Source organism: Kitasatospora sp. NPDC017646 (assembly GCF_044329365.1).
In the GTDB taxonomy this organism is placed as follows: Bacteria; Actinomycetota; Actinomycetes; order Streptomycetales; family Streptomycetaceae; genus Kitasatospora.
Map to the genome: position 1 here is coordinate 450,446 of NZ_JBIRJC010000003.1, position 115,343 is coordinate 565,788.

General features: G+C 73.4%; 92 protein-coding genes and 1 pseudogene (1 of these 93 cut by a window edge). 27 read left to right on the forward strand and 66 right to left on the reverse strand.

The features are described from left to right. Positions 1-130 precede the first annotated feature (130 nt). From ACH4J0_RS07705 to ACH4J0_RS07715, 3 genes are all read right to left on the reverse strand, one after another. On the reverse strand, positions 131-1,669 hold the full coding sequence (locus ACH4J0_RS07705) for a hypothetical protein (RefSeq protein ID WP_396237264.1): 1,539 nt from the start codon (positions 1,667-1,669) through the stop codon (positions 131-133). 79 nt (positions 1,670-1,748) lie between these two features. Next, entirely contained in the window at positions 1,749-2,513 is a 765-nt protein-coding gene (locus ACH4J0_RS07710; RefSeq protein WP_396237267.1) for a leucyl/phenylalanyl-tRNA--protein transferase, read from the reverse strand. A gap of 2 nt (positions 2,514-2,515) precedes the next feature. Continuing rightward, positions 2,516-5,893, reverse strand: coding sequence for an amino acid adenylation domain-containing protein (locus ACH4J0_RS07715; protein WP_396237269.1), 3,378 nt, complete (start codon positions 5,891-5,893; stop codon positions 2,516-2,518). A 178-nt stretch (positions 5,894-6,071) separates the two neighbouring features. Between ACH4J0_RS07715 and ACH4J0_RS07720 the strand changes: the two genes are divergently transcribed. Continuing rightward, positions 6,072-9,248, forward strand: a complete 3,177-nt coding sequence (locus ACH4J0_RS07720; RefSeq protein WP_396237271.1) for a putative bifunctional diguanylate cyclase/phosphodiesterase — start codon at positions 6,072-6,074, stop codon at positions 9,246-9,248. A 65-nt stretch (positions 9,249-9,313) separates the two neighbouring features. On the opposite strand, the gene ACH4J0_RS07725 is transcribed toward ACH4J0_RS07720, so the two are convergent. Then, positions 9,314-9,625 (reverse strand): ArsR/SmtB family transcription factor, encoded by a 312-nt coding sequence (locus ACH4J0_RS07725; protein WP_396237273.1) that lies wholly within the window; start codon positions 9,623-9,625, stop codon positions 9,314-9,316. 123 nt (positions 9,626-9,748) lie between these two features. Here ACH4J0_RS07725 and ACH4J0_RS07730 point away from each other — a divergent pair, with 123 nt between their 5' ends. Both ACH4J0_RS07730 and ACH4J0_RS07735 read left to right on the forward strand, forming a co-directional pair. Continuing rightward, entirely contained in the window at positions 9,749-11,326 is a 1,578-nt protein-coding gene (locus tag ACH4J0_RS07730; RefSeq protein ID WP_396237275.1) for an MFS transporter, read from the forward strand. A 182-nt stretch (positions 11,327-11,508) separates the two neighbouring features. Next, positions 11,509-12,993 (forward strand): FAD-dependent monooxygenase, encoded by a 1,485-nt coding sequence (locus ACH4J0_RS07735; protein WP_396237277.1) that lies wholly within the window; start codon positions 11,509-11,511, stop codon positions 12,991-12,993. Between the two features lie 82 nt (positions 12,994-13,075). Here ACH4J0_RS07735 and ACH4J0_RS07740 read toward each other — a convergent pair whose 3' ends face one another. The 4 genes from ACH4J0_RS07740 to ACH4J0_RS07755 all read right to left on the reverse strand — a co-directional run bounded on the left by ACH4J0_RS07740 (position 13,076) and on the right by ACH4J0_RS07755 (position 17,627). Next, on the reverse strand, positions 13,076-14,284 hold the full coding sequence (locus tag ACH4J0_RS07740; protein ID WP_396237279.1) for a cytochrome P450: 1,209 nt from the start codon (positions 14,282-14,284) through the stop codon (positions 13,076-13,078). A 16-nt stretch (positions 14,285-14,300) separates the two neighbouring features. Beyond that, on the reverse strand, positions 14,301-14,957 hold the full coding sequence (locus ACH4J0_RS07745; RefSeq protein WP_396237281.1) for an HAD family hydrolase: 657 nt from the start codon (positions 14,955-14,957) through the stop codon (positions 14,301-14,303). Positions 14,958-15,103: 146 nt separating this feature from the next. Continuing rightward, positions 15,104-16,120: a ScbA/BarX family gamma-butyrolactone biosynthesis protein gene (locus ACH4J0_RS07750; protein ID WP_396237283.1), complete on the reverse strand. Its 1,017-nt coding sequence runs from the start codon at positions 16,118-16,120 to the stop codon at positions 15,104-15,106. A 535-nt stretch (positions 16,121-16,655) separates the two neighbouring features. After that, a complete protein-coding gene (locus ACH4J0_RS07755; RefSeq protein WP_396237285.1) occupies positions 16,656-17,627 on the reverse strand; it encodes a DUF4331 family protein in 972 nt (323 codons plus the stop codon). A 182-nt stretch (positions 17,628-17,809) separates the two neighbouring features. Here ACH4J0_RS07755 and ACH4J0_RS07760 point away from each other — a divergent pair, with 182 nt between their 5' ends. Then, entirely contained in the window at positions 17,810-18,172 is a 363-nt protein-coding gene (locus ACH4J0_RS07760) for a hypothetical protein (protein WP_396237287.1), read from the forward strand. Positions 18,173-18,374: 202 nt separating this feature from the next. Then, positions 18,375-19,598 (forward strand): acetylhydrolase, encoded by a 1,224-nt coding sequence (locus ACH4J0_RS07765; protein WP_396237289.1) that lies wholly within the window; start codon positions 18,375-18,377, stop codon positions 19,596-19,598. A 79-nt stretch (positions 19,599-19,677) separates the two neighbouring features. Here ACH4J0_RS07765 and ACH4J0_RS07770 read toward each other — a convergent pair whose 3' ends face one another. Together ACH4J0_RS07770 and ACH4J0_RS07775 are read right to left on the reverse strand one after the other, a co-directional pair. Continuing rightward, complete coding sequence (locus ACH4J0_RS07770; protein WP_396237291.1) at positions 19,678-20,406, reverse strand: hypothetical protein; 729 nt, start codon at positions 20,404-20,406, stop codon at positions 19,678-19,680. Between the two features lie 183 nt (positions 20,407-20,589). Then, positions 20,590-22,632, reverse strand: a complete 2,043-nt coding sequence (locus ACH4J0_RS07775; protein WP_396237293.1) for an FAD-dependent oxidoreductase — start codon at positions 22,630-22,632, stop codon at positions 20,590-20,592. A 209-nt stretch (positions 22,633-22,841) separates the two neighbouring features. On the opposite strand from ACH4J0_RS07775, the gene ACH4J0_RS07780 reads away from it, so the two are divergent. Continuing rightward, positions 22,842-24,089, forward strand: a complete 1,248-nt coding sequence (locus ACH4J0_RS07780) for a monooxygenase (RefSeq protein WP_396237295.1) — start codon at positions 22,842-22,844, stop codon at positions 24,087-24,089. 27 nt (positions 24,090-24,116) lie between these two features. Here ACH4J0_RS07780 and ACH4J0_RS07785 read toward each other — a convergent pair whose 3' ends face one another. Further along, on the reverse strand, positions 24,117-24,692 hold the full coding sequence (locus ACH4J0_RS07785) for a TerD family protein (protein WP_207811945.1): 576 nt from the start codon (positions 24,690-24,692) through the stop codon (positions 24,117-24,119). Between the two features lie 269 nt (positions 24,693-24,961). On the opposite strand from ACH4J0_RS07785, the gene ACH4J0_RS07790 reads away from it, so the two are divergent. The 3 genes from ACH4J0_RS07790 (at position 24,962) to ACH4J0_RS07800 (ending at position 25,898) form a co-directional block, all read left to right on the forward strand. Beyond that, on the forward strand, positions 24,962-25,255 hold the full coding sequence (locus ACH4J0_RS07790) for a hypothetical protein (protein ID WP_396237297.1): 294 nt from the start codon (positions 24,962-24,964) through the stop codon (positions 25,253-25,255). Positions 25,256-25,327: 72 nt separating this feature from the next. Next, complete coding sequence (locus ACH4J0_RS07795) at positions 25,328-25,519, forward strand: CopG family transcriptional regulator (RefSeq protein ID WP_396237299.1); 192 nt, start codon at positions 25,328-25,330, stop codon at positions 25,517-25,519. 1 nt (position 25,520) lies between these two features. Next, the gene (locus ACH4J0_RS07800) at positions 25,521-25,898 is read left to right on the forward strand and encodes a VOC family protein (RefSeq protein ID WP_396237301.1); all 378 of its coding nucleotides are present in this window, start codon (positions 25,521-25,523) and stop codon (positions 25,896-25,898) included. Positions 25,899-26,070: 172 nt separating this feature from the next. Here the strand turns inward: ACH4J0_RS07800 and ACH4J0_RS07805 are convergent, their stop codons facing one another. Both ACH4J0_RS07805 and ACH4J0_RS07810 read right to left on the reverse strand, forming a co-directional pair. After that, on the reverse strand, positions 26,071-27,627 hold the full coding sequence (locus ACH4J0_RS07805; RefSeq protein ID WP_396237303.1) for a glycerol-3-phosphate dehydrogenase/oxidase: 1,557 nt from the start codon (positions 27,625-27,627) through the stop codon (positions 26,071-26,073). Further along, complete coding sequence (locus tag ACH4J0_RS07810; RefSeq protein WP_396237305.1) at positions 27,624-28,214, reverse strand: TetR/AcrR family transcriptional regulator; 591 nt, start codon at positions 28,212-28,214, stop codon at positions 27,624-27,626. The genes ACH4J0_RS07805 and ACH4J0_RS07810 overlap by 4 nt, the downstream gene beginning before the upstream one ends. 20 nt (positions 28,215-28,234) lie before the next feature. Between ACH4J0_RS07810 and ACH4J0_RS07815 the strand changes: the two genes are divergently transcribed. Together ACH4J0_RS07815 and ACH4J0_RS07820 are read left to right on the forward strand one after the other, a co-directional pair. After that, positions 28,235-29,860: an FAD-binding oxidoreductase gene (locus tag ACH4J0_RS07815; protein WP_396237307.1), complete on the forward strand. Its 1,626-nt coding sequence runs from the start codon at positions 28,235-28,237 to the stop codon at positions 29,858-29,860. A gap of 141 nt (positions 29,861-30,001) precedes the next feature. Continuing rightward, positions 30,002-30,910 (forward strand): diacylglycerol kinase, encoded by a 909-nt coding sequence (locus ACH4J0_RS07820; RefSeq protein ID WP_396237309.1) that lies wholly within the window; start codon positions 30,002-30,004, stop codon positions 30,908-30,910. Between the two features lie 171 nt (positions 30,911-31,081). Here ACH4J0_RS07820 and ACH4J0_RS07825 read toward each other — a convergent pair whose 3' ends face one another. From ACH4J0_RS07825 to ACH4J0_RS07840, 4 genes are all read right to left on the reverse strand, one after another. Next, positions 31,082-32,440: a DUF2252 domain-containing protein gene (locus tag ACH4J0_RS07825; protein ID WP_396237311.1), complete on the reverse strand. Its 1,359-nt coding sequence runs from the start codon at positions 32,438-32,440 to the stop codon at positions 31,082-31,084. Between the two features lie 179 nt (positions 32,441-32,619). Further along, positions 32,620-33,408 carry an aminotransferase class IV gene (locus ACH4J0_RS07830; protein ID WP_396237313.1) on the reverse strand — a complete coding sequence of 263 codons (789 nt, stop codon included), beginning with the start codon at positions 33,406-33,408 and terminating at the stop codon, positions 32,620-32,622. Then, the gene (locus ACH4J0_RS07835) at positions 33,401-34,354 is read right to left on the reverse strand and encodes a GNAT family N-acetyltransferase (protein ID WP_396237315.1); all 954 of its coding nucleotides are present in this window, start codon (positions 34,352-34,354) and stop codon (positions 33,401-33,403) included. The genes ACH4J0_RS07830 and ACH4J0_RS07835 overlap by 8 nt, the downstream gene beginning before the upstream one ends. A 131-nt stretch (positions 34,355-34,485) precedes the next feature. Continuing rightward, the gene (locus ACH4J0_RS07840) at positions 34,486-35,436 is read right to left on the reverse strand and encodes a DMT family transporter (protein WP_396237317.1); all 951 of its coding nucleotides are present in this window, start codon (positions 35,434-35,436) and stop codon (positions 34,486-34,488) included. An 89-nt stretch (positions 35,437-35,525) separates the two neighbouring features. Between ACH4J0_RS07840 and ACH4J0_RS07845 the strand changes: the two genes are divergently transcribed. From ACH4J0_RS07845 to ACH4J0_RS07855, 3 genes are all read left to right on the forward strand, one after another. Next, on the forward strand, positions 35,526-36,404 hold the full coding sequence (locus ACH4J0_RS07845; protein WP_396237319.1) for a LysR family transcriptional regulator: 879 nt from the start codon (positions 35,526-35,528) through the stop codon (positions 36,402-36,404). 131 nt (positions 36,405-36,535) lie between these two features. Continuing rightward, the gene (locus ACH4J0_RS07850; protein WP_396237321.1) at positions 36,536-36,658 is read left to right on the forward strand and encodes a hypothetical protein; all 123 of its coding nucleotides are present in this window, start codon (positions 36,536-36,538) and stop codon (positions 36,656-36,658) included. Between the two features lie 160 nt (positions 36,659-36,818). After that, on the forward strand, positions 36,819-38,114 hold the full coding sequence (locus tag ACH4J0_RS07855; protein WP_396237323.1) for a carbohydrate-binding protein: 1,296 nt from the start codon (positions 36,819-36,821) through the stop codon (positions 38,112-38,114). 54 nt (positions 38,115-38,168) lie between these two features. On the opposite strand, the gene ACH4J0_RS07860 is transcribed toward ACH4J0_RS07855, so the two are convergent. From ACH4J0_RS07860 to ACH4J0_RS07870, 3 genes are read right to left on the reverse strand one after another with little or no spacing between them, the layout of a single operon-like run. Beyond that, entirely contained in the window at positions 38,169-41,153 is a 2,985-nt protein-coding gene (locus ACH4J0_RS07860; RefSeq protein ID WP_396237325.1) for a hypothetical protein, read from the reverse strand. After that, positions 41,153-43,015, reverse strand: coding sequence for an HSP90 family protein (locus ACH4J0_RS07865; protein WP_396237327.1), 1,863 nt, complete (start codon positions 43,013-43,015; stop codon positions 41,153-41,155). The genes ACH4J0_RS07860 and ACH4J0_RS07865 overlap by 1 nt, the downstream gene beginning before the upstream one ends. A 35-nt stretch (positions 43,016-43,050) precedes the next feature. Further along, positions 43,051-44,091 carry a hypothetical protein gene (locus ACH4J0_RS07870; protein ID WP_396237329.1) on the reverse strand — a complete coding sequence of 347 codons (1,041 nt, stop codon included), beginning with the start codon at positions 44,089-44,091 and terminating at the stop codon, positions 43,051-43,053. A 216-nt stretch (positions 44,092-44,307) separates the two neighbouring features. Between ACH4J0_RS07870 and ACH4J0_RS07875 the strand changes: the two genes are divergently transcribed. Continuing rightward, positions 44,308-44,631 carry a hypothetical protein gene (locus ACH4J0_RS07875; protein ID WP_396237331.1) on the forward strand — a complete coding sequence of 108 codons (324 nt, stop codon included), beginning with the start codon at positions 44,308-44,310 and terminating at the stop codon, positions 44,629-44,631. Positions 44,632-44,641: 10 nt separating this feature from the next. Here ACH4J0_RS07875 and ACH4J0_RS07880 read toward each other — a convergent pair whose 3' ends face one another. Continuing rightward, complete coding sequence (locus ACH4J0_RS07880) at positions 44,642-45,184, reverse strand: hypothetical protein (protein ID WP_396237333.1); 543 nt, start codon at positions 45,182-45,184, stop codon at positions 44,642-44,644. Between the two features lie 446 nt (positions 45,185-45,630). Beyond that, entirely contained in the window at positions 45,631-47,073 is a 1,443-nt protein-coding gene (locus ACH4J0_RS07885; RefSeq protein WP_396237335.1) for a glyceraldehyde-3-phosphate dehydrogenase, read from the reverse strand. A gap of 285 nt (positions 47,074-47,358) precedes the next feature. Between ACH4J0_RS07885 and ACH4J0_RS07890 the strand changes: the two are divergent. After that, positions 47,359-47,685 (forward strand): annotated as a pseudogene (locus tag ACH4J0_RS07890) (hypothetical protein); the annotation flags it as partial. A 68-nt stretch (positions 47,686-47,753) separates the two neighbouring features. On the opposite strand, the gene ACH4J0_RS07895 reads toward ACH4J0_RS07890, so the two are convergent. The 3 genes from ACH4J0_RS07895 to ACH4J0_RS07905 are packed head-to-tail and all read right to left on the reverse strand — an operon-like array spanning position 47,754 to position 48,936. Next, entirely contained in the window at positions 47,754-48,596 is an 843-nt protein-coding gene (locus ACH4J0_RS07895; RefSeq protein WP_396237337.1) for a methyltransferase, read from the reverse strand. Continuing rightward, positions 48,584-48,805, reverse strand: a complete 222-nt coding sequence (locus tag ACH4J0_RS07900; RefSeq protein WP_396237339.1) for a hypothetical protein — start codon at positions 48,803-48,805, stop codon at positions 48,584-48,586. The genes ACH4J0_RS07895 and ACH4J0_RS07900 overlap by 13 nt, the downstream gene beginning before the upstream one ends. Next, the gene (locus ACH4J0_RS07905; protein WP_360418816.1) at positions 48,805-48,936 is read right to left on the reverse strand and encodes a hypothetical protein; all 132 of its coding nucleotides are present in this window, start codon (positions 48,934-48,936) and stop codon (positions 48,805-48,807) included. Before ACH4J0_RS07905 ends, ACH4J0_RS07900 begins: the two co-directional genes overlap by 1 nt. 283 nt (positions 48,937-49,219) lie before the next feature. On the opposite strand from ACH4J0_RS07905, the gene ACH4J0_RS07910 reads away from it, so the two are divergent. Beyond that, positions 49,220-50,533, forward strand: a complete 1,314-nt coding sequence (locus tag ACH4J0_RS07910; RefSeq protein WP_396237341.1) for a helix-turn-helix transcriptional regulator — start codon at positions 49,220-49,222, stop codon at positions 50,531-50,533. Positions 50,534-50,596: 63 nt separating this feature from the next. Here the strand turns inward: ACH4J0_RS07910 and ACH4J0_RS07915 are convergent, their stop codons facing one another. Genes ACH4J0_RS07915 through ACH4J0_RS07930 form a run of 4 tightly spaced genes read right to left on the reverse strand, consistent with a single transcriptional unit; the run spans position 50,597 to position 51,493 of the window. After that, positions 50,597-50,773: a hypothetical protein gene (locus ACH4J0_RS07915; protein WP_396237343.1), complete on the reverse strand. Its 177-nt coding sequence runs from the start codon at positions 50,771-50,773 to the stop codon at positions 50,597-50,599. Beyond that, positions 50,770-51,030: a hypothetical protein gene (locus ACH4J0_RS07920; protein WP_396237345.1), complete on the reverse strand. Its 261-nt coding sequence runs from the start codon at positions 51,028-51,030 to the stop codon at positions 50,770-50,772. Before ACH4J0_RS07920 ends, ACH4J0_RS07915 begins: the two co-directional genes overlap by 4 nt. After that, complete coding sequence (locus ACH4J0_RS07925) at positions 51,027-51,269, reverse strand: ATP-binding protein (RefSeq protein ID WP_396237500.1); 243 nt, start codon at positions 51,267-51,269, stop codon at positions 51,027-51,029. Before ACH4J0_RS07925 ends, ACH4J0_RS07920 begins: the two co-directional genes overlap by 4 nt. Beyond that, positions 51,266-51,493, reverse strand: a complete 228-nt coding sequence (locus ACH4J0_RS07930; protein ID WP_396237347.1) for a DUF2397 family protein — start codon at positions 51,491-51,493, stop codon at positions 51,266-51,268. Before ACH4J0_RS07930 ends, ACH4J0_RS07925 begins: the two co-directional genes overlap by 4 nt. A gap of 149 nt (positions 51,494-51,642) precedes the next feature. Here ACH4J0_RS07930 and ACH4J0_RS07935 point away from each other — a divergent pair, with 149 nt between their 5' ends. Continuing rightward, the gene (locus tag ACH4J0_RS07935; protein WP_396237349.1) at positions 51,643-52,110 is read left to right on the forward strand and encodes a GreA/GreB family elongation factor; all 468 of its coding nucleotides are present in this window, start codon (positions 51,643-51,645) and stop codon (positions 52,108-52,110) included. Between the two features lie 247 nt (positions 52,111-52,357). Then, positions 52,358-53,212, forward strand: a complete 855-nt coding sequence (gene fdhD, locus ACH4J0_RS07940) for a formate dehydrogenase accessory sulfurtransferase FdhD (protein WP_396237351.1) — start codon at positions 52,358-52,360, stop codon at positions 53,210-53,212. 68 nt (positions 53,213-53,280) lie between these two features. Here the strand turns inward: fdhD and ACH4J0_RS07945 are convergent, their stop codons facing one another. The 7 genes from ACH4J0_RS07945 to ACH4J0_RS07975 all read right to left on the reverse strand — a co-directional run bounded on the left by ACH4J0_RS07945 (position 53,281) and on the right by ACH4J0_RS07975 (position 60,744). Then, positions 53,281-54,579: a YhgE/Pip domain-containing protein gene (locus tag ACH4J0_RS07945; RefSeq protein ID WP_396237353.1), complete on the reverse strand. Its 1,299-nt coding sequence runs from the start codon at positions 54,577-54,579 to the stop codon at positions 53,281-53,283. A 383-nt stretch (positions 54,580-54,962) separates the two neighbouring features. Beyond that, on the reverse strand, positions 54,963-55,121 hold the full coding sequence (locus tag ACH4J0_RS07950; RefSeq protein WP_396237355.1) for a hypothetical protein: 159 nt from the start codon (positions 55,119-55,121) through the stop codon (positions 54,963-54,965). A 56-nt stretch (positions 55,122-55,177) separates the two neighbouring features. After that, on the reverse strand, positions 55,178-55,834 hold the full coding sequence (locus ACH4J0_RS07955; RefSeq protein WP_396237357.1) for a LuxR C-terminal-related transcriptional regulator: 657 nt from the start codon (positions 55,832-55,834) through the stop codon (positions 55,178-55,180). Continuing rightward, positions 55,798-57,114, reverse strand: a complete 1,317-nt coding sequence (locus tag ACH4J0_RS07960; RefSeq protein ID WP_396237359.1) for a sensor histidine kinase — start codon at positions 57,112-57,114, stop codon at positions 55,798-55,800. The genes ACH4J0_RS07955 and ACH4J0_RS07960 overlap by 37 nt, the downstream gene beginning before the upstream one ends. A 61-nt stretch (positions 57,115-57,175) precedes the next feature. Next, the gene (locus ACH4J0_RS07965; RefSeq protein WP_396237361.1) at positions 57,176-59,146 is read right to left on the reverse strand and encodes a hypothetical protein; all 1,971 of its coding nucleotides are present in this window, start codon (positions 59,144-59,146) and stop codon (positions 57,176-57,178) included. Continuing rightward, a complete protein-coding gene (locus ACH4J0_RS07970; protein ID WP_396237363.1) occupies positions 59,131-59,928 on the reverse strand; it encodes an ABC transporter ATP-binding protein in 798 nt (265 codons plus the stop codon). The genes ACH4J0_RS07965 and ACH4J0_RS07970 overlap by 16 nt, the downstream gene beginning before the upstream one ends. Before the next feature lie 315 nt (positions 59,929-60,243). Further along, positions 60,244-60,744: a hypothetical protein gene (locus tag ACH4J0_RS07975; protein WP_396237365.1), complete on the reverse strand. Its 501-nt coding sequence runs from the start codon at positions 60,742-60,744 to the stop codon at positions 60,244-60,246. Between the two features lie 211 nt (positions 60,745-60,955). Between ACH4J0_RS07975 and ACH4J0_RS07980 the strand changes: the two genes are divergently transcribed. Further along, positions 60,956-61,801, forward strand: a complete 846-nt coding sequence (locus tag ACH4J0_RS07980) for a sigma factor (RefSeq protein WP_396237367.1) — start codon at positions 60,956-60,958, stop codon at positions 61,799-61,801. A 25-nt stretch (positions 61,802-61,826) separates the two neighbouring features. Here ACH4J0_RS07980 and ACH4J0_RS07985 read toward each other — a convergent pair whose 3' ends face one another. From ACH4J0_RS07985 to ACH4J0_RS07995, 3 genes are read right to left on the reverse strand one after another with little or no spacing between them, the layout of a single operon-like run. Further along, on the reverse strand, positions 61,827-62,018 hold the full coding sequence (locus ACH4J0_RS07985; RefSeq protein ID WP_396237369.1) for a hypothetical protein: 192 nt from the start codon (positions 62,016-62,018) through the stop codon (positions 61,827-61,829). Positions 62,019-62,039: 21 nt separating this feature from the next. Further along, positions 62,040-62,594 (reverse strand): phosphatase PAP2 family protein, encoded by a 555-nt coding sequence (locus ACH4J0_RS07990; protein WP_396237371.1) that lies wholly within the window; start codon positions 62,592-62,594, stop codon positions 62,040-62,042. Continuing rightward, positions 62,591-63,943: a diacylglycerol/lipid kinase family protein gene (locus tag ACH4J0_RS07995; protein ID WP_396237373.1), complete on the reverse strand. Its 1,353-nt coding sequence runs from the start codon at positions 63,941-63,943 to the stop codon at positions 62,591-62,593. The genes ACH4J0_RS07990 and ACH4J0_RS07995 overlap by 4 nt, the downstream gene beginning before the upstream one ends. Before the next feature lie 415 nt (positions 63,944-64,358). On the opposite strand from ACH4J0_RS07995, the gene ACH4J0_RS08000 reads away from it, so the two are divergent. Further along, positions 64,359-67,448 (forward strand): AfsR/SARP family transcriptional regulator, encoded by a 3,090-nt coding sequence (locus ACH4J0_RS08000; RefSeq protein WP_396237375.1) that lies wholly within the window; start codon positions 64,359-64,361, stop codon positions 67,446-67,448. A gap of 20 nt (positions 67,449-67,468) precedes the next feature. Here the strand turns inward: ACH4J0_RS08000 and ACH4J0_RS08005 are convergent, their stop codons facing one another. From ACH4J0_RS08005 to ACH4J0_RS08060, 12 genes are all read right to left on the reverse strand, one after another. Further along, positions 67,469-68,482 (reverse strand): ketopantoate reductase family protein, encoded by a 1,014-nt coding sequence (locus ACH4J0_RS08005; RefSeq protein WP_396237377.1) that lies wholly within the window; start codon positions 68,480-68,482, stop codon positions 67,469-67,471. Further along, positions 68,482-69,735: an acetyl-CoA carboxylase biotin carboxylase subunit family protein gene (locus ACH4J0_RS08010; protein WP_396237379.1), complete on the reverse strand. Its 1,254-nt coding sequence runs from the start codon at positions 69,733-69,735 to the stop codon at positions 68,482-68,484. The genes ACH4J0_RS08005 and ACH4J0_RS08010 overlap by 1 nt, the downstream gene beginning before the upstream one ends. Before the next feature lie 31 nt (positions 69,736-69,766). Beyond that, entirely contained in the window at positions 69,767-70,255 is a 489-nt protein-coding gene (locus tag ACH4J0_RS08015; RefSeq protein ID WP_396237381.1) for a flavin reductase family protein, read from the reverse strand. Continuing rightward, positions 70,252-71,592 (reverse strand): ATP-grasp domain-containing protein, encoded by a 1,341-nt coding sequence (locus tag ACH4J0_RS08020; RefSeq protein ID WP_396237383.1) that lies wholly within the window; start codon positions 71,590-71,592, stop codon positions 70,252-70,254. The genes ACH4J0_RS08015 and ACH4J0_RS08020 overlap by 4 nt, the downstream gene beginning before the upstream one ends. Continuing rightward, positions 71,589-72,461, reverse strand: coding sequence for an NAD(P)-dependent oxidoreductase (locus tag ACH4J0_RS08025; protein ID WP_396237385.1), 873 nt, complete (start codon positions 72,459-72,461; stop codon positions 71,589-71,591). The genes ACH4J0_RS08020 and ACH4J0_RS08025 overlap by 4 nt, the downstream gene beginning before the upstream one ends. A gap of 26 nt (positions 72,462-72,487) precedes the next feature. After that, positions 72,488-73,795: an MFS transporter gene (locus tag ACH4J0_RS08030; RefSeq protein ID WP_396237387.1), complete on the reverse strand. Its 1,308-nt coding sequence runs from the start codon at positions 73,793-73,795 to the stop codon at positions 72,488-72,490. Beyond that, positions 73,795-74,790 carry a diiron oxygenase gene (locus ACH4J0_RS08035; protein WP_396237389.1) on the reverse strand — a complete coding sequence of 332 codons (996 nt, stop codon included), beginning with the start codon at positions 74,788-74,790 and terminating at the stop codon, positions 73,795-73,797. Before ACH4J0_RS08035 ends, ACH4J0_RS08030 begins: the two co-directional genes overlap by 1 nt. Further along, positions 74,787-76,073, reverse strand: coding sequence for a diaminobutyrate--2-oxoglutarate transaminase (ectB, locus tag ACH4J0_RS08040; protein WP_396237391.1), 1,287 nt, complete (start codon positions 76,071-76,073; stop codon positions 74,787-74,789). The genes ACH4J0_RS08035 and ectB overlap by 4 nt, the downstream gene beginning before the upstream one ends. Further along, a complete protein-coding gene (locus tag ACH4J0_RS08045) occupies positions 76,070-77,035 on the reverse strand; it encodes a 3-methyl-2-oxobutanoate hydroxymethyltransferase (RefSeq protein WP_396237393.1) in 966 nt (321 codons plus the stop codon). Before ACH4J0_RS08045 ends, ectB begins: the two co-directional genes overlap by 4 nt. Then, a complete protein-coding gene (locus ACH4J0_RS08050; protein ID WP_396237395.1) occupies positions 77,025-78,194 on the reverse strand; it encodes a pyridoxal phosphate-dependent aminotransferase in 1,170 nt (389 codons plus the stop codon). The genes ACH4J0_RS08045 and ACH4J0_RS08050 overlap by 11 nt, the downstream gene beginning before the upstream one ends. Positions 78,195-78,275: 81 nt before the next feature. Continuing rightward, positions 78,276-79,619, reverse strand: coding sequence for an LLM class flavin-dependent oxidoreductase (locus ACH4J0_RS08055; protein ID WP_396237397.1), 1,344 nt, complete (start codon positions 79,617-79,619; stop codon positions 78,276-78,278). 50 nt (positions 79,620-79,669) lie between these two features. Continuing rightward, positions 79,670-79,885, reverse strand: coding sequence for a hypothetical protein (locus ACH4J0_RS08060; RefSeq protein WP_396237399.1), 216 nt, complete (start codon positions 79,883-79,885; stop codon positions 79,670-79,672). 331 nt (positions 79,886-80,216) lie between these two features. Between ACH4J0_RS08060 and ACH4J0_RS08065 the strand changes: the two genes are divergently transcribed. From ACH4J0_RS08065 to ACH4J0_RS08075, 3 genes are all read left to right on the forward strand, one after another. Further along, entirely contained in the window at positions 80,217-80,423 is a 207-nt protein-coding gene (locus ACH4J0_RS08065; RefSeq protein ID WP_396237401.1) for an aldo/keto reductase, read from the forward strand. A 120-nt stretch (positions 80,424-80,543) separates the two neighbouring features. Beyond that, positions 80,544-81,011: a MarR family winged helix-turn-helix transcriptional regulator gene (locus ACH4J0_RS08070; protein ID WP_396237403.1), complete on the forward strand. Its 468-nt coding sequence runs from the start codon at positions 80,544-80,546 to the stop codon at positions 81,009-81,011. 223 nt (positions 81,012-81,234) lie between these two features. Beyond that, the gene (locus ACH4J0_RS08075; protein ID WP_396237405.1) at positions 81,235-81,423 is read left to right on the forward strand and encodes a hypothetical protein; all 189 of its coding nucleotides are present in this window, start codon (positions 81,235-81,237) and stop codon (positions 81,421-81,423) included. Positions 81,424-81,505: 82 nt separating this feature from the next. On the opposite strand, the gene ACH4J0_RS08080 is transcribed toward ACH4J0_RS08075, so the two are convergent. From ACH4J0_RS08080 to ACH4J0_RS08090, 3 genes are all read right to left on the reverse strand, one after another. Further along, the gene (locus ACH4J0_RS08080) at positions 81,506-82,720 is read right to left on the reverse strand and encodes a helix-turn-helix domain-containing protein (protein WP_396237407.1); all 1,215 of its coding nucleotides are present in this window, start codon (positions 82,718-82,720) and stop codon (positions 81,506-81,508) included. A gap of 99 nt (positions 82,721-82,819) precedes the next feature. Further along, the gene (locus ACH4J0_RS08085; protein ID WP_396237409.1) at positions 82,820-83,602 is read right to left on the reverse strand and encodes a DUF4232 domain-containing protein; all 783 of its coding nucleotides are present in this window, start codon (positions 83,600-83,602) and stop codon (positions 82,820-82,822) included. A 215-nt stretch (positions 83,603-83,817) separates the two neighbouring features. After that, positions 83,818-83,949 carry a hypothetical protein gene (locus tag ACH4J0_RS08090; RefSeq protein ID WP_396237411.1) on the reverse strand — a complete coding sequence of 44 codons (132 nt, stop codon included), beginning with the start codon at positions 83,947-83,949 and terminating at the stop codon, positions 83,818-83,820. A 251-nt stretch (positions 83,950-84,200) separates the two neighbouring features. On the opposite strand from ACH4J0_RS08090, the gene ACH4J0_RS08095 reads away from it, so the two are divergent. Then, positions 84,201-85,703 carry an ArnT family glycosyltransferase gene (locus ACH4J0_RS08095; RefSeq protein ID WP_396237413.1) on the forward strand — a complete coding sequence of 501 codons (1,503 nt, stop codon included), beginning with the start codon at positions 84,201-84,203 and terminating at the stop codon, positions 85,701-85,703. A gap of 65 nt (positions 85,704-85,768) precedes the next feature. Here ACH4J0_RS08095 and ACH4J0_RS08100 read toward each other — a convergent pair whose 3' ends face one another. The 7 genes from ACH4J0_RS08100 to ACH4J0_RS08130 all read right to left on the reverse strand — a co-directional run bounded on the left by ACH4J0_RS08100 (position 85,769) and on the right by ACH4J0_RS08130 (position 107,971). Next, on the reverse strand, positions 85,769-86,989 hold the full coding sequence (locus ACH4J0_RS08100; protein WP_396237415.1) for an MFS transporter: 1,221 nt from the start codon (positions 86,987-86,989) through the stop codon (positions 85,769-85,771). Continuing rightward, entirely contained in the window at positions 86,986-96,285 is a 9,300-nt protein-coding gene (locus ACH4J0_RS08105; protein WP_396237417.1) for an amino acid adenylation domain-containing protein, read from the reverse strand. Before ACH4J0_RS08105 ends, ACH4J0_RS08100 begins: the two co-directional genes overlap by 4 nt. A gap of 40 nt (positions 96,286-96,325) precedes the next feature. After that, positions 96,326-101,923 carry an amino acid adenylation domain-containing protein gene (locus ACH4J0_RS08110; RefSeq protein WP_396237419.1) on the reverse strand — a complete coding sequence of 1,866 codons (5,598 nt, stop codon included), beginning with the start codon at positions 101,921-101,923 and terminating at the stop codon, positions 96,326-96,328. Between the two features lie 270 nt (positions 101,924-102,193). Beyond that, the gene (locus ACH4J0_RS08115; protein WP_396237421.1) at positions 102,194-104,803 is read right to left on the reverse strand and encodes an ABC transporter permease; all 2,610 of its coding nucleotides are present in this window, start codon (positions 104,801-104,803) and stop codon (positions 102,194-102,196) included. After that, positions 104,797-105,555, reverse strand: coding sequence for an ABC transporter ATP-binding protein (locus tag ACH4J0_RS08120; RefSeq protein WP_396237423.1), 759 nt, complete (start codon positions 105,553-105,555; stop codon positions 104,797-104,799). Before ACH4J0_RS08120 ends, ACH4J0_RS08115 begins: the two co-directional genes overlap by 7 nt. A gap of 190 nt (positions 105,556-105,745) precedes the next feature. Continuing rightward, positions 105,746-106,900, reverse strand: coding sequence for a tryptophan 2,3-dioxygenase family protein (locus ACH4J0_RS08125; protein WP_396237425.1), 1,155 nt, complete (start codon positions 106,898-106,900; stop codon positions 105,746-105,748). A 72-nt stretch (positions 106,901-106,972) separates the two neighbouring features. After that, the gene (locus ACH4J0_RS08130) at positions 106,973-107,971 is read right to left on the reverse strand and encodes a methyltransferase (protein WP_396237502.1); all 999 of its coding nucleotides are present in this window, start codon (positions 107,969-107,971) and stop codon (positions 106,973-106,975) included. Positions 107,972-108,662: 691 nt separating this feature from the next. On the opposite strand from ACH4J0_RS08130, the gene ACH4J0_RS08135 reads away from it, so the two are divergent. Both ACH4J0_RS08135 and ACH4J0_RS08140 read left to right on the forward strand, forming a co-directional pair. Next, on the forward strand, positions 108,663-109,517 hold the full coding sequence (locus ACH4J0_RS08135) for an ArsR/SmtB family transcription factor (RefSeq protein ID WP_396237427.1): 855 nt from the start codon (positions 108,663-108,665) through the stop codon (positions 109,515-109,517). A 78-nt stretch (positions 109,518-109,595) separates the two neighbouring features. Beyond that, a complete protein-coding gene (locus ACH4J0_RS08140) occupies positions 109,596-109,808 on the forward strand; it encodes an MbtH family protein (RefSeq protein WP_396237429.1) in 213 nt (70 codons plus the stop codon). A 401-nt stretch (positions 109,809-110,209) separates the two neighbouring features. On the opposite strand, the gene ACH4J0_RS08145 is transcribed toward ACH4J0_RS08140, so the two are convergent. The 5 genes from ACH4J0_RS08145 to ACH4J0_RS08165 form a co-directional block, all read right to left on the reverse strand. Next, positions 110,210-110,755, reverse strand: coding sequence for a flavin reductase family protein (locus ACH4J0_RS08145; RefSeq protein WP_396237431.1), 546 nt, complete (start codon positions 110,753-110,755; stop codon positions 110,210-110,212). A gap of 2 nt (positions 110,756-110,757) precedes the next feature. Further along, on the reverse strand, positions 110,758-112,011 hold the full coding sequence (locus tag ACH4J0_RS08150) for a cation:proton antiporter (protein ID WP_396237433.1): 1,254 nt from the start codon (positions 112,009-112,011) through the stop codon (positions 110,758-110,760). Next, a complete protein-coding gene (locus ACH4J0_RS08155) occupies positions 112,008-113,594 on the reverse strand; it encodes a tryptophan halogenase family protein (RefSeq protein WP_396237435.1) in 1,587 nt (528 codons plus the stop codon). Before ACH4J0_RS08155 ends, ACH4J0_RS08150 begins: the two co-directional genes overlap by 4 nt. Positions 113,595-113,733: 139 nt before the next feature. Next, the gene (locus ACH4J0_RS08160; RefSeq protein WP_396237437.1) at positions 113,734-114,399 is read right to left on the reverse strand and encodes a response regulator; all 666 of its coding nucleotides are present in this window, start codon (positions 114,397-114,399) and stop codon (positions 113,734-113,736) included. Beyond that, positions 114,375-115,343 carry the 3' portion of a sensor domain-containing protein gene (locus ACH4J0_RS08165; RefSeq protein ID WP_396237439.1) on the reverse strand. The gene runs 381 nt beyond the window's last position, so the window shows 969 of its 1,350 coding nt (coding positions 382-1,350); its start codon lies off the right edge, out of view — the gene reads right to left on this strand; the stop codon is at positions 114,375-114,377. The genes ACH4J0_RS08160 and ACH4J0_RS08165 overlap by 25 nt, the downstream gene beginning before the upstream one ends.

Genomic DNA, 115,343 nt, shown 5'->3' on the forward strand with positions numbered 1-115,343 from the left:
GCCCGCGGATGCACCCCATTCTCGCCCCCCCCTCCCACCCTGCGCCCGTCACCCCCCCCCCCCCCCCTCCTCCCCCTGGGGGGGCCCGGGGCCCCCCCCCCCCCCCCACTCCTCGCTCGTCTACGGGTGATCAGCTACTGGCACGCGGGGACGGCAGGGACGCCGAGCCGGTGAGGAGGGGCCACTCGCGGTGGAAGGGCGGGAAGGGGAGCTTGCCCTCGATGACCGGGGTGCCGAAGATCTTCAGGTGGGCGGTCAGTGCGCCACTCAGGTCGACGCCACCGACCAGGGCCCAACTGCCCTGGAGCTGGGGCGCGTTGCCGGGGACGTCGACCGTGAGGGAGCCGTCGGCCTTGGCGCTCAGGTAGGGAGCGACGGTGGTCTCGACACCGACGGTGTCGTAGAGGCCGAGGCTGATCTCGGCGCCGAGGGCGGCACGGACCGAGGCCTTGCCGTTGAGACGGACGTGCACCGGGGAGACCTTGGTGTCGGCGTTGGTGGCCGAGGTCCAGCCCTTGCCGCCGGTGTAGTCGGCGCGCACGGCCCAGGTGCCGGTGGCGTCCTGCTCGGCCTCCAGGTGGACCTGGCCGTCGGCGCCGACCTCCAGGTAGCAGGTGAGGCCGAGGTTGACGACCACGGGCAGGCCGGCGACGGTCAGCACCGGGCTGGCCTGCAGCTTGGCGAAGGGTACCCGGATCGGCGCCGCGCCGGTGTTGCGGGCGACGTCGCCGGTGACCTTCCAGTTCGCGTGGGCGCCGAGGTCGAAGCCGACGGAAGCGGTGCGCGGGCTGGTGGCGGCCGCGCCGTGGTAGGCGAAGTGGACGGCCGGGTGCAGTTGGAGGGAGCCGGAGGCTTCCAGGCTGGCGCCGCCGGGCAGCGGGACGGGGGCCTTGACGTCGACCTCCAGGGTGCCGGAGGCATCGGCCTTCACGCCGCCCAGGTCGGCACCGATGCTGGCCTTGACGTCCTTGACCAGCGGGGTCACCTGGATGCCGTGCACGTCGATCGGCACCTGGCCGTCCGCCTCGGTGCCGCCGAGGAGTTCGGAGAGGGTGGCCGGACGGGTGGTGAGGTTGAGGGTGTTGCCCGCGCCGGGGTTGACCCCGGTGACGGCGACCAGCGCGCCCTGCGGGGCGGCGGCGGTGGGCGGGCTGGCGATCAGCTGACCGGGCTGGACGGGGGCGGCGGTGGCGGAGGCGGAGGCGGAGGCCGACGCCGACGCCGACGCCGACGCCGACGGGGCTGCGGTCGGCGAGGCGGTCGCGCCGCCCGCCGTGAGCACCGCGGTGCCCTTCCCCGGGTCGTACGAGGTGAGCTGGAGGGCCTTGTTCGCGGCCGTGACCGCGCCGCCGTCCTTGCCCGGGGTGCCGATGGCGGCCTGCTTGTCCCCGGCGGGCGCGGCCGTGACGTTGGTACCGGCCGGCGTCGGACGGCCGGAGGCCGGGGTACCGGCCCGGGCGTGCGGGGCGCCGGGGGCGGACGCGGCGGACGCCGGGCTGCCCCCGGCGGTGGTCGCGGCGGTGGCGTCGGCGGTGCTGGTGGCGGCGGCGGGTTCGCCGGCCGCTCGGGAGGTGCTGCCGGGATCGGTGGGACCGCACGCGGCCGTCCCGGCGAGGATGAGGGTGAGCAGGGCTGCGGGCGCGGCCCGGCCTATCGAGGGCTTGAACACGCAGCGTCATGTTACTGACGAGGAATAAGTTTGTCGAAGGCAGGCCGGTGCGGGGGCTGGAGGAAGACCTGTCCGCAGGTCAGACCAGCCGCGCGACGGGCAGCCGGCCCGTCGGCAGGGCGCCCGCCGCGGGGGCCCCGGCCAGCTCGGCGAGGTAGTGGGAGCGCGCCATCGGCACCGCCCCGAGGCTGCGCACGTACGGCCCGTCCCACTGGGCGTCGAGCAGCCGTCCGCCCGCGGCGCCGAACCGCGCGCCGAGGTCGGCGACGGCGACCCGGGCGGCGTCGGGCCGCCGGTGGAACATCGAGTCCAGGCTCAGCACCGGCCCGACGGCCACCCCGAACGCCCCTCCGATCAGCTCCCCGCCCTCCCAGACCTCCACGCTGTGGGCCGCGCCGCGCGCGTTCAGCTCCATCAGGGAAGTCCGCAACTCCTCGGTGAGCCAGGCTGGTTGCCGCCCATCGGCGCAGGCCTTGAGCACCGCTCCGAAGGCCGCGTCCGCAGTCGTGAACCACTCCGCCGCGCCCGCCGCGCCCCGCACCCGCCGGGCGAGCCTGCGGGGCAGCCGCACCTGGGCGGGCCGCAGCACCGGCCGCGGGTCCGGTGACCACCACGCCAGCGTGTACGGGTCCTCCGCGCCCGGCAGCACGGCCACCTCTCCCGCCTCGACGGCCCCTGCGTACACCGCCTCGTTGTAGGCGCTCGCGTACTCGTCCGCCGCGGGCAGCGGGAACAGCCCGTACCGGTACGCCGTCAGCAGCCGCTCCGGTCCGAGCTCCCCGCCGAAGGCCACCGGCCTCTCACCGGTGGCGAGTTGGAGGTCCAGCGCAGCGAAGCCGGTCACGGTCACAGGAACCCTTCGCCCGCCAGTCGCACCAGGTAGTGGTCCAGCAGCGCGCCGTCCACCTCCGGCAGTTCGATCCCACTGCCCTCCAGGGCCGTCTCCGCGTTGAGCCGGTCGAAACGCGGGAACACCGGCTGGAAGTACAGCTCGCTGATGGACAGGTCCACCCCCGGCGCCCGGTCGACGAACAGCGGGACGAAGGGCGTGATCGGGTGCGTCGGGTGCCCGGCGGCGAACCGGACCAGTCGCTGCACCCAGTCGCGGTAAGGGAGTTCGGTGATCCGGTGGCCGCGCGCCCGCAGCCGGTCGGCGAGGTCGGGGAGCCCGGCCGGGTTCGGCGAGGTGAGGTGGTAGACCTCACCGTCGGCGGGCGCGTGCGCGGCGATGTGGGCGACCGCGCGGGCGAACCGGTCGGCCGGGACGAAGTCCAGTGGCAGCCGCACGTCCGGGCAGGTGCCGCTGTCGGCGAAGTACTTGATCAGCGCGCAGAGTTCCGTGCCGGTGTTCATCACCCCGGTCACCAGGTCCCCGGTGACGTCGTTGGTGCGCATCACGGTGACCGGCAGCCCGCCCGCCGCCGCGTTGTGCAGCAGCTGCTCGGCGACCCACTTGCTCTCCACGTAGCCGACGCCCAGCCGCTCGGGGTGGGCGAGCGGCGTGCGCTCGGTGACCTCGCGGACGCCGGCCGCGCCGAATCCGGCCAGCACGGCGAGGGTGGAGAGGTAGTGCACCGGTATGCCCCGGCTGTGCCCGGCGAGCCGGACCACCTCCCGGGTGCCGCCGACGTTGGGTGCGCGCAACTGGTGGTACGGGTAGAGGAAGTTGACCTGTCCGCCGAGGTGGTACACGGCGTCCAGGCACCCGGCCAGCCACTCGAACCGACGCTCCGTCAGCCCCAGTCGTTCGGCGGCCAGGTCCCCGACCAGCGGAACGACCCGGGCGTCCGCCAGGTCCCGTCGCAGGAAGCGCTGTCTGCTGGCGCGCAGCCGTTCCAGCGCGTGTTCCTGGTCGGGCGCGCGGACCAGGCAGTGGATCCGGGCCCGGGTGGTGGCGAGCAGGACGTCCAGCAGATGGGCGCCGCAGAAACCGGTGGCGCCGGTGAGCAGGATCTCGGCGGGCTCCGCCCGGGACGGCGCGGGGTTCCAGGACTGGCCCACGGGGTGGGTGAGCCGGGCCTCGGCGTGCCAGTCGACGGCGGCCTCGCCCCGGTCGACGCCGGTGCGGGCGGCCTGGAGGGCGGCCGTGAAGTCGCGCAGCACGGGCGAGCGCAGCAGCGCCCGGGTGAGGGTGCGGACGTGGCCGACGTCCAGGCCGAACATCATCCGGGCCCGGGCGAGCATCTCCATGGCGAGCAGCGAGGTGCCGCCGAGGGCGAAGAAGTCGCCCTCGAGGCCGACGTGTTCGACGCTGAGGAGCTCCGCCCACAGGTGTCCGACGGCCGCCGCCACGGTGTACGGTCCGACGACTGCCCCCGCCGGGTTCGGTCCGACGGTTGCCGTCACGGCGTTCGGTCCGACGGCCACCGCCGCCCCCGAGTCCGGTCCGGGCGCCACCGCCACGGTGTCGGGACCGACCGCGGCCGTCACGGCGGCGGACGGGCCCGTTCGCACCGCGGCCTGTGGCAGCGAACGCCGGTCGATCTTCCCCGCCGCCGTGAGCGGCATGGCCGTCAGCGGCACGAACTCCGCCGGGACGAGGTACTCCGGCAGCCGCTCCGCCAGGAAGGCCCGCAGCAGCTCGGGCCGCACGGCGGCGTCCCCGAGCGTGTAGTAGGCGGTGAGCACCCGGCTGCCGTCCGGCGCGCTGCCGTCCGCCGCGACCCGGGCCTGCCGCACCGCCGGATGGTCGGCCAGCACCGCCTCGACCTCGGCCGGGTCGACCCGGTGCCCGCGCACCTTCACCTGGTCGTCGAAGCGCCCGAGGATCTCCAGCTGTCCGTCCGCCCGCCAGCGCCCGGCGTCGCCGGTGCGGTACATCCGCTCGCCGGGCAGCGGCGCGTACGGGTCGGGTATGAACGATTCGGCGGTGAGCCCCGCCTGCCGCCAGTAGCCGCGCGCGAGGCCCGGCCCGCCGAGGTGGATCTCGCCCCGCTCGCCGGGCCGCACCGGCCGCAGCCGCTCGTCCAGCACGTGTACCCGCACGCCCGGCAGCGGGCGGCCGATCGGCACCGGCGCGGTGGGGGCGTCCAGCAGCTCCGGGGCGACCTCGCAGTGGAGGGAGGTGACGGCCGCCTCGGTCACCCCGTACGCGTTGAGCAGCCGCACGCCCGGCAGCCGGTCCCGGCAGGCCCGGCAGTCGTCGGCGTGCACCAGGTCCCCGCCGACCACCACCAGCCGCAACCCGGCCGGTGCGGGGCCGCCGGGTGGCAGCAGGTCGAGCACGTGGTGCCAGTACGCGGGCGTGAAGTCGGCGACCGCCAGGCCGAGCTGGGGGAGCCGGCGGACCAGCTCGGTGGGCGCCCAGGTGTCCCGGCCGCCGAGGACGACGGTCGCGCCCGCGAGCAGCGCGGAGAACACCTGCTCCAGCGCGGTGTCCGCGCCGAGCGCGGCCAGCTGGAGCACCCGCTCGCCGGGGGCGAGGCCGTAGGCGCGGACGACCCGGTCGAGGGTGAACACCAGTGAACGGTGGGTGACCGGCACGCCCTTGGGCCGGCCGGTGGTGCCGGAGGTGTAGATCAGGTAGGCGAGGTCGTCCGGCGCGCAGGTGTCATCCGGGACGCCCCCCGGCACCTGTTCGGAGGGCTCCACCCCCTCCACCCCGTCGAACCCGGGCCCGTCCGCGACCGCCACCCGCGCCCCGCAGTCCGCCACCAGTGCCGAGAGCCGCCGCCGCGGATGCGCCGGGTCCAGCGGCAGGAAGGCCGCGCCGGCCTTGAGCACCCCGAGCCAGGCCACCACCAGCTCCACCCCGCGCCGCAGGCACACCGGCACGACCTGCTCCGGCCCCACCCCTCGGGCGCGCAGGGCGGCCGCCAGCCGGTCGCTGCGCTCGTCCAGCTCGCGGTAGCTCAGCGTGGCGCCCTCCCCCACCACCGCGACCGCCGCCGGATCGTGCGCCGCCCGCGCCCGTAACAGCCTGTGCACGGTGTCCGCGAAACCGGCGCGGGCACCACGGACGCGCGCCTCCTGCCAGTTCCGTTCCACCCAGGCGCGGCACTGCGCCCGCCCGGCGGGCCCGTACACCCGCCGCCACCCGGCCGGCAGGGTCAAGTCCCCCGACCAGAGCGCGTACTGTCCGTCGTCATTCCGCACCACGGCGTGACGCCCGGAGTTCACATCCGTGCGTACGCCCCGTGCGCTGTCGGCTACGTCGTCCACCGGCTTGACCTCGTGCTGGAGCGGCAGAATGCTGGGAGGTGCGACAATTCCGACTATACGCATCCACGGCACACCGACAACGCCCGTCGCACAGTCCGCCGGACGCCGCTGAGCCGTGGGTGGATCGTTCCCGAAGACCGTCCTCGCCCGAACTCCCCCGCTCCGGCGGGGTGGTGTCGCGGAGGGGGGAGCCTCGTTGACTCTCCGGCGACAACGCCTGATGGTGTGTTACCTGAGCTGGATGGTGCTGTTCACCGGCATCTACTTCGCCGATCCCGGCCTGCGGATCATCTGGTGGACGGGCATGGGCCTCGGCGGCGTCGCCGCCGTCGTGGTCGGCGTCCGGCTCAACCGCCCCCGGCACCCGCTGTTCTGGTACCTGCTGGCGCTGGCCAACCTCAGCTTCACCACCGGCGAGGCGGTGCAGGCCCTCCAACTCGACATCCTGCACCTGCAGAACCCGTTCCCGTCCGTCGCCGACGGCTTCTACCTCGCCGAGTTCGTGCTGTACGCCGTCGGCCTGCTCGGCTTCATCCGCTGGCGCACGGCCCGTCAGGACCGCGCGGGACTGCTCGACGCCCTGATCATCACGCTCGGCCTGGCCCTGCTCGTCTGGATCTACCTGATCCTCCCGTACGCCCTGAACCCGAACCTCACCTGGCTCCAGAAGGCCGTCTCGATCGCCTACCCGCTCGGCGACGTGGTCGTGCTCGCCCTGCTGCTGCGGCTGTTGACCCCGCGCGGCGGCAAGTCCCGCTCGCTGCAACTGCTCACCGTCGGCGCCCTGGGCCTGCTCACCGCCGACGTCCTCTACGGGCTGATCCAGCTGCACGGCACCTGGCACATCGGCACCGGCGTCGAGCTCGGCTGGGCCGCCTTCTACACCGCCTGGGGCGCCGCCGCGCTGCACCCCTCGATGGTCGAGCTGACCAGGCCCGTCCCCACCCAGCAGCCCGACCTCTCCGCCAGCCGGCTCGCCCTGCTGACCATGGCCTCGCTGATCGCGCCCGCCATCCTGATCATCGAGTCACTGGCCGGGAACACCGCCAACGCCGGCGTGATCGGCGCCTTCTCCGCCCTGCTCTACCTGCTGGTGCTGGCCCGGCTGGCCGTCGTGGTGGTCGCCCGCCGCCAGGCGGTGGCCCGGGAACGGACGCTGCGCGAGGCCGGCGCCCGGCTGACCGCGGCCGTCACGGTGGCGGAGGTCGCGGACGCCGTCCAGGCCGCCGCCTCCACCCTGATGCCCGCCGAGCGCGGGCACGTCGCGCTGCTCGCGGTCACCGAGTACGGGGTGCTGCACGTCCGGCGGGCCGGGAACGGCAAGGGCACCGGACAGGACGGGGGCTCCGGCGGGCCCCGGGAGCGGGCCCGGGCGCCCCGGGAGGAGGCCGAGGTGCCGCACGAGCCGGCCGAGGTGTCCCGGGAGCAGGCCGAGGAGGAGGTCCTCACCCGCCTCGCCGCCCACCGCGAGACCCGCCTGCTGCCCGTCGGCTCCGTCGACCTTCCCGTCCATCTCGGCGGCATGCCCGCCGCCCTGGTCTGCCCGCTCACGCTGGCCGAACGCCCCTCCGGCGACCCGCTGATCGGCGCGCTCGTGGTCACCGGCACCGAGCAGGAGCTGACCAGCCTCTGGAGCTCGCTGGAGATCCTGGCCGCCCAGGCCGCCCTGGCCGTCGAACGCGTCATGCTGAGCCAGGAGGTCATCCGGCGCAACAGCGAGCTGTACTTCCGCGCCCTGGTGCAGAACGCCAGCGACGTCATCCTGATCCTCGACGCCGACGACAGCATCCGCTACGCCTCCTCCTCCGCCGAGCGGGTGCTCGGCCGCCCCGACCTGGACGGCACCCTGCTGACCGACCTCGTCCCGCCCGAGGACAGCCGGGAGGTCGGCAGGGCGCTGGCCCGGATGCGCGGTCCGGCCGACCCGCCCCGGAGCGACCAACCGCGCGAGCACTGGCGGCTGCTGCGCCAGGACCTCAGCCCGATCGAGGCCGAGGTCCGCTACACCGACCTGCGCGACGACCCGACGGTCGGCGGCCTGGTGCTCACCCTGCGCGACGTGACCGAACAGCGCCAGATGGAGCGCGAGCTGACCCACCGGGCCTTCCACGACTCGCTGACCGGCCTCGCCAACCGGGTGCTGTTCCAGGACCGGGTCGGCCACGCGCTCGCCCGCGGCCAACGCAGCGGGGCCGTCACCGGGGTGCTGTTCATCGACCTGGACGACTTCAAGGTGGTCAACGACACCCAGGGCCACGCGGTGGGCGACGAACTGCTGGTCGCCGTCTCGCTGCGGATCTCCACGGCGCTGCGCAGCTCGGACACCGCGGCCCGGCTCGGTGGCGACGAGTTCGCCGTCCTGGTGGAGGACGCCCTGTGCCCGACCGACGTGGACACCATCGCGGGCACGGTGCTCTCGGTGTTCGCAGAACCGTTCAAGCTCAGCGCGGGCGCCGTCCGGGTGAGCGCCAGTGTCGGCGTGGCCACCACCGAGGACAGCGTGGACGCCGCCGAACTGCTCACCCACGCCGACCTCGCGCTCTACTCGGCGAAGGCGGCCGGCCGCCGCCAGTGGTGCCACTACCGGCCCGCCTTCCAGGCCGGGCTGGTGGAACGGCACGAGCTGAACGAGAACCTGGACTCCGCCATCGCGGAATCGGCCTTCCAGCTGTACTACCAGCCGATCGTCGACCTGCGCACGGGCGACCTGGTGGCCTTCGAGGCCCTGGTCCGCTGGCCGCACGACCGGCGCGGCATGGTGCTGCCCGACGAGTTCATCGCCCTCGCCGAGGAGAGCGGCCAGATCGTCCCGCTCGGCGCCTGGGTCCTGGAACGCGCCGCCGAGGAGGCCGCCACCTGGCACGCCGCCAGCTCCGCCGCCCGCGCCGCCGCCGGGCTGCCCCCGCTGCGGGTCAACGTCAACGTCTCCGCCCGCCAGTTCCGTGACGCCGGCTTCGTCGACGTGGTCCACCACGCCCTGGGCTCCTCCGGCATCGACCCGCGCACCCTCGTCCTGGAACTCACCGAATCCGTCCTGATGCGCCGCGACGACCGGCTGCGCGCCGACATGTCCACCCTCGGTGAGCTCGGCATCGGCCTGGCCATCGACGACTTCGGCACCGGCTACTCCTCGCTGTCCTACCTGCGGGAGTTCCCGATCTCCCTGCTGAAGATCGACAAGTCCTTCATCGACGGGCTCGGCCTCTCCCCCCAGCAACAAGCCCTCGTCGAGGGCATCACCCGCATCGCCGACACCCTCGGCGTCCAGGTCATCGCCGAGGGCATCGAACACCCCTCCCAACGCGACCTCCTCGCCGCCATGGGCTGCCCCCTCGGCCAGGGCTACCTCTTCGCCCACCCGATGGACGGCACCCGGGCACGGGCCCTGGTCCGACGGGCGACGTACGAACCGGCCTGATCCCCGTCCGGCAACCCGGGCCGCGCCGACGGGAGTCCATGCCCGTCGGCACACCACGGGGCGGGTCAGGGGTTGGCGCGCATGAGGTCCAGCAGCCCGGGGAAGCGCTTGTCGAGGTCCTCCCGGCGCAGCGTCGCCGCGCGGTTGTTGCCGCGGTCGACCTGGCGGACCAGGCCGGCTTCGCGCAGGACGCGGAAGTGGTGGGTGATCGTGGACTTGGAGACCGGGAGGTTGAAGGAGGCGCAGGTGCGGGCCGTCCCCTCCGCTTCCCGCAGCAGGGCCGCGACCACCCCGTAGCGCAGCGGATCGGCGAGTGCGTTCAGGACGGTGCGCAGGTCCATCTCTTCGATCGAGGGGTGGCCTTCGGCGTCGGGCATGAAATCGACTCCTCCTCCATGAGGTATGGGTTGCATCGTACCTCGATCTCATGACACGGTGAGGTTCGAAAAAATCCTTACCTGGTCGCCCAGCGGCCGGGCTCAAGCCTGGAGTTGTGCCACATGAGTACGCAGACCACGTCGTCTGCCACGCCCGCCGTCGCAACGGACGGGCCAGCGCCCGGCCGTGCGCTAACCCTCGCGGCGGTTCTCCTCGCGGTGTTCGTCGTGCCGATGTCCATCTCCGGCACCGCCGTCGCCCTCCCCGACATCGGCACCAGCACCCACGCCGACCTGGCCCCGCTGCAGTGGGTGGTGAACGCCTTCAACGTCGCGTTCGCCTGCTTCACCCTGGTCTGGGGCTCGATCGCGGACGTCATCGGCCGGGTCAAGGCCTTCACGGCCGGCGTCGCTCTCTACGCCCTCGGCTCGCTCGCCAGCGCCGTCGCCACCAACGTGGTCTGGCTGGACGCCGCCCGCGCCCTCACCGGCATCGGCGGCGCGGCGATCTTCTCCTGCGGCGCCGCGATCATCTCCACCGTCTTCGACGGCCCCGCCCGCGCCAAGGCCTTCGCGATGTTCGGCACCATCGCCGGCATCGGCGTCGCCATCGGCCCGTCCCTGGCCGGCGCGCTGGTGCAGGGCCTCGGCTGGCGCTGGGTGTTCGCGGTGCACGCCGTCGCCCTGGCCCTGGTGCTGCTCGCCGTACCCGCCGTCTCCCGCGCCATGCCCTCCGACGGCGGCAGCGGCGGGCGGATCGACGTCCCCGGCAGCGCGCTGTTCGTGGTCGCCATGGTGCTGCTCACCACCGCCATCGTGCAGGGCTCGCAGTGGGGTTGGGGCAGCGCGGGCGTGCTCGGACTGTTCGTCGGCGCGGTCGTCGTCCTCGTCGTGTTCGTCGCCGTCGAGAACCGCAGCGCGCACCCCATGCTCGACCTGAGCGTGCTGCGCAACCGCCGCTTCGTCGGCCTGTGCCTCGTCCCGGTCGCCGCCTCCTTCGGTTTCGTCACCATGCTCACCTACCTGCCGAGCTACCTCACCGCCGTCACCGGGCGCGACACCGGTGCCGCGGGCCTGCTCATGCTGCTGCTGACCGCCCCGGTGCTGATCCTGCCGATGCTCGCCGCCAAGCTGGTCGGCCGCGGCGTCTCCGCGCTCACCCTGATCTACCTGAGCCTGGTCTGCCTCGTCGTGGGCGACCTCGCGCTCACCCTGCTCTCCCCCTCCGTCACCGTGCTCGTGCTCGCCGCCCCCATGCTGGTCACCGGTGCCGGCATGGGCCTGTCGGCCGGCCTCGTCGACGGCCAGGCGCTGGCGATGGTCGACCCGGCCAAGGCCGGCATGGCAGCGGGCTTCCTCAACACCCTGCGCCTCGGCAGCGAGGCCGTCGCCGTCGCGGTGTACGGCTCCGCGCTGGCGACCGTGCTCGGCACCCGCGTCACCGACGGCATCGGTGCGCACGAGGGCGCCACCCAGGCCGCCCAGGTCACCGCCAAGGCCGCCGGCGGCGACCTCACGGGGGCGGCCGAACTGTCCGGTGCCACCGACCGCAAGGGCTTCACGGACTTCCTCGCCAACGCCTACGACTCCGCCTTCCACTCCGTCCTGTGGGGACTCGCGGCCGTCGGCGTGGTGCTGCTCGTGGTGATCGCCGCCCTGCTCCGGGGCGGGCAGAAGACCGAACCGCAGACCACGGCCTGAACCACCGGCCGTCCACAGCCGCGGGAGGGCGGCCACCCCCGAACCGCCCTCCCGCACCCCACCCCGCGTCGGCAACAGCCACCCCGGCGCCTGCCACCTCGAAAGCCGGCCCGGCACCGCAACCCCCGAGCGGTGCCGGGCCCTCGTCCGTCACCCCAGCGCCAGTCGAAGGACTCCAACCCATGCACAAGCACACCACCGCCCAAGTCGTCGTCGTCGGGGGCGGCCCCGTGGGCATGCTGGTCGCGGCCGAACTCGGCCACCACGGCGTCTCCACGGTCGTCCTGGAGGCCAACCCGGAGACCGTCGACCAGCCGAAGGCCGGCACCCTGCACGCCCGCACCGTCCAAGGCCTGGCCCGCCGCGGCCACCTGCGCGCACCGCAGGGCAGCGACGCGGCCCTGGCCCGACCGTCCGCCGACGCCTTCCACTTCGCCGGGATGCCCGGCCTGGTCATCACCGCCCCCGGCACCGAGCCGAGCCCCATCGTCGGCCGCTCCCAGGCCGACCTGGAACGGGACTTCGAGCACCGTGCCCGTGCCCGGGGCGTCACGGTGCTGCGCGGCCACCGGGTCACCGAACTCGCGCCGGGCCCGGACACCGTCGAGGTCACCGCCGAAGGACCGGACGGCGTACGGCAGTTCACCGCCGAGTACGTCATCGGCACGGACGGAGCCCGCAGCACCGTGCGCGAACAGCTCGGCTTCGCCGCCGAAACCCACGCCGCGACCGTCTCCGCCCTGCTCGGTGTGGTCCGCCTGGCCGACCCCTACCGCGTACCCTCCGGCTGGAACCGCACCCCCCGCGGCTGGACCATAGCGGGCGTCAACCCGTATGGGCACAGCCGCTTCTTCACCATCGACTTCCGCGGCCCGCACCCCGACCGCCACTCCCCGCTGACCCTGGCCGAGTTGCGCGCCGAGGCCGAACGCATCCTCGGCCACCCGGTGCCCATGACCGACCCGGTGTTCTTCTCCAGGTTCAACGACTTCGCCCGCGTGGTGAGCGACTACCGCAAGGGCCGGGTCCTCCTGGCCGGAGACTCCGCCCACGTGCACTTCCCGGTCGGCGGCCAGGGCCTCAACCTCGGCCTGCAGGACGCCCTCAACCTCACCTGGAAGCTCGCCCTCACGATCAAGGGCACCGCCGGCAAGGACCTGCTGGACACCTACGACACCGAACGCCGCCCGGTCGCCCGGCGGGTGGTCGACAACACCCGGGCCCAACTCGCCCTGATGCGGCCCGATCCCGGCCTCGACCCGCTGCGCGAGCTGTTCACCGGACTGCTCGGCGTGAGCGCGGCCAACGACCACCTGGCCAACATGATCAGCGCCCAGGACACCGCCTACCCCCCGCGCACCTCGGACGGGTCCTCCTGGGAAGGCCAGTTCCTGCCCAACCTGCCCCTCACCACCGACGAGGGCCCCACCGACGTCATCCGCCTGCTGCAGCCGGGACGCCCGGTGCTCCTGCTCCTCGGCGCCGACCAGGAGGCGCACCGCAAGCAGGCCGAGGGCTGGTCCCACGTCCTGCGCACCGTACGGGCCGGCAGCAGCCGACAACTCCCGTGGGACGCCGTGCTGATCCGCCCGGACGGCTACCTCGCCTGGGCCTCCGACGGCGGCCCGCTGGCGGGGACGCTCCGCGAGTGGTTCGGCGAGCCATAGGGCGCGGCCGGCCCCGAACGCACGCGCCGAAGGGCGGGTACGGCGAGCCGTACCCGCCCTTCGGCGCGTTCCTACCGGAGTGTCACCACCGCACCGGCAGCGCGGTCGGCCGCCGCAGCACCGTGCCGCTGTCCCACGGCACCGCCGCCGGCTCGACGTCCAGCGTCAACTCCGGGAACTCCCGGGCCAGCCTGGTCAGGACGGCCACGATCTCCATCCGGGCCAGCGCGGCGCCCATGCAGTGGTGCATGCCGTAGCCGAACTGCAGGTGCCGCTTGGCCGGTTGGCGGTCGGGGTCGATCACCAGCGGGTCCGGGAAGACCTCCGGGTCGCGGTTGGCCGCGAAGGCGTCCGGATAGACGACGCTGCCCCGCGGCACCAGGCCCACACTGGTCTCCAGGTCGCGGCCCGCGATGCGCGGGAACGCGGAGATGGTGCCGAGGGGGATGAGACGGATCAGCTCCTCCGCCAGCCGCGGCGCGATCCCGGGCTCGTCGGCCAGCCGTCGCCACAGCCCCGGGGCGGCGAGCAGGGCGTACAGCGACTTGGTGAGCACGGAGACGATGTTCTGGTCGGCGCCGAGTAGCGAGCCGAAGAAGATTCCGGTCAACTCGGCGTCGTCCATCGGCGGTTCGACCCGGTCCCGGTCGGCCCGGAACCTCTCGATCAGCCCGCCGGCCACCACCGGGCGGGCGCCGGTGACCAGGTCCTGGACGTAACCGTAGACCCGGTAGAAGTGCTGGACGAGGTCCGGCACGTTCTCGTGCGAGGCGAGCTGGATCACGCGCGAGGACGGCCGGAAGTAGTCCACGTCCTGGACCGGTACCCCGAGGAAGTGGCAGTTGACGGCTATCGGGACGCGGTCCACCAGGTCGGTGAACAGGTCCGGGGACTGTGCTTGCCGAAGTCTCTCGATCCCCTCGTCGATCACCCGGTCCAGCACCCCGCGCAGCCCCTCGACACCCGCCGCGCTGTAGTCGGCGGCGACGAAGCCGCGCACCCGGGCGTGGTGCGGGGCGTCGAGGTTGAGCAGCAGCTCCTTCGGCATCACCGTGGGCAGGAAGCTCGGCCCGCCGTCGACGTTGGTCTCGGCGCGGCCGGACGTCGGATCGGTGAGCAGCTTGTGCACGTCGGCGTACCGGGTGAGGTGCACGGCCCGGTGGCCGCTGGGCAGCTGGATCATCGGCAGGCCGCCCGGACCGGGCTCGGCGAGCGGGGTGAACGGCGGGACGGGGTCCAGGTTGGGGATGTCCACGGCGGTGACGGTCGAGGGTCGGACAACGGTGGTCATGCGTCCTCCAGAGGGGTCAGGTGAGGGCGGGCAGGCCGGTCAGACCTGACAGCTCGCGCACGGCCTGGGCACTGTTGCGGAAGTGCACGGCGCGCCAGCCGCATCGGCGGGCGGCCACGCAGTTCTCGGGCAGGTCGTCCACCAGCACGCACTCCTCGGCCGTCACGCCCGCCTCCTGCTCGGCCAGGCGGAAGATCTCCGGATCGGGCTTGCGGAACCCGACCTTGCAGGAGTCGACCACGCAGTCCACCGCACCGGCGGGCGCGACGATCGCCTGCCAGTAGGGCTCCCACTCGGCGACGTTGTTGCTGAGGATGCCGACCCGGAAGCCCTGCTCCTTGGCATGGCGGACGGTCGCGGTCATCACCGGGTTGGCGCTCACCCCCTCGAACCACTGCTCGCCGAAGCGCTCGAAGCGCGCCCGGGACAGGTCGATGCCGGGGTTGGCGTCCCGCAGGACGCGGACCATGGACCGGCCCCACTCGGCCTCGGTGAGCATGGCCAGTTCGATGGGCGCGAGAGGCTCGACGCCCAGCTCGTCGGCGACCGCGCCCAGCGCGGTCTTCAGCTGGCGGGGGGTGATGCCGGTACGGGTGTGGTACGAGTCGAAGAGGTCCTCCAAGGGCGGCGAGAGGACACCCCCGAAGTCGAACCAGATCATGGGTTTGGACATGCAGCGTCTCCTTGTGGTGCCGGGACGGCAGTGCGGGCTGGTCGAGCGGCGCGGGCTGCTGATCGGGATGCCGGGCCGTGCCGGCTCGCCCGGCCGGCGGCCGGCCGCCGGCCGGGCTGACGGGTCGATCAGGCCGGTCGCACCCGTCAGGCGCGGGCGGCGGCGTAGGCGAACCGGTCCTCCAGAGCGCCCGTGATCGGGCTGGTCCGGGCGAGGTGCACCCGGGCCCGGGCGATCTGCTGGTCCTCCTGGACCATGCTGATCTCGAAGGCGACGGTGTCCGGGACCGGCGACTCGACGACGCGCACGACGCAGTCGGTGGGCAGCTCGAACTCGCCGAAGCGGGTGAAGTCGGTCTCCACGCGGGAGAGCAGCAGGCTGCGCGGCGAGAGGCCGAACAGCTCGTTCGCGGCGTAGATCGCGGACTGCCGGAAGCCCTCGAAGATCAGCGCGCCGGGAATGTGGTCGAGCGGGTGGTCGAAGAGGGCCGGATTGGCCTGGTCGACCACGACCTGGGTACGGACCTCCCACTCCCCCACCTCGGCCTCGGCGAGGACGACGTTCTGCGCGGAGGTGCGGCCGACCGCGATCGGCGCGACCCGGCGGCCGGTGTGGTGCGGCCGGGCCGGCGACAGGGTCAGCGCCGCGCGGCCCTTCTCGCGCATCCGGTCCCAGGCGGCGCCGGGCATCCACTGGCACACGGTGCGCATGGTCGCGGCTTCCCTGCCGTCGACCGAGAGGGCGAGGTCGAGGGTGCTGCCGGTGACCACGCCGTCCCGGTGCTTCAGCTCGGCCTGGCGGGCCCGGATCTCGCCCCGGCCCGGGCGGGCACTGATGCGCAGGGCCTCCGGGTCGGTGATGTTCAGCTCGCCGCTGACGAAGATGAACTTGTTGTCGAGCGGGGCGGAGAGGAAGGTGTGCGCCGCGTAGATGGACGCCTGGCGGAACACCTCGACCAGCAGCAGCGGGTCGTAGGCGGCCGGGGCGGCGACGTGGTCGCTGTAGTAGCTGTGCACGCGCGGAAGCTGCGCGGCGATGAGGTACTCGTCCTCGGAGACCCGGACGGAGTCAGTGAGGAAGACCTCGCAGATGGCGGCGCGGTGAACGGTGCCGCACGGGACGGTGTTCGAGTAGCTGAGCTGGCCGTCCAGGATTGCGGACATGACTGAGCTCCCCCTTGTTGCTCTTGCATGTAGGTACCCCTCCAGTCGGAGGTGCGAGTAGAACCGTACCTTGGTCGACTTCATACGACTGTGGCGCAGGCCACTCAACAGGGAACATGTGCATTAAGAGTGCGTGAGCGGCGGATTTCACCGGCCCGGGCGCCCACTCGAGGGCCCGCTACCCGACGAATCGCCACACTGCGCGCGTATACCGGCAAATCGTCAACCAGGTGACGAATCATCGCGACCCACGTCCGACCAGGGTGTTCCGTCATGAACAGTTTCATCCTGCCCGAGCAGCGGAAGCCCGCTCGGAATGCGGGTTCGTCATTCTGCTTTTACGAAAGCAATTTGGAAGAACAACGATCTCTTGAGGTTGTTGTTGATATGCCGCACCGGTTTCGCCGGCCCCCTCGTCCGCGTCCACGACTCCGCCTTCCACCCCGCGCCCCGGGGCGGGAGTGTGCCCCCGGGCGGACGCGACCGGCCCGCCGCGGTGCGCGCGGCGGGCCGGTCGACCCGACCGCGTGTGCGGCTACTTGACGGGGTGCGGATGCCCGAGGTGCGGGAAGGTCGGGAGCAGGTCGGTGTGCGGGCCGATGTGGTCGCCGGTGACCTTGCCGCCGGTGAGCATGGTGAGCCGGGTCGAGGTCACGTCGTCCGCCAGGGTGCGGCCGTTGGGGTAGCCGGCCGGGCGGGAGCGGTCGTACCGGAGGATGTCCGGGAGGACGAGCTTCAGCGTCTCGGTGGCGGCTTCGGTGGTGTAGTCCCCGGCGTGCTGGAGGACGGCCGTCCAGGGCTCGCGGTAGGTGTCCCAGTCGTCGGCGGGCTCGCCCGCGCTGTACGCGTCCTCGGCCTCCTCGGCGTTGAAGTACGCGGTGAGCGACGGGTGGGCGCCCCGGTCGACGGAGACCAACTGGCCGTCCTGGCGCAGGCTCACCCTGCCCCAGACGCCGATGGTGGGATCCGGCCCGAGCTCGGCGTCCGGGGCTTCCAGGGCGATGCCGAAGACGTTGGCGTCGGCCATAGCGTCCTTGCCGGTCCAGGTGAAGTCGTTCACGATGCCTTCGAGGTCGGCGAAGAACGGATCGCTGCGCAGGCCCACGGACAGCTTGTAGCCGTTCGCCTCGACCACGTCGGGGGCGTCGCCGAACGCGACCGGCACGTCGGAGAAGAGCACGTCGCCGCTCGGCTCGTGCTTCCGGGCCGCGGCGCCGGTGGACCGGTGGACGGTGACGCGCTGCGCGCCGGTGCCGCCCTCCGGGGCGGAGAAGGTGAACGAGTAGGCGACGTCGGCGCGGTGGTCGCCGTCGTTGTCGACGTTGATCCGGTAGACCGCGTCGGGGTGGAACTCGGCGGCCCGGGTGGGCGCGTACGGATTCACGTTCAGGATCAGGACGGTACGGCCGGGGGCGTCGGCCGCCGGGAAGGCGAACAGGTCGGTCATGTCGAGGCGGGCGTCGCCGCGCGGGGAGCGGAGGTGGGGACCGCTGAGGTGGTGGGACATGGGGGTTTGGTAGCAGGCGGAGTCCGCCCCGGCCGCGCCGACACACCAGCACACCGCCGCTACGACCCGGCGACGCGCCGGAGCTTCACCCGCACGAGTGATTGTGAACGCTCCGCACACTGACGGACACTCGAAGCATTCGGAGAACTCTTGAGGTTCTCCCGGCGCAAGGAGTTGCCGCCATGACCGCAACCGAATCCTCCGCCTCCCCGGTCCCCCGGATCGCGGACCACTCCCAGCCCACCGCCCACGGCCAGGACCTCGCGGACATCGGCGGCAACGTCGGTGCCGTGTGGCGGGCCTGGTGGACCTGGACCCCGGCCCACGGGATCTTCAACCTCCAGCTCCCGTGGAACGTCATCGGGATCAACTCGACCGTCGTCGTCACCGCCTCCGAGATCGACGCCAACGGGAACCGGTTCGTCGGCGCCGCCGCCTTCCAGGTGTCGAGCATCGCCCCCGGCAACGGCGTGGTGACCTTCAAGATCAACATCGACTGGGGCAGCTCGCTGCCGATGCGTACCGACGTCCTGGTCTTCAACTGAGCCGACCTGAGCGGCCGGAGACCCCACCGGCGACCGGAGCCCGGGCCCGCGGAACCCCCCGCGCGCCCGGGCTTCCGCACTCGTCGAACTCCACCGGCGCGCATCAGCCCGGGGATGTAAACCCGCGGGCCAATGCGGGCGGCCGGGAGATCGACCGGTGGGCCGATGCCACTCCCCCGCGCCGCGTGACAGCGTTCGGCGCATGGACACCACGCCGTTCACAAGCACCAACGGACTGACCCGCCGTCGCATGCTGGGCACGGCCCTGGCCCTGGGTGCCGCCGCCCCGCTCGGCCTGGCCTCCACCGCCCGGGCGGACGCCCCCTCCCCCGGCCCGACCCCCGCGCCCGCTCCCGGGCGGCTCACCCTGCCCGGGCCCACCGGCCCGCGCCGCGTCGGCATGGTCGCCCTGCACCTGCGCGACACCTCCCGACCGGACCCGTTCGCCGGGCCGGGCCGCTACCGGGAGCTGATGGCGAGCGTCTGGTACCCCGCTCGCGAGGCGGAGGAGCTGCCGCTCGCCCCCTGGATGGCCGAGGGCGCCATGAAGGCCTACATGGACGACTTCGGCTTCAAGCTCCCGCCCTCCGCCACGCCGCTCACCGCGGCCCGCCTGGGCGCGCGCGTCCACCGCACCGGCCACCGCCTGCCCGTCGTCGTCTACTCGCACGGCGCTCACTCCCACCGGGCGATCAACACGATCACCGTCCAGGAACTTGCCAGCCAGGGCTACGTCGTGGTCACCGTCGACCACACCTGGGACGCCTTCACCGAGTTCCCCGACGGCCGCGTCCTCACCCCCTGGATCGACGGCGCGCCCCAGCTGGGCCCGCGGGACTACGCCGCCGACGCGCGCTTCGTGCTGGACTGCGTCGAGGAGATCGCCGCCGGGCGCAACCCCGACATGGACGGCAAGCCGCTGCCCGACGGCCTGCTCGGCGCCCCCGACCCGCTGGACATCGGCATGTTCGGCTGGTCCAAGGGCGCCTCGGCCACCGCCGCAGCCATGATGGCCGACCCCCGCGTCCGGGCCGGCTACAGCATCGACGGGCCGATGCAGGCCATCCCCGTCACCGACCTCGACCGTCCGTTCCTGATGCTGACCGCCGAATTCGGCCGCGACCAGAACCCGGACGCGGTGACCTTCTGGAACCACCTGCGCGGCTGGCGGCTCAACATCCAGGCCGACGGCGTCCGCCACAGCTCGTACAGCGACGCCGCCGCGCTGATGCCCCAGGTGGCCGAGGTCCTCGGCCTTCCCGAGCAGCAGGTCCAGCAGATGGTCGGCACGCTCCCCGCCGACAGCTCGGTCGGCATCCAGCAGGCCTACCCGCTCGCCTTCTTCGACCTCCACCTCCGCCACCGCCGCGGCGCCCTCCTCGACGGCCCGTCGCCGCGCTTCCCGGAGGTCAAGTTCCTTCCGTGACAACGGAACCGGGTGACGGGGTCGGGCGGCCGCCACGGGGGTGCGGCCGCCCGCCCTGTCGTGCCCGAGGTCACCGGCGTCAGACGGACAGGCCCTGGGTGGCGGTGGCGGCGGGCGGGGTGGTGCTGCCGGCGGTGGTGCCGAGGGTGTGTTCGACCTTGGCGACGGCGGTGCGGTACTGCGCCGAGGCGGTCTGAGCGTCGGAGGCCTCGCGCTGGAAGAAGCCGTAGACCATGCCGACGGTGCCGAAGCGTTCGACGCCGAGGTAGGCGCTGAGCCGGACGCCGGCGATGGTGCCGTCGAGGCGGACGGCGGGGGCGTCCTGGCGGTCGCCGAGGGCGACGGGGGTGACGGTGAAGGTCGCCGAGTCCTCGGTGCCGGCGTTGAAGGTGATGGTGTGGCAGGTCCTGAACGCGTCGGTGGCGGTGTCGAAGTCGGTGGTGAGCCTGGCGGGGTCCTCGGCCGTGAGGGACTCGGTCACCATCGGGTTGCCGTCCTGGCCGTCGAGTTCGGTCTCGGCGCGCGGGGTCGCGGGGCCGGGTGCGGTCGCGTGCATGTTGATCAGGGCGTCGAGCGCGTCGCAACCGCTGACCGGGGTCGGGTTCGCGCTCGGACCGGGGCTCTCGCCGGCCGGTGCCCCGGTGTAGGCCGGGCCGAGGTCGTTCACGCTGAGCAGCGCCGACTTCAGCTGGTCGGCGGTCGGCAGCGCCGGAGCCGGTTCGGCACCTGCGGCGCCCGCCGGAACCAGGGCGGCCGCGGCGACCAGGACCGCGGCGGCGAGCGCGTGGGAAGGCCTCGGGAGGGACATGTCGGCCCCCGGTCGAGAGTGCGGGCAGGAACAGGGCACCAGTCTCCCACCGGCGGCGGAGTGAGTCGCGCGGGCGGTCATCGCCGCAGGTCAGCGGCGGTGACCGGTGGGGCGGAGCAGTCAGGGCCCGCAGCACGCGGCTGCGGGCCCCGCTGCGTCGGGTAGCCCCCCGGCCACCCGAGGTCAGATGGTCGCGGCCAGCTCCGTGCCCTGCTTGATGGCCCGCTTGGCGTCCAGCTCGGCCGCCACGTCCGCGCCGCCGATCACGTGCACGGACAGGCCGCGCTCGCGCAGCGCCTCGTCGAGGTCGCGGCGCGGCTCCTGGCCGGTGCAGAGCACGACGGTGTCCACGGGCAGGAGTTGGCGCTCGCCGTCGACGGTGAAGTGCAGGCCGGCGTCGTCGATCAGGTCGTAGGTGGCGCCGGCGACCATGGTGACGCCGCGGTGCTTGAGCTCGGTGCGGTGGATCCAGCCGGTGGTCTTACCGAGCCCGGCACCGACCTTGCCGGTCTTGCGCTGCAGCAGGTGGACGCTGCGCGGGGGCTTCGGCCGCTCGGGCGCGCGCAGCCCGCCGCGCTCGCGGTACTCGGGGTCGATGCCCCACTTCGCCTGGAACACCGGCGGGTTGAGGCTGGCCTCGTCGCCCTGGTCGGTGAGGAACTCGGCCACGTCGAAACCGATCCCGCCCGCGCCGAGGATGGCGACCCGCTCACCGACCGGTGCGCCGTCGCGCAGCACGTCCAGGTAACCGAGCACGCTGGGATGGTCGATTCCCGGGATGTCGGCGGGAGTCCGGGGTGTGACACCGGTCGCGAGGACGATCTCGTCGTGCCCCTCCCCGGCCAGCTGCTCGGCGGTCGCCAGGGCGCCGAGGCGCAGCGTGACCTCCAACTCGGCCAGCCGGGTGCGGAAGTAGCGCAGCGTCTCGTTGAACTCCTCCTTGCCGGGGATGCGCCGGGCGATGTCCAGCTGCCCGCCGACGCTCTCGGCGGCGTCGTACAGGGTGACGGCGTGGCCGCGTTCGGCGGCGGAGACGGCGAACGCGAGGCCGGCCGGTCCGGCCCCGACGACGCCGATGCTCTTGCGCACCTTCGTGGGCGCCAGCACGAGTTCGGTCTCGTGGCAGGCGCGCGGGTTGACCAGGCAGGACGTGATCTGGAGGTTGAAGGTGTGGTCCAGGCAGGCCTGGTTGCAGCCGATGCAGGTGTTGATGGAATCGGCGCGGTCCTCGCGCGCCTTGGCGACGAAGTCGGCGTCGGCGAGCAGCGGGCGGGCCATCGAGACCAGGTCGGCGTTGCCCTCGGCGAGCAACTGCTCGGCGATCTCGGGGGTGTTGATGCGGTTGGTGGTGACCAGCGGGATGCCGACCTCCCCCATCACGCGCTTGGTGACCCAGGCGAAGGCTCCGCGCGGCACGGAGGTGGCGATGGTGGGGATGCGGGCCTCGTGCCAGCCGATGCCGGTGTTGATGATGGTGGCTCCGGCGGCCTCGACGGCCTGGGCGAGCTGGACGACCTCGTCCAGGGTGGAGCCGCCGGGGACCAGGTCGAGCATGGAGAGCCGGTAGACGATGACGAAGTCCTCGCCGACCCGCTCGCGGACCCGGCGGACGATCTCCACCGGAAAGCGCATCCGCCGCTCGTAGGAGCCGCCCCACTCGTCCTCGCGGCGGTTCGTCGCGGCGACGATGAACTCGTTGATCAGGTAGCCCTCGGAGCCCATGATCTCGACGCCGTCGTAGCCGGCCCGGCGGGCGAGTTCGGCGCAGCGGGCGAAGTCCTCGATGGTCTGCTCGACCTGCTCGGCGGTGAGCTCGTTGGGCACGAAGGGGCTGATCGGGGCCTGGAGTGCGCTGGGGGCGACCAGGTCGCGGTGGTAGGCGTAGCGGCCGAAGTGCAGGATCTGCAGGGCGATCTTCCCGCCGGCGGCGTGCACGGCGTCGGTGACCACCCGGTGCTCGTCGGCCTCCTCCTCGGTGGTCAGCATCGCGCCGCCGTCCCAGGGGCGCCCGGCCTCGTTGGGGGCGATGCCGCCGGTGACGATCAGGCCGACGCCGCCGCGGGCGCGCTCGGCGTAGAAGGCGGCCATCCGCTGGTAGCCGCCGGGGGCCTCCTCCAGGCCGACGTGCATCGAGCCCATGACCACCCGGTTGGGCAGGGTGGTGAAGCCGAGGTCGAGCGGGCTGAGCAGGTGCGGGTAGCGGCTGCTGCCGGGGGTCGCACTCATCGACGTCTCCTGAGGGGGCGGCCGGTGGGAGGGGTCTCCCGGATGGTTACCGCAGAGTAGGGGACGGTCGCGGCGCTATGCAACTAGTTGCATAGGCACCGCTCGGCGAGGATGCCCGTACGGGCTTCGCGCCCCGGCCCGGCCCGGCCCGGCCGCGTATCGTCGTGTCGCGACAGCGCCGGCATCGCCGGCGCGGAGAGGGGGCGGCCGTGCGGCGTGGCTCGGTGGCCGTGGTCGGGGGCAGCATCGCCGGGAGTGCGTTCGCCGGGGCGGCGGCCAGGCTCGGCGCGGAGCGGGTCGTGGTGCTGGAACGCAGCCCGGGCCGGCTGGAGGACCGCGGACTGGGGATCTGCACCCACGACGACCGCTTCGCCGAACTCGTCGACGCCGGTCATCTCGCCCCGGACACCCGCCGCCACCGGCTCACCGTGCGCAGCTGGGTCACCCGGGAGCCGGACGGCCCCGGCGACGGCCCCCATGGGCGCGGGCGGCTGCTCTGGGCCCAGCCCTTCCCGTTCCACTCCCACCACTGGGCGGTGCTCTGGCAGTCCCTGCGCGAGAGCGCGCCCGAGGTGGTGGAGTACCGGCTGGGCACCACGGTCACGGCGGTCGGCAACGACGGCGGAGGTGGCGCCTGGACCGAGGAGGCCGACGGCGTCCGCACCCCGTACGACCTGGTGATCGGCGCGGACGGCTACCGGTCGGTGGTCCGCGCCGCCGTCTGCCCGCAGGCCGTGCCCGAGTACGCCGGGTACGTGTGCTGGCGCGGCAGCTTCGACTCCGCGCTACTGGCCGAACTGCCCGGCGGGGCCGGGGTCTGGCCGGAGGAGGAGTGCATCACCGTCTGCTACCGCGGCGGACAGGTGGTGATCTACCGCATCCCCGGGCTCACCCCCGGCACCACCCAGGTGAACTGGGTCTTCTACGCGCCCACCCCGGACTGGCTGCGCCTGGACGGCCCGACCGCCGTCGCCGCGGGCGCCCTCACCGGCCGGCAGCTGGACGGCATGCGGGAGTTCGCCGAGCGGCAGCTGCCGCCGTACTGGGCGGGCCTGATCGCGCTGACCCCGCCCGAACGGACCCTGCTGCAGCCCGTCTACGACCTGGCGACCCCGCACCGCACCGCCGGGCGGCTGCTCATCGGCGGCGACGCGGCGACCGTCGTCCGCCCCCACAACACCAGTGGCGCGGTGAAGGCCCTCCAGGACGCCCACGCCTTCGAGCAGGCCGGACGGCGACTCGGCGCCGGGTCGTGGGCGCCCGTACTGGCCGCGTACGACCGCGAGCGGACCGCGGCGGGGCGGGAGTTGGTGGGTATGGGCCGGACGTTGGGCGGGGCGCAGGTCACCTCGGCGCCGGACTGGTCGGCCATGGACGAGCCGGCGATGGCCGCCTGGTGGCGGGAACAGCTCACCGGCGGCGGCTTCGGCGGGCACGCGCTCGGGCGGACCGGCTGAGCCGGCCCGCCCGTGGAAGCGCGTGGATCAGACGTTGACGCCGTAGTCGGTGGCGATGCCGCGCAGGCCGGAGGCGTAACCCTGGCCGATGGCGCGGAACTTCCACTCCGCGCCGTTGCGGTACAGCTCACCGAAGACCATCGCGGTCTCGGTTGAGGCGTCCTCGGTCAGGTCGTAGCGGGCGATCTCCTGCCCGTTGGCCTGGTTGACGATCCGGATGAAGGCGTTGCGGACCTGGCCGAAGTTCTGCAGCCGGGCGTCGGCGTCGTAGATCGACACCGGGAAGACCACCTTGGCGACGTCGGCCGGCACCCGGGCCAGGTCGACCTTGATCTGCTCGTCGTCGCCGTCGCCGCCACCGGTCAGGTTGTCGCCGCTGTGCTCGACCGAACCCTCGGGGCTGCGGAGGTTGTTGAAGAAGACGAAGTGCTGGTCCGAGACCACCTTGCCGAGCGCGTTGCACAGCAGCGCACTGGCGTCCAGGTCGTAGTCGGCCCCGGTGGTGGTGCGCACGTCCCAGCCGAGACCAACGATCACGGCGCTCAGACCGGGCGCCTCCTTGCTCAGCGAGACGTTGCCGCCCTTGGCCAGCGAAACTCCCACAATGCCCTCCTCGGATCTCTCCCTGCGGACGAATCTACAGCACTGTAGAGATCACGAGAATCCATCTGCGGACGGGGGCCGCCCCGGGAATTTCTCAGGGACGGGGGAGGGAACCGGTCACCCCCGGCCCCGATCCCTCCGCACGCCGATCACCGTACCGGCCCGGGCACCGGCGGGGTGCGGCCGGGGCGCCTGACGGGTGGAGCCGCCCTAGACTGGCGGTGGATCCCCTGGCCGTCCCCGTTCCGAGGCCTTCGCGGGAGGTTCCCATGCGCCAGCGGTACAGCTTCCACCTGGACCGGAGCGGGCACTCGGTCACCGTCAACGTCCGCTCCGGCTGGATCACCGAGACCGAGCTGCTGGTGGACGGCAAGGAGTGCGCCTTCCACCGCGTTCACGGCCACGGCAGCTACCCGCTGACGCTGTCCGGGCAGTTCGCCGAGGAGCCGCCGCGGCCGCTGGCCGTACGGCTGGACCGCACGGGCCGGGCCGAGCACCCGCTGGCCTGCGTGCTGGAACTCGCGGGCACCGAGCACCCGATGCCGGAGCGCACCGCGCGCTGACGCGCCACTCCCGCCCCGCGCCGTCGCTCCACGGCTACCTTGCTAGCAAGCTAAGGTGCTAGCATCCCCGGTGTGGGAAACGAGGATGTGAAGCAGTTCAACGTGTACCTGCCGATCGAGCTGATCAAGCAGGTCAAGTTCCGTGCCGTCGAGGAGGAGCAGTCGCTCTCGGCGCTGGTCGCCGACGCGCTGCGCGCCTACCTCGACGCCCCCGCCCCCGAGCAACCGTCCGATGAATCCGCCGAATCCACCGAGGAGCACTGAGATGACGACCCAAGGCATCGAAGCCGTGTTCATGGAGACCCACAACTGGGGCAAGGCCGCCAAGTTCTTCCAGAGCCTGGGCTACGAGCTGGAGTTCGAGACCGACCACAACTCCGGCCAGCTGCGCAACGGCTCCGGCCCCACCATCTTCATCGCCGAGGTCCCCGCGGACCGGGAGACGCCGCTGCAGCTGGTACTGAAGGTGGCCGACGCCGACGCGTTCCGGGCGGGCGACGGCGTGGAGATGGTCACCCCGTTCGAGAACACCCACTTCGGGACCAGCCTGGCGACCGTCCGCGACCCCGACGGCCGGCTCTGGGGCCTCCAGGCGCCGGCCAGGGAGCAGTCCGCCCCGGCGGAGCAGCCCGACCACGCCTAGGAGCACGACCGGCCGGGGCGGGGACGGCGCGTTACTGCGTGCCCCCGCCCCGGCGGAGGCCCCGCCGCGCCGCGGCCTGGGCATGCTCGTGGTGATGATCGGGGTGCTGATCGCCGCGATCGACGGCACCATCGTCGTGCTCGCCCTCCCGGAGACCCAGCTGAGTTGACGCTCAGTCGGCGATCGCGCCGGCCACTACCTCCTCGACCGCCTTCCGGGCCCGCTCGGCGTCCTCCGCCACCAGGCCGATCCTGGTCCGGCGGTCGAGCACGTCGGCGGCGTCCAGGGCGCCCTCGTGGGTGACCGCGTACACGACCTCGGCGCGGGTGACGTCCAGCCCCTCCGCCAAGGGCGTCAACTCCCCCGCCGCCATGACCTCGTGAGCCGCTCCGCCGTACCGGGCGAGCAGCGGGGCGGGCACCCCGCCGGCCGGGGCCGGGCGGCTGTCGCGGTGGCCGGGGGCACCGACCAGCGGCAGGCGGGCCGTCCAGCAGGTCCGGGCGGGCAGGCCGCGCAGCCGCACGGCGGCGTCCACCGCGTCCTCGGCCATCCGACGGTAGGTGGTGAGTTTGCCGCCGACCACGGTGATCATCCCGGACGGGGACTCCAGCACGGCGTGTTCGCGGGAGATGTCGGCGGTGCTGCCGCCCCCGGTGTCGATCAGCGGACGGAGTCCGGCGTAAGCGCCGCGTACGTCCGCCCTGGTCAGCGCGGTGGCGAGGGCGGCGTTGACGGTGTCCAGGAGGAAGGTCAGTTCGGCCTCGGTGGGCTGCGGCTCGTCGGGCACGGGGCCCGGGGCGTCCTCGTCGGTCAACCCGATCGCCACCCGGCCGAGCTGCTGCGGCAGCGCGAAGACGAAGCGGCTGGTGGAGCCGGGGACGGGCACGGTGAGCGCGGCCACCGGGTACCCGAGGGTCGCGGCGTCCACCAGCAGGTGGGTGCCGCGGCTGGGCCGCAGCTTGATCGAGGTGTCCACCTGGCCCGCCCACACCCCGGTGGCGTTGACGACCGCGCCCGCGGTGACGGTCAGCGCCTGGCCGCTCAGCGCGTCGACCAGCCGGGCGGAGGTCCCGGTGACGGACTCGGCCCGCACCCGGGTCAGCACGCTCGCCCCGTACTGCGCGGCGGTGCGCGCCAGGGCGACCACCAGCCGGGCGTCGTCCACGAGTTGGCCGTCGTGGGCGACCAGCGCCCCACGCAGGCCGGCCGTCCGCACGGCCGGGACCAGCTGCCGCGTGCGGGCCGCGTCGATCCGGCGCACCCGGGGCAGCAGCGCGCCCGGCGTCCCGGCGCTCAGCCTCAGCGCGTCCCCGGCGTGGAAGCCCGCGCGGATCAGCGAGGCCTGGCCGGGACGCAGCAAGTCCGGTAGCAACGGCACCAGTTGGGGCAGCGCGCGGATCAGGTGCGGGGCGGTGCGGGTCATCAGCACGCCGCGCTCGACGGCGCTCTCCCGGGCCACCTTGACGCGCCCGGAGGCGAGGTAGCGCAGGCCGCCGTGCACCAGCTTGGAGCTCCAGCGGCTGGTGCCGAAGGCGAGGTCGCGGGACTCGACCAGGACGGTCCGCAGGCCGCGTGCGGCGGCGTCCAGCGCCACCCCGGCGCCGGTGGCGCCGCCACCGATCACCAGAAGGTCGACGTGCGGGTGCTCGGCGAGCGCGTCGAGTTCCACCGTCCGACGTCGGCCGTCGAGTCGGGCGGTTCCCGCGTACGGGCCTGCGGTGGGCGTCATGGTGCGAGGTATCCGTTCAGCGCTCTGGCCAGTTCGCGCCGCCAGGCCGCCTCGGGCAGCAGGGAGGCGACCATGCGGTGCGACTGGACGGTGGACTGGGCGATCAGAAGGACCATGGCGGCCAGTTCGGTCGGCTCGCCGGCTCGGATCGAGCCCTCGGCCTGCCCCTGCTGGATGCCGGTGCGCAGCGCCTCCAGCAGGCCGCGCTGGCTGGCTCCGAGCCGCTCGACCACGTACTGGAGCAGCAGGTCGGAGTCGTCGGAGTGGAGCAGCGCGCCGAGCACCGGGTGGTCGCGCAGCCGTACGGCGACCTGGACGACCCGGTCCACGAAGGTCTCCCGGTCGTGCACCTCCAGCGAGGTGCCCTCCAGGGTGGCCAGGATCTCGCGGGTGAGCAGCGCGCCGATCACCGCCTGGACGTCCGGCCAGCGCCGGTAGACGGTCGGGCGGCTGACCCCGGCGCGGCGCGCGATCTCTGCCAGCTGGGTGCGGCGGACGCCGAGGTGGACGATCAGGTCGGCGGCGGCGTCCAGGATCGCGTCGTCGGTACTGCGCGGCGCTCCGGCCGTGGCGTTACTACTTGACATGATGTGTGAAACTGTAACGCATGGCACCTGAGAAGCAAGCAGGGGCAGCCGGCGCCGCGCTGCCGCTCCCCCCGATGAAATGGGACGCCTGGGGCGACCCGGCCCTCGCCAAGGAGCTGTCCGCCGACATCAAGGGACTGCTCGCCGCCGCCCTCGGCGTCACCGGCGACGCCGCCCCCGGGCCGAGCGCGGCCGAGGTCGTGCTGCGTCCCTCCCGGATCACCGCCGATGCCCTCAAGGCGCTGGCCGCCGCCGTCGGCGAGGCGCACGTCAGCGCCGCCGACGCCGACCGGCTGCCCCGGGCCGGCGGCAAGTCCACCCCCGACCTGCTGCGCCGCCGCAGCCGCGAGCCGCAGGACGCGCCGGACGCCGTGGTCGTGCCCGGCGACGAGGCCGAGATCGCCGCCGTCCTCGCCGTGTGCGCCGGACTCCGGATCGCCGTCGTCCCCTTCGGCGGCGGCACCAGCGTGGTCGGCGGCCTGGACCCCGAGCGCGGCGGTTTCGAGGCCGTCGTCTCGCTGGACCTGCGCCGCCTCGACCGCCTCCACGCCCTCGACGAGACCTCCGGCGAGGCCGTCCTCGGCGCCGGCCTCACCGGCCCCGCGGCGGAAGCACTGCTCGCCGAACGCGGCTGGGAACTCGGCCACTACCCGCAGAGCTTCCGCTTCGCCACCATCGGCGGCTTCGCGGCCACCCGCTCCTCCGGCCAGGACTCCGCGGGCTACGGGCGCTTCGACGAGATGGTCCGCGGCCTGCGCGTGGTCACCCCCGCCGGGCCCCTCGAACTGGGCCGCGGCCCCGCCTCGGCCGCCGGCCCCGACCTACGCCAGCTCTTCCTCGGCTCCGAGGGCACCCTCGGCGTCATCACCGCCGTCCGGCTGCGCGTCCACCCGCTGCCCGCCGTCAAGGCGTACGAGGCCTGGAGCTTCCCCGACTTCGCCACCGGGACGGCGGCGCTGCGCGCCGTCGAGCAGCGGGGCACCGGCCCGACCGTCATCCGGCTCTCCGACGAGGCCGAGACCATGGTCAACCTCGCCATGACGGAGCAGATCGGCGGCTCCCCGGCGGTCAGCGGCTGCCTGGCCGTCACCGTCTTCGAGGGCGACGCCGAGCAGGTCGCCGCCCGGCACGACCTCACCCGAGAGGTCCTGCTCGCCGCGGGCGGCAGCTCGCTCGGCGAGGCGCCCGCCCGCGCCTGGGAGCACGGCCGGTTCAGCGCCCCCTACCTGCGCGACTCGCTGCTCAACGCGGGCGCGCTGTGCGAGACCCTGGAGACGGCGGCCGGCTGGAGCGACCTTGCGCAGCTGCGCACCGCCGTCACCGAGGCCCTGACCGGCGCCCTGCCCGGCGCGCTCGTCCTGTGCCACATCTCGCACGTCTACCCGACCGGCGCCTCGCTCTACTTCACCGTCGTCGCCGCCCTCGGTGAGGACCCGCTCACCCGCTGGGGCGCCGCCAAGCGGGCCGCCGGTGACGCCATCATCGGCGCGGGCGGCACCATCACCCACCACCACGCGGTCGGCGCCGACCACCGGCCCTGGATGACCGACGAGATCGGCGACCTGGGCGTGCGGATCCTGCGCGCCGTCAAGGCCGAACTCGACCCGGCGGGCATCCTCAACCCCGGCAAGCTGATCCCTTCATGAGCGAGCGAGTCATCGTAAGGCGCGGGCGGGCGAATGCCCCTGGCGAGCGAAGCGAGGCGGGCACATGAGCGAGCGCAGCGAGCGAGTCATCGTAAGGCGCGGGCGGGCGAATGCCCCTGGCGAGCGAAGCGAGGCGGGCACATGAGACGGAGGACCGCTGTCCGCAGGGTCGCCGTCCTCACCAATCCGGCGGCGGGCACCGGCCACGCCGAACCCGCCGCCCACCGGGCCGTCGCCCGGCTGCGGACCCTCGGGGTCGAGGTCGAACCGCAGGCCGGACGATCCGCCGACGACGCCGTCCGCCTCGCCCGCGAGGCGGCGGCCGGCGGGGCGGACGCGGTGGTCGTGGTCGGTGGCGACGGCATGATCAACCTCGCCGTCCAGGCCCTCGCCGACGGCACCGTCCCGCTCGGCGTCGTACCCGCCGGCACCGGCAACGACCACGCCCGCGAGTACGGCCTGCCGCTCGGCGCCCCCGAGGCTGCCGCCGACGTCATCGCCGCCGGACGCACCCGCACCATCGACCTCGGCCGGATCACCGGCCCGGACGGCGCCGTCCGGTGGTACGGGTCCGTCCTCGCCACCGGCTTCGACTCCCTGGTCAGCGACCGCGCCAACCGGCTGCGCTGGCCCCGCGGCCGGATGCGCTACAACCTCGCCATCCTCGCCGAGTTCGCCAACCTGCGCCCCCTGCCGTTCCGGATCACCCTCGCCGACGGCACCGTCATCGAACGCGACCTCACCCTCGCCGCCGTCGGCAACAGTCGCAGCTACGGCGGCGGCATGCTGATCTGTCCCGCCGCCCTCCCCGACGACGGCCTGCTCGACCTCACCCTGGTCGATGCCATGCCCCGCCTGCGGATCGCCCGCTTCTTCCCCACCCTCTTCAAGGGCACCCACATCGACCACCCCGAGGTCACCACCCTCCGCACCGAATCCCTGCGGATCGAGTCCCCGGGCATCACCGCCTACGCCGACGGCGAGTTCATCACCACCCTCCCGATCGAGGTCACGGCACGCCGGGAGGCCCTGCGACTACTGGTCCCCTGAGGTACGGTCCCGGGATGACGGTTCCGCTTCCCTCCTGCCCGGCGCACGGCCCCGGCCGGGACCGCACCGCGCTGGTCCGCCCGGCATCGAGGTGCTCCCGGCCGACGCCGGGACCGGCTTCGCCCCCTACCTCGGCGAGCCCGTCCGAACAGTGGGAGCGGCCGGCCGGGCTCACACGCCCCGGGTCGCGGTGATCCTCCCCGAGTCGATCGCCTCGACCAGCTCCCGGTGATCGGCCGCGGTACGGTCCGCGTAGCGCAGCGCGAAGTCGGCGACGGCCTCGGCGAAGGTGTCGGCGGTGCCCAGGTAGCCGGCGACGGCCAGGCGGTCGCCGGTGCGGGCGTGGGCGCGGGCGAGGGTGCGGCCGCACAGGTCGGCGTAGGCGCGCAGGCCCGCGGGGGTCAGCGCGCCGACCTCCACCGAGCCCTTCATGTCGCGCAGTTGGCGGCCGTAGTAGTGGCGCCCGGCGGGGCCGGTGGTCCAGCCGAGGAAGATGTCGCTGGCGGCCTGCATCAGGTGCTGGCCGGTCACCACCCGGCGTCCGCCGTGGTGGACCGCGACCTCGGCGTCCACCCGGGTGGCCGGCAGGTGGTCCTCCAGCACCGACCGGCCGGCCTCCTTGAGCTGGAGGAACAGCGGATCGCGGGTGGTCCGGCCCTCCAGCAGGACGATGTGGCAGCGGGTGCCGACGCTGCCGACGCCGACCACCTTCATCGCCGCGTCCACGAAGCGGTAGCGGTCGAGCAGGACCCGCCGGTCCTCGGCGAGGGTGGCCCGGTAGTCGCTGAACACCTTTCCGAGGCTGCCCAGTGCGGCCTGATCCAGTTCCTCGATCAGCGGCGGCGAGCTGATGATCCGCCGCCGCCCGTCCCGTTCCTCGGTGAGCTCGCCGAAGGCATGGAGACTGGTGCGGCGCCTGGCGTGCGCGAGGTCGGCCTCAACGGCCTTGCGCCGCCCGGCTTTCCGGATCATCGGAAGCAACTCGGCGGTGTCGATCCGGCTGTACCAGACGTCGAGTTCGCCGAGCCCGGCCAGCCGGCGCATCGCGGACGCGTAGCCCTGGACGGCGGAACGGGCGGCGCGCCGGGCGCGCTGGTCGTCCTGGCCGTTGTCGCGGGCGGCGACCGCCACGCTGGCGGCGAGGCGCTTGACGTCCCATTCGAAGGGGCCGGGGTGGGTCTCGTCGAAGTCGTTGACGTCGAAGAGCAGCGCGCGCTCCGGCGAGGCGTACGCCCCGAAGTTCACCAGGTGGGCGTCTCCGCAGAGCTGGACGGTCAGCCCGGTGTCGGGAACGGCCGCGAGGTCGGCGGCCATCACGGCGGCGGCGCCGCGCAGGTAGCTGAAGGCGCTGTCGGCCATCCGCCCGTAGCGGATCGGCAGCAGCCGGGCGACCCGGTCCGCGCCCTGGGCCTCCAGCACGCCGAGCGGGTCGGGCCGGTCCGCGGCGGCGGTCCACCGGCCGTGCGCGGAGCGGGAGACGCGCTCCCGGGCTGCCCGCCCGATGCGGCGGCGTTCGGCGGGGGTGGTCATGCGGCGGCTCCGTCCGTCACCAGGCAACCTTCAACGCCTACACCTCTGCGTGGCGCGAGGACAAGAGTGCCGGAGGGCGCGGCACCGCGCCCTCCGGCACTCGGCCGTCCGGGTGAGACCGGCTCACCCGGACGTGAAGTCGGCCGTCATCGCCATGGTCCGGCCGGGCCCCGGTCCGGCTACACCGGATCGGCGGCGATCCCGAGGTAGGCGGCGCGCAGCTCGGCGAGCAGCGGGTGGGCGGGGTCGAAGGCGGTGCCGTCGACGGAGGCCAGCGGACGCGGGCCGACGCCCGCGTTGAGCGCGAAGGCCGCGTCGAAGCGCGCAAGGTCGGCGGCCCGGACCGGCTCGCGGGACTGCGGGCCTCCGTACGCCCCGGCGAGCAGCGCCTCGGTGATGCCGGGCAGGCTGGGGCCCGCGGGCCGCACCAGCCGGTCCCCGGCCAGGAAGCCGACGTTCCAGGTCGCACCCTCGGTCACCAGTCCGTCGTCGTCGGTGAGCAATACGTCGTCGTACCCGGCGAGTTGGGCGGCGCGGCGGTGGTGGACCAGACCGAACAGGCCGACGTGCTTCACCTCGGGCAGCTCGCGCCGGTAGGGCGCCGTGCGCACCCGCAGCGGGGCGGGCTCGGCGGTCGCGGCCGGGCGGGTGGTCACCAGCAGGGCGGGGTCGGCAGGGGCGGCGGGGCGCTCCAGGCCGAGCGCCGGGTCGTACACGGTGACCCTGACGATCACCGGCGCGCCGTCGACGGGCAGCACCGCGCGGATCCGCTCCCTGACCACCGCCCGGTCCAGCTCGGCCGCGAACAGCGCCCGGCAGTCCCGGACCAGCCGGTCCAGGTGCAGCCCCAGGCCGCGGACGCCGCCCGCCTCGACCCGCAGCGTGGTGAAGTGCCCGTAGTTGAGCAGCCCCAGCGCGGCGAGCCGCGCCGGGTCGGCGGTCACGCCGTCGATCTCGATCTCACCCATCCCCCGAGTCTGCCAGTTGCCGGGACGCCAGCGGCTCCGGCGGCACCACCGGCCGGTACGGGCTGACGACCGTTCGGCCCGCCCTGGTGCGGGCGGCCCGCTCGAACTCCTCGATCCTGGCCGCCAGCCCCTCCGGCTCGCCCGCGTCCGCCCAGCGCCATGCCTCCGCCCACCACTGCGGCCCGCGCACCAGCGGACGGCCAGCCAGTGCCAGGTACAGCGCCAGCGTCGAGCGGGCGTACTCGTGCACCCAGCCGTCACAGCCCCGGTAGTCCGCCGTCTCGTCCAACCGCAGCCAGCGGCCCTCCTGCCCGGCGGCCAGTATCGGCACCCAGCCGCGCTGCCGGTCGGCGACCAGCAGGAGCAGCCGGCCGTCCTCCTCGCGCACCCGGTGGAGCGGGAGTTGGGGCATCCGGGCGAACGACAGCGACCGCTTCCAGCCCACCACCCACAGCCCGCGGCGCAGGTAGTAGCGGACGGCGGGCTGCCAGCTCCAGTGCGCCTCCAACCGGAAGCCCGGCAGGCCCTCGGCGGTCGCCGCCGCGTACACCTCGTCCAGTGCGGCGGCTGCCAGTCCGCGTCCGCGCGCGGCCGGCCGCAGGTAGAGGGAGGACACGGCGAGTTGGCTCGGGCCCCTGGTCCAGTTGTCCACCGCGACCGTCCCGGCGACGGCGCCGCGCTCGTCGAGGATCCAGTACCGGCGCCGGTACAGCTCCCCGCCGGGCCACTCGCGGCCGCTCTCCCCCAGCCGCTCCCGCCAGTCCCGCTCGGCCGGCGGCGCCAGCGCGTCCGGGTCCACCGCCTCGCCCAGCTCGCCCTCCACCAGGGACGCCAAGTCCCAGAGGGAGAACCGCCGTTCCTCTCCCTCGGCGGCCGCCCGCAACCGCACCCCCGTCGCCAACCGGTCCTGCGCCCGCCCGAGCGCCGCATCCCACGACCTCACCACGGGGCCACCCTAGCGGTCCTCCGGGCACGACCCGTAATCCACCGGCCACCGAACGTCAGTCCGGCGGACCGCACGGCCGTCTCCCGACGTACGGACCGCCGGCGGTTCCCCGCAGGCCCGCTCCGGGCGTCCTAGCCGACCGGCTGGCGCGCTCCCGAAAGGGCGGGGGCCGGGGCCGGGGCCTTGCGGGGGCGGGTGAGGGCGACGGCGGCGATCACCAGGATGCCGCCGGCCAGGGCGTTCCAGCCGACCGGCTCGGCGAGCAGGGCCGCGCCGAGCACGGTGGACCACAGGGGCATGACGTAGGTGACGGCGGAGGCGACGGCGGTGCCGGCCGTACGGACCAGGCCGAGGTTGAGCAGGTACGCCAGGCCCGTGCCGAGCCCGCCGAGCACCAGCAGGGCCGCGGCGGCCGGACCGCCCGGCCAGCGCGGGAGGCCGGCGGCGGCCGGGGCGACCACCGCCAGCTCGACTGCGGCACAACTGATCTGGAGCGTGGACAGGGTGGTGACCGTCTCCGGCCGACCGGACAGGAAGCGGCGCAGGTAGGCGAAGCCCGCGCCGTAGCAACAGGCGGCGGACAGACAGGCGAGGGCGCCGACGGTCGCGCCGGCGCCGAGCCCGCGCCAGACCCCGAGCACGGTGAGCACGCCGACGAAGCCGAGCGCGAGGCCGGAGAGCCGGCGGGCGCCGGGGCGGCGCTCCTCGGGGACTGTCAGCACCGCGAACAGCATGGTGAACAGCGGGGTGGTCGCGTTCATCACCCCGGCGAGCACCGAGCTGACCCTGGTCTCGCCGAACGAGAACAGGGTGAAGGGCACGGTGTTGAGCAGCACCGCGACGACCGCCGAGTGCCCCCACAGGGCCCGGTCGCGCGGGGCCCGCTCGCCCCGCAGCAGCAGGACCGCCCACAGCGTGGTGGCGCCCAGCACGCTGCGCCACAGCGCCACCCACACCGGCGGCACGCCCGCGTCGACCGCCACCTTGATCAGGGCGAAGCTGGCGCCCCAGATCGCCGACAGCGCCGCGAAGCCCGGCAACCAGCGCCGCACCCCGACCACCTCCCCGTCCGTACCCGCCACGTGTTCCGTCGCTCGTTCTGGACAGAGGGTGGCCCCGCGACCGAGCATGAGTCCAACAAGTGGCAGTGCGCGAAGGATGAGGAACTCTCATGACCCCGGAGGTCAACCTGGCCCAGCTCAGGGCGCTGGTCGCGGTCGCCGACACCGGCGGCTTCGGCGCGGCCGCCGACGAGCTGGGCATCAGCCAGTCCGCCGTCTCGCACGCCGTCGCCGCACTGGAGCGCTCGCTCGGCGCACCCGTGCTGCGGCGCGGCACCCCGTGCCGGCCCACCCCGCTCGGCGAGCAGGTCCTGCCGCACGCCCGCACCGCCGTCGCCTCCGCCGCCGCGGTGCGCGCCATCGCCACCCGGCACTCCGGCGGCCTCACCGGCACCGTGCGGCTGGCGGCGCCGACCACGGTCTGCCAGGCACTGCTGCCCGGGCTGCTGCGGGACTGGAAGGCCGCGTACCCGCAGGTCACGGTGCGGGTCTTCGAGGGCGAGGACGCCGAGCTGCTCACCTGGCTGGAGGCGGGCACCGTGGACGCCGCCGTCCTGGTCGACGCCGATCGGCTGCCGCCGGGGGCGGTCGCGCTCGGCGCCGACTCGATGCACGCGCTGCTGCGCCGCGACCACCCGCTCGCCGGTCAGGAGACCGTCCACGTCGGCGAGTTGGAGGACGACGACTTCCTGCTCTCCGAGGGCGGCTGCGAACGCCACATCCGCGAGGCCTACCGCCGGGCCGGCACCCGCTTCACGCCGCGGCACCGCATCCGCGACCTCAACACCCTGATCGGCATGGTGCACGCGGGCGTCGGGGTCTCGGTGATGCCCGCGCTGGCGCTGACCATGCTGCCGCCCGACTGCGTCCTGGTCCCGATCCGCCCCGCCGTGCACCGGACCCTCACCCTCACCGGGCCCAGCGGCCGGCCCTGGTCCCCGGCGGTCACCGTCCTGCTCGCCGGGGTTGGGGCGAGCGCCCCGGCCTGACGGCGGTTTTCGACGCCACAGGCACGGCCGATGGAGCTTTTCGTCGTTCCGGGCGGGCGCGGCTGGCGGAGCGAGCCGTCCGCACCGAAGGTGGCGGCGTCCCAACCGTCCGCCCGCCCCCGGAGCACCCCTTGCCCGTCCACCCGCACCGCCGGCTCGCGCTCTGCGCGGCGGAGGTCCCGGGGATCACGGCCCTGGAGTCGGCGCCGGTGCTGCGGACGCTCAAGGCGGCGGGGCCGGTTCCGGCGGCTTGACCTTCTTGGGGGTTGACCGCCATTCCTCAACAGGTCTATACCAGTGATGACCTTCGGCAACCACCCACCGCCGACGGCCCGTTCCGCCTGTTGCGCGCTGCCCCCACACTCGGCGCGACCAGGCTGTCGCCCCCACCGCCGTTTCCTGGAAAGGCCTCCGATGGAACGCGCTCTTCCCCCACACCCCCGCCCCTCGACGCCCCGCAGACGCCGCACCGGGCGGGTCGCCCTCGCCGTGGCCGGCGTGCTCGGCCTGGTCGCCGGCGGGGTCGCCGCGCTGACCGCCACCGGCGCGGCCTCGGCCGCCACCACCGACGCCGGCACCGGCCTGGGCAGCAACTGGTACGCCTCGGCGCCGTACCTGATGCCCGAGGACAACAGCCCGCCGGACGCCGCCGCCGTGATGGACGCGACCGGGCAGCGGGCCTTCCAACTGGCCTTCATCCTCGCCCAGGGCAACAGCTGTTCGCCCGCCTGGGGCGGCACCTCCTCGATCGGCTCCGACACCACCATGCCCGCCGTCATCCAGACCATCCGCGGCAAGGGCGGGGACGTCTCGGTGTCGGTCGGCGGGTACGGGGGCACCAAGCTGGGACAGGTCTGCGGCACGCCGGAGGCGACCGCCGCCGGCTACCAGCAGGTGATCACCAAGTACAACCTCAAGGCGATCGACTTCGACCTGGAGGAGCCGGAGTACGAGAACACCGCCGCGATCCACAACGAGATCGGCGCCGCCCGCATCCTCCAGCAGAACAACCCGGGCCTGTACGTCTCGATCACCACCGCCGGGACCACCGCGGGCACCGGCTGGTTCGGCACCCAGATGCTCAACGAGGCCAAGTCGCAGGGCTTCACGCCGAACAACTTCTCGATCATGCCGTTCGACGGCGGCTTCAACGGCGCCGCCGCGCAGACCGACGCGCTGGTGAAGTTCAACCAGATCCTCCAGACCACCTTCGGCTGGAACGAGGCCACCGCGTACGCCCACGAGGGCGTGTCGATGATGAACGGCCGCACCGACGCCGCCGAGTACTTCCGCCAGGCCGACTTCCAGACCGTGCTGGACTTCGCCACCGCGCACGGCCTGGCCCGCTACACCTACTGGTCGGTCAACCGGGACCGCCAGTGCGCGGGCAACGTAGACCCGGGGCTGTCCGGCTCCTGCTCCAGCGTGGCGCAGAACGACTGGGACTTCACCAAGTACACGGTGAAGTTCGCCGGGGCGACGCCGCCCACCACCCCGCCCACCACGCCGCCGACCACCCCACCGACCACCCCGCCGACCGGCAACCCGGGCGTCTGCACCGCCCCGGCGTGGAGCGCGAGCACCACGTACACCGCGGGCGCCAAGGTCTCGTACAACGGGCACGACTACCACGCCAAGTGGTGGACGCTGAACGAGGTGCCGAGCGCCAGCGGCCAGTGGGGCGTCTGGGCCGACGACGGCCCCTGCTGACACCGACACCCGAGCTTGGAGGGGCGGGCGCTCACAACGCCCGCCCCTCGCAGCTCAGTCGGCGTCGAACCGCTCCCGCAGAGCGGCCAGCACCCGCGCCGCCTCGGTCAGCCCGGCGGCCTCGCAGCGATCGATCCCGGCGGTCAGCCGGTCCCCCGCCTCCCGGGGGCGACCCAGATCGCCGCCCTCGATCAGGGCGGCGAGCCGGACGGCCTCCGCGCGCAGCGACTCGGCCCGCATCGCCTCGGCGGACCGCGGCGACTCGACGGACCGCGGTGACTCCACGGACCGCGGTGACTCGGCCCGGTCCCCGCCCCACCCGTACGCCGCGATCGCCCGCTCGGCCTCGGCGAGCGCCTCCTCGTACCGGTCGGCGATGGCCAGGCAGCGTGCCCGCTCGTAGTGCGAACCGCCTCGCAGGTACCAGTCGTCGTACTCCTGCCCGGACCGCTCGGCCGCCTCGCCGAGCCCGTCCGCCTCGGCCAGCAGGGCCAGGGCCGCGTCCAGCCCATCGGCACCCCTGGCGCGCATCGTGAGCTGGGCCAACTCCCGAAGCGTGGCCGCCAGTTGGTCGACCTGTGGGGCCTTGCCGTGCGCCTGCCGAGCCCGCCCGAGGGCGGCGTCGGCGGCGTCCCAGCGGTCCGCCCGGGCGAGTGCCAGGGTGGCTTCGCAGGCGACCATGGTGTGGGTCTGCTGGTCCTCCCAGTCGGCGACCAGGTCGGCCAGCCGCAGGTACTCCTCGGCCGCGTCCCGGTGCTCCTCCAGCTCGACCAGTCCGCGGGCCAGGTCCAGCCGGGCCTGGGCGAGCATCCGGACGTCCAGCCCGGCGGACGAGCCGGTCGAGGCGTCCAGCACCGACTCCAGCACGGCCACCGCGTCCGCCGCGCGGCCGGTGCCGCGCAGCACGTCGGCCAGTTGCAGCCGCACCTGGACCGCCTCCTCGACGGCCGCGGCACCCTGCCGGTCGTAGCGCGCGGCGGCCTCCGACAGCGCCCGGACCGCCCCGCCGTAGTCCTCGACCTGCATGCTCGCGTGGCCGAGCATCATGTACGTCGGCGCGTACGGGTAGGCGTCCTCCCCCCAGCGCACGGCCTCGGCCAGCGCCCGGTGGAACACCTCGACGGCCTGGCCGGGCTCGCCCTGCTGCAACAGCACCTGGCCCAGCAGCCCGAGCACCCGGGGTGTGTGCCAGAGAAGTTCGGCCTCCTCCAACTGCGCCAGTACTCCGTGCAGTTGGGCTGCCGCCTCGGCCAGGCGCCCCTGCCGGGCGGCGGCGTCGGCGGTGTACTGGCGGGAGGTGGCGGCCCGGCGGGCGGAGCCCAGCTTGACGGCGGCCCGCCGGTACCCGCGGACGGCGGCCTCGAAGCGCGCGGTGGTCTCCTCGGAGGGCTCGGGCAGCGCCTCGACCAGGTCGTGGTGGGCGGCGTAGGCGCGCGACTGCAGGACGATCAGGTAGTCGTCGTCCGGCATCCGGCCCGCGGCGCGCAGGGCCTCGGCCTCGGCCAGCGCGGTGTCCAGCCCGGCCCAGTCGGCCACCGCACCCTCCACGTCGCCGAGTTCGACGATCAGCGTCCGGGTGCGGGTCATCAGTGCCGGACCGGGCAGCCCGGCCCGCTCGTACAGCTCGGCGGCCTCCAGCAGGCGCGCCGCGCCCTCGGCGTGGTCGTCGCGCTGCAGGGCGTCGTGGGCGCGCTGCTCGGCGAGTTCGGCGCCCAGCCGCTCGGGGCCGCCGAGTTCGGCGCTCTCCGGGTGCACGAAGTCCGCGGCGGCGGCCCGTTCGGCGATCCGCCGCCAGAGCCGGTCGGCGTCCGGGTGGCCGAGCACCTCCAGTTCGCGGGCCTTGAGCACCAGGGCGGTGAAGTCCTCCGGCTCCGGCTCGACCTCCCGACGCGCCGCCGGAGCGACGGCCGGGGCCGTACCGAGCTCCGGCGCGGCGGCGGCCCGCACGCCCAGGGCCAGCGGCTCGGCCAGCAGCGGCCCGGCCGCCAGCCGCGCGCGCCGGGCGGCGCTCACCGCGTCGGTGCCGTTGCGGGCGTCGAAGCGGGCGGCCAGCGCGTCGGCCTCGGTGCGCACGTGGGCGAGCAGGGTGTCGACCGTCCAGCCGGTGCCGGCCGGTCCGCTGACCGCCAGCGAGCCGTGCCCGGCCCGGGCCAGGGCGGCGATCAGCACCTCGACGCCGGTGAGGAAGTCGAGGACCCCGAGCGGGTCGCCGGTCACCGCGAACAGGTCGCGGTTCTCGGCGAGGAGCTCCAGGCCGCGCGGCTCGTTGCCGGTCAGGGCGCAGAACTCGATGTGCTGGCCGACCGGGCGCACCATCCCCGCCTTGCCGCGGGCGAAGCGGTAGCCCGCCAGGTGGCTGGAGCGGGCCTCGTCGAGGCGGCCCTCGCGCACGAGCGGCAGTAGGGCGGCGGCCTGGCTGCGGTAGGGCTCCTCCGCGCAGGTGCTCCGGCCCGCGAGGACGGGCCCGAGGATCTCCAGTGCCCGCGCGTCGTCCCCGGCGGCCACCTGGTGGTCGGCGCGGGCGCGGGTCTCGCAGGCGTGGCAGTCGCTGAGCTCGGAGCGCGGGCGGGCCGCCCAGAGCTCGTAGGCGTCCTGGACGTCGATGCCGGTGTGCACGGCCAGGTGGTAGCGCTGGGCGTAGTACGGCTGGAGGTCGAACCCGGCCGACCGGTAGCGGTCCCGCAGCTCGGTGTGCCAGCGGCGGACGGCCGCCAGTGGCACGTCCGGGGTGTCGAGCAGCGCCACGGCCACCCACTTGAAGCGCCAGAACACCTGGTGGCGGGCCCACTCTCCGAAGCCGTCCGGGTCGGCGTCCCAGAGCTTGAGCACCCGCGCGAAGACCACCGGGGTCTTGCTGCGCTCGCCGTCGTACTCGTAGGCCTCCATCAGTTCGAGCAGGGCCATCGAGCGGACCCCGGTGTCATCGAACTGCTCGGCGGCGTCGACGAGTTCCTCGGCGGTGACGGTGCGGGTACGGCCGTACGGGCGGGCGTCGTTCTCGCGCAGCGCGGCCATCACCGCGTCGGGGGTGTCCAGCATCACGCCTCCTTCTCGTCGGCGCCCGCGGCCTCGTGGCCGAGCATGGCGTGGTCGAGCAGGCTGATGAAGGAACGGTTCAGCAGCGCGGACTCGCTGGCCCTGAGCGGGCGACGGGTCATCAGCACGGCCTGCCCGTACAGCGCCTCGACGGCGGTGACGGCCAGTTCGCGGTCGGCGATGGTGGCGGCGCGGCGCACCAGCGGGTTGAGGTGGTTCAGCACCAGCTGGGCGCGGGGCACCTCGGCGCGCAGCGAGCCCAGGATGTCCGCCCACAAGCCGTCGGCCTCGTCGGCGAGTTGGGCGCGCGTGCGCTCGTGCCGGGCCTCCCGGTTGTCGAGCAACAGGGCGGGCGCGTTGGTGGGGTGGAAGCTGCGAAGGGCGACGTCGCAGTCGAACCGGCCGACCACCTCGCGGGCGATCGCCAGGAAGACGCCCGCGGCCAGTTCGGCGGCCGGGTCGACGGTGTCCAGGTGCGCGGTGACGGTGCCCGGGTCGAGGTCGGCGACCGAGACCCCGGGGCGGATCTCCGGCAGCCGGTGCACCAGGTCGCGGTCGTAGGTGTAGCCGCCGTTGACCACCCCGAGCCCGGCCGCGCCGGCGATCGGGGCGACCTGCCGGAACTCCTCGACCGTACGGGTCACCAGCACCACCGGGTGGCTGCGGGCGAACTCGTCCAGGGTGACGTTGCCGTCGGTGGTCTCGAACGGCAGCCAGGGCAGCATCATCCGCAGCAACTCGTCGTCGTAGCGGGCGAGTTCCTTGACGGCCAGGTGGTGCACGGAGAGGAAGCGGTGGAGCAGCGCCGGGTCGCTGGCGGACAGGCCGGTGAGCCAGTCGCGGATCCGGGCGCCGAGCGCGTCGCGGACGGCGGCCAGCGTCTCGTCCGCGTACAGGCCCTCGCGCGAGGCGGTCGGGCGCAGCCCGTCGGTGTCCACCACGCAGCGGACGAAGAACGCCCAGTCCGGCAGCAGTTCGTCGGCCTGGTCGGAGAGCAGCATGCCCTTGAGGTGCACCCGGTGGCCGTTGCGGCGCGAGGGCGGGGCGGCGTCGGGCAGGACGTACGCGACGCCGCGCAGGCCGACCAGCGGGAGGTCCAGCTCGATGGTGTCGAGCGGGGTGAAGTCGAAGGTGGCGCGGCAGTACTCGGCGAGCGCCTCGCGCCGGGCGAGCGGGGAGCCGTGCCGGGCGGCCCACGGCGGGGTGCGGTTGACCTGGTGCGCGGTGCCGGCCGCGTCGATCACGGTGACGTCGTGGCGCAGCAGGCTGCCGAAGTCCCGGGCGAGGGAGAGCACCCGGGCGGAGCGCGTCCACTCGGCGGCGTCGGCGCGCGGGGCGAGGGTGACGGTGGTGCCCGGCTCGGGTTTGGCCGAGGCGGCCAGGGTGCGGATCGTGTAGCTGCCGTCGGAGCTGCCGCGCCATTCGATCACCGGCGCGTCCGGGCTCCCCGCGTGCCGGGTCACCACGGTGATCTCGTCGGCGACCACGAAGCAGGCGAGCAGGCCGATGCCGAACTGGCCGATGAAGTCGCCGCGGGCCGCGGCCAGGCCGGCGCCGTCCAGCCTGCCGTCGGCGTCGCGCTTGGAGCTGCGGCCGATGGTGGCGAGGAAGGTGTGGACGTCCTTCTCGGTCAGACCGATGCCGGTGTCGGTGACGGACAGCTCGTCGTCGGCGCGGACGGTGATGGCGGCCGGCGCCCCGGGGTCGAGGGCGCGGCGCGCGGAGATCGCGTCCACGGCGTTCTGCAGCAGCTCGCGCAGGTAGACGCGCGGGCTGGAGTAGAGGTGGTGGGAGAGCAGGTCCACCAGTCCGCGCAGGTCCACCTGGAAGGTGTGCGCACTCGTCGGGTTGTCGGATGGGGACACCGGAGGCTCTTTCGGTCGCGAAATGCGGAAGGGTTTCAGTACGCGGCGCAGCGGTCGCGGTGGGCGCGGAAGGTCCTGACCGGGTCGCCGGACAGGTAGTGCCAGGGGGACTCGGTGACGAAGCCGTCCAGCGCGTCGAACAGCAGCCGCGCCGTCCTGGGCTGGTCGGCGAGCGAGAAGGCCATCGCGAAGGCGTTGAAGCTCCCCTGCCAGCCCCGGACCGGCACGAAGTCCGGGTGCAGGACGGAGCGGAACGCCGCCTCCTGCAGCTCGGCCACCACGGCGGGGTCGGTCAGGTAGGCGCGGTCCTCGCCGTCCGGCAGGTCCAGCCAGCGCTCCAGGTGGGCCAGCGCGACCAGCTCGCCGAGCTGACTGCCCTCGGGGGCGGCCAGCATCGCGGAGCGGGCGAACTCGTGCACCGCCTCGTGCGAGCCGCCCCACTTGGCGCACACCTGCTGGAGCCGCTGGCGGTGCGAGGCGGGGTGCCCGGGCTCCCGGCGCACGGCGGCCTCGAAGCGGCAGGCGGCGACCTCCGGGCCCAGCGAGGCGCCGCGCGCGCTGATCTGCAGGAAGTACCACGGGGCGAGCCAGGACGGCTCCCGCTCGGCAACCTCCAGCAGCTGCTCCTCGGCGACGTCCAGCCGCTGGTGGAACAGCTTCCACTGCTCCTCGGTGACCTGCCCGGCCCGGGCGCCGGTGCGCGCCTCCCAGGCCCAGCTGACGTGCCGGGCGCCGGACAGCAGCAGCGGCAGCGCGTCCTCCGGGGCGTCCGACATCGCGCGGGCCGTCCACTCCTCGACCCCGGCGACGTCCGCGACCGCCCCGGCGAGCCAGGTCAGCCCGGCGCCGTCCGCCGCGGCCAGCTCCGGACGCAGCGCCGTCCAGTCGCCGGCGGCGGCCTGGCCGAGCACCCGGCGGACGGACTCGTCCCCGAAGGACGGGTCGAGCCTCGGCTCCGCCGCCCGGGCGGCGACGGGCGCCCCGGCGGCCCGCCGGCCCAGGCCGAACCCGAGCCCGCGCCTGCCGGCCCGGTCCTGCGCGCCCTCCCCGCCCGAGCGGCGTCGGAACAGCGGCATGTGTGGCCCCCTCGAACATCATCGGCATCTGTCGCATGGCCCCACTGCGGCCACCCCACGTGAGTACATATCACGGGCGACTGACGGCCCTTTCCCCAGCCCAGCGACCTCCGCACGAGGCCCGCCGTCCCGCGACCGGTGGCATCTTGTTGCCTGACAGCTTTCTGACACCGCGCACGTCACCGCCCGGGCCGACGTTCCGTCAGGCTGGTCACCGTGCACGCCATTCGCTTCCACCTGCGCGGCCCGGAACACCCCGACGGCCCCCCACCGGCTCCCGAGGCCGTCCGGGACGGGCTGGCGCTCGGGGTGCCCGCCCCGGCCCGGATCGAGCACGCCCGGATCCTGACCGGCCCGGGCGTGGTCGACGGGGTCGCCTTCGTCCTCGCCGACAACCTGCTCGCCGCCGAGGCCGCCCTCATCGCCGCCTGCGCCACCCTCACCGGCCGGGCCGGACCGCTGCCCGGCTGGGACGTGCCGCACTGCGCCCTGGACACGGTGCTGGCCCTGGGCCCGCACGGACTCCCGGCCTGCTCGTGACCCGAGTGCGTCAGGCCGCACCGAGCCCGGCGTCCGGCGTCTTCCCCGACTGCGCCTGCTCGATCCGATTGACCAGCATCACGGCGAACCGCCGCGCGGCCGGCAGGTCCACCGCGCCGCCCTCCGTCGTCACGCTCGCCACCACGGTGCCCGAGCGCACCACGATGCTCACGCCGTCCCCCGCCGACAGCGGCCCGACGAACGCCTGGCTCTCGCTGCCCAGCGCCGGGGCGTCGACCTTGTGGAACGGCCCGACGGGGTAGGACGCGTACGTCTCCTTCAACCGGTTCCTGGCCGCGTCCCGGCTGGGCAGCGTCTCCACCAGGAACCGGGTCACCAGGTCCCCCGAGGAGAACCGGACCGACCCGCTGAGCGGCTTGCCCGTGCACGGCGTCGAGGCCGAGCAGGTGACGGCGTGGTCGGCGGTGTCGACCTTGCGCTTCTCCTCGTCCCATCCGGCCATCACCTTGGCGTCCGGCAGCACCTGCCCGACCACCTTGTCGTCCAGCAGCGTCCCCTCCAGGTCCGCACTGGGCGCCGCGGCCGGCGGCACCGGCGCCGCACTGCCGGCGGCACCCGCGTTCCCGCCCGGAGACGCGGACGCCCCAGCGGACGCCCCAGCAGACGCCCCAGCGGACGCCGAGCCCCCGGCGCCCGTCGGCGCGGCAGCGGCACTTGTCACCGCCGAAGTCGCCGGCCCTGCCGAACCAGCCGAACCCGTCGCCCCCGCAGCCCCGTTGGCACCTCCCGACCCGCCGGACGAACACCCCGCCAGCACCCCCGCCAGCACACCGCCCGCCACCACGGCGAACACCCGCCGTCCACCCATCCCCATCGCCCGCTCCCTTACGGCTGTCCGTGACCCCTCAAGATAGCGACCGCCCCACCCCCCACCCGCGTCGGGTCCCCCGCACACGAACCGCCCCGCCCCGCCCCGGGAACGCCGAAGGGGCGGCGGCCTCCACGGCCACCGCCCCACCGGACATCCCGACCGAACGGTCAGACCGCCGGGACCGGGAAGGTCGGGTACTCGACACCCGAGATGTACTGCACGACCCGCACGACCTGGCACGAGTAACCGAACTCGTTGTCGTACCACAGGTAGAGGATCGCGTTGTCGCCGTCGACCTTGGTCGCCCCGGCGTCCACGATCGAGGCGTGGCGCGAGCCGATGAAGTCGCTGGAGACCGCGTCCGGCGAGTCGATGAAGTCGATCTGCCGCTTCAGCGGCGAGGTCAGCGAGATGTTCCGCAGGTAGTCGAGGACCTCCTCGCGGTTGGTCTCCCGCTTCAGCTGCAGGTTGAGGATCGCGATGGACACGTCCGGCACCGGCACGCGGATCGAGCTGCCGGTGATCTTCGCCTTGAGGTCCGGCAGGGCCTTGGCGACGGCCGAGGCCGCACCGGTCTCGGTGATCACCATGTTCAGCGGCGCCGAGCGGCCGCGGCGGTCGGCCTTGTGGTAGTTGTCCAGCAGGTTCTGGTCGTTGGTGAACGAGTGGACGGTCTCCACGTGGCCGCGCACGACGCCGTACTCGTCCTCCATCGCCTTCAGCGGCGGGACGATGGCGTTGGTGGTGCAGGAGGCGCAGGAGATGATCTGCTCGTCCGGCTTGATCATGTCGTGGTTGACGCCGTGCACGATGTTCGGCACGTCGCCCTTGCCCGGGGCGGTCAGCACGACCTTGGCGATGCCGGGGCGCAGGTGCTTGGACAGGCCCTCGCGGTCACGCCACCTGCCGGTGTTGTCGATCAGGATCGCGTCCTTGATCCCGTACTCCGTGTAGTCGACCTCGCTCGGGTCGTTGGAGTAGATCACCGTGATCTCGTTGCCGTTGACGACGATCTTGTTGTTCGCCTCGTCGACGGTGATGGTGCCCTGGAACTGGCCGTGGATCGAGTCGCGGCGCAGCAGCGAGGCGCGCTTGACCAGGTCGTCGCCGCCGCCGTTGCGCACGACGATGGCCTTCAGCCGCAGGCCGTTGCCGGAGGCCTTCTCGATCAACAGGCGGGCGACCAGCCGACCGATGCGGCCGAACCCGTACAGCACGACGTCCTGCGCGGACCGGCGCTCCAGCTTGTTCTCACCGGTGGCACCGGCGACGGCCCGGGCGGTGAACTCCTCCACCGACAGGCCGTGGTCGTCCGCCCGGTAGGTCGAGGCGAGCATCCCGAGGTCGATCTGCGAGGGGCCGAGGTCCAGGGTGGTCAGCGCCTGCAGGAACGGCATGGTCTCGGTGACCGAGAGCTCCTCGCCCGCGATCTGCCGGGCGAAGCGGTGCGTCTTGAGGATGCTGACCACCGACTTGTTCACCAGGGAACGGCTGTGGAGCAGGACGGTCACGTCCTTCTCCCGGTGCAGCCGCCCGATGATCGGGATCATCGACTCCGCGATCTCCTCGCGGTTCTTCCAGTCCGTGAACACGTCGTCGTTGACAGTCACAAGTCCATCTTTCGAGCTGAGGGTGTTGCCCACATGGTAGCTTCGCCCGCCTCCGGCCCAACGGGCGGTCCCCTCCTTCCCCGCCCCGCCCGAGCCTCCCACCTGCGACTTCCTCCGCGCCCCCGTCCGCAAAGGTGATCGCCGCCACCCCGGCCGACCCCGGTCTACTCGGGTAGAACATGCCCCCGTGGTTTCTCAAGTCGGCGGTCGGCGGTCCCGCACGCGCGGACGGCCCCCAGCTGTGGATCGTGGAGCCGGTTCCGTTCCGGCTCCTTCCGGCTCGGGACATCTGGCTTTCCGCCGGCTGACTCAGGCACCCCCACTGCCTCCCAGCCGCACCTGCTGTGGCCGCTCGCGCTGTATCCGGTGTCGGATACGGCGGAGGTGGTCTTCCAGTGCCTGAGGGACCGCAGCCCGTTCGACGACACCGAGGTACGACGGGAGCTGCTGCGGCGGCTGAACGAGATCGACGGGATCGAACTGGCCGAGGCGAAGCTGGACCTCCGCCCGTCGTTCCCGCTCCAGGTGTTCGCCGGCCACGTGGAGGAGATCTGCGCGGTGCTGGAATGGTTCGTCCACACGGCGGCTCTGGAGCTCGCGCAGCGCGCCTGAGCCGGATTGCCGTGTGCCCGGCGCCGAGTCAGGGGACTCGGCGCCGGCGCACGGCACGATCAGTCATTTCAGGGAAGCGGCCAGGAGTGCTCCAGGGTGTCCAGCCACCCCCTGTGCCCGTCCATGTTCACGGTGAGACCGAACCGGTCAGGGGCGGGGGAGCCGTTCTCTTTCCACCACTCGTAGGCGTCCTCGATCTCGTCCCACAGTCGGCGCTCACCGTACTGCCGAACGGTGAACCGGTCGTGATCACCGCCGTCGTGGTCCACCGCCGCCCAGGACGCCCGGTCGGTCGAGGCGATCCACAACCGGTCCGCGACGCCCTCGGCGGGGTCGTCCTGCCACGCGTGCCAGATGTCGCCGATCCGGTGGCCGATAGCGAACGCGGCGTCTCCGCGCACCACCGCGCGCCGGGGCAGCACCGTCTCCGACACGATCGCCTCGTGCTCCGTGCCCTTCACCACGTCGCGCATCAGCTGTACGTCGTCGCGCTGGGTACGGGCGAGCATGAACGCCCCGTGCGGACGGTACCGGCCCACCGCCGTGCCGTCGTCGCCGACCGTGAACCGCAGCATGCCCCAGCAGATCCACGGGTTGTCCCACGGCGTGAGGATGACCCCGCCGGGTTTGGTCTGGCCGATCCACTGCGGCGGGACGCGCCGCACGGAACAGGTGGACACGATGCGGTCGTACGGCGCGGCGGGGCCGTAGCCGAGCAGGCCGTCCGCGCACACGACAACCGGGGCGTACCCGGCGGCGTTGAGGTTCTTCCGGCCGCGCACGGCCAGGTCGGCGTCCAGTTCGACCGTCACCACCCTGTCGGCACCGAGCCGGTGGCACAGGAGGGCCGCGGTGTACCCGTTGGCGGTTCCGATCTCCAGGACCGTCATGCCGTCGCTCAGATCGAGCATGCCCAGCATGTCGAACACCACAGGCTGACGGCACGGTACGCGCCGCCGTCCTGTTCGAGCCAGACTCGTTCGGGGAGGAAGTGGTGGCGGGGGTGGGCCACGGCCGCCTGTCGCCACTCGGGGGCCACGTCGTGGCCGAGATCTCCGGTGACGGCCTGGAACAGGCCGCGCATGGCGGCCTGCTCGGGCCCGTTCTGGTGGTCTGTCATCAGCGGTGCTTGCCGCCCTTGTCGGGACCCGAGCCGTCCGGGCTGGGCTTCGGGCCGATCACGGGACCGCCGGGCTTGGCGTGGCTGCCGCCCTTGCCGTCGTTCGGGCCGCCCTTGTTCTGGTCTCCCACTGGGTCCTCCTACTGGGTCGCGGTGCGGTTGGTGGTCGGGATCGGCCCGGGGTTCGGTGGCCCGGGGGTGGGCGGCTTCTCTGGAGTGGTCATGCTGCTCCTCTCGTGTCCAACGGCAGGTCGCTTCATGGCGAACTCCTTCCGCTTGATGGAGGAAGTTCGTCGATGTGCGTCGAGTACAGCCCAACTGCGTTTCACCGAACAGGCATTATGGGTGGTCCCGGGGTTGTCCCGCCCTCGCGGACGGTAGGCTCGCACTTACCGTCGATGATGGGATTGGCCCGTGGACGACCCGATCCGGCACCCCCTCGCTCACGCCCGCGAACTGCGCGGCTGGTCCCAGGGCGACCTCGTTTCCTTCCTCGACCGGGCCGCTCGCGGCCACGGGCTGCGCTCCGGAGCGGACAAGGCCGCGGTGAGCCGGTGGGAAAACGGACGCAAGACGCCGAACACCGACTCCCAGCTCCTGATCGCCGAGGTCTTCGGCGTTCCCGTGTCGGAGATGGAGAGATACGGCTGGCCGTACTGGCTGCCCGGGCGCGACGAACCGCTGCCGCTGGGGGCCGTCCGCACCGTCCAAGCACTTCACGATGCACAGAGAGCCTCCATGGACCGTCGAAGCTTCATGACCTTCAGTGCCATCTCGCTGGCCGGCCTCGCCGCGCACTGGGCCGTGACCGAACCCGAGCGCCTGGCGTCCGCCATGGGCGGCAAGCAGGTGGATGCCGAACTCGTGGACTGGCTGGAGGACACGAGTCAGCAGCTGACGGCTCTGCCCACCGAACAGCGGCAACACACCATCCGGTTGATGGATGCCCACCTGGCCACCGTCACCGACCTGATCGAGGACGGCCGCTACAGCGAGGGCACCGGCCGTCGCCTGCACCTGCTGGCGGCCTCACTCGCCACCACCTGTGGCTGGTACCGCTTCGACCAGGGTCGGCACTGGGCAGCCGGCAAGCTCTGGGAGGCCGCGCTGCAGTCCGCCCATGCCGCCAGCGACCGCGACCACGGCGCTGGAGTGCTGTCGGACTTCGCCTACCAGGCGAACTGGCTCGGTGAGCCCAAGGTCTCCGTCGACCAGCTCGGATACGCGCTCTCCGGGACCGTGCACCCCACCGCCCGATCGCTGCTGTTCCTGCGGCGGGCGAGAGCACATGCCGCCCTCGGCGAGCCGACGGCCTGCTACCGCGACCTGTCCGAGGCCGAATCCGCCCTGGCGATCGAGGCCGTCGACCCGGCACCCGGCTGGTGCGCGTGGATGGGCCCGGCCGACCTCGCGGTGGACTCCGGCCAGTGCCTCCTGGACCTCGGCCGGACCGAGGAGGCCCACACCCGGATCACCGAGGGCCTGGCCCTGCTGCCCCGGGCCAGGGACAAGACACGCGGAATCTTCCTGACCTACCAGGCCAGGGGCCATCTCCAGTCCAAGAACGTCGAGCAGGCACTCGCAGTCACCAGCGAGTCGCTCGACCTGGCCACCCACATCGGCGCCCCGCGGTGCATCACCCTGGTGCGCGACCTCGCGCCAGCCTTCAAGACCTACCGGAACGTCGACGGCGTTCCCGAACTTCTGGAGCGACTGAGGGTCTGTTGAGCGCCACCGATACTGCGGCCGAGCCGAGTTGGAGAACTCGGCTCGGCGGCGTGCGCGGCTTGGTCAGACGGGTATGCGCCGGGTCGGGTCGTGGTCCCGGCGTTCGGGGTCGGTGCGCTCGTCGTCGGGCCTGGGCGTCCGGAGGGCCGTGACGACGCCGAGGGCGACGGTGGCGAACGCGAGCACCAGGAGGACGGCGAATGCGGCGCCGACCAGGAAGGCGACGGTACCGGCTCTCACCCGTGCTCATCTCCTTCGAGGTCGCGGAGAAGGTGGAGGAGGTGGAGGAGGTTGAGCAGCGTACTCACGGGCGCGTGGCCGAAGTCGACCAGGATCCGGCCGTCGAGGGTCGTCTCGCCGGGGGCAGCGGAGCCCCAGAGGAGCCCGTACGGGAGGCCGCGTCGGTGCAACTCGCCGAGGAGGGTGGTGATCTGCGGCGCGGTGTAATCGTGCATCCCCGGGTCGGTCGGCGCGATGGGGATGCGGTGGCGGCTCACGCGGGGAAGTCCAGCTCGTACCAGACCGTCTTGCCACGCTTCTGGGGGTCAACACCCCAGCGGTGGGTAAGCCCTTCGACCAGCTGGAGACCGCGCCCGGACTCGGCGAGGCGGCCAGGGGTGCGCGGCGCGGGGAGGGCGTCGCTCTCGTCCGCGACGCAGACGCGAAGGGTGGGGGTGAGGGAGAAGTAGACGACGGGGGCGGGGGTCTCGCCGTGCTCCCAGGCGTTGGCGATCAGCTCGCCGAGGGCGGCGGCCGGCCCTCCGGCGGAAGACCCAGGTGGACGTCCTCGGGGCGCAGATGAACGGTGAACTCCTGCTTGGCCCGGACGAACACCCCCATCACCTGTCGGTAGAGCTCACAACTCTCCGTGGTGAGATGCGCGAAAGGCCGGTACCTCTCGCCGGCTCGGTCCGGGACGCCGTCCCGCGGGCTCGAACTCGGGTCGTCGCCGCTGGTCATGGGCGCCATTGTGCAGGACGGCCGTAGCTGCGCGAACCAGTTCACGAAACCGGGGCGACTTCGCGGAGGATTTGCCTGGGGCGCGGCGGGGTGGGGTAATGAGAGACGGCCGGTGTTTCAACGTCCCGTGAGAGACCCGGGAGCTTGTGATGAGCAGTGGGCCGGAACCGATCAGTGCCGAGGGGCTGCGCGCGGTGCGCGAGGAGTTGGCACAGCTGCGGGTGGAGCGGGGGGAGGTGGCCGCGACGCTGCGGGGGGACGGTCCGGCGGGTGATTCCGCGGATGCCGCCGACGAACTTCAGCGGGCCTCCGACGTGACACGGCTGGACCGGCGGATCGCCGAGCTGGAGGGGCGGCTGCGGGAGGCCGAGGTGGCCGGGGCGCCGTCGACCGAGGTGATCGGGGTGGGTTCGACCGTCACCGTGCGGTTCTCGGACGGCGAGGAGGAGACCGTCGAGATCTCGGAGCTGGCGGAGGAGCGGGAAATGACCCTGGTGACCTACGACAGCCCCTTGGGGAAGGCGCTGTTGGGCCGCCGGGCCGGGGAGACGGTGAACTACGAGACGCCGGGCGGCGCGGCGAGCGCGGTCGTGCTGGCGGTGGGGAACGGCCGGTAGGCCAAGGGCGGAGTTCACGGTCGGGGGGGTGTTCGCCGGGCCTCCGACCGGCGCGGCTCGTCGGCTCACAGGAACCACCTCTTCGACGCCCCGGGGCGATGAACCACGGCGTGGCCCGCCGCGGGCGTGCCCAGCCCGGCGGTCACCGCCGCCCACACACAGCCGCCGCCACCTGCCCGAACCGCGCACCGCCGCCAGGAGGGAGGATTCATCCGTACAGCAGACCCGAACCGAGGAGCCGACGACGATGGGCCGAGTGACCGTTCCGCGCAGAATACTGCGGCTGCGCCAGGGCACTTCCTCGCACCGCCCCGACGCGCTGGCCGCCGAGGAGCCGATGGAGATCCGCGTCGGCGGGCGCCCGCTGACGGTGACCATGCGCACCCCCGGCAGCGACTTCGACCTGGCGGCCGGCTTCCTGGTGAGCGAGGGCGTGCTGCACGCCGCCGACCACCTGGCCGGGATCCGCTACTGCGCCGGGGCCACCGCCGACGGCGGCAACACCTACAACGTGGTGGACGTGGTGCTCGCCCCCGGCGTGGCCGCCCCGGACGCCTCGCTGGAGCGCAACTTCTACACCACCTCCTCCTGCGGCCTGTGCGGCAAGGCCAGCCTGGACGCGGTGCGCACCACCGCTCCGTGGAGCGTCGCCGAGGACGGGCTGAAGGCCACCCCCGCGCTGCTCTCCGCGCTGCCCGACCGGCTGCGTGCCGCCCAGAAGGTCTTCGACAGCACCGGCGGCCTGCACGCGGCCGGCCTGTTCGACGCCGGGGGCCGGCTGCTCTGCCTGCGCGAGGACGTGGGCCGGCACAACGCGGTGGACAAGGTGATCGGCCACGCGCTGCGCGAGGGCCTGCTCCCGGCGCGCGGCACGGTGCTGATGGTCAGCGGCCGGGCCTCCTTCGAACTGGTCCAGAAGGCGGTGATGGCCGGCATCCCGATGCTCGCCGCCGTCTCCGCGCCCTCCTCGCTGGCGGCCGACCTCGCCGAGGAGAGCGGCCTGACCCTGGTCGGCTTCCTGCGCGGCGACTCGATGAACGTCTACACCCGCACGGACCGGATCGACACCGGCCCGGAAGACGCCTCCCGGGACGGCGAGTAGCCGGTCGGACCGGCCGCAGCGAGCCGGGCCCGGGCCGGCCCGGCCGTGGCAGTAGCGGGCCGGGCCGATCAGTCGGAGGGCTGGGGCGTCCAGCGGTGCAGGCCCTTGCGGTCGTAGTAGCGGGTCATCCCGAAGCCGAAGGCCAGGGCCAGCACCACGCCGACGGCGATCATGGTCCAGGCGCGGGCCAGTCCGGCGTCGGAGCGCGCGTCGAAGAAGAGGATCGCCCGGATGCCGTCGCTCAGCTGACGCATCGGCTCGAAGGCGCCGAGGAAGCGGTAGAAGCCGGGCACCGCCTGAAGCGGGACGGTCGCCCCGGAGGACGGCAGGGCCAGGGCGATGAAGACGAACATGGACACCAGCTGCCCGATCCCGCCGAACGCGGCGTTGATCGCCTGCACCCCGAGGCCGACGGCCAGACTGGCGCAGTAGGCGAAGAGCCAGAGCATCGCCGTGTGCGGGGCGTCCATGCCGAGGACGCCGACCGTGCAGAGCAGCACCAGCGAGGTGGTGAGCAGCATGATCCCGGCGGTCATCACCATCTTGAGCAGCAGGGTCTGGGTGCGGCTGATCGGGACGGTCGGGCGGCGGGTGTGCCAGGGGCCGATCTCGCTGTCGCTGTAGCCGAGCGCGCCGTCGACGCCGTTGTGGATGATGTTGCCGCCGATGAAACCGCTCAGGACGGACAGCAGGGTGTAGTAGAAGGCGGTCAGGCCCAGCCCGCTGTGGCTGCCGATCGGGCCGGTCCGGGTGGCGACGGCGAACGGGTCGGCGAGCAGCAGCCGGGCGGTGGCTCCGCCGTCCGGGCCGGGGGTGTGGGAGGCCGGTACGGCGGCCAGCAGCTGCTTCCCGGCGGCGAGTGAGGCCTGGTGGGCGGCGCCCTGGGCGATCTGCGAGGCCATCGAGGCGCCCAGGCTGCCCAGGCCCGGGTTGGTGAGGACGGTGAGGGTGGGCCGGGTGGTGGCGCGGCCGGTGGTCAGTCCGGTGACGGCGGCCGTGAAGTCCTCGGGGACGAACAGCGCGGCGTAGACCTTGCCGGAGGCGATCAGGTCGTGCGCACCCGCGTCGTCGGTCTGCTTCCAGTCGACGGTCTCCCCGGGTGTGCCGGCCACCACCGCCCGGGTCAGCTGGGTGCCGAAGTTCACCGGCTGCCCGGGCGGCGGCGCGCCCCGGTCGGCGTTCACCAGGGCGATCGGCAGCCGGTGCAGGTTCCCGTTCGGGTTGACGATGCCGCCCATGTAGAGCAGCGAGAGCACCACGGCCACCAGGGCGCACAGGCAGCTCGGGAAGAGCCACAGTTTCGGCCGCCGGGCGAGCGCCAGTGCCCTCGCCTTCCGGGGAGCCCCCGGGGAGCCCGTGGTCGCCATGCCACCCCTCGGTTCCGGGCACGGGCCGGTGCCGTGCTGCCGCTGCGGGTACGGCGGGAAGTCGTTCCGTGGTCGCGTCGCGGTCAAACCCGCGTCACCCGGGCGGTGGCACACCGGGGGCGGTCTCCAGCTGCCGACCGGGGCCGCTACGCGGGACCGGTCGACTACGACGCGGCGCGGCGGGAATTCCGGCTGGAGGAGGCGCGGCCGGGGACGATACTGCGGCGAGTCGGAACCCCAACCGGACGGAGCCGCCGGGCCCTTGAACAGGCGCCAGGGCCACGGAAGCGACGGGGACCGTTCCTAGAGGCGACTGCGGGGCCGCGATCACGGGGCCGTGGGGCCCGGCGCCGAGCGGGTCGGCTCCGGGTGGTGCCGGGCGGTCAGGCCCAGATGGACAGCCGGGCCGTGTTCGGGGCGACGTCACAGAAGTAGCTGGCCGCCTCACTGGCCCCTCGCAGGAAGTCGGACCCGCCGACTTCCTGCGCCAACCGGGTCCCGCCCAGCGCGACCAGCGCCTGGGCGAAAACACCCAGCAGCAAGGCCGGCGCCTCGGCCTCTACGGGCGGCGCGACGCTGGGAGGCGAGGGTGGGCTTCTCAGGGGGAGCGGGTTCCGTCGAGGTAGGCGAGGACGGCGAGGACGCGGCGGTTGTCGTCGTCGGAGGCGCCGAGGCCGAGTTTGGCGAAGATGTTGGAGGTGTGTTTGCTGACCGCGCCCTCGCTGAAGTGGAGGCGCCCGGCGATGGCGGCGTTGGACCGGCCCTCGGCCATCATCGCGAGGACGTCGCGTTCGCGCGGGGTGAGCATGGCGAGCGGTTCGTCGTAGGCGTTGCGGGCGAGGAGGCGGGTGATGACCTGGGGGTCCATGACGGTGCCGCCGGCGGCGACGGTGTGGACGGCGTCGACGAACTGGTCGGCCTTGGAGACCCGGTCCTTGAGCAGGTAGCCGACGCCGCCGGCGCCGTCGGCGATCAGTTCGCGGGCGTAGAGCTGTTCGACGTGCTGGGAGAGGACCAGGACGGGCAGGCCGGGCTGTTCGCGGCGGGCGGCGAGCGCGACCTGGAGGCCTTCGTCGGAGTAGGTGGGGGGCAGGCGGACGTCGACGACGGCGATGTCCGGGCGGTGTTCGGCGAGGGCGGCGGCCAGTTCGGGCCCGCTCTCCACGGCGGCGACGATGTCGTGGCCGTGGGCGCTCAGCAGCAGTTCCAGTCCGTCCCTCAGCAGGACGAGGTCCTCGGCGAGGACAACGCGCACGGCAGCTCCATGATCAGCCTGGTCGGGCCCCCCGGGGGGCTGGTCAGCGTGAGCGTACCGTCGAACACCGCCAGCCTGCGCTGGATGCCCCGCAGGCCGCTGCCACCGGTGAGGTCGGCGCCGCCCCGGCCGTCGTCGGTCACCTCGGCGCGCAGCAGTCCTGCGGTGTGGGTGAGTTCCACCGTGGCGTGGCGGGCGTCGCCGTGTTTGACCGCGTTGGTGAGCGCCTCGCTGACGGCGAAGTACACCGCCGACTCCACCGGGGCCTCGGCCCGGCCGGGCAGGTCGGTGCGGACCTCGACCTTCAGCGGCACGTCCAGCGCGAGCGCCCGTACTCCCTCGGCGAGGCCGCGTTCGGCGAGCACCGGCGGGTGGATGCCGCGCACCAGGTCGCGCAGTTCCTGCAAGGCCTGGGTGACGTTCTCCTGGGCGTCCGTCACCACCTGCTTGGCCTTCTCCGGGTCGCGGTCGATCAACGGCACCACCGCGCCGAGCCGCAGGCTGACGGCGACCAGCCGGGCCTGGGCGCCGTCGTGCAGGTCCCGTTCGATCCGGCGCAGTTCGGCGGCCTGGGCTTCGGTGGCGTCCAGCCGGATCTCGGTGAGCTGCTCGACCCGCTGGGCGAGCCGGGAGCGTTCGGTGGGGCCGAGCAGGGTGCGGGTCCACCGGCCGTGCAGGTGCAGGGCGGGCCGGGCGAGGGCGAGCCCGGCGGGGACGAGGACGAGCCCGAGGAGCGGGCCGAGGAGGACGGGCAGCGGCAACAGGCCGTACCCGAGGCCGGGTTGGGGCAGGACAGGCTGCGCCAGCCCGTACAGGCCGTAGCCGACCAGCAGCGGGGGGCCGGCCGCGACGGCGCCGCCGACCAGCGGGTCGGCGAGGAGCCAGGCGGCGTCCCGCCAGGTCGCCGGGTCGTTCCAGAGCCAGCGCAGGGTGAGCGCGAAGGACGCGAACCAGCGGCTCTTGTGGTAGTCGTGCCCGGTCCAGAACCAGCCGTGCAGGGTGCGTTCCAGCGCCGGGCGCGGCACGTACGGCACCGGTACGGGCACCTGCGACCAGTGCCCGGCGGCCCACCGCGCGGCGTCGGCGACGGAGCGCACCGCCCGGGTGGCCGCCGGGAACAGCGGGAACATCCCGAGGCAGCCCCAGAGCAGGAACGAGGCCAGGTAGAGCACGGCCAGCGCCGCCCCGACCGGGACGAGGAGCGTGCGGACGGCGAGCCGCCCGAGCGCCCGTACGACGGTGCGCAGCGCCTCGGCGCCTCGGGACTGCGGGGTGCTCACGGGACCTCCGGGGGCCGGGTCGGGTTGCTGGACGATCATGATGGCAGCGGGCCCGCTCGGCCTACTCCCGAGCGGCGGTGTGCGCGGCCCGGTTCAGGGCGTGCTTGGCGCGGATCAGCCGGTACACCCCGAAGAAGCAGACCGTGCCCAGCAGGACGAACCCGGCCGCCACCGGTACCTGCCAGCCCGGCGGCAGGTACAGGGCCAGGAACCAGCTCCGGTTCGCCGGCGCGAGCAGCGACATCCCCAGCGCCACGCCGCCCTGCGGGGCGACGCTCAGCACCCCGATCGTGACCAGCAGGCCGGCGAGCGCCGTACGGCGGCGGGAGAGGCCGCGCAGCAGGTCGCGCTCCTCCTGCTCCCTCGGCGAGCGGGCCGGCTCCGTCACCCGCCGCACGCCCTTGCGCATCACGCCGAGCAGCTCCGGCCCCCGGGTCTCCAGCCGGTGCCGGGCCGCCCGGCCCAGCCACCAGGCGTACAGCAGCCCGGTGCCCAGGCCGACCGCCGTCCCCGCCCACCGCAGCGGCGCACTGTGCAGCAGGGTGCCGGCCAGCACGACGCCGGCGGCGGGCAGGGCGGCGGCGAGCTGGAGCAGCAGCACGGCCAGGCTCTGCATCCGGACCTGGTCTCCGCTCTCGTCGCTGAAGCCGTCCAGCGGGTTGCCGCCGGGCAGGTCCGGGAACGGCGCCGGGCCGAGCAGGGACATCAGCGGGGTCAGGCCCGCCCCGGCGCCGAGCACGGCGGGCAGGGTGGCGAACAGCCAGGGCCACGCCCAGCCGTTGGGGACGGCAAGGGTGGCGGCCACGGTGAGCAGCAGGGCGGCCGGACCGACGACCAGCAGCCAGGCCCCCTGCCGGGCCCGGACGTCGATCCGCTCGGCGCCGGGGGCGACCAGGGTCAGCCACAGGGCGCCGGCGTCCAGGCCGTACAGGCTGGAGCCGAGCGCGCCGGCGTACAGCGCGAGCACGACGCCGGTCCACGGCAGCACGGTGGAGAAGCCGCCGAGCATCGGCAACAGACCGGTGAACAGGCCGGTCCAGAGGGCGATCCGCAGGAAGCGGGCGCGGCGCGGATCGCGCGCCCACAGGCGCAGTTCCTTGCCGAGGACGGCGCCGCCGGGGGTGTCCGGGAGAGCCCGAAGCCCAGCGCCCCGACGGGCGGCGGCCCGGGCGCCGCCCGCCGTGCCACGCACCAACTGGCGGGAGAGCAGGGCGGTCCAGGCGGCGAAGAGCAGCGCGCAGAGGGCGAACAGTCCGCCGAGGCAGGCGCCGGTCAGGGCCCAGTCGGAGCGCCGGGCGGCGTCCACGGCGACCACCGACCAGCCGGAGGGCAGAGCGCGCACGACCGTGCCGATCACGGGCGCCCAGTGGCCGCCGAGCAGCTCGAAGAAGAAGGCGAGACCGAACCAGCCGCTGTTGAGGAACCCGCAGACCAGCCCCACCAGCAGCGCGGACAGCTCCCAGCCGAGTCGGGAGCGGGCGACGCTGCCTAGGCACTGCAGGCTCAACTTGGCCAGCACCACGACGAACAGCAGCTGGAGCAGCGTGGCGGGGACGGCGACCAGCGCGGGCAGCAGCCCCAGCCCGGCACCGAAGACCATCAGCACCGAGAAGGCGATCAGGCCGACCAGCGGGGTGACGCCGACGAAGGAGGCGGCCAGCAGGCCGAGGGCGAGCCGGCGCGGGGGCTGCGGCACCAGGGTGAAGTAGGACAGCCGCAGGGTGGGGTCGCCTCCGGTGAGGATCGGGCCGACCGTCCAGCCGACGGTCCAGAGCAGCAGCACCAGAGCGATCGTGCCGACCCCGGCCTCGGGGACGGGGAAGTCCACCAGGCCCAGCAGGGCGGTGCCGACGGCCGCCAGGGCGCCGCACGCTCCCCCGGCGATCAGGCTCGCGGCCCGGGGTCCGGACATCGACCGGCGCAGGACGGCCAGCTTCATGCCGGTCAGGACGGCGGCGGGGTTCAGGAAGCCGGCGGGGTTCAGGAGGCCAGTGGGATTCAGGAGACCACCGGGGTTCAGGACGCCAGCCACGACAGCCCCTCCTCGCCACGGGTACGGGCGCCGACCAGCTCGACGAAGACCTCCTCCAGCCCGCGGCCGGCCCGGACCTCGTCCACCGGACCGGCCGCCGGCACCCGGCCCCCCGCCATCACACCGACGTGGTCGCAGAGTTGCTCGACCAGCGCTATCACGTGGCTGGAGAACACCACCGAACCGCCCGAGGCGACGAAGCGCCGCAGGATGACCCGGATCGTCGCGGCGGACACCGGGTCGACGGCCTCGAAGGGCTCGTCCAGCACCAGCAACCGGGGGGCGTGCAGCAGCGCGGTGGCCAGACCGATCTTCTTGCGCATTCCGGTGGAGTAGTCGATCACCGGGGTGTGCCCGGCTCCGTCCAGCTCCAGGACGGCCAGCAGCTCCTCGGCCCGGGCGTCCACGGTCGCGGCCGGCAGACCGCGCAACCGGCCCAGGTAGTGCAGCAGTTCGGGGCCGGTGAGCCGTTCGGGCAGCATCATGCCGTCCGGCAGCACCCCGACCAGCGCCTTGGCCCGCACCGGGTCGCTCCACACGTCGACCCCGAACACCGCCGAGCTCCCGGCGTCCGGCCGCAGCAGGCCGACCGCCATCGACAGCGAGGTGGTCTTGCCCGCGCCGTTGGGGCCGACCAGCCCGTAGAACGAACCGCTGGGCACCACCAGGTCCACCCCGTCCACGGCGGTGTGCGCCCCGAACCGCTTCCGCAGCCCCACCAGCCGCAGCGCGGGCACCCCCGCGTCCACCACTCCCCGCACGACGTCCTCCCCGATCCTCACAGCCCCCCGCTCCGGGCGGCTCGTGATCGAACCTAGGGACGGCGGGGCAGCGGCAGAATCCAGCTGTACCCCGGGCGGGGGTGGGGCTGGACCCACCCAGAAGGGCCGGCGCAACGCCGCTGGAAACGGCCACCGCACCTTCCGCGGATCCGTACCCTCCGGACGACCGCTACACGAAGCCCCACGGGGACGCTCTTCATCCGACTCGTCGTTCCCCTCCCCCGACTTCCCCCACTGGACGGTAGAACGCCGAGGATCCGGCGGTCGAGCGGCTTGAGGCTTCCCTGGGGTACGGAGAGGGGCGCGACTGCGGGGTCAGCCGACGTCGACGGTGAACTGGCGCCTGGTCTGCTCCGGGCCACCGGAGAACGTCCCGCCCAGCCTGTCGCGGTAGTCGACGTGCAGGGCGACGGTGGTCCGGCCGGGCTGCTGGGCGGCACGGAAGACGAAGTCGTAGTGGCCGCCGGAGTCCGCGCCGACCGCACCGGTCAGGTTCGGCAGGCCGAAGTTCTCGACGTACTCGACCCCGACGGTCCGCACCACGGTGGGGTCGGGGGCCTCGGCCACGGTCCAGATGTCGCCCCACCCCCGGTGGGCGCTCACCTCGATCGAGAACAACTGGCCTGGCTTGACGTCGAGTTCGCCCGAGGTGGCGGTGAACACCGTGCCGTGGTCGAGCTTCCCGGTGGTCATCCGGTGGACCGCCACCGCACCCGCCGCGCCCACGACGGCCAGCACGGCGACCACCACGAGGAGCACCCGTCGCCACGCCCGCCTCCGCAGGCGGACACCGGTCCCGTCGCCATCCGCACCCATGCTCGATCCCCCGATACTCCGTCACGCCGTGCAAGATCGCCGGACAGCTTAACGGCCGCCCCACCGCCTCCGACCGGCGGGAACGGGAGCCGGGCCCGTCACCCCGTCGGAGCACCGCGGATTTCCGGCGGTGACACCCGGTGTGATCAACCCGCATCTCCGAGTAAGGTCCACCCACGACGACGCGCCCCCGGGACCGAGGAGTGTGACCGTGCCCGACCACGAGCGGCAGGCAGGCCAGTTCGAGTACCTCCGGCCGCGGATGCGTGCCCTCGCCTACCCGCTGCTGGGGTCGCACACCGAGGCCGAGGAGGCCGTACGGGAGGCCTGGGCCAGGCTCGGCCGGATCAATCCGGAGGAGGTGGCGGACCTGGCCGGCTGGCTGACCGTGGTGACCGGCCGGGTGTGCCTGAACCTGCTGGACGCGCGGGCGGGGCGACCGGGGCTGCGCCTGCCGGATGTGGCCGTCGCGCCCGAGCGGTCCGGCGGGGAGTCGCCGAGTGCCGCCCCGACCGGTCTCACCCTGCTGGTCGCGCTGGACGCGCTGGCCCCCGCCGAGCGGGTCGCCTTCGTGCTGCACGACCTGGTGCGGTTGCACGTCGACCAGATCGCGACCGTCCTGGAGCGGACCACGGCGGACACGCGCAAGCTCGCCGAGCAGGCCCGCCGCCGGGTACAGGAGGCGCGCGAGGCGGACGGCGACGGCAGTGCGGCCACCCGCCGCAGGCTGGTCGACGCCTTCTGCGCGGCGGTGCTGGACGGCGATACGACGGCGCTGGCGGCCGCCCTGGAACCGGAGGCCGAACTGCGCGCGGACGGCTGGCACCCGCTCCACGGTGCCCCTGAGGTGGCGGAGCGCGCCGTGACGCTCTGCCAGGGCGGACCGGCGTTCACCGCGGTACTGGTCAACGGCTCCCCCGGCGCCCTGGTCACCCGGGACGGCGTGCCGATCGCGGTGCTGGACTTCGCGGTCCGGGCGGGCCGGATCAGCCGGGTGCACCTCCTGCTGGACCCGGAGCGGCTGGGGGCGATCGACGTCGACGCCCTCCGGCGCTGAAGCCGCTCACCGAGGGCTGAGCGGATCAGCCCCCGGTGTCCGGCCGTCGGCGCGGGTCCACCTCGAGCGTCGGGTCCAGGCCCGGAGCGGCCGGGCTCTCGCCCGGTCGGGCGACGGGGCCGGTCCACGCCGCGGCCTCGGCCAGGGGTGGGGCCACCCGTGCCCGTGCTGTGTCGAACGAGCCGTCCGCCCGCAGGACGTCGTCGTTCGCGGGCAACCGGTCGACATCGAACCGGCCCTACCCCGGCGCCGCCCACCGCCGTCCCGTGGCGAGGACGGCCCCCGCGCAGGTGGTGCCCAGCAGGGCGCCCGCCAGCACGTCGCCCGGGTAGTGGACGCCGGTGTGGACCCGGGAGTAGCCGACCGCGCAGGCGAGCAGGGTGAGCGGGGTGGCGGTGACGGGCAGGAGCGTGCCGACCGCCGTGGCCAGGGCGAAGGCCGAGGCGGTGTGACCGGAGGGGAAGGAGGCCGAGGTCGGCATCGGCACGTGCCGGTTCACCACCACCCGCGCCGCCTCGCGGTCCGGGCGGGGGCGGCGGACCAGGTGCTTGCCGAGGAGGTTCGCGGTGAAGGAGGCCGCTGCGACGGAGGCCGCGCCGGCCAGTCCGGCGCGGCGCCACCGGCCGGGGGCCAGGGCGAGTGCGGCCGCGATGGACAGGTTGATCTTCGAGTGGTCGGCAGCCCGGGACAGCGCCCGCAGGCCCGCGTCGAGGGTGGGCGTGTCGGTCGCCGCGACGGCGGCGTAGACCGCGCCGTCGAGTGCGGCGAGGTCGCGCACGACGGGGCCGGTCACGAGCGACCACCGGTCCGGGAAGAAGCCGCCCGGGACGAACCCAGGGCGAGCCGGGTGACGTCGCGCCACTCCAACCGGTGGGCACGGGCCTGCTGGGCCGGGTCCGCGCCGGGCCGGTCGCGCGGCACGCGGACCCGCAGGGCGCGGTGCCGCAGCGTGCAGACGACCGGGGTCGGCAGCATCAGCGCCTCGCCGTCGACGGCGACGGGGATCTCGGGGGCGCCGGCGTGCACGGTGACCTGACGCGCCGACAGCAGTTCCAGCCCGTCGGCCCGCTCGCCGCGCAGGGCGACATCGGCAGCCTGGGCGGCGTTGTCGACTCGGATGCCGAGGACGCCCAGCACGCCGCCGTCCAGGCGCGGGCGGCGGCCGAGGTCGACCGGGTCGGGCGCGGCGTACGGGTTGTTGCTGACCAGCAGGGCCTGCGGCGCCTCGATGCGGTGGTCGTCGGCGCGGGCGGTCAGCCGGGTGCCGCCGTCGCCGAGCAGCAGGTCGGGGAGGGCGTCCAGAGCCGTGGCGGCCTTGGCGTCGCGGTACCGGGGGCTCCGCACGATCTCCGCGTAGGCGCCGAAGGAGACGGTGTTGACGAAGGTGCGGTCGCCGACCCGGCCGAGGTCGACGACGACTTCGACACCGTCGCGCAGGGCGTCCAGGCAGGTGGCGGGGTCGTCGCGGTCGAGGCCGAGGTCCATCGCGAAGTGGTTGCGGGTGCCCGCCGGGACGACCAGGAACGGCAGGTCGTGTTCGGCGGCGACGTCCGCGACCAGGGCCTGGGTGCCGTCGCCCCCGGCGACGCCGAGCAGGTCGGCGCCCTCGGCGACGGCCCGGCGGGCGAGTTCGGCGACGTCCTGCTGCGCGGAGGTGTCCAGCAGCAGCACCCGGGCGCCGAGTTCCTCGGCGCGCCGGACCAGGTCGAAGCGTTCGACCTTCCCGCCGCCGGACTTCGGGTTCATGATCAGCGCCGGCCGGCGCGGCGGCGGGGCCTCCCGCTCCGGCATCGGCCGGGGAGGCCGGGCCGCCCGCAGCGCGGAACGGGCGCAGGCGAGTCCGGCCAGCCACAGGGCCACGCCGATCGCCGCGGGCAGCAGCACCTCGGCGTCGTAGGCCAGCACGACGACGGCGACCGGCGCTCCGACGGCCAGCACCGCACCGGCGATCCGCGCCAGCGCCCGCCGGGTGATCGCCCACCAGGCGCCGGCGGCCGTCAGCACCAGTCCGAGGAGTTCGGCGAGCAACACCAGCAGCCCGTGCAGGCCGGTGAAGGCGAGCACCACCACGGCCGCCAGTGCGCACAGCAGCGCCAGCCGCGCGAGCCGGCGCGGCCGGTGCCGGTCCACCACTTCGCCCATCGGCCTGCCCTCGTCCGTTCGACCCCTCCGGTTCGGTCACCCTAAACCGGACCGGCCGCCCGGGGCGCGCCGAGCGGGGCGTACCGGCCAACGGACGGCCCGGCGCAGCCGGTTCAGGAGGGGCGGCGGGCCGGCTTCGAATGTCCAGAAACAATTCCGCGGCGAGTGCGGAGCCCGGCTCGATCAACGAATCCCGACCCTCCCCGCCGGAAGTGGGAGACGCATACGAAGCATCGGCGTCGGCAATGGTCAGCAGCGGATCGCGTACGATAGCGCCGGGGATATGGCGAGAATTCGTCGGGTCTACGGAAACCAGCGGCGGGGACTGTCCGGTTAATGCTGTGACTGTAGTGTCCACGGGGGAATCTGGTGTATACCACTACGCTGAGCGCGTTTCGGTTGACGGGGAGGAAGCATGCTGCTACGGCTGCTGGGGTCGGTCGAACTGGTCCATGAGAAGCGCTCGCTCGACCTGGGCGGACCACGGCAGCGGGTGGTCCTGGCGATGCTCGGACTCAACGTCAACCGGACGGTCTCCACCGAGCAGCTGATCGACGCGGTGTGGGGGGACGCCCCGCCGACCACGGCCCGCGGGCAGATCCAGGTCGCCGTCTCCACCCTGCGCAAACGCTTCGCCCAGGCCGGACGGCCGGAGGCGATCACCACCCGCTCCCCCGGCTACGCCCTGGAGCTGGAGCCGGAGGACGTGGACAGCCTGGAGTTCGAGCGACTGGTCGCGCTCGCCCGGGAGGAGAGCGGCGCGGGCCGCACCGAACGGGCCGCGGCCACAATGCGCGAGGCGCTGGCGCTGTGGCGCGGCCCGGCGCTGGACGGGGTGCCCGGCGAGCTGGCGCAGCGGTCGGCGACCCACCTCAACGACCGGCGGCTGACCGTGCTGGAGGAGCGGGTCCGACTGGACCTGCTGCTCGGCCGGCACGGCGAGCTCAGCGCCGAACTGGCCTCGCTGACCGCCCGCCACCCGCTGCGGGAGCGGCTGTACGGGCACCTGATGCTGGCCCTGTACCGCTCCGGGCGGCAGGCGGACGCCCTGGAGGCGTTCCAGCGGGCGCGTCGGGCGCTGGTCGAGGAGATCGGCATCGAGCCCGGCCAGGAGCTGCGGGAGCTGGAGGGGGCGATCCTCAACCAGTCCCCCGAACTCGACCTGCCGGTCCGCCGCGACGGACACGCCGCCACCGAGCCGCCGGCGCCGGCGTCCGTACCCGCGCCCTCCGCGCCGCCGGCCCCGGCCCCGGCCCCGGCGCACCCGCTCGTACCCGCCCCCGCGTCACTGCCCACGGAGACCGGCTTCCGCCTCACCCCCCGCCAGCTCCCCGCCAGTATCAGCGACTTCATCGGCCGCCGGGGCCAGCTCGACGAGATCAAGAAGCTGATCGTTCCCTCCGCCGGCGCCCAGGCCCCCGGCTACGCGGTGCCGATCGTCAACATCTGCGGCCCCGGCGGGGTCGGCAAGTCGGCGCTGGCCGTCCGCGCCGCCCACGAGGCGGGCGCCCACTTCCCCGACGGCCACCTCTACGCCGACCTGCACACCCCGACCGCGGAGGCGGGCGGCACCGGCGACGGCGAGAGCCGGACCGGGACGCTGCTCGCCCGCTTCCTGCGGGCGGTCGGCGTGCCGGCCAAGGCGATACCGGAGGACCCCCAGGAGCGGGCCGAGATGTACCGCAGCCGGCTGGCCGACAGCCGGGTCCTGGTGGTCCTGGACGGGGTGACCAGCGCGGAGCAGGTGACGCCGCTGTTGCCCGGCAGCGCCAGCTGCGCGGTGCTCGCGACCAGCCGGGCCCGGCTGGCCCGCGTCCCGGGCATCCACCAGGTGGACGTCGAGGTGTTCGACATGTCCAACGCGCTGGACCTGCTGGCCGGGATCATCGGCGGCCCGCGGGTCCAGGCCGAGCTGGACACCGCCGTCGAGCTGGTGCACCTGTGCGACGGGCTGCCGCTGGCTCTGCGGATCGCCGGGGCCCGGCTGGCCTCGCACCCGCACTGGCCGGTCGAGCGGCTGGTGCAGCGCCTGCGCAACGAGCGCCAGCGGCTGGACGAGCTCAGCCACCACGGGCTCGAACTGCGCTCCACCATCAGCCTCACCTACCGCGCCCTGCCGCCGTCGGCGCAGCGGCTGTTCCGGCTGTTCTCGCTGGTCCAGCTACCCGACGCGCCCGCCTGGATCGCGGCCGCGCTGCTGGACACCGACCCGGTCACCGCCGAGGACACCCTCGACCTGCTGGTCGAGGCCCAGGTGATGGACATCGTCCAGTACCCCAACCGGCCGGGGCCCCGCTACCGCTTCCACGACCTGGTCCGCGCCTACGCCCACGAGCAGCTGGTGGCGACCGAGACCGCGACCGAGCGGCAGGCCGCGCTGGCCCGGATGCTCGGCGGCTGGCTGGCCCTGGCCGAGGACGCCCACCGCCGGGAGTACGGCGGCGACTACACCGTCATCCACGGCGGCGCCGAGCGCTGGCGGCCGCCGCTGGACTCCGGCGCCGGCCGGGCCGGCACCGGGGTGGACGGCTGGGACACCGAGCGGCTGGCGCTGGTGACGGCCGTCCGGCAGGCCGCCGCGGCCGGGCTGGACGAGCTGTGCTGGGACCTCGCGCTCACCTCGGTCACCCTGTTCGAGGCCAAGGGGCACTTCGACGACTGGGAGGAGACCGCCCGGCTCGCCCAGGAGGTGGCGGTGCGGGCCGGCAATCCGGTCGGCCAGGCCGCGATGCTGTACTCGCTGGGCACCCTGCACATGTTCCAGACCCGGCACGAGCAGGCCCAGGAGCACTTCGCCCTCGCCCGGGAGCTGTTCGAGGCGGCCGGGCACGACCACGGCCGCGCGCTGGTGCTGCGCAACGACGCCTTCCTCGACGGGGTGCGCGGCGACGACCTGGCGATGCGGGAGAAGTACGACGAGGCGCTGACCGTGATGCGGCTGGTCGGCGACCGGATCGGCGAGGCCCACATCCTGCGCAGCCTGGCCGGCTGGTGGATGAGCGCGGGCAGCCCCGAGCGGGCCCGCGCCATGCTGGAACAGGCCCTGGTGATCTGCAGGGCGGAGAACTGCGTGCGGGTGGAGGCCCAGGTCCTCCAGCGGTCCGCCGAGCTGCACCTGTCGGCCGACCGGACCGACCTGGCCGAGGACGCGCTCCAGGACGTCCTGGGGATCGTCCGGGCCGGCGGCGACCGGATCGGCGAGGCGTACGCGCTGCACGGCCTCGGCACCGTACGGCAGCAGGAGGGCCGGCTGGACGGCGCGGTGGACGCGCTCACCCGGGCGCTGGACCTGTCCCAGCAGGTCGGCGAGCGGGCCGTGGAGGCCCGCTCGCGCTACGCGCTGGCCGGGATCGCGCTGCGGCGGGGCGACCGCGCCGAGGCCGCCGGGCACCTGACGGCCTGCCGCACGCTGTTCGCCGAACTCGGCTCGAAGCCCTGGCTGGAACGCACCGAGGAACTGCTCGCCGGGGCCACCCGGACCTGGGAGCACCCGGACGGCTGTTGACCCGGGGCGTGTCCACTGACCTACGGCGTGTCCACCTGGCCGACCAGTTCGGCCAGCTCCGCCGGGGCCAGGCTGCCGGGCTCGCGGCCCTCCCGGGCCCAGCGGTTCACCAGGTCCTGGAACAGCTCGTTCACCGGCGTCGGTACCCCGCAACCGCGGCCGAGCAGCACGATCTCCCCGTTCAGGTAGTCGACCTCGGCGGATCCGCCGCCCCGCTTGAGGCTCTGCCAGGTCGAGCCGTGCCCGGCTCCGGCGTCGGAGGGCCGGCGCTCGACCGCGCCGAGGCGCAGTTCGGTCAACTCCTCGGGAGCCGCGTACGCGATGCCCGAGCGCTCCAGCACCGCGATGGCCTCGGCCCGCGCCCGGGCGGCCAGTTCCGCGGATTCGGCCCCGGGCCGCTGCCCGCACAGCGCGTCCACGGCGTTGGCCAGGTTGTCGACCAGCTTGCCGTACTTCCAGCGCAGCACGTCCTCGGCGACCACGGCCCGGAAGTCGGCCGCCGTCAGGTCCGCGGCGATCTCCCGGACGGTGTCGTCGGCGCCGTCCGGGTAGCGGCCCAGGACCAGCACGCCGGTGCGCGGCCCGCACCAGGTGCTCACCTCGCCGGGGGTGAGGAAGGCGGCCGGCAGCACCACCATGGCGCCGTAGACCCGGCGGAAGTGGCGCAGCGCCAGCCGCTCGTTCTCCACCCCGTTCTGCAGACACACCAGCGGCAGCCGGGCGCCGGCCCGGCCGCCGTCCGGCCCGACCGGCTGCTCGGCCCAGGCGGCCAGCGCGGCCCTGGTGTCCTGGGTCTTGACGGCCAGCAGCAGTACGTCGCCCTCGCGCAGCTCGACCTCCTGCGGCCCGGCCGCCACCGCGACCGGGACGGTGTCCGCACCGGCCGGGCCGTGCACGGTCAGCCCCCGCTCGCGCAGGGCCGTGCCGTGGTCACCGCGCGCCACCAGGACCACCTGGTGTCCGGCCCGGTGCAGCCGGGCGCCGACCACGCCGCCGACCGCCCCGGCGCCGATCACGATGTACCGCTTGTCCACTAGTCCTCCCAGCTGATCCCGTCCGCGTACCACGCGGCCAACTCCTCGGCGTTGGCCGCGATTTCGTCCGCGTCCCGGCCAATGATCACATAGCCGCCGAGGTAGTCACCGGACTTCTCGCCGCCGTGGTAGCGGTGTCCGATGGTGCCCTTGATCCGCTCCTCGACCACGAAGGACGGCGGGTCCTTCGGCAGCGCGGCCAGCCGGCCCCTGCCCGGGTAGAAGAGCACCCAACCACCGGAGGCGCCCGGTGCCGCGCCCCGCAGTTCCTCGTCCGGCGCGATCCGCTCGCCGAGTTGGGCGGCGAACCAGCGCTGGTCCAGGTCGAACCCGGTGCAGGCGCGGATCGCCCCGGTGGTGCGGGCCCCGCCGGTGCGGCTGGCCACCTCGCAGAGCACCAGGCGGTCGTCGGGGGTGCGGAAGACCTCCAGGTGGAAGGTGGTGCACTCGGGGGTGGGCAGCGCCGCCAGCACGGTCCGGGCGTACTCGATCAGCCGGTCCACCATCGGCTCGCCGCGCGTGAGCTGGGCCGATCCGAGGTAGCCGCCGGAGTGGAAGGTCAGGCAGTCGTTGAGGTAGTGGGAGACGAACACGGCGGACAGCCGGCCCTCGGTGACCAGGCCGTCGACGACGTACATCCGCCCATCGACGAAGCGCTCCACCTCGGCGTGCTCCGGGAGCCCGTCGGCGAGCAGCGCGGTGAGGTCGGCCTCGTCGCGCAGCACGGAGGTGCCCTTGGAGCCGGAGCCCAGGGCGGGCTTCACCACCACCGGGTAGCCGTGCTCGCGGATGAAGCCGAACAGGTCGAGGGCGACCCGGACCGGCGCGAACTGCGGTACTTCCAGGCCCCGTTCGCGCAGCATGGTCTTCATCAGGACCTTGTCGCGGAACGCCAGGGCGCTGTCCCAGTGCTGGCCGGGCAGGCCGAGCAGCTCGCGCAGCCGGGCGGCCCGCAGCACGTCCCGCTCGCCGCGGGCGATCACCGCGGCGAAGTCCTCGCCCGCCAACTCCATGGCCACCCGCTCCAGTTCACTGCCACCGTGGTAGCCGGTGATCGGCCGGGCCTCGGGCAGGTGGGCGTACTGCGGGTACTTCTCGGCCGACACCAGCAGGGTCAGCCGGGCGCCGAGTTCGGCCGCCCAGGCGTCGTACGGGGTGTCGGCGTGGTCGCTGTCCACCAGCACCAGGACGTGCGGGGCGGCGACCGCCACCCCGGCGGCCCGGTGCTGTCGCGGCTGTGCTTCCGTCTCCATTGCTCCTCCAGTCGGGTGGTGGGCGGGGGGGTCAGCCCCTGACCAGGTCGGGCTGGGCCACCGGCCGCATGACGCCGTGCAGATGGACCAGGCTGTCGCCCGGCGCGCCCTGCCGGACCTCATCGACGGCGGCGACGACCACGTGGTGGTCGCCCACCGTACGGACGTCGTGCCGGGCGCAGACCAGCCAGCTCAGGCAGCCGTCGAGCAGCGGAACCCCGTGCGGTCCGGGGTGCCAGCGGGTGTCCGGGCCGAAGCGGTCGGCGCCCGGGGTGGCGAACAACCGGGCCAGCTCCTGCTGGCGGGCGCCCAGGAGCTGGATGCCGAACCACTCGCTGTCCCGGACGTGCGGCCAGGTGCTGGAGGTCTCGGCCAGGGCGAAGGAGACCAGGGCGGGCCGGGCGCTGACCGAGGTGAAGGAGGTGATCGTCACCCCGACCGGTCCGGGCGCCGTGAGCACCGCGATCCCGGCCGCGTGCGGGCGCAGCGCGCTGCGCAACTCCTGGGCGTCGACGCTCATTCGGCGGCTCCGACGGCCCCGGCGGCCGGGCCCGGGGCTGCGCCGACCAGCCGGTCCGGGCGGGCGGCGATGGTGGCCAGCGTGCGGGTCGGCGGACCGGTCTCGGCGGGCGAGGTCCGGATCGCGATCCGGGCGGCCAGGGCGCCCGCCCGTTCGGCCGCCGCCCGGCCGTCCCGGCCGCGGGCCAGCACCAGGCCGCAGCGGTCGTAGGACCAGGCGATGGGCACCACGGTGTCGCCGGGGGCGACCGAGACGGAGGCGTCCACCACGTCCGGGTCGGCGAGCACCTCGGCCAGGCCCTCGACGGCGTCGACCACGCCCGGCTCGGCGGTCAGGAAGCGGATCGAGGCGCCGCAGGCCGGCTCCCCCGGTTCGACCGGCCCGGTGCGCCCGGCGTACCAGAGGAAGGCCAGCGCGTCGGTGTCGATCCCGTACACCTGCTGGACCAGGTCGGTGATCCGGTCCCCGCCGCGCCGGCTGTGCGACTCGACCAGTCGGGGGCCCTGCCCGGTGAGGATCACCTCGGTGTGCGCGGGCCCGTCGGTCAGGCCGACCGCGTCGAGCATCGAGCCGACCAGCTCCTCGACCCGGCGGGCGGTGTCGCCCTCCAGCGGGGCGGGCTGGGTGTGGCCGACCTCGACGAAGGAGGCGAGCTTCTCCTTGGCCGTGTACGCGAGCACCACGTGCCGGCCGGCGAAGCTGAAGGTCTCCACGCTGATCTCGGTGCCCGACAGGAACTGCTCCATCAGGAAGGAGTGCAGCCCGAACCCGGCCGCCCAGGCGCCCGCCTCGTCGGCGGCCGCGAGGTCCTCGACGAACCGCACCCCGAGGCTGCCGGAGCCGTAGCGGGGCTTGATCACGGCCGGGCCGTGCTCGGCGACGAAGGCCCGGATGTCCGCGGCGGTGTGCCCGATCCGGGCCGCGACGGCGTCGACGCCGCGCTCGGCGAGCACCGTGCGGAAGGCCAGCTTGTCCTGGAGCACCTGGACGAGTTCCAGCCCGTTGCCCGGCAGGCCGAGCCGGGTGGTCGCGGCGGCGGCCGGCTCCAGGCCGTCCTCGATGATCGAGACCACTCGGACCAGCGGACGCGACCGGTGCACGGTGGCGAGCAGTTCGGCGACGGCGGCGGGCTCCCGGTAGTCCGTCAGGTAGGCCTCGGCCACGTGGGCGAGCCCGGCCGGATCCAGCTCCTGCGGCCCGTACACCCAGACGATCTCGAAGCCGGCCGCGCGCACCTTGCGCAGGGTGGCGGGGGTGCCGCCGATGACGGCGATCCGCGGGGCCGGCGCCGCACAGGTGCCGGTCGTGCCGGTGGCGGTCGTGCCGGTGCCGCTCATGCCCGCAGCTCCCGTCCGGCCGCGGTCTCCAGCCAGCGGACCACCTCGACGTTGTCGGCGTCCTGCGGCAGCTCGGCCCGGGCCTGCTCCCAGATGGCCCGGCAGGCCCGGCCGAGGTCGGAGCGGCCGCCGGCGTCCTCCAGCAGCCGGTCGGCGATCCGCAGGTCCTTGAGCATCAGCCGCAGCGCGAAGCCGGAGTCGAAGCCGCCGGTCAGCACGTGGGCCGGGAACTTGGTCTCGGAGGCGTGGTTGCGGCCGGTCGAGGCGTTCACCACCTCCAGCATGACGGCCGGTTCGAGGCCGAACGCCCGCCCGGCGAGCAGCACTTCGGCGGTCGCGGCGAGGCTGATCGAGGAGAGCAGGTTGTTCAGCGCCTTCAGCGCGTGGCCGGCGCCGGACGGGCCGACCCGGTACACCCGGCCGAGCGCGGTGAGCGCCGGCTCGGCCAGGTCGAGCCCCTCGGGGTCGCCGGCGGCCATCAGGGTCAGCTCGCCGCTCCGGGCCGCGGCCGGGCTGCCGGAGACCGGGGCGTCCACCACGTGCACGCCGTACAGGGCGGCCGGTTCGCGCAGTCCGCGGGTGTCACCCGGGTCGCTGGAGCCGGTGTCGGCCAGCACCGAGCCGGGCGCCATGGCCGGGAGCAGCTTTTCGGCGACCGCCCGTACGGCGGCACCGTCCGGCAGCATGGTGACCACGACGGGCGCGGCCAGCTCCTCGGGCCGGGTGACGGCGGTGATGCCGGGCTGCTCTGCGGCCCGCTCGGCGGCGGCGGTGTCCAGGTCGAAGACCGCCACCTCGAATCCGGCCTCGGCCAGGCGCCGGCACATGCCGCCGCCCATGGTCCCGAGTCCGGCGAATCCGATCCGCATGGTCGGTGTCCCTCCGTTCGCTTCCATCAGGTCGTCGTCACTTCAGGTGCGGGCCTGTCCCGCGGATCCGCGTGCCCGGCACGGTCCGCCGGAGAGGCCCTGGTCGATTCGGGCTCCGCGGAGGGGAGCCGGGCGTGCCCGGCGAGCGCGACCCGCTCGGCCGCCGCGCCGGTCAGCGCGAAGACCGCGGCCGCGCCGATCCAGCCGACGGCGCCGGAGCCGAGCAGCAGCCCGGTGACCACCACCGGCCCGAGCACCCGCTGGCCGGCCAGGCCGAGGCCGAAGACCGCCAGATAGCGGCCGCGCGCCTCGGGCGGGGCCAGCACGATCGACAGGTTCCAGGTGGCCGAGGTGCTGACCACCTCGCCCACCGACAGCGCCACGATCGCCAGCACGAGCAGCGCGATCGACGCCCCGCCGTGCACCGCGCCCGCCGTCGCGAAGCACAGGCTGCAGGCGGCCAGCGCCGCCCCGCCCCACAGCAGCATCCGGCTGCTGCGCCGCACCTCGTCGGCCAGTCGGCTCACCGGCAGCTGGGCGACCACCACCAGGACGGTGTTGAGCGCGTACAGCACCGACACCATCGCGTGCGGCGCGCTGGTGTGGTCCAGCACCCAGACCGGCATGGCGACCAGCAGCAGCACGTCGAAGAAGGAGAGCAGGAAGTTCAGGCCGGTCAGGGCCAGGTAGTGCCGGTCCGGCAAGGCCCGGGGGGCGACGCCGGGGCGGTGCACGGCGGCGGCCGGCCGGGCCGGGGCGGGCACCCGTAGCACCAGGACGGCGCCGCCGAGGAAGGCCGCAGTGATCAGCACCATGGTGATCCGGTAGGCCTCGACGGTGTCCAGGGTGAGCGTCACCCCGCCGGCCATCGCGCCCAGCCCCAGGCCGATGTTGCGCACCACGTTGACCAGGCCGAGCAGCCTGCTGCGGTCGCGCTGCTCGGGCAGCGCCGCGGCGACCAGTGCCTGGAGCACCGGAGGCCCTGCCCGGTCGAAGGCCACCGAGAACAGGGTGACCAGCAGGTACTGCCAGAGGTCCGTCACGAACGCGAAGGCGAGGAAGCACAGTCCGCGCCCGGCGTACACGGTGGCGAGCACCCGCCGGGCGCCGTGCCGGTCGGCGAGCACCCCGGCCAGCAGCGAGCCGGCCAGGGCGGCGGCGCCGGCCACCGCCAGGCCGGTCGCCACCTGGTTGGCGGTCAGCCCGACGTGCCGGGTGAACCAGGCGATCGAGCTGGCGGTGAACAGGCCGATGCCCAGGGACTGGACGAGCGCGGCCAGGGCCAGTCGGCGCCCTTCGGCGGAGAGCTCCCGCAGACCGACCGGCCGCCGCATCACTCGGCCCCGAGGTCGAAGTCGACCAGCTCGGTCAGCTCCATCTCGCGCACGATCCGGCGGATCCCGGAGAAGTCGCGCACCAGCAGGTTGTGGCCCGCCGCCTGCCGGCAGTCCGCCACGATCTCGTCGGCCTTCTCGAACCCGGCGTGCTTCAGGATGCCCGGCCAGACCGCGAAGTCCTGGGCGACGAAGGCGTTGAGGGCCTCGGGCAGGGCGTTCACGAAGGCCCGCTGCTGCTCCTTGTTCAGGTGGGTGTACAGGCCCTTGGCCACCTCGACCATGACGGAGGAGTGGGCGGACTCGTCCCGGGCGTGCAGCCGGGGCACCAGGGCGTGCAGCGGCTGGACGGTCTCGTCCCGGGAGAGCAGCTCCAGGTAGGCGTTGACGCTGATCTCCGAGACGGTCGTCCAGACCAGCTTGAGCAGGTCGCGCTCCCACTTCTCGGACACCTTGGCCTCGGCCTCCAGCAGCCGGCGGTAGGTAACCGTATGCGGGTAGGCCGGCTCGGCGGTCACCTCCCGCAGCTCCCGGGTGCGCTGCATGGCGACCATGTGCATGTAGGTGTGCCAGACCTCGTCGACGTGGGTCTGCTGCACCGCCCGCTTGGTGTGCACGCCGTCGGCGCCGGGGAAGACCCCGTGCATGATCATCGCGAAGGTCGGGTTGGCGACGTACTCCTCGGCCGCGATGACCCGCTCGTTGTAGACCAGCCAGGCAAGCGTCTGCACGGTCTGCCGCTGCTCCGGGGTGGCGGCCAGCCACAGCGGGTGCTCGGCGAAGGGCAGCAGCCGCTCGGGGTAGTCGGGCAGCGCGGCGTCGTACTCGGCCGGGTCGGGGTCGGTGACCTTGTCCAGGTCGGTGCGGACGGTGGCCCGGCGCGGCCAGGAGTTGGCGAGCCGGCGCAGCACCGACTCGTCGATGCCGTGCGCGTGCTCGTGCCCGTCCTCGAACGTGGCGTCGGGGGCCTCGGTGTCGGGCAGCAGATCGGTCAACGGTCCTCCTCCTTGCGGGAAACCGCGTCGATGACGTCGGCGAGCAGGGTGATGCCGTGCACCAGCCGGTCCTCGGCCAGCACGATCGGCGGCATGATCTTGAGCACCTGGCCGCGCGCGCCGGTGGTCTCCACCAGCAGTCCGGCGGCGAACGCGGCGCGGGACACCTTGTCGGCCAGGGCCGGGTCGGTGAAGCCGAGGCCGCGGATCAGGCCCCGCCCGCGCGGGGTGCAGCCGAGCGCGGCGAACCGGCGGGCGAGGTCGGCCAGCAGGCCGTCCAACACCTTGACCCGCTCGGCCAGGCCCTCGGCGAAGGCCGGGTCGGCCCAGTGGTCCAGGCAGGCGGCGGCGGTGACGAAGGCCAGGTTGTTGCCCCGGAAGGTGCCGCTGTGCTCGCCCGGCCCGAGCTGGTCCAGCTCCGGCTTGACCAGCACCAGCGCCATCGGCAGCCCGTACCCGCTGATCGACTTGGACAGGCACACCAGGTCCGGGGTGATCCCGGACTCCTCGAAACTGAAGAAGGTGCCGGTCCGGCCGCAGCCGGCCTGGATGTCGTCGACGATCAGCAGGATGTCGCGCTCCCGGGCCAGCTGCGCCAGCCGGCGCAGCCACTCCGGGCTCGCGGTGTTCAGGCCGCCCTCGCCCTGCACGGTCTCCACCACGAAGGCCGCGGGCTTGTCGATGCCGCTGCCCGGGTCGTCCAGCATCCGGGTCAGGTAGTCGATGGTGTCGACGCCCTCGCCCGCGAAGCCCTCGTACGGCATCCGCACCACGTTGCCCAGCGGGACTCCGGCCGCCTCGCGCTTGAACGCGGTGGCCGAGGCGGCGAGGGCGCCCAGCGAGAGCCCGTGGAAGCCGCCGGTGAAGGCGATGATGCCGGTGCGCCCGGTGACCCTGCGGACCGTCTTGAACGCGGACTCGATCGCGTTGGTGCCGGTCGGGCCGGTGAACTGGACCCGGTACGAGAGACCGCGCGGGGCGAGCACGACTTCCTGGAAGCGCTCCAGGAAGCGGCGCTTGGCGCCGGTGTGCAGGTCCAGCCCGTGCACCGGGCCGTCGGCGAGCAGGTAGTCCACCAGGGCCTGGCGGGCGGCGGCGGGGTTGTGACCGTAGTTCAGCGCGCCCGCGCCGGACAGGAAGTCCAGGTACTCGCGGCCGTCCTCGTCCCACATCCGGTGCCCGCTCGCCCGGGTGAAGACCGCCGGGAAGCGCCGGCAGTAGGTGCGGATCTCGGACTCCAGCTGGTCGAACACCGCCGTACCGGAAGGGGTGGTCGTCGTCATCGGGCGCTCCAGGGCTCGGTCGCGGAGATCCGTACGGTCTCCTCGGGGGTCAGGGCGGTGCGCGGCGAGAGCGGGAAGCCGCCGTCCAGGGTGAGCCCGATCAGCTCCCGCATCCGGTCCGCGATCAGTTCCGGGGTGTAGGCGGTGGGCGCGTCGGCGGCCTCGATCACCGCGGTCGGCGGGAAGAACCGGCCACCGCGGGCCGGACGGACCACCGCGTCCCAGATGTTGAGGCTCTGCCCGCCCCACTCGGCCCGGCCGCTGAACACCGAGTACAGCGGGATCCCGTGCCGGTCCGGGCGGCTGAGCGCCTGGTTGACGGGCTCGCTGACCATCTCGACGATCAGGCCGGCCGCGCCCGCGTCCCGCACCCGGCGGGCCTGGGCGAACATCTGCTCGGCGCCCTCGACGCTGTCGCCGTGCCGGCTCAGCTCGCCGCGCTGCGGGGTGTAGCCGAGGTGGCCGAGGGTGGTGCCGCCGGTCAGCGCGAGCGCCTCCAGGCAGTCCAGGTCGCCGTCGCCGGCCAGCTCGACCTTCACCGCGTCGGCGCCGGCCGCCCGGAAGCGCTCGCCGGCGGCGAGGGCGGCGGCGGGGCTCGCGGTCGCGCCGTCCGGCAGGTCGGCCAGCAGGAAGGGGCGGCGGTGGGCGGGGAAGGAGGCGTCGAGCGCCTTGCGCACCTCCGCCACCAGCCCGACCAGCGTGGCCAGCGCCCACTCGCGCTCGGCGCCGTCCGCCAGCACGGTGCTCGGGCGGCCCAGGTGGGTCATGAAGTAGGAGTCGCCGACCATCACGCACTCCAGCGGGCAGTCGGCCAGCTCGGGCGCCTCCAGCGCCCGGGCCAGGCCCTCCACCTCGTAGCCCCGGTAGGCGTTGACCTTGAGGCCGACGCGCGCCGGAGCGTCGTAGCGGCGCAGGAACGGAGCGATGCCGGAATGCTCCAGGACCACCGTCTCAGTGCTCATCGATGCCCTCCCCATAGATCTTGTTGATGCGGTCGATCGCCTCCGCCACCAGCTGCGGCGACGCGGCGGTGAAGCAGAGCCGGGCCCAGTCGCCGCAGTGGGCGCCGAACACCCGGCCGGGGGCCAGTCCTACGCCCAGCTCGGCGCAGCGGCGGACGAACTGCTCGCCGTCGCCGTACGCGGCCAGGTCCAGGAAGGTGTACAGACCGCCGGAGACCGCGGTGTGCGGGACCTCCAGCTTGGAGTCGGTGAGCCACCAGGCCGCGGCGGCCCGGTCACGGCGCCGGGTCAGTTCCTCGGCCGGGGTGCGCAGCGCCTCGTACGCGGCGAACTGGGCGGCGCTGGAGACCGAGTAGAGCGAGTGCAGGGACCACTTGGTCAGCGGCTCGGCCAGCCCGGGCGGCGAGACCAGGAAGCCCACCCGCACGCCCGGCATCGCGTAGGTCTTGCTGCAGCTGTACACCGAGAAGGTGCGCTCGGCGGCCCGCCCGACGGTCGCCGGGTCGGTGAAGCCGGCCCGGGTGAAGTCGTAGTTCTCGTAGGCGTTGTCGGCGATCAGCCACAGGTCGTGCCGCTCGGCCAGGGCGGTGAGCGCTTCGAGCTGGGCGTCGGTCAGCCGGTAGCCGGTCGGGTTGTTGGGGTTGTTGAAGTAGATCGCGCGGGTGCGGTCGGTCACCGCCCGCTCGATCACCGCGACGAAGTCGAAGCCCGGGTCGGCGCTGAGCTCCAGGAAGACCGGCACCTCGCGCGGCACTCCGCCGGCCGCCCACACCAGGCCGGTGGCGAACAGCCACTGCGGGGACAGCACCAGCACCTCGTCGCCCTGGTTCAGGATCGCGTGCAGGACGACCGAGATGGCGTGGGTGCCGCCGTTGCTGACCAGCACCTGCGCGGGCTCGACCGGGCTGCCGCGGCGGGCCGACAGGTGCTCGGCGAAGGCCTCGCGCAGCTGCCGGACGCCGCCGGGCGGGCCGTGCTGGTGGGAGGCGGTGGCGAACTCCGCGGGGCTCCACGGCCGGGGGCGGGCACAGGGCTCGAACACCGTCTTGCCCTGGTGCAGGCCGATCGGGGCCAGGTCGCCGCTGCGGCTGAGCAGTTCCTCCACCCGGACCAGGGGTGAGGGTGGGATCTCTCTGAGGTCTCGCGCCAGTGACGGCATGCTCGGGTGCTCCTCGCTTCTCGGATGGCGGACGTCGTTCAGGGAGCTGCTCCGGTACGACAGTTGCGGGTCGGTCGCGGATCAGCTGCGGGCGGCGCCGTGGGCGGGGCGGTCCAGCCCGAGGTGGTCGCGCAGCGTCGTGCCCTCGTACTCGGTGCGGAACAGGCCCCGGCGCTGCAACTCGGGGACGACGAGGTCGGCGAAGTCCGTCAGGCCGTCGGGCAGGACCGGCGGCATGACGTTGTAGCCGTCGGCCGCCCCGCCGGTGAACCACTCCTCCATCGCGTCCGCGATCTCCGTCGGGGTGCCGATCAACACCCGGTGGCCGCGGCCGCCGGAGACGGACTGGTAGAGCTGCTTGATGGTCAGCCCCTCGCGGCGCGCCTTGTCGTAGACCAACCGCTGCCGGCTGGTGCTGCCCTGGGTCTCGGGCAGTTCGGGCAGCGGGCCGTCCACCGGGCAGCCCGAGACGTCGACGTCGCCCAGCAGCTGGGTGAGCAGGCCGAACCCGACCACCGGGTCGACCAGTTCCTGGAGAACGGCGTACTTGTCCTCGGCCTCGGCGCGGGTGCGGCCGACCACCGGGAACAGCCCCGGCATGATCTTCACCTGCTCCGGGTCGCGCCCGTGGCCGCGGACCTGTTCGCCCATCGCCCGGTAGAAGGCCCGGCCCTCCTCCAACGTCTGGCTGGCGGTGAAGATCACCTCGGCCCACTGGGCCGCGAAGTCCTGGCCGTCGGCGGAGGCGCCGGCCTGGACCAGCACCGGGTAGCCCTGCGGCGGGCGGGCGACGTTGAGCGGCCCGGCGACCGAGAAGTGCTCGCCCTTGTGGTCCAGGACGTGCAGCTTCTCGGGCTGGAAGAAGCGCCCGCCGTCCTTGTCGTAGAGGAAGGCGTCGTCCTCCCAGCTGTCCCACAGCCCGGTGACCACCTCCATGAACTCGCGGGCCCGGTGGTAGCGGGCGGCGTGGTCCGGCTGGGAGTCCCGGTTGAAGTTGCGGGCCTCGGCGTCGGTCACCGAGGTGACGATGTTCCAGGCCGCCCGCCCGGCGCTGAGGTGGTCGATCGAGGCGAACTTGCGGGCCAGGTGGAACGGCTCGTTGTAGGTCGTGGAGGCGGTCGCGGCCAGCCCGATCCGCTCGGTGGACACCGACAGGGCGGAGAGCAGGGTGATCGGGTCGAACTGCAGGAACCGGCCCCAGCGGCTGAGCTCGTCCGCGTCCTGGTACGGCGTGCGGATGCCGACGCCGTCCGCGACGAAGAACATGTCGAACTTGGCGCGCTCGGCGGTGCGCACCAGGTCCCGGTAGTGGCTGAAGTCCAGGCCGCCGTCCGCGCGCGCCGCCGGGTGCCGCCAGGAGGCGACGTGGTACCCGGGGACGAGCATGAAGGCCCCCAGCTTCATCATCCGTCGTGTCCCGCCCATGACCTTTCCCTCCCTGTCGGTTGACGATCGGTGCCGACCCTCCGGGCCGCTCATGCGCCGAGCGCGGGCGTCTCCCCGGTCACGCCCCAGTGGGTGTCGTCGGAGGGCTGCGCCGTCCGGCCCCAGTGGGTGTCGGCCGTCGTCCGCGCCAGGCCCCAGTGGGTGTCGTCGCCCGGCTCGCCGACCGTGCCGGCGACCGCGAGGACCGCCATCGCGCCGGCGGCCAGGCCGAGCACGGTGCGGGTCAGGATCCGGGTCTTCGTCATTGCGCTCTCCCCCATGTGCTTCCGGGTGTGGCCCCGGGTCGTCCCGCCGGGCGGCCCCGGCTGGGAACAGTCCAGTCCGGTGCGCTTTCCAACAACCTTCCACGCGACCTCGATCGGCGCCCGAACGTCGAAAGGCGATCAGAAGGAGTCCAGAAGGGGCTTGCGCCAGGGCTCGGTCCAGGCGCGTCCGGGGCCGGGGAACGCGGCGGTGCCCGGCCCCCTCGGGTGTCGAGGGGACCGGGCACCGGGCACCCGAAGCGGCGAGCAGTGACGGAACGTCAAACAACCGCCCCCGTCGGCCGGTCCCGAGTCCCGCCTCGGCTCGGTACAGGTGGCCGCCGGCGGCCGGCCCGAGCACCTGCGCGCCGCGGTGGAGGGCTCGCTGCGGCGGCTGAGCACCGACCGGATCGACCTCCACTACCTGCACCGGGTCGACCCGGGGGTCCCGCTCGCGGAGAGCTGGGGCGCCCTGGCCGCTCGTTCCCGGCGGTGGTGGTGGTGTTCCACTCGCTGCTGCGGCGCGCCGTGGCGGCGGTGACCGCCCCGGACGCCGACCCGGTTGGCTCGAATCAGTTCGTGCGTAGCGACTGATCAGCCCACTGATGTACCGTAAAGTCCGAATGATCCATAGAAGGGGGCAGTCAGGGATGCGATCACTGTGACCGAAAGCAGTTCCGACCAGCCGACCTCGGCGCCGCTCGACTTCCGCGACCGCTTGGGCCATGCCATCAAGCGCGCGGAGCAGGCGCTGATCAGTGAGAAGACCCGGGCGCTACGCACCGTCGACCTGACGGTTCCTCAATACGTGACCCTTCTTGCGCTCCAGCAGTCCTCGGGAATGTCCGGGGCCCAGCTGGCCCGGGAGTGCATGGTCACGCCGCAGACCATGACGACGATCCTCACCAACCTGGAGAACAAGGGCCTCATCACCCGGGAGACCTCGAGCGTGCACCAGAAGGTCCTCGTGGCCAAGCTCACCCGGACCGGCCGCGCCTTGGCGAAGAAGGCCGACACACTGGCCCGCGGCGTCGAGCAGCGACTCACCGACGCCTTCGACGAGACCGAGCAGACCCAGCTGCGCGAAATGCTGGAGCGCTCGGCGGCGGCGCTGCGCAAGACCGACTGACCAGCGCGACACCAGCACCGGACCGGACGGAAGGCCGCCCCTGGACGCCCGATCACCACCCGGGGCGAGAGGGCGGCCCTTCCCGCGTCCGCTCCCGTGCCTCCCCCCTGCGGCATACCGGTCATCTCAAGCTCTGCACACATCCAAGAACTCACCTACTCACTAATATCGCGATACCAACTAAGCCATTGATGTGAGTCAGGACACTGATACTGTATCGATCATGCAGACAGCGCAGGAGCACGCGTCGTTCGTCGGCATCCTCGGCACCGGGGCTCACCTGCCCGCGACCGCCGTCGACAACACCCTCGCCGCCCTCTCCGCCTCCGGCCACCACGCCGCCATCGACGCCTTCCACCGCCTCGGCGTCACCCTCACCCGCACCGACGCCTTCCTCACCCCGGCCGCCTGACGCCTGCCGCCCGGGCCCCTCGCTGTGCCCCCGGTCCACCCGGACGGGGGCACAGCGCGGCCGGGTGCGCCCGCGCCGGCGGTCACTCGTCGGGCTGGGTGCGGGTCCAGGCCCTTCCGTCGTGGAAGTACGCCGGGGCGCCGTGCAGGCCGGCGGTGCGGAAGGGCCGGCCGTGGTCGTCGACGCGGAGCTTGCCCTGGCGGTCGCCGCTGCTCCAGAGCAAGTACAGGTACCAGGAGACGTCCTGGGACTTGGTGGTCGCGTCGATGTCGAGGACCTGGGGGTCGGTGGCGGAGACGCGGTACGGGAAGTTCGAGGTGACGGTCTTGCCCTCGTCCGTCAGCCCCGGCACCGGGACGGCCCGGGGCGCGGGCGCGTCGAGGTCCACCGCGAAGGACGCCGGTTCGAGGCCGCCGCCGCAGCCGGAGCCCGGGGTGTAGGCGTTCCACTTGGGGGCCGGCTGGGTGCCCACGACCTGGATGTACGCGGCGTGCAGCACGACGGGCGTGGCGTCGGCGCCCTGGGCGGTCAGTTGCAGCCGCAGGTGCCCGGCGGGGACGCCGTGCAGTCCGGCCGCCCAGCTGTCGGTGGCTTCGGCGGTGTCCGGCGCCGGGGCCACCTCGCCCGGGGCGCGAGCGGAGAGGAACCACCGGTCGCAGGGGCTGCCCCAGTTGTCGGTCAGGACGTTGACGTGGAAGGGCGCGGAAGTCTCGTCCTCCGACGGAGAGCTGGGGGTCGCAGTCGCCGAGGCCGCCGCCGGCGCAGCGGCCACCGCCGTGGTGGGAACCGTGGTGGTGGGGAGGGTGGCAACCACCGTCGGATCGGCGGCCGGCTTGGCCACCCCGTGCAGCAGGAACACCGGCACCGCCGCCGCCAGCCCGACCACGGCAACCGCACTGAGCAGCACCCTGCTCCGCCGCCGTCCCGCTCCGGCCGGAGCGGCGGCCACCACCTCCACCGGCCGAGGCTCCGGCTCCGACTCCGGCTCCGACTCCGGCTCCTCCCGCCGAGCTTCCGGCTCCGCCACCCGGGCACCCGGCCCCGGCTCCCGCCGCCGCGCCGCGTCCGCCACGATCCACCGGCGGTGCAGCTCGACCAGTTCCTCGTCCCTCGCCCCGCACGCCCGCGCGAACCGCTCCACCGGCGCGTACTCGGCGGGCACGGCAGCCCCGTTGCAGTAGCGGTGCAGCGTGGATGTGCTGACGTGCAGCCGGGTGGCGAGCGCGCCGTAGCTGCGGCCCGAACGCTCCTTCAGTTCCCTCAGCATCCCGGCGAACTCGTCGGTCTCCACGCCCATGTCTTCCTCCCCCGCACCGCGGTCCGGCCCGGCTCCCCGCCGAACGCGCAGCTCACGGTACAGGTTCCGGCTCCAGGACCCCCCGGGCGGCACGGCGGCTCAGGAGGGCATGTCGGCGGAGGCCATGGACTCGGCCGCCTCCGCGACGCTGTTCCGGTACAGGCCGAGCCTCGGCTCGAGGACCTTCGCGCCGGGGCCGAGCGGGAAGTTCCGGGTGTCGGCGTTGGGCATGTGGTCGCCGTCCGCCAGCACGTTCAGCTCGTCGATCCCGGCCGCGGTGCCGGTGGCGGCGCCGCTGGGGTCGAGGTCGATCACCGCGTAGCTCGTCTGCCCGGCCGCGAGCGGGACGGCGGGCGGGCCACCGAGCCCGCCGGGCACCAGCGGCCTGATGTCCTGGCTGTGGTCGGGGGCGTGCGAGTCGCCCAGACTGACCCTCGGGTAGTAGCTCAGCCCGCAGGAGCGCGGCCCCTGGTTGCGCACCTCGATCACCCGCTGACTGCCCGCCCCGGGGCGGGTGGTGACCCGCACCGCCAGGTTCGCGCTCTCGCACGGGTGGCCGTAGGCGTAGGCGTCACCGTCCGCACCGCCGCCCTGGGACGCACCGCCCGCAGGCTTGCCGCTCGGCTTGCCCGCCGGCGGCGCTGACGCGGCACCTCCGGAACGGGTAGGGACCGCCGCACCACCCCCCGCCGCACCACCCCCGGCCGCACCGGCGCTCGGAGCCCCGCCGGCACTCGGAGCCCCGCCGGCCGGGGCCGCCGTCGCCGAGGTCTGCGGCCCGGGCTGCGCCCCGCCCGACGCCTCCTCGGGCCCGCAGGCGGTCAGGGCGAGGACGGCCCCGACGAACACGGCCGGAAAGAGAACTGCACGACGAACAGACATGACGCATCCCCGTAGGAACGAAGGAACAGGAGGAGGAAGAGGCATCCGGCGCCACCGACGGCGCCTGCCGACCACCACCCTGCCCGCTCCCCGTCCCGCCCACCACCCCCACCACCCGATCCGGCACGCTGGAACGCTTCCACCCCCTCTGACCTGCCCTTTCCCCCACCCCTGGAACGCCCGTCCGGAACGCCGACGCTCCTGTCCGGGCCGGGTCAGAGGTGCGGGGAGGTGGGGTCGCCGCCGAGGCGCAGGGTGGCGACGGCGTCGAGGACGGGTTCTGCGGAGGCGAGGTGGCGGGCTGCGGGGATGACACCCCTGATCTGTCTGCGTGATCGACAGAGCATCAGGATCCTCAGTCGCGTCAACACTTCACCGGGTGTCGCGAAATCCATGGACGCACCCGAGCCCCCGCCCCCGGGAACCCGTCCTTCTCCCACGAGTCAACCTGCTCGCCCGCCCGCGGTACGGCCGAGACAATCCGCATGGCCGAACCCTCGCACAGAAAGAGTGTGGACACGTGGCGACCACGACCGAAGTTTCCTCTGCCCCGTCCCGGGACCGCTTAGCGACGGTTCCGGCGCTGTACAGGCGGCCGTTGCTCGCCGTCACCGCCGGTGTGGGGGCGCTGCTGCTGGCCGTGTCCTGGCGGCACGGGTACCACGTCGACGAGCTGTACAACCGGGCGTCCGGGGCGCACCTGGCCTGGGGGTACGACGACCAGCCCCCGCTGGTCTCGCTGATCGCCAGGGCGGAGACCACGATGTTTGGCGACACCCTGGTCGGGCTGCGCGTGGCACCGGCGCTGATGGCCTGCCTGGCAGTGTGGGTGACCGGCCTCATCGCCCGTGAACTCGGCGGCGGGCGCGGCGCCCAGCTCTTCGCCGCTGCCGCGACGGGCGGGTCGGTCGTCCTGCTCAACTCCGGGCACGTGCTGACCACCAACGGGCCCGACCTCCTCACCTGGGTCGTGGTCAGCTGGCTGATGGTCCGCCTGCTGCGCACCGAGGACACCCGGCTCTGGCTCGCCCTCGGCGCGGTCACCGCCGTGGGCCTGCTCGCCAAGAACCTCGTCGTCCTGCTGTTGCTCTCCCTGCTGGTGGGCGTGCTGACGGTGGGTCCGAGGGCCGTCCTGCGCAGTCGGCACCTGTGGGCGGGCGCCGGGATCGCCGCGGTGACCGGGATACAGGCCGTGGTGTGGCAGATCGCCCACCACTGGCCCGCGCTGGAGATGAGCGACGCACTGAAGATCGCCCTGGGGGACGACTCCCGGGTCGCCTTCGTACCGTTCCAGGTGCTGCTGATCGGCCTGTTCCTGACCCCGGTGTGGATCGCCGGGCTGGTCGCCCTGCTGCGTCGCGCGCAGTGGCGCGCGTTCCGGCCGGTCGGCGTCGCCTTCCTGTTCCTGTGCGTGCTGCTGCTCGCCATCGGCGGGAAGCCCGAGTACACCGGCGGCCTCCCGCTGGTGCTGCTGGCCGCGGGCTCCGTCGTGGTGGTGGACTGGGCGAGGACCGCCTTCCGCCGCGGGCTGGCCGGCACCGCCCTGGTGGCCAACGCGCTGATGTCGGTGGTGCTCATGCTCCCGGTACTGCCGATCGCGGTCTACGGGTCGAACCCGGTGCTGAAGGAGCTGGGCGTCTTCCAGCTCGACCAGGCCGCCTGGCCCCAACTGGCCGACCAGGTCGCCGCCGTCGACCGGTCGCTGTCCCCGGAGGACCGCGCGCACGCCGTCGTCTACGCCAACCACTACGGCCTGGCAGGCGCCCTGGACCGGTACGGCCCGGAGCGCGGTCTCCCGCGCGTCTACAGCGGCCACAACTCCTACGCCGACTTCGGGACGCCCACCGACGACAAGACCGTGGTCATCGCGGTCGGCGTGGACCGGAACTCGTTCAGCGCCCTGTTCACGAGCTGCGAGCCCAGCGGCACGTTCGTGACGGATCTGCCCGTGGCCGACCGGAACACCGGGTTCCTGGTGTGCCGCGGTCCCCAGGAGCCGTGGGCCCAGCTGTGGACCAAGCTCCGCTGGATCGGCTTCAGTTGCCCGTACACGGCCGAGGCCGTCACCGCCGAGAGCAAGAAGGGCTGCTCGTTGACGTAGGCCCGGGAAGCACCGCGGCCCCTCACCGGCTGTGAAGCCGGTGAGGGGCCGCGGTGCTCGTCCCGCTACTGCGCGGGAAACCTCCGCAGGGCGGGGCTGAGGGTGGTGCCCACGGCCACGACGGCCAGGCAGGCGGACCAGACCAGCAGGCTCCCGCGGCTGTTCCCGTCCGCCATCAGCAGCCCGCCCACCAATGGCCCGAGCGCACCGGCGCCACCCACGAAGAGCCCGACGATGCCGCTCAGCCTGCCGCGCAGCTCGTCGGGCGCCTCGGCGAGCTGGTAGGTCATCACCGTCGTGAACGCGGTGGGGATCAGGAACGCGATCCCGCCGAGCACCACGCCGGTCAGCACGCCGGTGGGCACCAGCGCCAGGAGCAGCGTCAGCGCCGAGCACATCCAGGGGAACCCCAGGATGACCGCGGAGGCGGGCAGGGCCGCGTGCAGCCGGCCCGCGACCGCCGCGCCCAGCAGGCCGCCGATGCCGAACCCGGTCATCATCACGCCCAGGTCGCCGGGGGCCAGGTCGCCTTCTCCGGACAGCGCCAGCACGGTGATGATCAGGGCGGAGATGACCAGCTCGCAGCACATCAGCCAGCCCAGCATCGGCCGGATCACCCGGTGCCCCAGCACCCACCGGAAGCCGCCGCCCAGCATGCCTTCCCCCTCGCCGTCCGCTTCCGGCACGGACCGGGGCAGGCGCAGGAAGCACAGCCCGGCGCAGGACGCCACCAGCAGCACGGCGGCGACCGCGAACGGGGCCGTCGGGTCGACGGCGAACAGGAAGCCCGCCCCCGCCGGCCCCAGCAGGGTGGCGATGTAGCGGCGCGCGGTGTTGCGCGCGACCGCCCGCGACAGCTGCGTCTCGTGCACGACCTGCGGCAGCGCCGCGTGCTCGGCCGGGTCGAAGGCCGCGCCCAGCAGACCCTCCGCGGCCGCGAGCGCCAGGACGAGCGGCAGGGAGAAGCGGCCCGAGAAGAGCGCGAGCGCCAGGCCCGCCATCGCCACCGCGCGCACGCACTGGCACACCAGCATGACCCGCTTGCGGTCCAGGCGGTCCACCAGCACGCCCGCCGGCACGTTGGCCGCCATGTGCGCCACCGCGATGACGGCGGCGACGGCCCCCATCTCAGGAACGGAGCCGGTCGCCGCCAGCACCATCAGCGGGAACGCGATCAGGCACAGCTGGCTGACCAGTTCGGACACCAGCTGACTGCCCCACAGCACGTGGTAGTTCCGGTTCCGCGACAACGGCGGCACGGAACCGGCCTCCACCTCGGTGGTCATCCCGTCATCGCCCCGGTCCGCCGCAGCAGTCGCCCGGCGAGCTGGAGCAGCCCGACCCGGCCCGTCTCCGGATCGCGGACGAACCGGCCCGTGTCCGGGACCCCGCCGCCCTCGGTGGTGAACCGCAGGTCCGGGTAGCAGGTCAACGCCGAGCGCGGCCCCTGCCCGACGGACAGGACGAGCCCTTCGGGGTGCGCCTCGACCGCGCAGTCCCAGTCGCCGTTGGCGTAGTGCCCCGCGCACTCGGCCGGCCCGGCGACCGGCTCCCCCGGTTCGGACAGCGCCCGCATGGAGTGGTTGGCCACGTCGAGCCCGGCCGCGCGGAGTTCGGCGAGGAGGTCCTCCCACAGCCGTGCCCCGGTGCTCGCGTTGGTGACGAGCGCCACCGCCGTCCCGGTGGCCGGGTCGAAGCGCAGGTGGGACCAGGTGCCGTCGCCGCTGCCGTCGTGCCCGTTCCAGTCACCGTCCGCGCCGCGGTACACGGCCCAGCCGAGCCCCCAGCCGTCGGCGAGGCCGAACGGCCCGACGGCGAGGCCGCCGGTCCGGTCGCGGAGCATCGCGGCGGCGGCCGCGGGGTCGAGCACACCGGACACGGCCCGGTCGTGCGCGCCGGACGCTGCCCGGGCGTGCACGCCCGCCAGCCGCACCAGGTCGCCCGCCCCGGCCGCCAGTGCCGCGGCGGGGTCGTCGATCGGGGTGAAGGACTGCTCGGGCACGGGCAGCACCCGGTCCAGCACCACGTGTCCCTGCGCCACCGGCCGACCGCCCCACTGACCGTTGTAGGCCGCCGTGATCCCGAGCGGGCGCAGCAGCGTCGACTCCACGGCCGTCCGCCAGTCCAGGCCGGTCAGCACCTCGACCAGCCGGCCGGCGAGCACGTAGCCGACGTCGGAGTAGGAGAAGACGGTGCCCGGCCGGTGCGTCACGGCGCTCTCGTCGCAGTGCCGCTCGACCCACGCGCGCCGGTCCGCGCTCGGCACCCTCTCGTCGATCGCGGCGACCAGCCCGCCGGTGTGGCTGAGCACCTGTCGCGCGGTCACCCGCCCGACCGGGCTCGCGGCGGAGAGCTCGGGCAGGTACGCGCCGATCGGGGCGTCCAGGTCAAGGCGTCCGTCGGCCGCCAGCTGCTGCACCAGCAGCGCGGTCACCGGCTTGGTGAGCGAGGCGATCGGGAACACGGTGTCCGCGGTGACCGGCAGGCCGCTGCCCGCCACCCGCTCCCCGGCCCCGACGACGACCAGCCGGCCCGCGTGGCGCACGGCGAGCTGCGCGCCCGGCACCCGGTGGGCGCGCGCCAACTCGGCGAGCCGGGCGGCCAGGTACTCCTGGCTGACGGCCGCGCCCGCCGCCGGCCCGGATGCGTCGACCCCCGCTTCCTGCGCGGGGACGTGCGCCTGCTCGGAGAGGTCCGCCCGCGCGGGGACCTCCCCCTGCCCAGGGACGGCCACCCGCTCGGCCACCCGCGCCAGGCGTTCGACGGTCGGGTACGAGAACAGGTCCTTCGGCACCAGGTGCCACCCGGCCCGCCGGGCCCGGTAGACCACCTGGACGCTCAGCACCGAGTCGCCACCCAGCTCGAAGAAGTCGCCGGTGACGTCGATCCCGTCGACCGGCCGGCCGAGCACCTCCGCCCAGATCGCGGCCAGCGCGGCCTCCGCCCCGTCGCGCGGCGCGACCCGCGGCGCGTCGGTGTCGGCCACCGCGCCGGGTGCCGGCAGCGCCCGCCGGTCGATCTTCCCGCTGGGCGTCAACGGGAAGGCGTCCGCCACGACGAATGCCGCGGGCACCATGTACCCGGGCAGGTACCGCTCCAGGTGCGCCCTCAGGTCCGCGGCCGTAGGCGGCTCCTCCCCTGTCGGCACGACGTACGCCACCAGCCGCCGGTCGCCCGGCCGGTCCTCGCGCGCCACCACGACGGCCGAGCCCACCTCGGGGTGGGTGCCCAGCACCGTCTCGATCTCGCCGAGCTCGATCCGGAAGCCCCTGATCTTGACCTGGTCGTCGACCCGGCCGACGAACTCCAGCTCCCCGTCGGCCCGCCACCGGACCACGTCGCCGGTGCGGTACATCCGCGCCCCGGACGGCCCGAAGGGGTCGGCCACGAACCGGCCGGCGGTCAGCGACGGCCGGCCGGAGTAGCCGCGCGCCACGCCGTCACCGGCGATGTACAGCTCACCGGGCACGCCGGGCGGCACCGGCTGGAGACCGGCGTCGAGCACGTACACCCGGGTGTTGGCGATCGGCCGGCCGATCGGCGGCGCACCGTTCGCGCCGCGTGCCAGCCGCGCCGCCGTCGACCAGATCGTGGTCTCGGTCGGCCCGTACACGTTCGTCACCGACGGCGAGCCGGCGGTCAGGGCCTCGGCCAGGTCCGCGGGCAGCGCCTCGCCGCCGACGAGCACCCGGATCCGGGCGAGCACGTCCGGGGCGCCCTCGACCACGCCGCGCCACAGGCTCGGCGTCGCCTGCACCATCGTGACGCCCTGGTCGTGGACCACCCGGCGCAGCTCCTCCGGGTCGCGCACCAGCTCCTTGTCCGCCAGCACCACCGTCGCCCCGGCGGCCAACGGAACGAACAGCTCCAGGTGCGCGATGTCGAACCCGACGGTGGTCACGGCCAGCAGCCGGTCGCCGGGGGCCATCGCGGTCCGGTCCCGCATGTCCAGCACGAAGTTGCGCAGGTTGCCCCGGGTCACCACCACGCCCTTCGGGGTGCCGGTGGAGCCGGAGGTGTAGAGCAGGTAGGCGGCGTTCTGCGGGCCCGGCTGGACGGGGAGGTCCGGCTTGGTCGCCGGGTGGGCGGCCAGCGCGGCCGCCAGGGCGGGGTCGGTGAGAGAGAGGGACGGCGTGTTCCCTGGCAGGCCGGGTACGGCCTCGCCGCCGGTCAGCGCCAGCACCGGGGCCGCGTCGCGCACCGTGTACGCGAGGCGTTCGCGCGGGTGGTCCAGGTCGAGCGGCAGGTAGGCGGCGCCGGTCTTCAGCACCGCCAGCATGGCCACCAGCAACTCGTGCGTCCGCGGGCAGGCCAGGGCGACGACCTGCTCGGGGCCGAGCCCCAGCGCCACCAGGTGGTGGGCGAGCCGGTTCGCCCGGGCGTCCAGCTCGGCGTAGTCCAGCACGGTGTTCCCGTGCACCAGGGCGATGCCCTCCGGGGTGGCCGCGGCCTGCCGCTCGAACAGATCGACGGTGGTGGCCTTCCCCGTCGGCCGGGAGGTGGCGTTCCAGTCCCGCAGCACGACGGCCCGTTCGTCGGCGGGCAGCACGGGCACCCGGGCGACCGGGTCCTGGGCATGGTCGGCGAAGGCGTCCAGCAGCGTCACCAGGCGTCCGGCGATCCGCTCCACGGTGTCCGGGTCGAACAGACCCGGGTCGTAGCCGATCCGCAGGTGCAGCTCCTCGGTGGTGTAGGCGGTGAGCGTCAGCGCGTAGTTGGTCTCCTCCGCGCCGGTGCTCTCGCGCACCGCGAGCCCGTGCCGGGCGGCGGCGTCCCGGTCGTACGGGAAGCTCTCGAAGATCACGAGGCTGTCGAACAGGCCCGAGTCCCGCGGCACTTCGCTCCAGGCGCGCACCTGCGCCAGCGACACGTACTCGAACTGCCGGGCCTCGACCTGCTCGTCCTGCATCCGCCGCAGCCAGGACACCAGGTCGAGGCCGTCGTCCACGGTGGTCCGCACGGGCAGGGTGTTGATGAACAGGCCGACGATCTCGTCCGCGCCCGCGAGTTCCGCGGGCCGGCCGGACACCGTCGCGCCGAAGCACACGTCCTGCTCGCCGCTGTGCCGCGCGAGCAGCAGCGCCCAGGCGCCCTGCACCACGGTGTTCACCGTCAGCCGGGACGCCTTGGCGAACTCGTAGAGCCGGCGCGAGCGTTCGGCGGGCAACCGCAGGTTCACGTCCCGCGAGGAGCGCGAGTCGTGCGCGGTCAGCGGCGCCCGGTCGAACGGCAGCGGCGTGGCCGCCGTGAAGCCCGCCATGGTGCGGCGCCAGTGCGCCTCGGCGGCGGCGTCGTCCTGCTCGGACAGCCACTGCAGGTAGTCGCGGAACGGGCGGCGCGGCTTCGGCGCCGGGGTCGGCACGCCGCTCAGCGCCGCGTGTTCCTCGAACACCTGGGCCAGCACGTCGGCGAAGCTCCACCCGTCCAGCAACAGGTGGTGCGAGGACCAGAACACCTGGACGCTCGCGCCCGCCAGCCGGGCGATGGTCAGCCGCATCAGCGGCGCCTCGGCCAGGTCGAGTCGCAGCGCGGGCAGGCTCTCCCAGAGCGAGCGCGACCGCTCCTCCCGCGCCTGCTCGGACAGCCCGCTCCAGTCCAGGTGGGTGACGGGCAGCCGCACGCCGCGCCGGACGACCTGGAGCGGGACGTCCACGTCGGCCCCGACCACGGCCGTGCGCAGGACCGGGGTCCGGTCCACCACGCGCTGGAACGCCTCGGCCAGCCGGACCGGGTCGTCCACCCCGTCCAGCACCGCGGCGAAGTGGGTGAGGTACATGTCGCCGTCGCCGCCGTCGAGCGAGTGGAACAGCATGCCGCTCTGCATCGGGGTGAGCGGGTAGACGTCCTCCACCGTCCGGCCGTCACCGGCGATCCGGTCCACCGCCGCCTGGTCCAGCGGGGCCAGCGGGAAGTCCGAGGGGGTGCACCCGCCGGCGCCGGGCAGGGCGCAGTGCTCGACGATCTGCTCCAGCGCCGCGAGGAAGGCCTCGGCCAGCCGGGCGACGGTCTCCTCGTGGTGGACGTTCGCGGAGTACTCCCAGCCGAACTCCAGCTCGCCGTCCCGGATCATGCCGGTGACCTCGATCAGGCACTGCCGGGCCTGCTCGGGGCTCCGGTCGGGCACCGGGTTCTCGCACCAGCCCCGGAACAGCCCGGTGTCGCCCGTGTCGGCGTCGAAGCGGCCGTGGTAGTTGAACCCGACCTGGCACTGCCGGCCCCGGCCCAGGGCGCCCGGCTCGCCGAGGTAGCGCAGGGCGCCGTAGCCCAGACCGCGGGACGGCATGGCGCGCAGCTGCTCCTTGACCGCCTTCAGGGTGGCGCCCCAGTCGCCGCCCGCGGGCAGCTCCAGCGCCACCGGGAACACCGTGGTGAACCAGCCGACGGTGCGCGAGAGGTCGACGTCGGCGAACAGGTCCTCGCGCCCGTGGCCCTCCAGCTCGACCGGCACGGTGCCGCCGGCCCAGTCGCCCAGCACCCTGGCGAGGGCGCAGAGCAGAACGTCGTTGACCTGCGTCCGGTACGCCTCCGGGACCTTGCGCAGCAGCGCGTCGGTGAGCTCGGCGCTCAGCCGCCGGGTCAGTGTGCGCGTGGAGCCGGCGGTGTTGTCGCCGTGGAGGTCCACCGGCAGCACGGCCGCGTCCACGGTGGCCTTCTCGACCCTGGCCCAGTACGCCATTTCCGCGTCGAACCCGCCGTCGGCCACCAGGCCGTTGAGGCGGTGCGACCAGTCCTGGAAGGACGTGGACCTCGCGCCCAGGTCGACTCGCTCCCCGCGCGCCGCCTGCCGGTGCCCGGTGTCCAGGTCGGCCAGGATGACCCGCCAGGAGACGGCGTCGACGACGTAGTGGTGCGCGGCGAGGAACAGCCGGGGGGCCCGGTCGCCGCCGAGGGTGAACAGCACTCCCTTGAACAGCCGGCCGGTGCGGACGTCGAAGCCGGTCTGCGCCGCGGTGATCGCCGCGCGCAGCGCCTCGTCCCGGGCGGCGTCGTCGAGCCCGGACAGGTCGACCGTCTCGAAGACCGAGTCGCCCGCGCCGCCGTCCGCCGCGGCCTCGTTGCGCTGGCGCCACGTCCCGCCGACCCGCTCGGCCCGGATGCGCAACACGTCGTGGTGGTCGAGCACGGCGGCGAACGCCGCCCGCAGCGCGTCGGCGTCGACCTCGGCGTCCAGCTCGAGGAACAGGGACTGGTTGAAGTGGCCCGGCGCGTCGGGGAACTCCTCGAAGTACCAGTGCTGCACGGGCGTCAGCGGCACCGGCCCGGTCACCGGGCCCCGCTCGACGCCGGACGAGCCCACCTCGGTGACCTCGACGGCCAGTTCGGCGATGGTCTGGCGCAGGAACATCTGCCTGGTGGTCAGCCGGAGGTTGGACCGGCGGGCGAGGGACACCACCTGGAGGCTGAGGATCGAGTCTCCGCCGAGGTTGAAGAAGTTGTCCTCGACGCCGATCCGGTCGGGATCCAGGCCCAGCGCCTTCGCCCAGACGTCGACGAGCAGGGCCTCCACCGGGGTGCGTGGTGCGACCCGGCGGGACGGATCGGTCTCCGGCTCCTCCACCACGGGCAGGGCGCGCCGGTCCAGCGTCCCGTTCGGGGTCATCGGCAGGGCGTCGAGGACGGCGATCGCCGAGGGCACGGCCTGGCTCGGGAGGTTGGCGGCCAGGAAGGCGCGCAGTTCGGCCGGGTCGGGCGTCTTCTCGCCGGCCGGCACCACGTAGGCGAACAGCCTGGTGTGGCCGGAGTCGCCCCGACGGGCGACCGCCGCCGCGGTGGCCACCTCGGGGTGGCGGGTCAGCGCGGTCTCCACCTCGCCGAGCTCCACCCGGAAGCCGCGGATCTTGACCTGGTCGTCCACCCGGCCGAGGTACTCCAGGTTGCCGTCGCCGCGCCAGCGGACCACGTCGCCGGTGCGGTAGAACCGGCCGGTGCCCGGCCCGAGGACGTCGTGGGGGAACCGCTCGGTGCTCAGCTCGGGCCGGTTCCAGTACCCCTGGGCGATGCCGCCGCCGCCGATGAAGAGCTCGCCGGGCACCCCGACCGGCACCGGGCGGCCCAGCGGGTCCACCACGTACACGCTGGTGTTGACCATCGGCTTGCCGATCGGGACGAACGCCGAGGGCGCGACCGGGTCGTCGCCCAGCGCGAACACGGTGGAGTCGATGGTCGTCTCGGTCGCGCCGTACGCGTTGACCGCCAGGGTGTCGGGGCCGATGTGTTCGAGCAGGTTGGCAGCGTCCTCCGCCAGCCATCCCTCGGCGCCCAGCGAGAGCAGCCGCACCGACTCCAGGCCGCCGCCGCCCCGCCAGGCCAGCTCGGTGCTGATCGCCCGGGCCAGCGACGGGGTGGTGGCCAGGATCTGCGGCCGGACCTCGGCGATCAGGTCGGCCAGCGCGGGCGGGTCGGTCACCACCTCCGCCGGGCACACCACCATCTCGCCGCCGAAGAGCGCGGAGAACAGGAAGTCGCCGAGGAAGAGGTCGACGCCGAAGCTGGCCACGCACAGCGCCCGGCCGCGGATCCCGTCCAGCCCGTAGCGGGCGTTCCAGGAGCGCAGGATGTGGTGCACGTTGCGGTGGCTGATCTGCACGCCCTTGGGCCGGCCGGTCGTGCCGGAGGTGTAGATCACGTAGACGAGGTCGTCCACGCCCGCCCCGGACTCCGGCGCCGTGTCCGGCCGGGCGTCGATCGCCGCCCGGTCGCGGTCGAGGCACACCACGGTCGCCTCGTGCCCGGCGACCCGGTCCAGCACCGTGGTCTGGGTGACCACCAGCGGTGCGGCGGCGTCCTCCAGCATCATGCTGAGGCGCTGCGCCGGGTAGTCCGGGTCGAGCGGTACGAACGCCGCGCCGGTCTTCATCACGCCGAGCAGCGCGAGCATCGCGTCCACGCCGCGCTCGACGCACACCCCGACCAGCGTCCCCGGACCGGCGCCCAGGTCCATCAGGTGGTGCGCCAGCCGGTTGGCCCGGGCGGCCAGCCCGGCGAAGGTCAGCCGCTCGCCCGCGCAGCTCACCGCCACCGCGTCGGGGGTCAGCGCGGCCTGCTCGTCGAACAGCTGGTGCACGCACCGGGAGGGGCCGAATTCCACCGTGGGTCCGTTCAACTCGACGCTCAGCTGGTGCAGTTCGGCGTCGGTGAGGATGGCCAGATCCCGCATCGGCCCGTCCGGGCGCGCGGCGATGTCGTCGAGCAGGGTCAGCAGGTGCCCGCTCATCCGCTCGATCGTCGCACGGTCGAACAGATCGGTGCTGTACTCGATGAGCCCGGTGAGCGCGCCGTCCTGCTCGAAGAAGTCGAAGGACACGTCGAACTTGGCCACGTGCATCGGCGGGGGGACCTCGGTGACCCGCAGGCCCGGCAGTTCGGCCGTGCCGTCCACGGCGCCCTGGAGGTTGACCATCACCTGCACCAGCGGCGGCCGGCTCGGGTCGCGTTCCGGCCGCAAGACGTCGACCAGCCGCTGGAACGGGACCTCGTCGTTGGCGAAGGCGTCGAGCACGGTGGAGCGGACGTCGCCGAGGAACTCGGTGAAGGAGCGCGACTCATCCACCTGGGAGCGCAGCACCACGGTGTTGCTGAAGTAGCCGATCAGGTGGTCCAGTTCGGCCCGGCCACGGCCCAGGGCCACCGATCCCACCGCGATGTCCTGCTGCCCCGAGTAGCGGGAGAACAGCAGCTGGCTCGCCGCCACCAGGGTCATGAACAGGGTGGCGCCGCTGCGTGCGCCGAGTTCCGTCAGCCGCCCGGCCAGCGCTTCGGGCAGCGCGATCTCGTGCACCGCGCCCGCGGTGCCGAGCACCGGCGGGCGCGGTCGGTCCGCCGGCAGCTCCACCGGCGGCAGCCCGGCCAGCTGCTCCCGCCAGTAGTCGACCTGTCCGGCCAACTCCGGGCCGGCCAGCCGTTCCTGCTGCCAGAGCGCGAAGTCGGCGTACTGCACCGGAAGTTCCGGCAGTTCGACCGGCTCGCCGCGCACCTGCGCCGCGTACCGGGCGTTGAGTTCGTCGACCAGGATGCCGATCGACCAGCCGTCGCCGACGATGTGGTGCAGGCCCAGCACCAGCACGTGCTCGTCCGCGGCGAGCCGCACCAGCGACACCCGGAACAGCGGCCCGCGGCGCAGGTCGAACGGGGTGGACCCCTCGCGCTCCAGGCAGCGGTCGAGTCCGGCCGCGCGCTCGGCCTCCGGCAGCCCGGACAGGTCGACGACCTCGACCGGCACCGGACCGGACTCGTGCACCACCTGAATGCCGCGGCCCTCGACCTCGCCGATCGTGGTGCGCAGCGCCTCGTGCCGCGCGACCACGCCGTCCAGGGCCGCGCGCAGCGCCTCGACGCGCAGCTCGCCGGTCAGCCGCAGCACCCGCGGCGCGTTGTACTCGACGCTGTCGGGGTTCAGCTCGGCCAGGAACCACAGGCCCTGCTGGCCGGCCGACAGCGGCAGCGCGCCGTCCCGGGGCGCCGGCCTGATCGCCCGGTCCTCGGCCACCGGTTCGGCCGCGCCGGCGAGTTGGCGCATCACCAGCTCCCGCACGTGGTCGGGAAGCTCCGACAGCCGGTCCATCGCGTCGGGGGGCAGTTCCATGCTGTTCTCTCCCATGGTCAGAAGCGCGGGTCCGGCGCGTTCAGGACTGGACGGCGGCTTTGCCCAGCACCTGGGCCAGGATCCGCTCACGGATGGTCGCGGCCAGGGCGGCGATCGTCGGCTCCTCGAAGAGGTCCCGGGGGGTCACCTCGACGACGAAGGCGCTGCGCATCCTGGCGACGATGCGCAGGCTGTTGATGGAGTCGCCGCCGAGGGTGAAGTAGTCGTCCTCGACGCCGACCCGCTCGATGCCCAGCACCTCCGACCAGATCCGGGCCAGCGCCTCCTCGGTCGGGTCGCTCGGGGCGACGTACGCGGTGCCGGCGCCGTCCCGGCGGGTCGGGGCGGGCAGCGCGGAGCGGTCGAGCTTGCCGTTGTGGTTGAGCGGCATCCGGTTCAGCCGGACGATCGCGGTCGGGATCATGTAGTCGGGCAGGGTGGCGCCGAGGTGGTCGCGCAGCTCCTCCGCGGTCGGCGCCGGCCGACCGGGCCGGGCCACGAAGTAGGCGACCAACCGCTTGTTGCCCCTGTCGTCCGGCCACACCGAGACGGTGGTCTCGGCCACCGCGTCGTGCCGCAGCAGCACGCTCTCGATCTCGCCGGGCTCCACCCGGAAGCCGCGGACCTTGACCTGGTGGTCGGTGCGCCCGACGAAGTCCAGAGTGCCGTCCGGGCGCCACCGCACCACGTCGCCGGTCCGGTACAGCCGGGAGCCTGGCGGGCCGAACGGGTCGGCGACGAACCGCTCGGCGGTCTTCGCCGGGTTCTCGACGTAACCGCGCGCGATGCCCACACCGCCGACGTACAGCTCTCCGGGCACGCCGATCGGCACCGGGGACAGCCTGTCGTCGAGGATGTACGCCCTGGTGTTGGCGAGCGGCGCGCCCAGCGGCACGCTGCGGTAGCCGGCGCACTGCTCGACCTCGAAGAGGCTCACGGTGACGCCCGCCTCGGTCGGCCCGTAGTTGTTGATCACCCGGTGGTCGCGGGCCCACGCCTCGGCCACCTCGGGCACGACCACGTCACCGCCGACCCGGACGGTGTCCATGCCGGGCAGGGAGTCCGGGTCGAGCGAGGACAGCACGCTGATCGGGATGGATGCGGTGGTGACCCTGCCCGCGAGCATGTGCTGGACCAGGTAGGCACCGTTGCGCGCGACGTCAGGGGGCGCCACCACCATGGTGCCGCCGGCCGCCCAGGTGGTGAACAGGTCCTGCACCCCGGTGTCGAAGCTCATCGAGCACAGCTGGAACACCCGGCTGTCCGGCGTGAGCCCGTACGGTCCGACCACCGCGGTCACGGTGTTGTGGAGCGAGCGGTGCTCGACCATGACGCCCTTGGGCCGGCCGGTCGAGCCCGACGTGTAGACGACGTAGGCGAGGTCGCGGGGGCTGCCCGGCGCCTGGGGGTCGGTGTCCGGGTACTTGGCGACGGCCTCCCGGTCCCGGTCCAGGAAGACCAGCTCCGCGTCGGCCTCGGGGAACCTGCCGATGTTGTGCTCGTGGGCCAGCACCACCGGCGGGCGGGTCTCGGCCAGCGTGATGGCCAGCCGCTCCGCCGGATAGTCCGGGTCCAGCGGGACGTACGCGCCGCCCGCCTTGAGGATGCCGAGGATGGCGACGAACAGGTCCAGGCTCCGCTCGACCGCGATGCCCACCAGCACGTCGCTGCCGACGCCCCGCTCGATGAGGTGGTGGGCCAACCGGTTCGCCCGCGCGTTCAGCTCGCCGTAGGTCAGCCGCTGGTCGTCGAGCTCCACCGCGACGGCGTCCGGGCGCAACCGCGCCTGCTCGACGACCAGTTCGTGCATCCGGCGCTCGACGCGGGGGCCGGCGGGCACCTGCGCCGTGACCCTCCGGTACTCGGCGGGCGAGAGGGCCGGCAGCTCGCCGACGGTCCGCCCAGGGCCGTCGGCGAACGCCTCCAGGAGCGTCCGCAGGTGGTCCGCCATCCGGCGCACGGTGTCCGTTTCGAACAGTGCCGGGTCGAAGTGCAGCCGCACGGTGACCCGGTCACCGGGGAGCACCACGACGCCGAGCGCGGCGCCCGAGCCCACCTCGGTGTCGAAGTGGCGCAGTTCCAGGCCGTGCGCGGTGAAGTCCCGCTCGTCGAACGGGAAGTTCTCGAAGACGATGATGCTGTCGAACAGGTTGTCCCCGGCGGACAGTCCGCTCCACGACTGGGCCTGGGTCAGCGACACGGTCTCGAAGTCCCGGGCGCGGGCCTGCTCCGCCTGGAGCCCGGCCAGCCAGGACACCAGGTCCTGGTCGGGGTCCACGTGCACGCGGGCCGGCAGCGTGTTGACCAGCATGCCGATGATCGAGTCGACGCCCGCCAGCTCCGGTGTCCGGCCGGACACCGTGGCGCCGAAGCAGACGTCCCGGCCACCGCCGTAGCGCGACAGCAGCAGCGCCCACGCCCCCAGGAGGAGGGTGCTGGTGGTCAGCTTGGTCCGCTTGGCGGTCTCCGCGAGCCGGGCGCCCAGCTCGGGGGCGATGTCCACCTCCACCGTCCCGGTCGTCCGCGGCCGGTGGTCCGGCGCGACCGCGCGGTCGTAGGGCAGCCGGGTCGGCGCGGAGACGTCGCCGAGCACGCCGCGCCAGTAGGACTCCGCCTCCGCGTGGTCCTGCCGGTCCAGCCACCGCAGGTAGTCCCGGAACGGCGTCCTGGGCCGCGGCCGCGGTCCCCCGCCGTCGCGCAGCCGCGCGTAGCCGGCGGCCACCTCGGTGAGCAGTTCGGCGCCGCTCCACCCGTCCATCACGATGTGGTGCATCGACCACAGCACCCGGACGCTGGTGTCGGTGAGTCGGATGACCGTGACCCTGGCCAGCGGTGCGGCGGCGAGGTCCACCCCGGCCGCCCGGTCCGCGGCGCGCAGCGCGTCCCACCGCTCCCGGCGCTCGGCCTCCACCAGCTCCCGCCAGTCGTGGTGGGTGACGGGCAGTACGGCCGCGGCGCGCACCACCTGCACCGGGTGGCTGACGTCCGTCCAGACCACGGCGGTGCGCAGGATGGGCAGCCGGTCCGCCACCGACTGCCAGGCCCGGCCGAGCAGTTCGGGGTCGCCGACGTGGTCGAGCACCAGGTCGAACTGGATCAGGTGCAGGCCGGTGTCCCCGGTCATCAGCGCGTCGAAGAGCATCCCGCTCTGCATCGGGGTCAGCGGGTAGACGTCCTCGACGGCGCCGCCCGCGGCGAGGAGTTCGGTCTCGGCCGCGGTGAGTTCGACGAGCGGGCGGTCCGCCGGGGTGTCACCGGCCACGCCGTCCAGCCGGGTCGCGACCTCGGCCAGTTCCGCGATGGTCGGGGTGAGGAAGAGGTCCTTGGCGGTCAGCCCGATCCCGTGCGGCCGGGCCCGGGTGACCACCTTGATGGCCAGGACGGAGTCTCCGCCGGCCTCGAAGAAGTCGTCGGTCACGCCGACCCGATCGACGCCGAAGACCTCGGCCCACACCCCGGCCAGCAGCCGCTCGGTCTCCGTCCGCGGCGCGACGTGCTCCGTGCTGGACAGCAGGTCGAGTTCGGGCGCGGGCAACGCGCGGCGATCGACCTTGCCGGAGTTCGACAGGGGCAGCGCGTCCAGCGGGACGAACCAGGACGGCACCTGGTAGCCCGGCAGCCGTGCGGACAGCGCCTGGCGCCAGGGCGCCGGGTCGGCGGCCTGGCCGTCCTCCGACACCACGTAGGCGACCAGGTGCCGGGTGCCGCGCGTCTCGTGCACGACGACCGCGGCGTCGGTGACGCCGTCCAGCGCGGTGAGTGCCGCCTCGATCTCGCCGATCTCGATCCGGAAGCCGCGGATCTTGACCTGGTTGTCGGCTCGGCGCAGGTAGTCCATCGTCCCGTCGGCTCGCCAGCGGACGACGTCGCCGGTGCGGTACAGCCGTCCGCCCGTGCCGAAGGGATCCGCCACGAACCGCTCGGCGGTCAGCGACGGCCGGCCGAAGTAGCCGCGTGCAAGGCCGTCACCCGCGACGTACAGCTCGCCCGGCGCGCCGACCGGAACCGGGCGCAGCCACGCGTCGAGCACGTACAGCCGGGTGTTGTCGACCGGCCCGCCGATCGGCACCGCGCGCGAGCGCACCTGCTCCAGGGACAGCTCCTGGAAGTTGGTGTAGGTGGTGGCCTCGGTCGGGCCGTAGGCGTTGACGACCACCGTGCCGGGGCAGTGGGTGATCACCCGCTCCAGCCCCTCCGGGGACGGCGCCTCGCCGCCGGTGATCACGGTCGCCGCGCCCGCGAAGCAGTCGGGCGCCTCCTCGGCGAACAGGCGCAGCAGCGCGGAGGTGAGGAACACCGCCGTCACCCCGTGCCGGGTGATCAGCTCCCGGACGAGGGCGGGCGTCGGCTCCTGCGTCGCGATGACCATCTCGCCGCCGGTCAGCAGCGGCACCCACAGCTCGTAGGTCGAGGCGTCGAAGGCGTGCGGGGAGTGGAACAGGATGCGCCGGTGCGCCGCCTCGCGCCACCGGTGGTCCCAGGCCAGGGCGAGCACGTCGGCGTGGGTGATCCCGACGCCCTTCGGGATGCCGGTGGAGCCGGAGGTGAACATGATGTACGCGAGCTGCCGGGAGTCCGGAGCCCGCTCGGGGTCGTGGGCGGGCCGGCCGGCGGTCGTGGCCGGGTCGTCGACCACGAGCACCGGCAGGTCGGCCGCGGTGGCCCTGGCGGCCGTCGCCCGGTCCGTCAGCAGCAGTTCGGCGCCGACATCGGCCAGCACGAGGCGGACCCGGTCCTCGGGGTAGGCGGCGTGCAGCGGCACGTAGACGCCGCCGGCCTTCAGCACGGCCAGGATGGACACGACCGCGTGCTCCGACCGGTCCAGCAGGATCCCGACCCGCGACTCGACGGTCACGCCCTCGGCGAGCAGGCGGTGGGCGAGCCGGTTGGCCCGGTCGTTCAGCTCGGCGTACGTGAGCCGGTCCTCGCCGAACAGCACGGCCGTCCGGTCCGGGGCGAGCCGCGCCTGCTCGGCGAAGACGTCCGGCAGGCTGCGGTGCGCGGGGAACTCCCGGGTGGTGTCGTTCCAGTCGAGGAGCACCTGGCGCAGCTCGTCCCCGGGCATCAGCCCCAGTTCGGACAGCGGCCGCCCCGGGCCGGCCACCACGCCCTCCACCAGGGTTCGGAACGCCGCGGCGAGCCGTTCGACGGTCGCCGGGTCGAGCACCCCGGGGTCGTGGTCGACGCACACCTCCAGCCCGCCGTCCGCTTCGGCGAAGCGCAGTACGGCGTCGGCGACGGCGAACTCACCGGGCAGCGCGGCGCGCACGGTGCCGCAGACCTCGCCGAGGAGGTGCTCGAACGGGAGTGCGCCGTCCACGGTCACGTGCAGCGGGACCGCCGCGCCGTCGTCCTGCCCGGACCGGCCGCGGACGGTCGCGGTCACCTCGTCCTCTCCCGCGTAGACCGCCACGAGCACCTGGCCGACGGCGGCCAGCGCGCCGAGCAGCGTGCCGCCAACCGGTGCGGCGAGCCGTTCCAGGCCCGACTCGAGCGCGCCGTCCAGCGTGAACCGGTGCGTCGCCACTGCCCCGGTGGGCGTCTCCGGTCGCGGACGGTCCACGGGGAAGCGGGTCACCACATGGTCGACGGCCGGGTCCGACGCCGGTCCTGCTCCCGGGAACCCTTCGTGGCTCACGTGCGGCCTCCCTCTCCGGTCTTGGGCAGCGCTTCCACGGCGGAAGCCGTACCTGATCGCCAAGTCTCCCCAGGGGGTCACGCCCCAGCTACGCACTTGACGGAAGAGCGAAACAGGCCGGTCAGCAGGCATTTTGACGCCGAGACGGCCCCCCGTACGGAGCGGCGGCGATCACGCCGGAACGGGAGTTCCCGGAACGCCGACGGCGCCGCCGGATGCCCGGCGGCGCCGTCGGCGTGGCGCGGCGGCCTCAGCCGCCCGCGGGTCGGCTCACTCGCGGCCGCCGATCGCGTCGACCGGCGCGGGCCGCATGGCGAACCGGGTGGCTGTCGCGATCGAACCCCAGGAGAGCGCGACGGTGATCGCCACGATCGCGATGAGGCCGAGCGGGGAGACGCTGGGGACCGGCGACCTGGTCAGCCCGAGGCTGATGCCGATCAGCGGCGGGGCCGTCGCCAACAGACCGAACAGCAGCGCCGAGAACACCACGATCCGAGCCTCGCCGTTCATCATCCGGCGGACCTGGTCCCGGCTGGCTCCGATGAGCCGCAGCATGGCGAACTCGCGGACCCGCGCCGCCGTCGACATCACGAGGGTGTTCACCACGGCGATGGCGATGTAGCCCAGCAGCACGGTCTGGAAGAGCAGGTTGAGCGCCCAGTCGCCCGAGCCGCCGGAGCCGGGCGCGACGTCGAGCGCGTCCTGGGAGCCAATCTTGACCGTCGGGTAGCGCTCGGCGACGCCGTGCAGGGCGCCGGCCAGTGCCTTCTGGTCGGTCCCGGCCGCGGACCTGACCAGCACCGCGGCGTCGGTCCGTCCGGTGGTGTGGGCGACCACGAGGTCGTTGGGCAGGGTGACGTCCCCGAAGCCCAGGCCCCGTTCGTAGACCGCCACCACCGTCGGCTTGATCTCCGTGCCGTCGCCGAGCCGTAGGTCGATCGTCTTGCCGCGCTCGGCCCCGACGGTCTCCGCGACCACACGACTCAACGCCACCGTCTCGCCCTTGAGTTCCGCGGTGTCACCCTCGATCACCCCGAGGTCCATGGTCTCCGGGAGCCGGTCGGGCGTGACGCCCTGGGCAGGGTAGACCTTGGTCGCGGTGCTGTCCTCGGACGGGAAGGTCAGCAGCACCTGCGTCCGCGCCACCGGCGTCACCACCGCGACCCCCGGCAGGGCGCGCACGGCGTCCACGACCTCCGGGGACACCCCGGCGCCCGAGGAGGCGGTCAGCACGTGGTCGGCCCGCATGCCGTCGGCGAGTTGGTCCTGCGAGGCCGCGAGCGTGGTGGAGGCGCCGAAGACCTGCACGGCGGCCAGGGTCACGCCCATGGCCAGCGGGGTGGCGGCCGTGCTGAGCCGGCGCGAGTTGGCCCGCGCGTTGGCCTGGGCGAGGAAGCCGTACGCCTTGGCCTGACTGTTCAGGCTCCGCCCGAACAGCGCGATGGCGCCCCGGAACAGCAGCGGTCCGATGCAGCCCACCGCCACCACGAACAGCAGGACCGCGCTCGCCGCCGTGTCGGCGGCCGAATCCCCCGACACCGCCACGTTGTTGAGGGTCAGCAGCAGCCCCAGCGGGATCAGCAGGAGGCCGATGACCACCCGGACCCGGCCGAGCTTCTTGGGCTCGATGGCGGCGTCCCCGAGCGCCTCGACCGGACTGATCCTGGCGACCCTGCGCGCGACCATCCAGCCACCGAGCCGGGCGCTGACCATGCACAGCACCAGCGCGGCGAGCACGGGCGTCAGGCCGACGTCCATCCGGAAGTCCGGGGGCATCGCGCCGGCCAGGATGAACACCTCGCGCATCACGAACGCGAGGACGATGCCGGGGATCGCGCCGACGAGCCCGCCCGCCCCCGACACCAGGGTCATCTCGGCGCCGATCATCGAGTGGATCTGCCGGGGCGTCGCGCCGATGGCGCGCAGCAGGGCCAGTTCGCGCCGGCGCTGCTGCACCGACAGCGCGAGGGTGCTCGCCACCACGAACACCACGATCAGCACCATGGTGCCGCCGAAGGACGCCGACGACTCGACCACCAGGCTGCGGGCGTCGCCCACGTCCAGGAACTCCACGTCGCCGCGTTCGGCGCCGGTGTGGGCCTCAAGGCCCGGCACGGCGGAGGTGATGCGCTTGGCCAGCTGGTCGGGGGTGGTGTCGGGCGCGCCCATCACGCCGATGGCGTCGACCCGGTCCGGACGGCCCGTCAGCTTGGTGGCCTGCTCGTCGGTGAAGAACACCGCGGACTGCCGGGCCAGCCCGCCTGCGGGCGGGTCGGCGACGCCCACCACGTGGTAGGACGACGCGATCGACCCGACCACGAGCCGTACCGTCGAGCCGGCCGACAGGTGGGCCCGCGAGGCGAGTCCGGCGTCGAGCACCACCTCGTCGGCCGCGGTGGGCGCACGGCCCGTGCCCACCGCGAACGGCCCGAGCGCCGCGCCCGACCAGCCGTGCCCGAACACCGGGAAGCCGTCCGGGCCGCCCACCGCGTCGCCGTTCGGGGCCATCACGCTGAGCTGGACGTTCACGTCGCCGACGGCGGACTTCACCCCGGGTACGGCGGCGACGGCGGCGACCTTGTCGGCGGGCAGCGTGACGCGCTCGCTGTAGCGGACCTCGGAGCTCTCGTCCAGCCAGTACGACTGCTCCGCGCTGAGGACGACCGAGGTGCCCGAGTAACGTTCGGGGGTCACGCCGGTGCTGAGTCCGGACATCAGGAGGATCCCGCAGGCGGTGATCACCGCCGAGCCCGCGGCGATCGCGACGAAGGAGCCGGCGAACCCGCCCTTGCGTCCCTTGATCGTGCTCCACGCCAGTGACAGGTCCTTGCGGTGCGGCACCACGATGCGGACCAGCCGGCGGATGCGGCGGATCACCATTCCCCCAGGTGCGTCATGCGGGACGCGACCTGCTCCGGGGTCGGCTGGTGCAGCTCGCCCGCGAACCGGCCGTCGGCCAGGAACAGGACCGAGTCGGCGTACGAGGCGGCGACCGGGTCGTGGGTGACCATCAACACCGTCTGCCCCATGTAGTCGACGATGTGCCGCAGCAGTTCCAGGACCTGCTTGCTGGACCGGGAGTCCAGCGCTCCGGTCGGCTCGTCCGCGACCACCGCGTCGGGGTGGGTGATCAGCGCGCGGGCGACCGCGACCCGCTGCTGCTGGCCGCCGGAGAGTTCGCTCGGCCGCCGCTTGCGGTGCTCGCCGAGGCCGACCGCGGTGAGCACCTCGTGCAGGAACGCCTCGTCGGTCCTGCGGTCCGCGAGCCGCAGCGGCAGGGTGACGTTCTCCTCCACGGTCAGCGAGCCCAGCAGGTTGTAGGCCTGGAAGATGAAGCCGATCCGCTCCCGGCGCACCTCAGTGAGCTGGACCTCGTCGAGGCGCGACAGTTCGACGTCGCCCAGCCACACCGAGCCCGAGGTCGGACGGTCCAGCCCCGCCGCGCAATTGAGGAAGGTGCTTTTACCGGAACCGGAAGGTCCCATTACGGCCGTGAAGGTGCCTCGCCGCAGTTCGATGCTCACTGCGTCCAACGCCTGCACCGGACTTCTCGTCGACCCGTACACTTTGGACACCGCATCTAAGCGAATCGACCAGTCATCGGTTGTGGTGTGCGACGCGTAGTGAGACATGCCGGGGAGCCTACCCAGGCCGCGCCGGGCCCCGCCACCCGTCTCGGAATCGGGGACCAGCGAAAGGAATTCCGTGGAGGCATGGTGAAAAAGCCATTCCTCGGACGCTTTCCGGGTAGTCGGTGCACCCACGCCCGAAGCATTCGCCACCGGTCGGGATTTCCCGTCAGAATGCTGTTGACCGGCGGCCTCAGCGGAACGCGAATCCGAGCAGGTCGAGCCCGGGCGCGGTGGTGATCGGTTCCGGGACCAGTTTGTCCTTGTGGACGAACCGCTTCAGGTAGCCGGCGCCCTCGGTGCCGCCTGACCCCGCCATCCCGGGCAGGTAGCGCCGACCGAACCCGTAGTGCCTGCCGCGCCAGGTCAGCAGTGTGCGTTCGACCTCGGCGAGCGCCTCGGTCAGCCCCGGATCGCTCGCCTCCATCACCGCGTCGCGCAACGGACGCACCGAACGCAGCGGCGGCACGGTCAGCTCGTGCAGATGCTCGAACTTCGCGTACGCCTCGACCTTGCGGGCGTCGTACCCGTACAGCACCAGTTCCATCAGGTGGTAGTTCAACGACTGGACGGCGCTGGCCTCGCCGGTCGCGTCACGGAAGGTCAGGAACAGCTCGGGAGTAAGGGTCTGCAGTACGTGGAAGATGTGGTTGGGCAGTTCCGCGTAGCGGACCAACTGCGCCGTCAGCGCGTACGCCTGGCTGTCGGAGCGCCCGATCGACATCCTCGCCCGCACGGCGAGGTAGCGGATCAGGTAGAAGGCCAACTCGCAGGCCTGAACCGAGCGCAGGAAGATGTGCTCGTGGTGGTCGGTCGACGCGCGGAAGCCGGAGCAGCGGGTCAGCACGGACGCCTGCCAGCGCGCCAGCTCGTCGTCGCGCACCCGGGCGGTGATCTCGGCCGCCGTCGTGCCGCCGGTGTCCACCGGCAGTCGGCCGACCTGCTCGCGCAGTGCGGCCAGTCTGCGTAACCGCTCCTCGGTGTGGTCCACGGCCTCGGTGAGCCCGGGAGCGGCGCGCCGCTCGACCGCCTCCAGGTCGGCCAGCGTCGCCTCCATGGCCAGGAGGGCGCCGGCCAGCGGCTCGGTCGGGTGCAGGTCGAGGAACCAGGAGTAGACGTGCAGGTTGGCGTAGCGGTAGTACTGGGGTATGGGTTCCCGGCTGAACGACCGGGTGAGCAGCCGCATCACCTCGCTCGCGGCGGTCTGTTCGGCGTACGCCTCCTCGTAGAGCTTGGCCAGCAGCTCGCGTTCGCCGTCGGTCAGGGCCTGTCGGCCCACCTTCTGCTGGAGCTCGGCGATCTCGTTGCATCGTCCCGAAAACTGCAGGGACGCCGGTGCGGTTTCCATCTGCCCTCCAGGGCTGCGCTCAGGACCGCGGGTCGCCGCCGACCCGCGGCACGACGTTCCATTTCTCGGTCCTCACCTCTTGAGGCCGATGACCAACTGCTTGTCCTGGGTGGACCGGTGCACCTCGCAGTCGACGAAGCCCGCGCTCTCCAGCAGGCCGACGTACTCGGCCGCGGTCCGGTGCCGGCCCTTCGCCTCGACGTGCATCGACAGGTTCATCACCGCGGTGGGCAGCGGCCCGCGACGGTCGTCGTCGAACAGGCGGTCCATGATCAGGACCCGGCCGCCGGGGGCGCACGCGCGGTGCGCCTTGCGCAGCAGCTCCAGGCCGGCCTCGTCGGTCCAGCCGGAGAGGATGTAGCCGAAGGCGACGCACTCGGTCGGCGGGAACTCGTCGCGGTGGAAGTCCCCTGCGGCGAAGTCCAACCTGCCCTGAAGGCCGAACCGTTCGACCGTGTCGGCCACGTACGGGGCTACCTCGGGCAGTTCGAACACCGTGGCGCGCAGACCGGGGGTGGCCTCCAGCGCGGCCACGCAGAACGGGCCGCTCGCGCCGCCGACGTCCACCAGGTGCCGGACGTTCCCGAGCCCGGCCATCGGCACCAGTTCGCGGGAGACGTCGTAGGTGAGCTGCCACATGGCGGCCAGGAACTCCTCGGTGAGCTTCGGAGTCTTGTACATGACCTCGAACGGAGCGGGCAGGGCGGCGTCGACGGACGCCTTCCCGTCCGTCAGGTAGCCGTCGAGCTGGGGCAGCCGGCCGACGGTGCTGCCCATCACGTGGCTGAGGAAGCCGCCGACGGAACGCGGGCTGCTGGGGTCGAGGAACGGCGCCATCTCCGCGGAGACGCGGTACGCACCGTGTTCGTTCCGCTCGATGACCCCGAAGGCGTCGAGGAGGACCAGCACCCGGTCGAGGGTCTCCTCATCGAGCCCCAGTTCGCTGGCGATCTTGCCGGTGGGCGCCTCCCGGGTGACGAGGAACCCGAAGACACCGTGCTTGGCCGCCAGGTGGACCGCGTTCGTCGCATATACGCCGTACACCGCTTTTTCCAACGCGCTGGGCAACATCACTGAATCTCCACATCATCTCCGTGGGCGGTCACACAGTCGCGGAAGGAGCCGATTCGTCGCCGTTCTTTTCGATTCCGCGGAACGAGGCTAGGAGCGGGCCGCGAGCGCACTCAAGGAAGTTGCCTTGTCATTCAAGGACCGACGCGGGCGCTGCCCCGACCAGGGCCGATGCGATTCCCTTGCGCGAATGGCGGGTTGGTAAAAGGAGTTTTACTCCTGCGGAAAGCAGGGGTTTCGGTGCAAACGCCGCCGGTCGCCTTCGCCAAGTCCTGACGTGACGTCATCTACGCTCTCACAAGCGGAGGTTCACCATCCGAGTGGCCACCCGGCCAGGACGAACGGATGAGTGCCCACTGGACGCCGTGACTGCCCTCTACGTGCACCGTAGGTCCCTGTCAATGCCAAGGATGAGTGATGATCATTACGTACTGAAATCCCCACCGTCGGCCTATTGTTTTGATAAGTAGCGGTCAACTGGGGCCGCTGCTTGGGAGCCGGCTCGGATCGGCTTGGGACGTGACCAGGGGTGTCGCGGGTTGTTCCCCGCACACACTTCGGCCGTCGGGCGCGTGCCGTAGCCCGACGGGCCGTGGTTCACGAGCCGAGGTGCCGGCCCATCAGCACGACGTGTGTGGGAGACGGGGACTTGAGAATCCACTTCACGGTTGACGATCTCGCTCAATTAAGTATGATTGCAAGTTTAGGTCCTGTCATCGAAGGCGCATTCGCGCTGAAACAGTTCGGTCGGCAGGGCAGCGCCTCCTTCTACGGATGGCGCAAAGGCGTCCGGGAGCAGCTCGGCACCCGGGTCGCCGAAGTCGAACAGCTCGCCGACCGGTACGACGTGCACGAGTTGCTGCCGCTGCTCAGGCTGCACTCGGGCGGCAACCAGGACCTCATCGGCGACGAACGGACCCGTCAGCGCGTACGGGCGACCGTCTTCGAGTTCTGCCAGGTTGCCGTGCTGCCGCACTGGCGGCAGATGCGCAGCCACATGGCCACGGTGCGCGACGCCTGCGGCCGGATCGGCATCGCCAACGGCATGCACGCCCTGCTGGACAACCTCCACCCGAAGCTGAACTGGAAGCCTCCTGTCCTGGAGGTGGCAGGGGAACCGGACCGCGACGTGTACCTCGACGGGCGCGGTCTCGTGCTGTGCCCGTCGCTGTTCCTGGCCGGCAAGGCGTGCATGGTGCTGGAGGACGTCCAGGAGATCGGGGTCCCTGTCCTGATCTTCTCGGTACCCGTGGACGCGGCGGCCGAGACCGAGTTCTGGGGCCAGAACGAGGGTGGCGAGCAGGCGCTGAGCGCCCTGGTCGGACACACCCGCGCGGCCGCGCTCCAGATGCTCTCGGAGAGCTGCACCACGGGCGAGCTCTCCCAGCGGCTGAACATCTCACTGGCCGGCGCCAGCAAGCACGCCACGGTGCTCCGCAAGGCGGGACTGGTGACGACGGCCCGCAAGCGCAACACGGCGCTGCACTCGCTGACGCCGCTGGGCGTGGCGCTGTTGCGGCAGCGGCACGCCCCCAAGGCGTCGTGAGCGCTGCGCGACCCCGGCACGCCCTGACGCAGCCGCCGGTCGAGCTCGTGGACCGGCCACAACCACGAAGGGAAGACGATGAGCACCAACCCGTTCGAGAACCCTGACGGCACCTACCTCGTCCTGGTCAACGACGAGGGCCAGCACTCCCTCTGGCCGTCCTTCGCCGAGACGCCCGCGGGCTGGACGGTCGCCCTGCCGGAGACCGACCGGCAGGCGGCCCTCGACTACGTCGAGGCGAACTGGACCGACATGCGGCCGAGAAGCCTCGCGGAGGCCATGGGCCGGTAGTCCCGGACTCCCCCGACCACGGGCCGCACGAGCCCGGCGACGCAGAACAGTGCCCCCGGACGGGCGGGGGCAGGACTTCGGAAGAGTCCTGCCCCCGGTCCGGGGGCACATCTGCTGGGCGCGGCAGGGCCCGGTATACCTAGCGATACCGGTTTCCTACAACCAGGACTACAGCGCGAGCCCACCGTGCGGTGCTTCACTGGGAACCACACCACACCACGCCGGATCTCCGGTGGTCGGTCGTCACCCCCGTACGACCGACCGGTCGTGCGTTCCCCAACGGCACGGGGAACACGCGGAGGCCGGCCCGTGCGCGGTCATCGCCGTCGATGACCCGCACGGACCGGCCTCCCGGTCGACCAGCGATCCGTGGTCCGGACGCCCGGACCACGGACCGTCGTTCAGACCACGGACCAGGACGAGTACGTCCGCAGTCCGTAGAGCAGCGGCGACCGGTCGGCCGCCACCGGGTTCCGCACCCGGTACACCTCGCCGAACACCACGGTGTGGTCGCCGACGTCGACCGTCCGGCTGATCCGGCAGTCGGCGACCGCGTGGGCGTCGTCGGACAGGTGCGGGCCCGCCGCCTCCTGATCGGCCGACCAGCGCGCCAGGTCGAACCGGTGGGGGGTTCCGGAGGCGAACAGGTCCGCCGCCGCCCTGGCGTGGGCGTGCAGCAGGTTCACCGCGAAGGTGGAGCGGCGCAGCATCGCCGCCAGGGTGGGGCTGCCCCCGCGGAGGCACACCAGCAGGGTCGCCGGCTCCACCGCGACACTGCACACCGACGAACAGGTCATCCCCCACGGTCGTCCGTCGAGGTCCGACGTGGTCACGATGGCCACGCCGCTGGGGAACGTCGACATCAGGGAGCGGAACTGTGCGGGAGCGACCGCCGTCACCGTGGCGGAGCCCCCTGCGACGCCGCCCGCAACTGCGGAGTCCTCCATGGTCACTTGCCTCCTTCCACTGCCAGGGCCGCCACTCTCCAGCGGCGCGCCGCACCTCGTTCGAGCAGGGAGTAGCACGGTCCGGTCATCGCCGTGGTCACCAGCGCCATGATCACCAGCGCGAGGAACACCGGCGCGGTGAGGATCCCGGCGTTGTAACCGGCCTGGAGCACCACCAGTTCGGTCAGGCCCCGGGTGTTGACCAGCACTCCGACGCGGATCGCGTCGGAGGCCGGCGCACCGCCGAGCCTGGCCCCGAGGTAGCCGCCCCCCATCTTTCCGATGACGCCGAGGACCGGGGCGAGCAGGATCACGAACCACGGCATCGTGTCGAACTGCCCGGAGAACACGTTGACTCCGGTGACCACGAAGAACACCGGCACCAGCGGCTGTCCGATCCGGGAGACCGTGCTCACCGCGCCGTGCCAGCCGTCGGGCGGGATGGCGAGGCCGACCAGCAGGGCACCGAAGATCTCGGTCACCCCCTCCTCCTGGAACGCCCAGGAACCCAGCAGGCCGGCCGCCCCGATCAGCACGACCGTGAGCCGGCCGTAGCGGTCCCGGAACGCCGTCACGGCGGTGGTGCGCAGCAGCCGCGAGAGGCAGAACATCACCAGCAGCCCGGCGGCGACCACCAGGAGGAGCCGCGGCACACCGCCCGTCCCGCCCGCGGCCAGGCCGAGCGCCAGCGCGAGCAGCACCCAGGCGATCACGTCGATGATCACCGACACCGTCATCGAGAGCTTGCCGACCGGGGTGTCGAACAGCTTCTGCTCCTCCAGGATGCGGGCGAGAACCGGCACGGCGGTCACCGACAGCGAGACCGCGAGCAGCAGCACGAGCGCCGACGTGGGCGCGGTGCCGCGCAGCGCGGGATCCGCCAGCACCGCCGCCGCGAACACGCAGCCGGTCACGAGCGGGATCACCAGGGATCCCGCGGTGGTCCAGCCGATCAGCCGGCCCCGGGCCGGTACGGTCGTGCGGCGCAGCTCGTGCGCGATCCCGATCAGGAACAGCACCAGCCCGACGTGCCCGATGTCGCGCAGCCAGCCGACCGTCTCCTTGGGGAGCAGGGCCTGCTTGCCGCCGAGGAGGATCAGGACGGGGCCGATCGCGAGCCCGAAGGCGATCTCCGCGATGACGGTGGGCTGCCCCAGCCGGCGGCTGATCGCGCGGCCGACGTACGCGACCAGGAGCACGGCCAGCAGCGCGAGCACCACGTGGCCGGTCCCGGCGGCGAACTCGGCGACGTTCATCGCGCCGAGCCCGCCTTGCGCCGCTCCGGCGGAAGGCCGTGCAGGTGGGCGAAGTACGCGTACTGGCTGGGCAGCTTCTCCACCAGCGCCGCCGCCTGGTCGGCGACCAGCCGGAACTCCCGGTCCGCCGCGGCGCCGTCGAGCTTGCCCAGCACGGGCAGCGGCTGCACCGGCAGCCCGCCCAAGCCGAGGATGATCGCGCGGTAGGAGTACGACTCGAAGCCGTGGTAGTGCGGGTAGATCGAGTCCTGGTCGGGCAGCTTGACCTTCCACTGCTCCAGGCGCTCGGCCAGCCCGTCCGGGATCTCCCGGGTCTTGGTGTCCTTCCAGTACTGGTTGTCGGCGCGGCCCGAGGCGTACCAGTGCAGCACCATGAACTCGCGCAGCCCGTCCATCACGTGCGCGGCCTGCTTGTTGTAGGCCTCCCGCAGGTGCGAGTCGGTGTCCTCGTTGCCGACCGGGAAGTTCTTGACCAACTGCTCGATGCCGTTCTGGATGATGAAGATGCCGGTGGACTCCAGCGGCTCCACGAACCCGTTGGACAGGCCGATCGCCACGCAGTTCTTCACCCACGCCCGGGCGCTGCGGCCGATCCGCATCCGGATGTGGTTGGCGGTGGCGTTCTCCGCCACCGGGCCGACGAACTCGCGCAGCGTGCGCTCGGCTTCCTCCGGGGTGCTGTACTCGCTGGCGTACACGTAGCCGGTGCCGAGCCGCTGGAACAGCGGGATGGTCCAGATCCAGCCCGCGTCCTTGGCGGTCGCGGTGGTGGCCGGGCGCATGCCGTGCTCGGCCATGTCCACCGGCACGCGCAGCGCCACCGCGCTGTCGTTGGGCAGGTGCTTCTGGAACGAGATGAACGGCTCCTTGAGCGCGTGGTTCACCAGCAGGCTGCGGAAGCCCGTGCAGTCCACGAAGAGGTCGCCGTGGAGCTCGCCGTTCTCGCGGGTGCGGACGTGGTCGATCTCGCCCCGGTCGTTCAGCTCGACGTCCACCACGTCGTCGAGCACGTGCTTCACCCCGCGCTCCACGCCGAAGCGGGTCAGGAACTTGGACAGCAGTGTCGCGTCGAAGTGGTACGCGTAGGGGAACTGGGTGTTCTGCTCGGTCAGCGTGGTGCGGTACTCCTCACCGCGCTCGAAGGTGCTGTCGAACAGCGAGCCGTCCAGGTAACGCGGCGAGCTCTCCGCGTCGCACAGCGAGGCGATCAGGAAGGAGTCCCGGTCGAACCGCTCGGTCGGCTTCTTGTGCGCCCACCAGTCGGTGAGGGCGAAGCCGTCGACGACCCGGTTGCGCTCGAACGGGTGGTAGAAGACGTGCTCCGGGTCCTCGCGCCATCCCTCGAAGCGGACCGCCAGCTTGTAGGTGGCGTGGCACTCCGGCATCCACTCGCGCTCGTCCACGCCAAGGTAGTTGAAGAAGTGCCGGATGGTGCTGAAGGTGGCTTCGCCCACGCCGATCGCCGGCACGTTCTTCGACTCGACCAGGGTGACCGCCACCCGGTCGCCGAACGCCACCTTCAGGTAGGTCGCCGTCATCCAGCCCGCAGTACCGCCACCGACGATCACCACGCTGTCAACCATGTAGGCCCCTTTGTCGATTGCTGACGAAGCTGTCTGTTCGAGAGCCTCTCGGAACCGTCGGCGCGCAGCCATCTCCTTGACCGACAGGTGAAATTGGGCCGTCAGCGGGTGGGGACGGGGCTGGAGCGGGGTTGCCCGGTCAGGACCGCAGGTAGGTCAGCACGGCCAGCACCCGGCGGTGGCCGTCCCCCTCGGACAGCCCGAGTTTCAGGAAGATGCTGCCGATGTTCTTGGCCACCGTGGGCTGGCTGACGTTCAGCGCCTCCGCGATGGCGGCGTTCGTCCGTCCCTCGGCCATCAGCCCCAGCACGTCCCGCTCGCGCGAACTGAGCAGCCCAAGCGGCTCGTTCAACTGCCGGCGCCGCAGCAGCTGCCGGACCACCTCCTGGTCGATGACCGTGCCGCCCGTGGCCACGGTCTCGATCGCGCCCAGGAACTCGGCCACCCCACCGATCCGGTCCTTGAGCAGGTAGCCGAGGCCGCCGCGGGAGTGCGCGCCGGACTCCAGCAGCTCGCAGGCGTAGGCCGTCGCCGCGTACTGGGTGAGCACCAGGACCGCCAACTCCGGGTAGCGGTCGCGTAGTTCCATCGCCGACCGCAGGCCGTCGTCGTTGTAGTCCGGCGGCATCCGCACATCGGTCACCACGATGTCCGGCCGGTGCTCCTCGACCGCCTCGATCAGTTCGCGGGCGTCGCCGACCGCTGCCACGGTCTCGTGCCCGAACCGCTCCAGCAGTTCGACCAGTCCTTCCCGCAGCAGGACGGCGTCCTCGGCGAGCACTATGCGCAATCGGGCGTTCGCCACGGCAGCTCCACGACTAGTTCGGTTGGTCCGCCGGGCGGGCTGAACAACTTGAGCCGGCCCCCCACCACGGCGACGCGATCGGCGAGGCCCTGCAGCCCACGGCCGTCCTCGGACCGGGCGCCGCCCACGCCGTCGTCGCCGACGCGAAGCACCAGGCGCTCCCCCTCCCGGCAGCCGGTCACCCACGCGGCGCCGGCGCGGCTGTGCTTCACCACGTTGGTGAGCGCCTCCTTCACCGCGAAGTACGCCACCGTCTCCACGGCGGGCACGAGGCGCTGCGCCATGGCGATGTCGACGTGCACCGGCACCGGGCTCCGGTCGGCGACCTCGGCCACCGCGGCCGGAACACCGCGGTCGGTCAGCAGTTGGGGATGGATGCCGCGGATCAACTCCCGCAGGTCGGCCAGCACTCCTTCGGCCTCCCTGCGGGCCTTGGCCACCGACCGCGCGTGGTCGGAGCGCTCCTCCTCCAGCCCGTGCTCCACGATGCCCAGCGTCATGATCAGCCCGACCAGCCGCTGCTGCGCGCCGTCGTGCAGGTCGCGCTCGATCCGCTTGCGCTCGGCCTCGAACGCGTCCGCCAGACGGATCCGCGAGCGGGTCAGCTCCTGGACCCGGGCGGCGATCTCGGACTCCCGCGGTGCCAGCAGCAGACGGACGAAGGACGCCCGGACCGCAGCCAGCACGGTCACCGCGTAGCCGGTCGGCGGGAGCAGGGCGAGGCCTAGGAGCACCACCAGCACCCGGTCCAGCAGGGTGGAGACGTGCCACTGGCCGAAGACGATCAGCGGGCCCAGGTCGACGAAGGGCTCCATGAACGGGGCGGCGATCAGGAGGGCCACGCTCGCCGCCAGCACCACTCCGCCGAAGTCGATCAGCGGCAGCACGAACGTCAGGGCGATCGCGTAGCTGAACTCGCGCCAGGTCGCCGCCTCACCGATGCG

Bases quoted from the DNA above. Each gene is read 5' to 3' on its own strand.
- ectB (WP_396237391.1), bottom strand. From the start codon at position 76,073: ATGACGACGACCACCCCTTCCGGTACGGCGGTGTTCGACCAGCTGGAG.
- ACH4J0_RS08085 (WP_396237409.1), bottom strand. From the start codon at position 83,602: ATGTCTGTTCGTCGTGCAGTTCTCTTTCCGGCCGTGTTCGTCGGGGCC.
- ACH4J0_RS07725 (WP_396237273.1), bottom strand. From the start codon at position 9,625: ATGCCCGACGCCGAAGGCCACCCCTCGATCGAAGAGATGGACCTGCGC.
- ACH4J0_RS08050 (WP_396237395.1), bottom strand. From the start codon at position 78,194: ATGCCGTCACTGGCGCGAGACCTCAGAGAGATCCCACCCTCACCCCTG.
- ACH4J0_RS07755 (WP_396237285.1), bottom strand. From the start codon at position 17,627: ATGTCCCACCACCTCAGCGGTCCCCACCTCCGCTCCCCGCGCGGCGAC.
- ACH4J0_RS08020 (WP_396237383.1), bottom strand. From the start codon at position 71,592: ATGAGCGGCACCGGCACGACCGCCACCGGCACGACCGGCACCTGTGCG.
- ACH4J0_RS07975 (WP_396237365.1), bottom strand. From the start codon at position 60,744: ATGGGTGCGGATGGCGACGGGACCGGTGTCCGCCTGCGGAGGCGGGCG.
- ACH4J0_RS07715 (WP_396237269.1), bottom strand. From the start codon at position 5,893: ATGCGTATAGTCGGAATTGTCGCACCTCCCAGCATTCTGCCGCTCCAG.
- ACH4J0_RS07935 (WP_396237349.1), top strand. From the start codon at position 51,643: ATGAGCAGTGGGCCGGAACCGATCAGTGCCGAGGGGCTGCGCGCGGTG.
- ACH4J0_RS08130 (WP_396237502.1), bottom strand. From the start codon at position 107,971: ATGTTGCCCAGCGCGTTGGAAAAAGCGGTGTACGGCGTATATGCGACG.
- ACH4J0_RS08025 (WP_396237385.1), bottom strand. From the start codon at position 72,461: ATGCGGATCGGATTCGCCGGACTCGGGACCATGGGCGGCGGCATGTGC.
- ACH4J0_RS08060 (WP_396237399.1), bottom strand. From the start codon at position 79,885: ATGACGAAGACCCGGATCCTGACCCGCACCGTGCTCGGCCTGGCCGCC.
- ACH4J0_RS07995 (WP_396237373.1), bottom strand. From the start codon at position 63,943: ATGGGCGAAGTGGTGGACCGGCACCGGCCGCGCCGGCTCGCGCGGCTG.
- ACH4J0_RS07735 (WP_396237277.1), top strand. From the start codon at position 11,509: ATGCACAAGCACACCACCGCCCAAGTCGTCGTCGTCGGGGGCGGCCCC.
- ACH4J0_RS07790 (WP_396237297.1), top strand. From the start codon at position 24,962: ATGCGCCAGCGGTACAGCTTCCACCTGGACCGGAGCGGGCACTCGGTC.
- ACH4J0_RS07775 (WP_396237293.1), bottom strand. From the start codon at position 22,632: ATGAGTGCGACCCCCGGCAGCAGCCGCTACCCGCACCTGCTCAGCCCG.
- ACH4J0_RS07760 (WP_396237287.1), top strand. From the start codon at position 17,810: ATGACCGCAACCGAATCCTCCGCCTCCCCGGTCCCCCGGATCGCGGAC.
- ACH4J0_RS08145 (WP_396237431.1), bottom strand. From the start codon at position 110,755: ATGGAGGACTCCGCAGTTGCGGGCGGCGTCGCAGGGGGCTCCGCCACG.
- ACH4J0_RS08125 (WP_396237425.1), bottom strand. From the start codon at position 106,900: ATGGAAACCGCACCGGCGTCCCTGCAGTTTTCGGGACGATGCAACGAG.
- ACH4J0_RS07845 (WP_396237319.1), top strand. From the start codon at position 35,526: ATGACCCCGGAGGTCAACCTGGCCCAGCTCAGGGCGCTGGTCGCGGTC.
- ACH4J0_RS07750 (WP_396237283.1), bottom strand. From the start codon at position 16,120: ATGTCCGCAATCCTGGACGGCCAGCTCAGCTACTCGAACACCGTCCCG.
- ACH4J0_RS08055 (WP_396237397.1), bottom strand. From the start codon at position 79,619: ATGGGCGGGACACGACGGATGATGAAGCTGGGGGCCTTCATGCTCGTC.
- ACH4J0_RS07820 (WP_396237309.1), top strand. From the start codon at position 30,002: ATGAGACGGAGGACCGCTGTCCGCAGGGTCGCCGTCCTCACCAATCCG.
- ACH4J0_RS07945 (WP_396237353.1), bottom strand. From the start codon at position 54,579: ATGGCGACCACGGGCTCCCCGGGGGCTCCCCGGAAGGCGAGGGCACTG.
- ACH4J0_RS07830 (WP_396237313.1), bottom strand. From the start codon at position 33,408: ATGGGTGAGATCGAGATCGACGGCGTGACCGCCGACCCGGCGCGGCTC.
- ACH4J0_RS07855 (WP_396237323.1), top strand. From the start codon at position 36,819: ATGGAACGCGCTCTTCCCCCACACCCCCGCCCCTCGACGCCCCGCAGA.
- ACH4J0_RS08075 (WP_396237405.1), top strand. From the start codon at position 81,235: ATGCAGACAGCGCAGGAGCACGCGTCGTTCGTCGGCATCCTCGGCACC.
- ACH4J0_RS08105 (WP_396237417.1), bottom strand. From the start codon at position 96,285: ATGGAACTGCCCCCCGACGCGATGGACCGGCTGTCGGAGCTTCCCGAC.
- ACH4J0_RS07860 (WP_396237325.1), bottom strand. From the start codon at position 41,153: ATGCTGGACACCCCCGACGCGGTGATGGCCGCGCTGCGCGAGAACGAC.
- ACH4J0_RS07930 (WP_396237347.1), bottom strand. From the start codon at position 51,493: ATGACCAGCGGCGACGACCCGAGTTCGAGCCCGCGGGACGGCGTCCCG.
- ACH4J0_RS07900 (WP_396237339.1), bottom strand. From the start codon at position 48,805: ATGACAGACCACCAGAACGGGCCCGAGCAGGCCGCCATGCGCGGCCTG.
- ACH4J0_RS07765 (WP_396237289.1), top strand. From the start codon at position 18,375: ATGGACACCACGCCGTTCACAAGCACCAACGGACTGACCCGCCGTCGC.
- ACH4J0_RS08045 (WP_396237393.1), bottom strand. From the start codon at position 77,035: ATGAGCACTGAGACGGTGGTCCTGGAGCATTCCGGCATCGCTCCGTTC.
- ACH4J0_RS07770 (WP_396237291.1), bottom strand. From the start codon at position 20,406: ATGTCCCTCCCGAGGCCTTCCCACGCGCTCGCCGCCGCGGTCCTGGTC.
- ACH4J0_RS07825 (WP_396237311.1), bottom strand. From the start codon at position 32,440: ATGACCACCCCCGCCGAACGCCGCCGCATCGGGCGGGCAGCCCGGGAG.
- ACH4J0_RS07745 (WP_396237281.1), bottom strand. From the start codon at position 14,957: ATGTCCAAACCCATGATCTGGTTCGACTTCGGGGGTGTCCTCTCGCCG.
- ACH4J0_RS07730 (WP_396237275.1), top strand. From the start codon at position 9,749: ATGAGTACGCAGACCACGTCGTCTGCCACGCCCGCCGTCGCAACGGAC.
- ACH4J0_RS07740 (WP_396237279.1), bottom strand. From the start codon at position 14,284: ATGACCACCGTTGTCCGACCCTCGACCGTCACCGCCGTGGACATCCCC.
- ACH4J0_RS08030 (WP_396237387.1), bottom strand. From the start codon at position 73,795: ATGCGGCGGCCGGTCGGTCTGCGGGAGCTCTCCGCCGAAGGGCGCCGA.
- ACH4J0_RS07810 (WP_396237305.1), bottom strand. From the start codon at position 28,214: ATGTCAAGTAGTAACGCCACGGCCGGAGCGCCGCGCAGTACCGACGAC.
- ACH4J0_RS08155 (WP_396237435.1), bottom strand. From the start codon at position 113,594: ATGGTTGACAGCGTGGTGATCGTCGGTGGCGGTACTGCGGGCTGGATG.
- ACH4J0_RS07870 (WP_396237329.1), bottom strand. From the start codon at position 44,091: ATGCCGCTGTTCCGACGCCGCTCGGGCGGGGAGGGCGCGCAGGACCGG.
- ACH4J0_RS08090 (WP_396237411.1), bottom strand. From the start codon at position 83,949: ATGCTCTGTCGATCACGCAGACAGATCAGGGGTGTCATCCCCGCAGCC.
- ACH4J0_RS08115 (WP_396237421.1), bottom strand. From the start codon at position 104,803: ATGGTGATCCGCCGCATCCGCCGGCTGGTCCGCATCGTGGTGCCGCAC.
- ACH4J0_RS08015 (WP_396237381.1), bottom strand. From the start codon at position 70,255: ATGAGCGTCGACGCCCAGGAGTTGCGCAGCGCGCTGCGCCCGCACGCG.
- ACH4J0_RS07815 (WP_396237307.1), top strand. From the start codon at position 28,235: ATGGCACCTGAGAAGCAAGCAGGGGCAGCCGGCGCCGCGCTGCCGCTC.
- ACH4J0_RS08140 (WP_396237429.1), top strand. From the start codon at position 109,596: ATGAGCACCAACCCGTTCGAGAACCCTGACGGCACCTACCTCGTCCTG.
- ACH4J0_RS07805 (WP_396237303.1), bottom strand. From the start codon at position 27,627: ATGACGCCCACCGCAGGCCCGTACGCGGGAACCGCCCGACTCGACGGC.
- ACH4J0_RS07895 (WP_396237337.1), bottom strand. From the start codon at position 48,596: ATGCTCGATCTGAGCGACGGCATGACGGTCCTGGAGATCGGAACCGCC.
- ACH4J0_RS08000 (WP_396237375.1), top strand. From the start codon at position 64,359: ATGCTGCTACGGCTGCTGGGGTCGGTCGAACTGGTCCATGAGAAGCGC.
- ACH4J0_RS08100 (WP_396237415.1), bottom strand. From the start codon at position 86,989: ATGACCACCGAGGTGGAGGCCGGTTCCGTGCCGCCGTTGTCGCGGAAC.
- ACH4J0_RS08135 (WP_396237427.1), top strand. From the start codon at position 108,663: ATGATTGCAAGTTTAGGTCCTGTCATCGAAGGCGCATTCGCGCTGAAA.
- ACH4J0_RS07800 (WP_396237301.1), top strand. From the start codon at position 25,521: ATGACGACCCAAGGCATCGAAGCCGTGTTCATGGAGACCCACAACTGG.
- ACH4J0_RS08010 (WP_396237379.1), bottom strand. From the start codon at position 69,735: ATGGAGACGGAAGCACAGCCGCGACAGCACCGGGCCGCCGGGGTGGCG.
- ACH4J0_RS08120 (WP_396237423.1), bottom strand. From the start codon at position 105,555: ATGTCTCACTACGCGTCGCACACCACAACCGATGACTGGTCGATTCGC.
- fdhD (WP_396237351.1), top strand. From the start codon at position 52,358: ATGGGCCGAGTGACCGTTCCGCGCAGAATACTGCGGCTGCGCCAGGGC.
- ACH4J0_RS07720 (WP_396237271.1), top strand. From the start codon at position 6,072: ATGGTGCTGTTCACCGGCATCTACTTCGCCGATCCCGGCCTGCGGATC.
- ACH4J0_RS08080 (WP_396237407.1), bottom strand. From the start codon at position 82,720: ATGGGCGTGGAGACCGACGAGTTCGCCGGGATGCTGAGGGAACTGAAG.
- ACH4J0_RS08150 (WP_396237433.1), bottom strand. From the start codon at position 112,011: ATGAACGTCGCCGAGTTCGCCGCCGGGACCGGCCACGTGGTGCTCGCG.